The organism is Streptomyces sp. NPDC051219, from assembly GCF_040682335.1.
Taxonomy (GTDB): domain Bacteria; phylum Actinomycetota; class Actinomycetes; order Streptomycetales; family Streptomycetaceae; genus Streptomyces.
Window position 1 is genome coordinate 1 of record NZ_JBFBAS010000021.1, and the last position, 115,343, is coordinate 115,343.

Consider the following 115,343-nt stretch of genomic DNA (forward strand, 5'->3'; position numbering starts at 1 on the left):
CTTGGCATGCTGCGCCTCGGTGGCGCGCTCACTGGGGCCACGCCGCGCCTCCTCACGAAGGGAGTGCAGCTCGGCCACACGCCCACGGGAGTCGGTCGGGCTGCCCGCGATCTCGTCGCCCGGGATCTCGTCCAAAACGGTCATGTACCGACCCTACGAAGTCGGCCAAGAAAAACCTGCCGTCGACTCCGTACAGTCTCGGGACCGTTCTCCTGTCACCCCTGGACAGAACCATCCCGGCGTGCAGCCTAAGTGCCAGTTCAGGTCGGGTGCGCTTTGTTGAGGTTCCACAAGGGCCTCAATCGAGAGACACCTCACACCGATGGCTCGCACCGGCCGTGCCCGGGGTGACGCGAAGCCGCAGGGAACGGCCGGTTACCAGGACCTCGACGGCCGGGTCCCGGCCGGTGACGCGCTGCACCGGGTGGTCCCAGGTGATCTCCAGAGGCTGTCCGGTGCGCACAGGTTCGCTGATCCACAGGGTCGCGGTACGGCGCCCTCTGCGGACGATCACGCTCGACTGGGCCGTTGAGGTGATCCGCCCCACCGTACCCGGCTGCCAGAAGTTGGCGCCGGTGAATCCCAGCGAGCGGATCGCCACGGACTGGACCGCAGCAGTGTTGGTAACCAGGGAGAGCCAGCCGCGGTCGGCCGCGCGCGCCGCGAGGGTCCGCCGGGAGGCGCCGGGCATCAGCAGATACATGTATGACGCATCGGCCGGGTCGGTGCCATGGTCGAGCCAGAGGGTTTGGTATCGGCGGGTCTGCCGCTCGGTCGAACTGGTGGTGTTGATGTCCGACCACGCGCCGGTCCGGTCCTCGCGAAGCGTGCGCAGGTCCGCGCCGCCGGGGAAGACCCAGCCGCCGTGCCCGGCCAGGTGGGCCCAGCGGGGGCGGCCGCGGTCGTCGACGGTCAGCGCATGGGTGCCGTCCGCGCCGAGATTGCGGTTGTCGACCACCGTCTCGACCGGGACTCCGTCGGTGGCGCAGATACCGGCGCCGAGGCAGACGACCGCATCGCCAACGCAGAACCACGACTTGCGGGCCTCGAGGGTGGAGCCGAGGCCCTCGAGGTGCTGGCCCACGGCGGCGAACTCGCCGTCGGTGGCACCGCCGACCCACCGCACGGCGGGCTTGGGCAGGCCCCACTCGCCGCCGGCCCGGTCGGCGAGGCGCCGCGTGGACACGGTCGTGCCGGGCAGCCGGTACCAGTCGACGGTCGGCCAGAACCAGTCGGTGTACTGGCCGCCGTGGCCGGCGCCCCACCAGTAGAGCATTCCGGCACCGGTGTGCCAGCCGCGCGGATTCTCACCGTTGCCGCACTCGTAGTACGAGATCCGCTCCGAGGCCATGGAGATGTTCGCGACCCCAGCCCGGACGGCGGTGCACGGCCCGGTCCATCGACGCGAAGAGCTTGTGGCCCACCGGCTCCGGCGCGGCGGGAACCGGAGCCGCGGCGACCGCGTTCAGCCGGGCGAGGTCCGCGACGCCGAACTGCCGGCCGGTCAGGACCGGCGTGGTGGTGTCCCGCTCGATCCAGCCCTTGATCATGCCGTGCCAGCGCTCGCGCTCGGCGTCGCTCGCCCCGCCGGCGAGTACGGCGATCGCCGCGATGAGTAGCTGGCCGTGGAAGTGGTCGCTGCGCATCACCTTGTGGTCGTCGGCCTTGAGGTAACCCCGGCTGATGGCCCGCCCGTTGACGCTGTCCATCATCAGCCCGTCGTGTATCAGCGGCGCGTACGCGTGCTCGACACTGTCCAGGATGATCTGGCGGTTCGGATCGCTGACCGCCCAGGTGGAACCGGCGAGCAGGGTGAAGAGGCGGCCGAGGCCGTCGAGCATGACCTGCCCGTAGGTACCGGAGTAGGCGACCCAGGTGTGCTGGACGAAAGATCCGTCGACGTAAAGCCCGTCGCCCCTGGTGACGTACGGGAAGACCGGCGAGCGCGTCGCGGGCCAGCGCAATCTTTTCCGGCGCGCGGCCGAGGACACCGCGGAGGGCGACGGAGCGGCAGAGGTCGACGCGGTTGGCGCCGGTCGAGGTGCCGGTGTAGCTGCCCAGCATGGAGTCCGGGATGAAGTGGCTTGGACACCCTCCGCGCATCGGCCACGGCGAGGCGGCGCCCGGTGCGCGGTGCGCGGTGCGCGGAGCGGTGTGCGACGCCGGCGGTCAGTCTCCGCAGCGGAAGCGGGCGCCTGCCCTGGTCGACGGCTTCGAATTCCTCGTGCACGACCGTGCCCGCCCTGACGGTGGGCGCGTTCGCCACCACGCGCACGTCGTCGATCCGGACGGTCGCCAGCCTGCCCTGGGTCGCCTCCAGTCCGCCGATGCGCTGCTCGACGGTCCAACAACCGCTGCCCGGAAGTCCAAGTGGGCGGCCGGGGTCAGAGCCGGACGGTCCAGGCGACCGAGGAGCGCAGCGTCCCGGTGATCTCCGGGTTGCGAACCGAGTCGGTCCGGTCGACAACGGTGACCGTCAGCTTGTGCTTCTCGAAGTCCAGCAGCTTCGGCCCCAGTTCGGCCACCCTCAGTTCGGTCCGCCCCGCGAAGCGCTTGAGCTCCTTGCCGTCCAGGTACCAGCGGACGGTGAGCTGCTTCGCGTCCGCGCCCGTCAGCCGGGGCACGGTGATCTCCGCCGTGTGGCGGGCGCGCAGGGTGCGGTCGGTCGGCGTGACGGCGGTGGCGACCGTCGCGTGGCGGTAGAAGCCGGCGATCATCGCCTCGAGCCCCGGTAGGTTGAAGGGCCTGCCGAGGACGCGCATCAACGAGTTGTCGGTCGGCCGGTACAGACCCTTCACGAAGTAGCCGCCGCCCTCGTAAGCGCCGACCGCGCCGCCGTCCGGCGATGCCTCGCCGAGCCAGCGGTGCCATTTGGCGCGCTGCGCGGCCATGTGGTCGGCCGTGAGCGTGGAGACGTTGACGTCGGCGGGTTCCGGGCCCGTGTACTGCTCGTAGCCCGGGTAGCCGGGATAGAAGTACTCGTCGGCGAGCTTGCCCAGGGAGTGGCCGGTCTCGTGGATGGCGACCTGGCCCGACCTCTCGTTGCCCGCGGACGCGGTGGCGATGCCCTCGTAGCCGAAGGTCTGGCTGCGTTCGTTGTAGCCGGCGCCGCCGTACTTGGTGCTGTTGGCGAGGACGATAACGAGGTCGGCCTCCGGGGCCATGGCCACGTACGAGTCGACCTTCGTCTGGTCGATGCAGAGCAGGCGCTCGATGTCGTCGCACCAGAAGTACGAGCCGAGAGCGGTGTCCCGCACGGTGGCCCGGTCGGGGTCACCGGAGACCCCGGACTGCCGGGATACCGCGTCGACCGTCCAGACGTTGAAGAGGCTCCGGTACGTCGTGTACGGCTCGACGGCCAGGACCTCCGCCCACTTCTCCTTGGTGTCGGTGTGGAACTGCGCCAGCTCGGCGGCGGTGTAACCGTCTCCGATCACGACCACGTCCAGCCGGTCGGCGGTGGAGCCGTTGTCGATCACCTTGGTGACCTCGCCGTCGGCCGCCGCCTCGCGGGCGGACAGCCTGGTCGCGGGCCGGTCCCGGCCGTCGGCCGGGACCCGGGCATGGCCGGATCCGGCCGCTCCGCCGCGTTCCGGCCCGGGTATCTCGACCTCCACCGTCTTCGCCCCGGCCTGGTCCGCCCCGGCCTGGTCCGCCCCGGCCGGCGGAGCCGGGTCGGCGGCTGCGGTCCCGGGTCCGGCGGCCAGTGCGGCGGTCACGGCCGCGGCGACACCGGCCGCCACCACGGCTCTGCGCAGGGCTGAGCGCACGAGTCCTCCCCCTGTACGGAAGTTAAGTGCTTGAATAAGCGCGATGAACGAGTTGCTTAAATTAGGGCCGTGCGCGGGACGTGCGCAATGGGCAGTTGCCCCTGAATACTGGGGAGTTGGAGCAGCGAGGGGGTCTTCATGGACGAACCGGCCGAGATCGGCCGCCGGGTGCAGCGACTGCGTACCGAACGTGGCCTGACCCAGCGGCAGTTGGCGGAGCCCTCGTACACCTCCGCGTATGTGTCGACTCTGGAGTCCGGCAAGGTGCGGCCCTCCGAGACCGCCCTGCGCTTCCTGGCCGAACGCCTCGGCACGTCGTACGAGGAACTGGCAACGGGACGCCCCGCGCACCTGGCCACCGAACTACGACTCGGACTCACCGACGCCCAGCAGATGCTCGCCACCGGCGCAGCCGACGAGGCGGCCGTCCGCTACCGCCGGCTGCTCACCGACGCGGAACACCTCGACCTCGCACCCGAGCAGTCAGAGGCGCTGCTCGGACTGGGTGACTGCGCGCTGGAGGCCGGCGAACTCGCCGACGCGGGCCGGCACTTCGAGACGGCGGAGCGTCTCCTGTCCGGCGAACCGCTCCCCCGCCGAGCCCGGGCGATCCGCGGGCGCGCCATCGCGCACCTCCTCGCCGGGGAGCTGCGGTACGCCTGTTACCTGCTCGAGTCCACCATCGACGAACTCGGCGCGAGCGGGCTGGCGGACCCGGAGGCGCTGGTCCTGCTGTACGCCGCAGTCATCGGTCCGTACATCGACATGGGCGCCCACGCCAGGGCGGCGCACGCGGCCGAGCTCGCACTCGCCCTGGCACCCCGGGTCAGCGACCCGGCGCTGGTGGCGGGCATGCACCGGCAAGTGGCCCGTACGTTCCTCGCGGAGGGGCGCACGGCGGACGCGGACGCGTCGCTGGCCAAGGCCCAGACGATCTACCGGCAGCTGCGGCTGAACACGGATCTCGCGCACTGCCACTGGATGCGCGGCTACGTCCACGCCCAGAACGGCGAACTCGCTTCGGCTGAGCAGGAGTTGCATACCGCCCGGGACATGCTGGCGGCAAAGCGCGCCGCGCTCTACACCGCCCAGGTCGAGGTCGAGCTCGCGGATGTCCTGCGCCGCCTCGGCCGGCACGAAGAGGCGACCGCGCTCCTCTCGGCCCTGCTCGATCTGGGCGACCGGCACGGGGCCGTGCACGCGGGCGGGGCGCACCGGCTGCTCGGCCTGATCGCGGAGGACAGGGGGGAGACCGAGTCCGCCGAAGAGCACTACGTCCTGGCGCTCGGCCTGCTGGAACGGAGCGGGGCGACGGGCGACGTGGCCGACCTCTGCCGGCTGCTGGGCGACCTGCTGCGCCGTGCGGGCCGCACCGAGGCCGCGCTCGACGCGTACCGCACAGGGCTGGGCCACCGAGCCGCTCCGGGCACGACGACCCTGGGACCGGCACCCGCCTCCCCGCGGTTCTAGCCGGGCCCTTGTCCGGGCGATCCTGTCTGTTCAGGTCGCCCGGACAAGGCCTGGCATGGACCTGCTAGCACCCACCGCAGTTGTAGTACGTCACGTCCCAGTGGTTGCCCTCGTCCGCATAGATGTTGCCGGAGCCGGACCGCCACTGCGGGGCGCCGTCGCCGGGACGCGCGCCGATGTAGGTGAAGGTGTTCTTGATGTAGTTCCCGACACACGTGTACTTGCTGTAGTCGAGCTTGTAGCCGTTCCAGTGCGAGTACGTGCCGCCGGCGTGCCCGGTCTCGGTACCACCGGTGATGTTGAGGGCGCAGCCGCTGGCGCTCTTGAGGGTCTGGGCGCCCTTGGCGCTCGCGAGGTTGAGCTGCTCGAAGGACGTACAGGTCGGATCGTTGCGGTTCGAGCAACCGCCGGACGACGACCACGTGATCCCGGAGGAGCGGAACATCGAGGTGGCGGTGGCATGGCTGATCTTGGTGACGGCGTGGGCGTCGGTCGCGCTGCTGAAGACGCCGAAGCCGGGCGCGAAGAGCGCGCCGAGGACGAGTGCGAGTGCGCTGAGGACGGAGCGGATTCTCACGGGGATTCCTCCTGCTGATGACCGGCTGTGACCGGTGTGGGCCGCGCTGTCGGGTGGGACGGCTGTGCAGGTGGAGCAGAGCGATGGTGCCCGATGTCTACGCGCGTCCGGAAGAGGGCGTCACGGATCAGTTATTTGAAATTTGAACGACATGGGTTTACATTCGTTCTCGTTGAAGGTTAAACAACCTTTGTCCAAGAAGCAGACCGCACCCGAGGAGGAGCCATGGCTCTGTTCAACCGCAAGTCCAACCCCGCCACCCCGGCCGCCACTGCCACCCTCGAGGTGGACCCGGCGCTGGCCGCACTGACGGGCGAGTACACGATCGACCCGGCTCACTCCAGCATCGGCTTCACCGTGCGCCACGCCATGGTCACGAACGTGCGAGGCAGCTTCGGCGACTTCGAGGGCACACTGAGCCTGAACGGCTCCGAGCCGTCCCGCTCGGCGGCCTCCATCGAGGTCCGGATCGCCTCCGTCGACACGGGCATCGCGGATCGGGACGGCCACCTGCGCAGCGGGGACTTCTTCGACGCCGAGCAGTTCCCCCTGATGACGTTCCGGTCGGTCGCGGCCGAGCAGCTGGGCGGCGACAAGTACCGGATCAGCGGCGACCTCACGATCAAGGACGTGACGCGCCCGCTGTCGATCGACCTCGACTTCAACGGCTCGGCGACGGACGTCTACGGCAACGAGCGTGTCGGTTTCGAGGGCAGCGCCGAGATTCTGCGCTCGGACTGGGGCCTCACGTGGAACGCGGCGCTGGAGACGGGTGGCGTGATGGTCAGCGACAAGATCAGGCTGGCGTTCGACATCTCCGCGATCAAGGCCGCACCTCAGGCGTAAGGCCCGCAGGCCGGCTCACGCAACCGCCCGCCGTCCCCTGAGGGGGACCGGCGGGCGGTTGCGTGGCTCGAGAGCGGCGGGCGGTCAGAGTCCGCCGGTGTAGAGGAGGTTGTTCGGGGAGCCCTGGCCGAGGCTGGACAGGGCGCTCTTCGTCGACTGAGCGACGAGCCAGCTCGCCACCGTCGCCGGGGCGGCCGTCGGGTTGGCCGCCTTGTAGAGCAGCGCGGTCCCGGCCACGTGGGGCGAGGCCATGGAAGTACCGTCCATAGCGACGCTGCCGCCGCCGCGCCGGGCCGAGACGATCGAGATGCCCGGGGCGTAGAGCGACAGACACTCACCGAAGTTGGAGAAGCCGGCCTGCCGGTCCGCGGAGTCGCTCGCGCCGACCGTGACCACACGCGACGCGGATGCCGGTGAGACGTTGCAGGCGTCCGCGGACTCGTTGCCCGCCGCGACGACGGGCAGGACACCCCTGTCGGAGACGGCGTTGGCGGCGTTGTTCACCGCGGTGGACTGCGGGCCGCCGAGAGAGGCGTTGAGCACGGACGGCTGTACCGCGTTGTCGGCCACCCAGTCGAATCCGGCGATGACCCCCGACAGGCTGCCCGAGCCCTGGCAGTTGAGGACCCGGACGCTCACCAGCGTGGCCTCAGGCGCCACACCGTAGGTCGCACCCCCGACCGTGCCCGCGACATGCGTGCCGTGGCCTTGGCAGTCCTCGCCGTTCCGCCCGTCCCCGATGGCGTCATAGCCGAAAACGGCACGCCCGCCGAACTCGCTGTGGGCGTAGTCGATCCCCGTGTCGAGGATGTACGCGGTGGCACCGCGGCCGGTGGCGGTCGCGTTGTACTCGCCGTTGAGGGGCAGGCTGCGCTGGTCGATCCGGTCCAGACCCCATGAAGCGGCCGGTACACGAATCGCGTCGGCCGGCTTTGGCGCGAAGACCTCGGCGTCCTCCTCGACGGCTTCGACTCCGGCCGTCCACCGCACGTTGTGCAGCTGCACCGGGGTGAGCGCGGCGGCGAAGCCGCGCACCACCGACTTGTACATGAACTGCGACTTCACACCGAGCCGGCCCACCATCTCCGCCGGGTCGGCGTTCTCGCTGAGGGTCACGATGTAGCGGCCGGGCAGGGCGTTGGCGGAGCGGTGCAGCGGGGCGGGGACGGAACGGCCGCTCGCCGCCGGTGCGGTAGGAGCGGACTGAGCGGAGGCGGACAGCGGACCGGCCGCCACCAGGGCAGCGGTGACGGCCGTCGCGAGGGCGAGAAGCCTGATTCTGGTTGGCATGCTCCGGAGACAAACACACCCTAACGATCACGATCAATCACTTACCATCACAAGTCGCCCACTTTGCGTAGCAAAAGCAGGTTCCACTGCGCCATTCGCCCGTCAAAGCGCCTCGGCCGGGCCTCGGCAGTCTCCAGGCCTAGAACCCGCCGCCCGCGTCGAACCCGCCGCCGCCTCCGAAGTCGCCGCCGAAGTCCGACCCGTTGAAGTCGCCGCCGGAGTAGTCGCCGCCCTCGTATCCGGCGCCGTAGTCCGACGCGTACGCCGGGCTCGACATCAACGAGCCCAGCGTCGTGCCCACCAGCAGGCCGGGCAGGATGCCGCCGCCGAAGTAGCCGCCGGCCCAGGGTCCGTAGGCAGGGCCCGCCTCCCAGTACGGGCGGCGGCCGTCGGCCGTCTCGACCGTGCGGGTCATCGGGTCGTGGCCTTCACGCAGCCGCACCGCGTCCGCCGCGCAGACCGGGACCGTACGTGCCGTACCGCCGGCCGGAGCCCAAGTCGCGTCCTCGGCCGAGGGACCGTGGCGCGGGTCGAAGAAGCAGGGGGCACGGCGCTCGGGTACCGGAGCGCCCTCGCGGCGGGCCGCGAGTGAGGCCAGGGAGAAGCGGCCGCCCTCCAGGGCTTCGGTCACCCCGCGTACGTCGTCCGGCCGCCGGGCCGACGCCATGACCGACTTCGCCTTCTCGTACGAGTCGAGGCCGTGCTCGTAGTCCTTGCGCATCGCGTCATCGGCGCCCGGCTCACCGGGGTGGAAGTCGAGCCGGTCGAGTTCCTCGCCGAAGGCGGTGATGTCCTCGTCGACCACGACCCGCAGCTTGTCGAGGGCTTCGCGTTCCCGTTCCGCCATCTTCGCGCGGTTGCGGCGGACGATGGTGTACGCGCCCGCGCCGCCCGCCACAGCGATCACGCCGGCCGCGATCAGGGTCGTCGTCGAGGCGCCTTCCTGGGAGGCGGTGTCCCATGACGCCGGTGCCGAACCGCGGGTCTGCGGCAGCGCCTGGTCGACGAAGTTGTTCAACTGCGTTTCGGCGTCGACCGAGCCGGTCGCCTTCACGGCGTCGGTGACATTGCGGACGGCCTGGCCGGACATCACACTGCGGTCGGCCCCGGCATCGAAGCCGTCGCCGAGCCGCACGGCGTACAGGCCGGTGATGCCGGTCTCGGTGCGCAGGGTGCGCAGCACGCTGTCCGCCGGGAATTCGGCACTCTCGGGCAGCACGGCGACGAAGACCGGCTTGTCCGCCTTCTCGATCTTCTTCGCCAGGGCGTCGGCATCGGCCTGGGACAGCTGGGCCGAAGCCCGCGGGTCGACGTACACCGGGCCGTCCTTGAGGGCCTCGGCCACCGTCTCGGGACCGGTGGCCGCCTGCGCTCCCGGGGCCGCCACGAAGACGGCCGCCGAGAGCGCGAGCAGCAGACCGGACAGTGCGGAAAACACCCTGGTCTTCATACTTCGACGCTACCCGAAAGGCATCCTTTTCGGACATGCCGGGTAATGCGGATCAGGCCGCCCGGCCGGAGTTACTCGGCGGGCTCGACCCCGGCGCGGAGCAGGCCGTACGTGTACGCGTCCTCCAGCGCCTGCCAGGATGCCGCAATGACGTTGTCCGCGACGCCGACCGTCGACCACTCGACACGGCCGTCACCCGTGGCGATCAGCACCCGGGTCGTGGACTGCGTACCGTGCTTGCCCTCCAGGATGCGGACCTTGTAGTCGACCAGCTCGAACTTGGCGAGCTGCGGATAGAACGGCTCGAGCCCGACCCGCAGCGCCCGGTCCAACGCGTTGACCGGACCGTTTCCCTCGGCGGTGGCGACGATTCGCTCGCCCTTGGCCCACAGCTTCACGGTGGCCTCGTTGGCGTGCGAGCCGTCGGGGCGGTCCTCTGTGATGGCGCGCCAGGACTCGGTGCGGAAGTAGCGGCGGGCGCGGCCCTCGAGCTCCTCGCGCAGCAGCAGTTCGAAGGAGGCGTCGGCGGCCTCGTACGTGTAGCCCTTGAGCTCGCGCTCCTTGACCCGCTCCACGACCCGGCCCACCAGCTCGCGATCGCCGCCGAGGTCGACGCCCAGTTCTTTGCCCTTGAGTTCGATCGAGGCGCGGCCGGCCATGTCGGAGACGAGCATCCGCATGGTGTTGCCGACGCGCTCGGGGTCGATGTGCTGGTAGAGGTCGGGATCCACCTTGATCGCGGAGGCGTGCAGGCCCGCCTTGTGGGCGAAGGCGGAAACACCCACGTACGGCTGGTGCGTGGAGGGCGTCAGGTTGACGACCTCCGCGATGGCGTGCGAAATGCGGGTCATCTCGGCGAGCGCGCCCTCGGGCAGCACGCGCTTGCCGTACTTGATCTCGAGCGCGGCGACGACGGGAAAGAGATTGGCGTTGCCGACCCGCTCGCCGTATCCGTTGGCCGTGCACTGCACGTGAGTCGCGCCCGCGTCCACGGCCGCGAGGGTGTTGGCGACGGCGCAGCCGGTGTCGTCCTGGGCGTGGATGCCCAGGCGCGCGCCGGTGTCGGCGAGGACGGTGGAGACGACGGCCTGCACCTGGGCGGGCAGCATGCCGCCGTTGGTGTCGCAGAGGATGACGACGTCGGCGCCGGCCTCGGAGGCGGCGCGTACGACGGACTTGGCGTACTCGGCGTTGGCGCGGTACCCGTCGAAGAAGTGCTCGCAGTCGACGAACACCCGGCGGCCCTGCTCGCGCAGGTAGGAGACGGTGTCGCGGACCATCTCCAGGTTCTCGTCGAGGGTGGTGCGGAGCGCGAGTTCGACGTGGCGGTCGTGGGACTTGGCGACCAGCGTGATCACCGGTGCGCCGGACTCGAGGAGCGCCCTGACCTGGGGGTCCTCGGCGGCATTGCCGCCGGGGCGGCGGGTGGCGCCGAAGGCGACCAGCTGGGCGTGCTTGAAGTCGATCTCGGCCTGCGCGCGGGCGAAGAACTCGGTGTCGCGCGGGTTGGCGCCGGGCCAGCCGCCCTCGATGAACCCCACGCCGAAGTCGTCCAGATGCCGTGCGATCGTCAGCTTGTCAGCGACGGTGAGGTTGATCCCTTCACGCTGGGCGCCGTCGCGCAGCGTGGTGTCGAAGACATGGAACCCATCGTCGGTGGCGGTGGCCTCTGTCGTCGTCATGCTGATCCTGACTCCTGTCGGATGAGTGGCTCCGTAAGTAGCTGGCTCCACTTGCCCCCATCATCGCGCGCCTGCCGCCTCCGGCCGGGATGAGGTCCGGAAAACGAAAAAACCTCTCGCGGGTGCGAGAGGTCTGCGCGCGGGTCTGGGGCACGATGTCCACTGCCGCGGGGGGTCGTCCACGGGTCAGCGGCCACTGCGGACCGGCGCGCTGCTTCCCATAATCATTGCGAACGCAAGCACGCGGGCAGTCTGTCACACCCCTGCGGCGCGGCGGAGCCGGGTCTCACGATGCGGTCATCGGTGGACAGAGGGTGGGCGCCGCCGCGTGACGCGGCGGCGCGCCCACCTTCTGCCGGCCCCGGCGGTCGTTTCCCCTGTCCTCTCGTCCCAGGTCCGCAACCGTGCCGGAGGCCCCCGAAGCCAGACAAGATGCATGAGGCAAGATCGAGACTACTTGCGTGCGTCGTGGCCCCCGGAGCCGCCTCCGGCGAGGGAGTCGTCGAGGAACTCCCGCACGTGCGCCAGGATGTGCTCGCGGTCCAGGCCCGGCAGGCCGATCGCCACATGGATGCTGAAGCCGTCGAGGAGTGCCCGCATCCGCGCCGCGAAGCGCTCGGCGTCCACTCTGCGGAACTCCCCGCGCGAGACGCCTTCCGCGAGCAGGGCGACCAGATCGCGGTGCCAGGCGCCCTCGATCGCGGCCTGACGGGCGCGGGCGTCGGCGTCGGCGTTCTGGGAACGGTTCCAGACCTCCAGCCAGAGCGTCCAGTGCGGATCGCGGTGGCCGTCGGGCACGTACAGGTCGACGTACGCGTCCAGCCGCTCGCGAACCGTGTCCGGCCGGGACAGCAGGGCCCGCCGCTCCGCTCCGAGCTGGGACTCGCTCCATTCCAGGGTCTGCAGCAGCAGTTCGTCCTTGGAGCGGAAGTAATAGAGGAGATGACCGCTGCTCATCCCGACCTCGCGGCCCAGACCGGCCATGGTGAGCCCGTCCAGGCCGCGTTCGGCGATGGTGGCCATGGCGGCGGCCAGCACTTGCTCGCGCGGCGGCGCGTTCCTCCGCGCGCGCGCCGGGCCCGCCGTCATCTCTGCTCCCTCGGTCACACCTTCGGCTGCTGCTGGGTGACGCAGTGGATGCCACCGCCCCCGGCAAAGATCGTACGGGCGTCAACCAGCGTCACGGTCCGCTCGGGGAACAGACGTCGGAAGATCCCGGCGGCGATCTCGTCCCGCGGGTCGTCGAAGGAGCAGAGAACCACGCCGCCGTTGCACAGGTAGTGGTTGATGTACGAGTAGTCGGCCCACTCGCCGTCCTCGTCCTTCAGCACCGTCGGCGCCGGTATCTCCACGACCTCCAGCAGGCGCCCCTTGGCGTCGGTCGCGGTGCGCAGCAGGGCCGCGTACTCCTTGGACCGCTCGTAGTCGGGGTGTGCGGGGTCCTGCTGGCTGTGCACGACCACGACCCCCGGCTTGGCGAAGGCCGCGACGATGTCGACGTGGCCCTGTGTGCCGTACGTGCCGTAGTCGCCGGCCAGTCCGTGCGGCAGCCAGATCGCCTTCTCGGTGCCGAGGTGCGCGTGGATCTCGGCCTCGACCTGCGCGCGGGTCCAGTCCGGGTTGCGGCCGGCGCCGAGCTGGACGGTGTCCGTCAGCAGCACCGTGCCCTCGCCGTCGGTGTGGATGGCGCCGCCCTCGTTGACCAGGGGGGTGCTGTACGTACGCGCGCCCGTCAGATCGGAGACAGACCGGGCGATCTTGGAGTCGTGTTCCCAGCGGGCCCATTCCTGGGCGCCCCAGCCGTTGAAGGTCCAGTCGACGGCGGCCAGCCGGCCCTGCCCGTCGGTGACGAAGGTCGGGCCGATGTCCCGCATCCACGCGTCGTCGAGCTCACGCTCGACCAGCTCGATGTCCGGGCCCAGGAGTGCACCCGCGCCCTCGGTCTGGCCCGGGCCGACGACGACGGTGACCGGCTCGAAGAGCCGGACGGCGCGGGCGACGGCCGCCCAGGCGTGCCGGGCCCCGGCCAGCTCGTCGTCATTGGTGAAGGTCGGGTTGGGGCCGGGCCAGGCCATCCAGGTGCGCTCGTGCGGAGCCCACTCGGGGGGCATTCGGAAGCCGTCGGCGGAGGGAGTGCTCATGGGGCGGTCCTTGTCGCTGTCCGGGGCGGGGGTCAGAGGAAGTAGAGGCGGTTGAGGGAGACGGTGTCGGCGGGTTCGGAGCGGACCGGGTCGCCGTCGAGGGTGACCAGTCCGCTGTGGCCGTCGACCCCCACCGCTCCGATCCGGGAGTTGAGGACCAGGTCGGCCGGTCCGATGCCGCGGGTGCCGCGTACGGCCACCCGACGCCGCTTGGTCGGCATCAGGTCCGACTCGAGCGCGGCCGCCGCGCCCGAGACGAAGGCGACGGAGATGTCGGCGGCGGTAGCGCCGTACGAGCCGAACTGCGGGCCCAGGACGAGCGGCTCGCAGGTGTCGGTGGCCGCGTTCGGGTCGCCCGTCACTCCGTACGCCGGGAAGCCCGACTTCAGCACGAGCTGCGGTTTGGCGCCGAAGAACTGCGGTCGCCACAGCACGATGTCGGCGAGCTTGCCCACCTCGATGGAGCCGATCTCGTGCGCGAGGCCGTGGGCGATCGCCGGGTTGATGGTCAGCTTGGCGATGTAGCGCAGCACGCGCCCGTTGTCGTCGGCCGGTCCGTCGCCCTCCATCGGCCCCAGCTCGGCCTTCATCTTCCCGGCCATCGCGAAGGTCCGGCGCACGGTCTCACCCGCGCGCCCCATGCCCTGGGCATCGGAGGAGGTGATGCCGATCGCGCCCAGGTCGTGCAGGACGTCCTCGGCGCCCATCGTCCCTGCCCGGATCCGGTCGCGCGCCATGGCGGCGTCGCCCGGGAGGTCCGGCTTGAGGTCGTGGACGGAGACGATCATTCCGTAGTGCTCGGCGACCGCGTCCCGGCCGAAGGGGAGGGTGGGGTTGGTGGAGGAACCGATGACGTTCGGGACACCCGCCATCTTCAGGACGTTGGGGACGTGTCCGCCGCCGCAGCCCTCGATGTGGAAGGCGTGGATGGTCCGGCCTTCGAGAACCTTCAGCGTGTCCTCGACGGAGAGGCATTCGTTCAGGCCGTCGCTGTGCAGCGCGACCTGGACGTCGTGCTCCTCGGCGACCCGCAGCGCGGTGTCCAGGGCGCGGGTGTGCGCACCCATGTCCTCGTGGACCTTGAAGCCGGACGCCCCGCCCTCGGCGAGCGCCTCGACCAGCGGGGCCGCGTCCGAGGACGAACCGCGCGCCAGGAAGCCGATGTTGACCGGCCAGGCGTCGAATGCGTTGAAGGCGTGCCGCAGCGCCCATGGCGAGTTGACGCCGACGCCCCAGACCGGGCCGAACTCCTGGCCGATGACCGTGGTGACGCCCGAGGCGAGCGAGGCCTCCATGATGCGCGGCGAGAGCAGGTGGACATGGGTGTCGACGGCACCTGCGGTGGCGATCAGGCCCTCGCCGGAGACGATGCTCGTGCCCGTGCCGACGACGACGTCCACGCCGTCGAGGGTGTCCGGGTTGCCGGCCCGCCCAATGGCGTGGATCCGTCCTTCCCGGATGCCGATCGAGACCTTCCGGATGCCCTGCACGGCGTCGATGACCAGCACGTTGCTGATGACCACGTCGCAGGTGTCCCGGACGGCGGCTGCCTTCAGATGCAGTCCGTCGCGGGCGGTCTTGCCGAAGCCGGCCAGGAACTCGTCACCGGGCTTCTGGGCGTCGGACTCGACCCGGACGGTCAGCCCGGAGTCTCCCAGCCTGACCCGGTCCCCGGCGCGCGGCCCGTGCACGGCGGCGTACTCGTACGGATCGATGCTCCCGGCGGGACGCTCGTCGTGATGGCTGCGGTTGCTCTGCCTGCTCATCGTTCAGCTCCCAGGTATCCGCAAGCCACGGCCCTGCGCAGGGCTTCTTCCTTCGCGCCGGGCGCGTCCAGCTCCCCGTCGACCAGACCGGCGAAGCCGATCGCGATCCGGGCGCCCCCGATCGGGACGAGGCCGACCTCGGCCGCCCTGCCCGGGTCGAAGCGGAACGAGGCCCCGGCGGGCACGTTCAGCCGCATGCCGTAGGCCGCCGACCGGTCGAAGTCCAGCCGCGGATTGGCCTCGAAGAAGTGGAAGTGCGAGGTCACGCTCACCGGCACGGCCGCGGTGTTCCGTACGGTCAGACGCAGCACCGGCTCGGGCTCGGGCTCGGGCGTCTGGGGAGCGGGCAGCACCGCTCCCGGGGCGTCGTCACCCAGGCCGCCGCCCCGGATGGGTGCCGAGACGACCGCGAGCCGTGAGCCGTCGTCGAAGACGGCCTCCACATGGACCTCGGTGACCACGTCCGCGACGCCCGGCAGGACGTCGTCGGGGCCGAGGACATTGCGCGCCTCCTCGATCGCCTCCGCCAGGCGGCGCCCGTCACGGGCGGCCTCACAGACGGTGTCGGCGATCAGCGCGGTGGCCTCCGGCACATTGAGCCTCAGTCCGCGGGCCCGGCGCGCCCGCGCCAGTTCCGCGGCTCCGTACAGCAGAAGCCGGTCGCGCTCCGTAGGGGTCAGCCGCACGCCGTTCCACCTCCCTGGGAATTTAGAGCATCACTCTAATCCCCTAACCAATCTCACGTAAACATTGACCTGCTGCCCTGCCATGGATGACATTGAACGTTACTCAAACCGACCTGGGCGGACCGCGGGACCTCGTCTCGACCCTCCTCGGCTCGAACCTGTGCCTCGGCGTGATCGTCTTCGGCTGGCTGCCGGTCTCCTTCGGGCTGGGTCTGTGGCCCGCCGTGACCTCCGTCGTCGCGGGCACGGTCGTCAGCACCCTGCTGACCGCCCCGCTCACGCTGGTCTCGCTGCGTACCGGCACCAACCTCTCCACCTCCAGCGGCGCACAGTTCGGCGTACGTGGCCGGCTCATCGGGTCGGTGGTCGGCCTGCTGCTCCCTCGGGTACACCGCCCTGACGCTGTGGATCGGCGGCGACGTCATCGTCGGCACGCCGGCCCGCCTCGTCGGCACCTGCACCGACGCCCCGGCCGTCGTGCTCGTCTACACCCTGCTCGCCGCGTGTACCGCCTTCGCCGCGGTGTACGGCTACCGCCTGCTGCTCAGGCTCAGCCGGGTGCTCGCCATCGGTACGACGGTCCTGCTGCTCCTCGGCGTACTCGCGTACTCCGGCGGCTTCACCACGGCTCCGCCCGCGGACACGCCGTACCTCCTCGGTGGCTTCTGGCCGACCTGGCTGCTGTCCGCCGTCGCCGCCGGCCTTAGCGGCCCCATCGCCTTCATCACCTTGCTCGGCGACTACACCCGCTACCTCTCGCCCCGCCGCCACAGCTCGGGCACGGTCCTGCCCGCGACATGCCTCGGCCTGTTCCTCGGTCTGCTTATCCCCCAGCTCTTCGGCACCTTCACCGCCCTGGCGGCGGGCGCGGTCACCGACTACGCCGGCCCGCTGGTCGACGCCGCCCCCGGCTGGTACCTGCTCCCGCTGGTGCTCACCGCGTCGGCCGGCTCGGTGGGCAACGCTGGCCTGATGGTGTACTCCATGAGCCTCGGCCTGGACGCGATCCCGCCCCGCGCCACGCGGGCCCGGGCGACCCCTGTCGTCGCAGCGGTCGCGACGGTGTTCGTCTTCCTCGGGCACTTCCTGTGGGACGCGCGGTCCGCGATGACGTCGTTCGTGCTTCTGCTGACCGCGATCGGCACCCCGTGGGCGGTGATCACGCTGATCGGTTACGTCCGCCGCGCCGGCACGTACGACGCGGAGGCTCTCCAGGTTTACAACCGCCGCGCGAAGGGCGGCGTCTACTGGTTCCGCGCGGGCTGGAACCTCTCCGCCACCGCGTCCTGGACCGTGGGCGCGGCGGTCGGGCTGGCCGCGGTCTCGACTCCGCTGTACCAAGGGCCGCTGCTGGCCCTGACCGGCGGCGTGGACTGCAGCTTCGTACTCTCCGGAACCGCGGGCGGTCTGGCCTGCGCAGCGCTGACCCTCCGGTCGCCGGCACCGGCGCCGGCACCTTCGGAGCCGGCCCGCGCCGAGGTGTCCGCATGACGAATGTTGGACGGCGCGGGCGCCAACTGCGCCGCAGGCCCGCCCCCGGAATGAACCGGGAGCGGGCCTGCCTGCGTGCCTTGGGTGTGCGTGCCTCGGGTGTGGCGTGCCTGGGGGTGCTCAGCCGAGCTTGTGCATCCAGCCGTGGGTGTCCTCGGCCGCGCCCGTCTGGAGGTCCAGCAGCGCCTTGCGGAGCTCCATCGTCACCTTGCCGGGCTTCCCGTCCGCCTGGATCCAGTTCGCACGGGCGGACTTCACCGAGCCGACCGGGGTGATGACCGCGGCGGTGCCGCAGGCGAAGACCTCGGTAAGGGTGCCGTTCTCGTTGTCGCGCTTCCAGTCCTCCGTGGAGATCCGGCCCTCGACCGCCTCGTAACCGAGGTCCGTGGCGATCTTGAGGAGGGAGTCCCGGGTGATACCGGGAAGCAGTGACCCGGTCAGTTCGGGGGTGACGATCTTGTCGCCGTACACGAAGTACAGGTTCATGCCGCCCATTTCCTCGATCCAGCGGTGCTCGACGGCGTCCAGCCACACCACCTGGTCGCAGCCGTGCTCGGCCGCCTGCGCCTGGGCCACCAGCGAAGCGGCGTAGTTGCCGCCGGTCTTCGCCGCGCCCGTGCCGCCCTTGACCGCGCGGACGTACTCCTCCGAGAGCCACACGGAGACCGGCTTGACGCCGCCCGGGAAGTACGCACCGGCCGGCGAGGCGATCACGATGAAGAGGTACTCATTGGCCGGCTTCACACCGAGGCCGACCTCGCTCGCGAACATGAAGGGGCGCAGGTACAGCGACGCTTCACCCGAACTGGGGACCCACGCCTTGTCCTGGTTGACGAGCGCGTCACATGACTCGATGAAGAGGTCCACGGGAAGCTCGGGCATGGCGAGCCGGCGGGCCGACCGCTGGAAGCGCTCCGCGTTCGCCTCCGGCCGGAAGGTCGCCACCGTGCCGTCGGGCTGGCGGTAGGCCTTCAGCCCCTCGAAGATCGTCTGCGCGTAGTGCAGTGTCATGTTCGCCGGGTCGATGGAGAGCGGCGCGTACGGGACGAGCTGAGCGTCGTGCCACCCGCGGCCCTCCGTCCACTTGACCGTGACCATGTGGTCGGTGAAGTGGCGGCCGAATCCGGGGCTGACCAGGATCGCCTCGCGCTCCGCGTCGGACAGCGGGTTCGAGGAGGGCTTGAGCTCGATCGTGGGCGTCGTCATGAGTGCTTGTCCTTCACCGGTTGTGTGTGACGGACCGCGCTCACGCCTCCTAGGACGTCCGAGCTTTTCTCCCGCATGCCGCGGCCCCACGTTCGATTATCACGCTTGTGGAGCCTCGGACGAAACGGCGTGAATCCGCGGCCCAGAGGATGATGGTGGCACCCGGGGGCCGCAAAGCACAGCCGCCGGGTCGTCGACCCGGCGGCTGAGAGACGTTCGCGCGGGTCAGCTCGCTACGCGTACCGCGAGCGCGTCGCCGATCTCGTCGGTCGTACGGGATCCCCGGCGCTCGGCGAGGTCCGCGGCGACCGCTTCCTCGATCCGGGCCGCCTCGGTACCGTAACCGAGGTGCCGCAGCAGGAGCGCGACGGACAGCACGGTCGCGGTGGGGTCGGCCTTGCCCTGGCCCGCGATGTCGGGCGCGGAGCCGTGAACGGGCTCGAACATCGACGGGAAGGCGCCCGTCGGGTTGATGTTCCCGGAGGCCGCGAGCCCGATGCCACCGGTGACGGCGGCGGCGAGGTCGGTGAGGATGTCGCCGAAGAGGTTGTCGGTGACGATGACGTCGAAGCGCTCGGGCTGGGTGACGAAGAAGATCGTCGCGGCGTCGACGTGCAGGTAATCGGTGGTGACCTCGGGGTACTCCCGGCCGACCCGGTCGAAGATGTTCTTCCACAGGTGGCCCGCGTACACGAGCACGTTGTTCTTGTGGACGAGCGTCAGCTTCTTTCGGGAGCGGGCGTTGGCGCGCTCGTACGCGTCGCGGACGACCCGCTCCACGCCGTAGGCGGTGTTAACGCTGACCTCGGTGGCGACCTCGGCGGGGGTGCCGGTGCGCAGCGAGCCGCCGTTGCCGGTGTACGGGCCCTCGGTGCCCTCACGGACGACGACGAAGTCGATGTCGTGGCGGCCGGCCAGCGGGGTCGCCGTGCCGGGGAACAGCTTCGACGGGCGCAGGTTGATGAAGTGGTCGAAGGCGAACCGCAGCTTCAGCAGCAGCCCGCGCTCGAGGACGCCGGACGGGACAGAGGGGTCACCGATCGCGCCGAGCAGGATCGCGTCGTGCTGCTTGAGGGCGTCGAGCTCCGCGTCCGGGAGAGTCTCCCCGGTGCGGTGCCAGCGCCGGGCGCCGAGGTCGTACTCCTTGGTCTCCAGCTTCACATCCTGCGGGAGCGCCGCGGCAAGGACCTTCAGGCCCTGAGCCACGACTTCCTGGCCGATGCCGTCACCGGGGATCACTGCGAGATTGAGGCTGCGAGACATGTCGGCACCCTAACTCCGCGTCCCAGTGAATGACATCAGCCGTCCGCCATTCGGACGTGACCGTCGGCGGAAGCTCCGTCGAGGGCGGTCAGTGACCGGTCGAGCCGCCGTTGTCCCTGCGGTCGAGGGCCCGCTGCAGGGCGGCGGCGGCGTTCTTGCGCTCGGTCTCGCTCGTACGGGGCGTGTGGCGGACGCGGCGGACGGTCGTCTCGGGCATGGTGATCGACTCCTTGAGATCACGAGGATGATTTCGAGGCGCCGGAAGGGGCGGGGAGCGTGCCGCAGGGGTTGCCTGCTCGGGGGCACGGACTCACGACCGCCATTCGCTGGATCGAGCGAGACGTTCGGCTTCTACAACGCTAAGTCAATGGAGGCTGTCTGTCTTTACAATTACTCGGACTTCCTACTATCTGAGACGGCCATAGCCACCAACACCACCTAGGTTGCATTCCTAACTAGGTAGTGCTGGAATACTGGCATGGCCGCACACCGCAGATCCAGCTGGCTCAAGGGCGTCCTTGACCTCCTCGTCCTCTCCTGCCTCACCGGAGGCGAGAGTTACGGCTACGAGATCTCCAAGTCGCTGGCCGCCGCCGGCCTCGGCGAGATCAAGGGCGGGACGCTCTATCCCGTCCTGAACCGGCTCGAGGAAGCCGGACTGGTCGCCGGGGAGTTCCGGGCCGCCGAGCGCGGCCCCGGACGGCGCTATTACCGGATGACCGACGCCGGGCACCGGGCGCTGGCCGAACAGGGCGCGTCCTGGCTGGAGTTCAACAAGGCCGTCACATCCATGCTGACCACAGGGGGACCGTCATGACCGAGACCACCGACTACTTCGACGCACTCGCCACCGCTTTGCTGAAGGGCGGTATGGCCGAGCCGGCCGTGTCGGCGACCCTTGCCGATCTCCGTGGCTACCTCACGGAGACCGGGACGGCCGCGCATGAGGAGTTCGGTCCGGCCGGGGAGTTCGCCGCAAGGCTGGCCGGCGGTGCGCCGGCCGGAGAACCGGTCGCCGAGGCGGAGACGTGGAAGTGGACCGCCGACATCTATGTGGACCGCAAGCACCTCAACGCGTACGGGGACCAGGGCTGGGAGGTCGAACGCATAGACCGGCTCGGCCGCTTCGTCAGCCGCCGCGACCCGGAAGCCGCCATGTGCTGGGAGTACAGGCGCGAAGTCACGGGGATCAAGGACCGCACCGCGATGACGGAGGCCCTCGCGCCCGAAGGCTGGGAAGTCTGCGGCCAGTGGCTGTACTTCCAGTACTTCAAGCGGCCCAAGGCGGCGAGCGCGGGACCGGCGGCCGTGATCGAGACCCCGCCCGAGGCACCCGGCCGCCGGCTTTTCCTCAGCGGCGGCTACCGCAAGCAGCTGGTGGCCACACTGGTGGCCGTCGTCCTGTGCGCCGCGCTGACGGCATACGCCGTCGGCCGGGGCGCGAACGTCACGGCCATCCTGATCGGCGCCGCGGTCGCCGCTCCGATCGGCGGCCTGCTGGGCTGGTACGCGGTCAAGCGGGACGTCCTCACAGGCGCCAAGGAGTCCTGACGGTCAACTCGTGGCCCGGGCGGTACGGCCGCCGGGCGACGGTGCACGGCTTCGAGGAGCGGACACCGGCAGGACGCACGTCCTACAGCAGATCCCCGTCCCGCCAGTCGAAGAGCAGCTCAGAGGCGGGGTCCGGGAGCAGCCCGCCCGCTGCCGGACGCAGGTACGTGGAGTCCTCCTCGGCCGGCAGCGGGACGATGCCGTCCGGCCCCAGCGCCGAGATCCGGCCGGACCACAGCGCCCAGCCACGCGCCGTGTAGAGCGCGGCTCCGTCGTCGGACGCGGAAAGCGCCCCCAGCGCGTACGCCCCGTCGATCACCTTCTCCAGCGCGTCCATCACCCGCGTGCCCAGCCCCTGCCGACGGCGGTCGGCACGCACGGCGACCGCCTCGACATAGCCGACGCGGTACGACCGGCCCCTGTGCAGCAACCGGCGCTGGATCACGCTCCCGTGCGCGGCGAGGCCGTGGGCGTCCCGTACGAACGTGTGGATACCGCCCAGCCCGTGGTCCCAGTCCTGGTCACTGAAGTCGCCGTCGAACGCGGCGTCCAGGAGGACCCGGATCTCCTGGAGCGCGGCCGGGGTCAGCTCGTAGGTATGGGCGGTACGCAGCGGCTCGGCAGGTGCGGCCTCAGTCATGCACCCACTCTCCCAGGTGCAGCCGACGCCTCGAGCCTCGCCCGGACCGCCGTCAGGTCGGCCTCGCCGACCCCGGCCGCGCACGCCTTCCACGAGGAGAACCGCGCCCCCGACTCCTGCTGGGTCGGCCGCCCGGTCGGCTACCGCGCGAAGAGCTTCGGCGTACTGAAGGTCGATCCCGAGGCGCGCTGGGCGCAGACTCCTTCGGCGTTCCGCTTCAAGCACCTCACCCGGATCGGCTTCGGCGGCCACTACGAGCGCACGCTCGCGGAGTTCGCCTCCGGCTGACGGGGGCACACGCCCTCCATGACCACACTTACGGCCCGGCGGGCCGCCAACAGTTCCGCCATGGAAGCGGCAGCCCGCCTGGGTTTCATCGCCCGCGGACTGATCTACCTCCTCGTCGGCCTGCTCGCCCTGCAGATCGCCTTCGGGCAGGGCGGGAAGGAGGCGGACAAGGGCGGCGCACTCACGGAGATATCCGGGAAGCCGATGGGATCGGTCGTCCTGTGGGCCGTGGGAATCGGACTCGCCGGCATGGCGCTGTGGCGGCTGTCCGAGGCCCTGTTCGGCGCGGCCGGCCCGGACGGCCACAAGCCGGGCAAGCGGCTGCTGTCGGCGGGGCGCTTCATCCTCTACGGCGTGATGTCCTACTCCGTACTCGCCTTCGCCGCCGGCGACCAGGGGAGCGGATCGAGCGACCAGCAGTCCCAGGACGTGACGGCCAAGGCGCTGGAGCTGCCCGGCGGTCAGTGGCTGGTGGGCCTCACGGGACTGGGCATCGCGATCGCGGGCGTCTGGATCGGCGTTCGGGCGGCCATGCGCAAGTACCACGAGCACCTGAAGCTGGGCGAGATGTCGCGGCGGACGCGGCAGGCGGTGGACGTGACGGGTGTGGTGGGCGGCGTCGCCCGCGGCCTCGTCTTCGCGGCGGTGGGCGGGTTTGCGGTCCAGGCGGCGGTCAGCTACGAACCCGATAAGGCCAAAGGCATCGACGACACGCTGCGCTCGTTCGCGGACACGCCCGTCGGCCCGTGGCTGCTGGTGGCGGTCGCGGCGGGCCTGGCGCTGTTCGGCCTCTTCTCGTTCGCGATGGCCCGCTGGCGGAAGGTCTGACGCCACGGCGCACCGACGTGAACCGCCCCCGGTCCGGCGTGGGGGGGCCGGAGCGGGGGCGGGGGTCACCGGGGTGGGACTGGCTGGCGTCAGCCCATGTGCGGGTAGCGGTAGTCGGTCGGCGGGACCAGGGTCTCCTTGATGGAGCGCGTCGAGGTCCAGCGCATCAGGTTCGACGCGGCGCCCGCCTTGTCGTTGGTGCCCGAGGCGCGGCCGCCGCCGAACGGCTGCTGGCCGACAACGGCACCGGTCGACTTGTCGTTGATGTAGAAGTTGCCCGCGGCGAAGCGGAGCTTCTCCATCATGTCGGCGGCCGCGGCGCGGTCCTGCGCGATGACGGCGCCGGTCAGGGCGTACGCCGAGACGGACTCCATCTGGGCCAGCATCGCGTCGAACTGGTCGTCCTCGTAGACGTGGACCGCGAGGATCGGGCCGAAGTACTCGGTCGTGAAAACCTCGTTCTCCGGGTCGGTGCACTCGATGACGGTGGGGCGCACGAAGTAGCCGACCGAGTCGTCGTACGTGCCGCCCGCGACGATCGTGCAGGTGGGGTCCTCGGCGGCGCGGTCGATCGCGGCCTTGTTCTTCGCGAACGAGCGCTCGTCGATGACGGCGCCGATGAACTGTGTCAGGTCGGTGACGTCACCCATGGCGATGCCGTCGACCTCCGCCGCGAACTCCTCCTTGAAGCCGGAGTTCCAGATGGAGGCGGGGATGTAGGCACGCGAGGACGCCGAGCACTTCTGGCCCTGGAACTCGAACGAGCCGCGGGTCAGGGCGGTCTGCAGGATCGCGCGGTCCGCGGACGGGTGCGCGACGACGAAGTCCTTGCCGCCCGTCTCGCCGACGAGGCGCGGGTAGGACTTGTACTTGTCGATGTTGTTGCCGACGGTCTTCCAGAGGTACTGGAAGGTCTTCGTCGAGCCGGTGAAGTGGATACCGGCGAGCTCCGGGTGCTCCAGGGCGACCTCGGAGACGGCCAGGCCGTCACCCGTGACGAGGTTGATGACGCCCTTGGGCAGGCCGGCCTCCTCGAGCAGCCGCATGAGCAGGACCGCGGCGTGCGTCTGGGTCGGGGACGGCTTCCAGACCACCACGTTGCCCATCAGGGCGGGCGCGGTCGGCAGGTTGCCGGCGATCGCCGTGAAGTTGAAGGGCGTGATCGCGTAGACGAAGCCCTCCAGCGGGCGGTGGTCGCTGCGGTTCCACACGCCGGTGGAGTTGGCGACCGGCTGCTCGGCGAGGATCTGGCGCGCGAAGTGCACGTTGAAGCGCCAGAAGTCGATGAGCTCGCAGGGGGTGTCGATCTCGGCCTGCTGAACGGTCTTCGACTGGCCGAGCATGGTGGACGCGGCCAGCGTCTCGCGCCACGTGGTGGACAGGAGCTCGGCGGCGCGCAGGATGATCGCGGCGCGGTCGTCGAACGCCATCGCGCGCCAGGCCGGAGCAGCGGCGAGCGCGGCGTCGATCGCGTCCTGGGCGTCCTGGGCGGTGGCGTTGCCGTACGTACCGAGGACGGCCTTGTGGTTGTGCGGCTGCACGACGTCGAAACGCTCGCCGCCGCCCATCCGCTGCACGCCGCCGATGGTCATCGGAAGGTCGATGGGGTTCTCGGCCAGCTCCTTGAGCTTGGCCTCGAGGCGGATGCGCTCGGCGGAACCGGGCGCGTAGGTGTGCACCGGCTCGTTGACCGGCGCGGGGACCTGGGTCACAGCGTCCATGAGTGCCGAATCTCCTTAGGTGGTAGAGGGTTCAGCCGCGGCTGACGAGCGAGCGGAGGAAGAAGGCGAGGTTGGCCGGGCGCTCCGCGAGGCGGCGCATGAAGTATCCGTACCAGTCGGTGCCGTACGGGACATAGACGCGCATCCGGTGGCCCTCGGCGACGAGGCGCTGCTGCTCGGCCTCCCGGATGCCGTACAGCATCTGGAATTCGTACTCGTCGAGCTTGCGACCGTATCGTCTGGCGAGCTCCTGGCCGATGGCGACCATCCGCGGATCGTGCGAGCCGATCATCGGATAGCCACCGCCGGCCATGAGGATCTTCAGGCAGCGGACGTACGCCGTGTCGACCTCGGCCTTGTCCTGGTACGCCACGGAGGCGGGCTCCTTGTAGGCGCCCTTCACCAGGCGCACGCGGGAGCCTTCCCCGGCGAGCGCGTAGCAGTCGTCCTCGGTGCGGAAGAGGTACGACTGGACGACCGCGCCCGTCTGCGGGAAGCGCTGCCGCAGCTCGGCGAGGATCGCGAGGGTGGAGTCGACCGTGGTGTGGTCCTCCATGTCGAGCGTGACCGTGGTGCCGATCTCGGCGGCGGCCTCGACGACCGGGGTGACGTTCTTGAGCGCGAGCTCGTGGCCACCGGGCAGCGCCTGGCCGAAGGCGGAGAGCTTGACCGACATCTCCGCCTGGACGCCCAGTCCCAGCGGGGCGAGGGCGCCGGCGAGAGCCAGGTAGGCGTCGCGGTTACGGAGGGCTTCGGCCGGGTCGGTGATGTCCTCGCCGAGGTGGTCGAGGGTGACCTCCATGCCGCGGCCGGCCAGCGCCAGGACGGCGGTCATGGACTCGTCGAGCCGCTCGCCGGCGACGAAACGGTTCACCACAGGGCGGGTGACCGGTGCCGCCGAGACGATACGGCGGATGCTGTCGCTGCGCGAAGCGGCGAGGAGCACGGGACCCAGCACGGGGCACCTCCACGGAGAGAACGGACAAGGCCGCGAGCGGAACAGATCGATACGAATTCCGTACGGCACGGAGAACCACCGTGAAACCTAAGGATCGCTCCGATCGTCTGCCATCGACAGCTGTCACGCATCCGCGTCCGGGATCTCAGACATATGTCTGAAGGGGGTGCGAGAATGGCGGGGTGCAGGGTGACTACCAGGAACTGGTCGACGAGATCTCGGCGCTGCTCGGGGCTCCCGCGACCCTGGAGAACCGGGATTTCCGGCTGATCGCCTTCGGCGCCCACGACAGCGACGACGACCTCGCCATGGACCCTGTCCGGACCCGTTCGATCCTGACGCGGCAGTCGACGGCGGCGGTGCGGGCCTGGTTCGAAGGCTTCGGGATCGCCCGCGCGACCGGGCCGATACGAATCCCGCCGGCGCCGGACGCCGGGGTGTTCCGCGGCCGGATCTGCCTGCCCGTACGCCATCGGGGGGTCGTCCACGGTTACGTATGGCTGCTGGACGCGGAACCGGGCCCGGCCCCGGAGCAGCTTGCCGCGGCCATGGAGGTCGCGTCCCGCATCGGGGCTCTGCTGGCCGACGAGGCGAAGGCGGGCGCGGCCCTGTCCCGGGAGTTCCGGGCGGTACTCACCGCGGGGCGCGGCTGGCAGCGCGACATGGCGGTGGCGGCGCTGCGGGCGGCTCTGGGCCCGAACGCGGACATGCTGCACGCGGTGGTGTGTGTCGCACCGTGGCAGGGCGACGCCCCGGAGGGCGCGCGAGGCGTGCCCGGCTCGGCGGCGGTGTGCGTCACCCCGTGGGGCGTGCCCGGCCCCGGCGCCGAACCCGACCCACGGGCGGAAAGAGGGACGGACGCGCGGACGGCCGCGAGGGTGGACGGGACGACGGCCGGGACGGGCCGAGCGCTGGCCGTACTGGTGCGCCTGCGCTCCGCCGACGTGCTCGGCCCCGCCCACACCGCCGCGACCCGGCTGCTCGCCACGGCCGGCGGGCCGGCCACCGTCGGAGTCGCCGACCCCCGACGCGGGCTCAACGACCTCGGCGCCGCATGGCAGGAGGCGACGGCTGCCGCCCGCGCGGCGGCGGCGCAGCCACGCCTCGGCCCGGTCGCGGAGTGGGCGACGATCGGCCCGTACCGGCTGCTCACGGCACTGCCGGTGGACCCCGCGCGGGACCGTGCCGTACGCACCCTGCTGGGGCCGGCCCACGCCGAACTCGCACGCACCGCCGAGGTGTTCCTGGACCACGCGGGCCAGGCGGGCCGCGCGGCGGCGGCCCTGGGCATCCACCGGCAGACGCTGTACTACCGGCTCTCGCGAGTGGAACAGCTGACGGGCCTGGACCTGGACGAGGGTGAGGACCGGCTTCTGCTGCACATGGCCCTGAAGGCGGCGCGGCTGTAAGCCCGTTCGGATCCTGCCGGGCTCGCGGGGTCCGGCCTGATCCGAACGAGACCCTAGGGATTGTCCCCGATGCCCGCACAGAGGCCGCTCGCCTACCGTCACGAGTAGCGCTGATCTTCCGGTCAGCCGATCCATTCCGCACCGAACTCGTGCGTCACGGAGGCGTGATGAAGGCGATCGTCCAAGACCGGTACGGCTCACCTGATGTTCTGGAGTTCAGGGAGGTCGACAAGCCGGTGGTCGCCGACCACGAGGTGCTGGTACGGGTCCGAGCGGCCGCGGTGAACGCGCGCGACTGGCATCTCATGCGGGGTGACCCGTACCTGGCGCGCTTGGTGCTCGGGTTCAGCGGGCCGAAGGCGAAGATCCGGGGCACGGACTTCGCGGGTCGGGTGGAAGCGGTGGGCAAGGCGGTGAATCGGTTCCGTCCCGGTGACGAGGTATTCGGCGAGGCCGACGGGGCTTTCGCCGAGTACGTGTGTGCCTCGGACGACGTGTTGGAACGGAAACCGGCCAACCTGACGTTCGAGCAGGCGGCCGCGGTGCCCCTGGCGGGGAATACCGCACTCATGGGCCTGCGCGATCTGGGGCGGGTGGAGCCGGGGCAGAAGGTCCTGGTCAATGGGGCGTCAGGCGGTGTGGGGACGTTCGCCGTACAGATCGCCAAGGCCTTCGGGGCGGAAGTGACCGGCGTGTGCAGTACGAGAAACATGGACCTGGTCCGCTCGATGGGCGCGGACCACGTCATCGACTACACCCGGGACGACTTCACCCGGAACGGACGGCGGTACGACGTCGTGCTCGACCTGGTGGGGAACCGCTCGCTGACCGAGTGCCGGCGCGCGCTGACACCGGAGGGGACGCTCGTTCTTTCCGGCGGCGGCGTGTCCGAAGGTGGCAGTCTGGTCGGGCCGATGGGTCTCATCCTCAGGGGGCAGGTGCTGTCCCGTTTCGTCAGCCAACGGCTGCTCGTCCTCACGGCGACGCCGAACAAGGAGAACCTGGCGGCGCTGAGGGAACTCGTCGAGCCCGGAAAGGTCACCCCGGTCATCGACCGGACCTACCCGTTGAGCGAGGCGCCCGAGGCGATCCGGTACCTCGAAGTGGAGCACGCGCGCGCGAAGGTCGTCATCACCGTCTGACGGACCGCTGAGGCCGGGCACCCCACGCCCCGACGGGTGCGAGAACGCCTCAGGGCCCAGTCTCCCGGGCCCTGAGGCGTACGTACACGGCGGAACGCGCCGGTCAGTCAGTGAGGTTGACCGTCCGGGCCGACGTCGCGCCGATATCCTCGGCGATCTCCGCCAGGACGGACGGCGGCACGGTGTCGTCGACGGTCAGCACGACGAGTGCCTCGCCGCCCTCCTCCGCGCGCGAGACCTGCATACCGGCGATGTTCAGCCCCGCCTCGCCGAGGATCCGGCCGACCGTGCCGACCACACCCGGGCGGTCGCTGTAGGACAGCACGACCATGTGGTCGGCGAGCGCCAGGTCCACGTCGTAATCGCCGACCGCGACGATCTTCTGCAGGTGCTTGGGGCCCGCCAGCGTGCCGGACACCGCGACCTCCTCGCCACCCGCCAGGGTGCCGCGGACGGTGACCACGTTGCGGTGGTCCGGGGACTCGGAGCTGGTGGTGAGGCGGACCTCCACGCCGCGCTCCTGCGCGAAGAGCGGAGCGTTCACGTACGAGACGGTCTCGTCGACCACGTCCTCGAAGACGCCCTTCAGGGCGGAGAGTTCGAGCACCTTGACGTCGTGCTGGGTGATCTCTCCGTACACCTCGACATCGAGGCGGACCGCCACCTCGCCCGCGAGTGCGGTGAAGATGCGGCCGAGCTTCTCGGCGAGCGGCAGGCCCGGGCGTACGTCCTCGGCGATGACTCCGCCCTGGACGTTGACCGCGTCGGGCACGAGCTCACCGGCGAGGGCCAGGCGTACGGAACGGGCCACCGAGATGCCCGCCTTCTCCTGGGCCTCGTCGGTGGAGGCGCCGAGGTGCGGAGTGCAGACGACCTGGTCCAACTCGAACAGCGGGGAGTCCGTGCAGGGCTCCTTCGCATAGACGTCGAGGCCCGCGCCGGCAACCCGGCCCTCCTTGAGCGCGCTGGCCAGCGCCGCCTCGTCGACGATCCCGCCGCGCGCGGCGTTGACAATCCGGACCGAGGGCTTCACCTTGTGCAGCGCCTCGTCGCCGATGAGACCGAGCGTCTCGGGCGTCTTGGGCAGGTGGACGGTGATGAAGTCCGAGACCTCGAGCAGTTCGTCGAGCGTGAGGAGCTTGACGCCCATCTGGGCGGCTCGGGCCGGCTGCACGTAGGGGTCGTACGCGACGATCTTCATACCGAAGGCCGACATGCGCTGTGCGACCAGGACACCGATCCGGCCGAGACCGACGACGCCCAGCGTCTTCTCGCTCAGCTCGACGCCCGTGTACTTGGAGCGCTTCCACTCGCCGTTCTTGAGGGCGGTGTTGGCCTGCGGGATGTTGCGCGCGGTGGCGACCAGCAGGCCACAGGCCAGCTCGGCGGCGGTGACGATGTTGGACGTCGGTGCGTTCACGACCATCACGCCGGCCTTGGTGGCGGCGGAGACGTCGACGTTGTCCAGACCGACACCCGCGCGGGCGACGACCCGCAGCTTCTTCGCGGCGGCGATGGCCTCCGCGTCGACCTTGGTGGCACTGCGTACGAGAATCGCGTCGACATCTGCGATGGCGGGCAGCAGCTCCGCGCGATCGGCACCGTTGCAGTGCCGGATCTCGAAGTCCGGCCCCAGCGCGTCGACGGTGGCCGGCGACAGCTCTTCAGCGATGAGTACGACAGGTTTCGAGCTCACGTGAGTCCTCACAAGTCCAGTGCGGACGGCCGTCCCGACGGCCGCAGGCGGTGGAGGGGGCTAGCCGCGTAGAAGACGCACGACACTGTGGGCCTGACGCGTATGTGCTGAGCAGTCTAGTGGCGGAACGGGCCATCTTTTCCGCCCCTCCGGAAGGATCACCCGTCCGTGGTTGGCCGCTGTGGACAAGGGGCCGCGGCTGCGATGCCGCGGCCCCGTCCGTACGGCCTACGCGTCGTTGTCGTCGACCCAGCTCATGAGCTTGCGGAGCTCCTTGCCGGTGGTCTCCAGCAGGTGGTCACTGTCCGCCTTCTTGTACTCGTTGTACTTGGGCAGACCGTTGTGGTACTCGTCCATCCAGTTCTTGGCGAAGGTGCCGTCCTGGATCTCGGCGAGGACCTTCTTCATCTCGGCCTTGGTCTGGTCCGTGATGATGCGGGGACCGGTCACGTAATCGCCCCACTCGGCGGTCTCGGAGACCGACCAGCGCATCTTCTCCAGGCCGCCCTCGTACATGAGGTCCACGATCAGCTTCAGCTCGTGGAGGCACTCGAAGTAAGCGATCTCCGGCTGGTAGCCGGCCTCGACGAGGGTCTCGAAGCCCGCCTTGACGAGCGCCGAGGCGCCACCGCAGAGGACGGCCTGCTCGCCGAAGAGGTCGGTCTCGGTCTCCTCGGTGAAGGTCGTCTTGATGACGCCCGCCCGGGTGCCGCCGATGCCCTTGGCGTACGAGAGCGCGAGCTCGAAAGCACTGCCGGTGGCGTCCTGCTCGACACCGGCGATGCACGGAACGCCGCGGCCCTCCTCGTACTGGCGGCGGACGAGGTGGCCCGGGCCCTTGGGGGCGACGAGCGCGACGTCCACGCCGGCCGGGGGCTTGATGAAGCCGTAGCGGATGTTCAGGCCGTGGCCGAAGAAGAGGGCGTCGCCGTCCTTGAGGTTGTCCTTGATGGACTCCTCGTAGACCTGGGCCTGGATCGGGTCCGGGACGAGGATCATGATGACGTCGGCCTCGGCGGCCGCCTCGGCCGGAGTCACCACACGCAGGCCCTGCTCCTCGGCCTTGACCTTGGACTTGGAACCCTCGTGCAGACCGACGCGCACGTCGACACCCGAGTCACGGAGCGACAGCGCGTGGGCGTGGCCCTGGCTGCCGTATCCGATGACCGCGACCTTGCGGCCCTGGATGATGGACAGGTCGGCATCGTCGTCGTAGAACAGCTCGGCCACTGGGTTTTCTCCTATGTGTGCTGGTGTTACTTCCCACCGTACGGCGGGATCGGATAGGAAGTTCTGAGGTCTCGCCATACGGGCGGAGTCGGCGGACCCGGCGGACTCAGGCGCTGCGGTCGAGCGCCCGCAGGCTGCGGTCCGTGATGGAGCGACCGCCTCGCCCTATGGCGATCGTGCCGGACTGGACGAGCTCCTTGATGCCGTACGGCTCCAGCATCTTGAGCATGGCCTCCAGCTTGTCCGCCCCGCCCGTGGCCTCGATGGTGACGGCCTCCGGGGAGACGTCCACGGTCTTGGCGCGGAAGAGCTGGACGATCTCGACGATCTGGGAGCGCGTTTCGCTGTCGGCGCGCACCTTCACCAGAACGAGCTCGCGCTGGATCGCAGCGCCCGGCTCGAGTTCGACGATCTTCAGGACGTTGACCAGCTTGTTGAGCTGCTTGGTCACCTGCTCCAGCGGCAGGTCCTCGACATTAACCACGATGGTGATGCGGGAGATGTCGGGGTGCTCGGTGACGCCGACGGCGAGCGAGTCGATGTTGAAGCCGCGGCGGGAGAACAGCGCGGCGATCCTGGCCAGGATGCCCGGTGTGTTCTCGACCAGGACGGAGAGCGTGTGCTTGGACATGGTGGCGGTCTCTCTCGGTCTTCTCTCTCGGACTTCTCAGTCGTCTTCGTTGTCGCCGAAGTCGGGGCGGACGCCCCGGGCTGCCATGACCTCGTCGTTGGAGGTGCCGGCGGCGACCATCGGCCACACCATGGCGTCCTCGTGGACGATGAAGTCGATCACGACCGGGCGGTCGTTGATGGCGTTGGCCTCGGCGATGACCTTGTCCAGGTCCGCCGGGTCCTCACAGCGCATCGCGACACAGCCCATGGCCTCGGACAGCTTGACGAAGTCCGGGACGCGGGTACCGGCGCTGGGCTCCTTGCCGCTGGCCTGCGGGCCGGAGTGCAGCACGGTGTTGGAGTAGCGCTGGTTGTAGAAGAGCGTCTGCCACTGACGGACCATCCCGAGCGCGCCGTTGTTGATGATCGCGACCTTGATCGGGATGTTGTTCAGCGCGCAGGTGACCAGTTCCTGATTGGTCATCTGGAAACAGCCGTCGCCGTCGATCGCCCAGACCGTACGGTCCGGCATACCGGCCTTGGCGCCCATCGCGGCCGGGACCGCGTAGCCCATCGTCCCGGCGCCGCCGGAGTTCAGCCAGGTGGCGGGCTGCTCGTACTGGATGAAGTGCGAGGCCCACATCTGGTGCTGGCCGACGCCGGCCGCGTAGATGGTCCCCTCGGGGGCGAGCTTGCCGATGCGCTCGATGACCTGCTGCGGCGAGAGGCTGCCGTCGTCCGGCAGGTCGTAGCCCAGCGGGTATGTGTCGCGCCAGCGGCTGAGGTCCTTCCACCAGGCGGTGTAGTCGCCGGTGTGGCCCTCACTGTGCTCTGCCTGGACGGCCTGGACCAGATCGGCGATCACCTCTCGGGCGTCGCCGACGATCGGGACGTCCACGGCGCGGTTCTTGCCGATCTCGGCCGGGTCGATGTCCGCGTGGATGATCTTCGCGAAGGGCGCGAAGCTGTCCAGCTTGCCGGTCACGCGGTCGTCGAAGCGCGTGCCGAGGGCGATCAGCAGGTCTGACTTCTGCAGCGCGGTGACGGCGGTGACCGCACCGTGCATGCCGGGCATTCCCACGTGCAGCGGGTGGCTGTCGGGGAAGGAGCCGAGCGCCATCAGGGTGGTGGTGACGGGCGCTCCGGTGAGCTCGGCCAGGACCTTCAGCTCGGCGGTGGCGCCGGCCTTCATGACACCGCCGCCGACGTACAGCACGGGCCGCTTGGCCTGGACGATCAGCTTGGCGGCCTCGCGGATCTGCTTGGCGTGCGGCTTGGTGACGGGCCGGTAGCCGGGCAGCTCCTGGGTGGGCGGCCAGCTGAAGGTCGTCTGCGCCTGGAGGGCGTCCTTGGCGATGTCGACGAGGACCGGGCCGGGACGGCCGGTCGAGGCGATGTGGAACGCCTCCGCGATTGTCCGCGGGATGTCCTCGGCCTTCGTGACCAGGAAGTTGTGCTTGGTGATCGGCATCGTGATGCCGACGATGTCCGCCTCCTGGAAGGCGTCCGTGCCGATGGCCTTGGAGGAGACCTGGCCGGTGATCGCGACCAGCGGGACGGAGTCCATGTGGGCGTCGGCGATCGGGGTGACCAGGTTGGTCGCGCCGGGGCCGGAGGTGGCCATGCACACGCCGACCTTGCCGGTGGCCTGGGCGTAGCCCGTGGCGGCGTGTCCGGCGCCCTGCTCGTGGCGGACGAGGATGTGCCGGACCCGCTCGGAGTCCATCATCGGGTCGTAGGCGGGGAGGATCGCGCCGCCCGGGATGCCGAAGACGGTGTCGCACCCCACTTCCTCGAGAGAGCGGATGAGGGACTGCGCGCCCGTAACGTGCTCAGTCGCAGCGGTCTGGTGTCCGCCGGTACGGGCCCGCGGCTGCGGATGGTGGGCCCCGGTGGCCTGCTCGGTCATCGGCATTCTCTTCTCGAAGCTGAGGGTTTTTGCGAGGAGTTCTATCGATTTGGCAGTGGTGCCAGTGCAACAAAAAACCCCTCGTGCCGGGAGGCAAGCGAGGGGAGCGCGCCGGGAGGGGTCTGCAGGGATTCCATATGGCCCTGCTCAGCCGACGCGCTTTCCAAGTACGAGAATTCGGGTGCGCATGGCACTGACCTTCCCCCCGGCGCGCGGGGCGTGTCAAGTGGGTGGGACGCGCGTCTCATTATTTGAGCCATGGCGCACGGGCAGCGAGCCCCCGGCCAGGGCCGGCAGAGGAGCGGCACCGGGCACCGGGAACTCGCCACGGACCAGGGCGCGTCGCAGCCGGTACTCGTCGAGCGGCCCGGAAAAGGCCATCCCCTGGCCGTGTGTGCACCCCATCCCGCGCAGGACGACGACCTGCTCCGGAAGGTCCACGCCGTCCGCGACGGACTGCATGCCGAGATCGTTCGCGATGCGCAGCAGCCCGGAAGTGATCTTGTGAAGTCTGGCTGATTCCACCACCCCTTCCACCAGCCCGCGGTCCAGTTTCAGCACGTCGACCGGCAGCCTGCGCAGCGCGCTGATCGCCGCATAGCCGTTGCCGAAGCCGTCCAGCGCGATCCGTACGCCCAGCCTGCGCAGCGCCACCAGACGCCGCTCCAGCTCGTCGAACGGCACGCGGGGGTCGCTGTCCGCCAGCTCGATGACCAGAGCGCCGGAGGGCAGCCCGTGCCGGGTGAGCAGTGCCTCGACCGAACCGCGGGGCATGGCCCGGTCCAGTAGCCGCTGGGCGGACATCCGGACGGACACGGGGACCTCCCGACCGGCACGGTGGCGCTCGGCGGCCTGCTCGACGGCCTCCTCGAGGAGCCAGCGGCCCAGCTCGGCGGTGCGTGAGCCCTCCGCGGCCTCCGCGCTGTCGGTGACCCGCAGGAATTCGGCCGGGGTGAAGAGGATTCCCTGGGCCGACCTCCAGCGTGCCTGGGCGGCGACGGCGGCGATCCGGCCGTCCGCCAGTGAGACGACCGGCTGGTGGAGGAGCGCGAACTCGCCGTCGTGGAGCGCGGTGCGCAGCTTGGTGGCGAACTCCGCCCGCCGTACGACGTCGGCCTGCATCTGCGGCGCGTACAGCTCGACTCGGTCCTTGCCGCCCGCCTTGGCCCGGTACATCGCCAGGTCGGCGTTGCGCATGAGGTCAGTGGGAGTGATGCCCTCGTCGGCGAAGGCGACCCCGATGCTCGCCGCGACCCGGACGTCGCTGCCGCCGATCCGGTACGGCTTGGACAGCGTGACTCGCAGCCGGTCGGCGATCTCGTGCACCTGGTACTCGCGGGCGCTGCGGTCGCGGCCTCCGTCGCCGAGGATGAGAGCGGCGAACTCGTCACCGCCGAGACGGGCCGCGGTGTCCCCCGCCCGTACCGAGTCCTGGAGGCGGCGGGCTGCCTGGATCAACAGCTCGTCGCCGGCTTGGTGGCCGATGGAGTCGTTCACCGCCTTGAAGCCGTCGAGGTCGATGAACAGCACGGCCGTGCCGGGGTCCGAGGCTCTCCGGCCGGCCAGGGCCTGCCGGACCCGCTGGGTGAACAGGGCCCGGTTGGGCAGGTCGGTGAGCGGGTCGTGCTCGGCGTTGTGCTGCAGCTGGGCCTGCAGGCGGACCCGTTCGGTGACGTCGCGGCTGTTGAGGATCAGGCCGCCCTGATGGCGGTTGACCGTGGACTCGACGTTGAGCCATTCGCCGGAGCCCGACTTGAAGCGGCACTCGATCCGGGTGGTGGGCTCCTCCGAGGGTGGGGCGGCCAGAAACCGCCGGACCTCGTGGACGACCCGGCCCAGGTCCTCGGGATGGATGAGCGTCGAGAGCTCGGACCCGACCAGATCCTCGGCCTCCCGCCCGTACACGCCGGTGGCGGCCGGGCTGACGTACCGCAGTATCCCGGTGGGCGCGGCGATCATGATCACATCGCTGGAGCCCTGGACCAGGGAGCGGAAGTGGTTCTCCTTCTGGGCCAGCTCCTGGGTGAGTGCGATGTTGTCGACGAGCATGATGCCCTGCCGTACCACCAGGGCCAGAACGACCGTGCACGCGGTGAAGACCACCACCCGGTCGACACGGCGGCCGTCGATCACGTTGTAGAGGATGCCCAGGGTGCAGACGGCGGCCGCGAGGTACGGCGTGAGGGCGGGCAGCGAGCCGGTGATCGGGCGGCTGTGGTGGCGGGGGGCGCGGAGGTGGTACCCGGCACCGTCCCCGCCGTGCAGCGCTCGCCGGGCGCCCCACGGGGCGTACGCGAGGAGCAGCGAGCCGGCGAACCAGCCGGCGTCGAGGAGCTGGCCCGAGCGGTAGGACTCGCGGAACAGCGGCGAGGTGAACAGCGCGTCGCAGAGCACGGTCAGGGCGAGCGCGGCGATGGCGGTGTTGATCGCGGACCGGTTGGCGTTCGACCGCCGGAAGTGCAGGGCGAGGACCATCGAAACCAGCACGATGTCCAGCAGGGGATACGCGAGCGACAGTGCCGTGTGCGCAACGCTCTCGCCTCCCTCGGACTGCGCGGTGTGCGCGAGTGCGAGGCTCCAGGAGAGGGTCAGCAGCGAGCCGCCGATCAGCCAGGAGTCGAGCACGAGGCAGACCCAGCCGGCCCTGGTGACCGGCCGCTTGGCGAGCACGAGCAGCCCGACGATGGCCGGCGGCGCGAAGCAGAGGAAGAAGAGATCGGCGGGCGAGGGACTGGGCATCTCGCGCCCGAGCACCACCTCGTACCAGCCCCAGACAGCGTTGCCACCGGACGCCATCAAGGAGGAGAACGCGAACAGCAGCCAGGCCGGCCGGAACCGGCTCTCGTTGGTGCGCGCGTAGAGGTAGCAGGAGACAGCGGCGAGCAGCGCGGCAGCACTCAGGCCGAAGTCCCCCATGATCAAGGCGAGTTGCTGGGAACCCCAGCCCAGTGCGGCGCCCGCCGCATAGCCGCCGCACACCAGCGCCAGGATGAGCTGGGCGACGAGGCTCTTCCCGCCGCGGGGCACCGGACGCCGGCTCAGCAGCGCTCCGGGGGCGCTCACCGGGCAGCCCTGACGGGCACCGCCGGAGGCTTGTGTCTGAGGGTCGGAGCGCGCCAGCGTCGGCGGCCCTGCCGCGTCGGATCGTTCGTCCATTGGCCGTGCATCGCCCGTCGCCCCCCTTGCGGTCCGATCAACACCCCAGCGCCGTACAAATCGTGGCGCAGCCCCTTGCTCGGGACGATACACCAGTTTCGTCACTCAGGGACATAGTTTCTCTACTCTCCGTGACTAAAAGGGGAGTTGAGGCGACTCGGCGCTTCTGAACGGATGCGGAGCGTGTCCGACCCGCTGCCCCTATCCCGTGGTCAGTACGACGTTCTCCAACGGCTCCCCCGCCGCGAACCGCGTCAGCTGAGCAGCCAGCAGACGCTTCGCACGCGGCATGAACGCCGAAGTGCTGCCGCCGACGTGGGGACTGATGAGGACGTTGGGAGCGTGCCAGAGCGGGTGCCCCGCCGGAAGCGGTTCGGGGTCGGTCACATCGAGGGCGGCGCGCAGCCGGCCGGACTCCAGTTCGGCCAGCAGTGCCTTGGTGTCCGCCACGGGGCCGCGGGCGACGTTCACCAGCAGGGCCCCGTCCTTCATCCGGGCCAGGAAGTCGGCTCCCGCCAGGCCTTTCGTCTGCTCCGTGATCGGGGTGGAGAGGATCACGACATCGGCTTCCGGAAGCAACGCCGGCAGATCGGAAAGGGCGTGCACCGGGCCGCGCTCTGTGGTGCGGGCGGAGCGCGCGACGCGCGCCACCCGCGCGCACTCGAAGGGTGCGAGCCGGTCCTCGATGGCGGCGCCGATCGATCCGTAACCGACGATCAGCACGCACTTGTCGGCGAGCGCGGGATAGAAGCCGGACCGCCAGTCCTCCCGGTCCTGCCCGCGGACGAAACCCGGGATGCCCCGCAGCGAGGCGAGGACCAGGGCGAGGGTGAGTTCGGCGGTGCTGGCCTCGTGGACACCGCGGGCATTGCACAGGCGTACACCCGCGGCGAGTTCGGGGAGTCCGGGCTCCACGTGATCGATTCCGGCCGAGAGGGTCTGTACGACACGTACGGACGTCATCGCGGCCAGCGGCCGGACCGCGATCTCCGGCCCCTTCATGTACGGCACCACATAGAAAGCGCAGTCGGCGGGGTCTGCGGGAAAGTCCTTGCCGCCGTCCCAGAAGCGATAGTCGAAACCCGCGGGGAGGCCGTCAATCTCGTCGGCCGGAATCGGCAGCCACACGTCTGAAGTCATGGTCAGGAGGCTATGCGAAGCGGCCCGGACCTCAGAGGTTAGTTTTGGGGGCGGCAGAGGGAGGGGTACGGGCAGGTGGAGCGCAGGATAATCGGGGCGGCAGCGCTCGAAGTGGGCGCCGTCGGTCTTGGCTGCATGCCGATGAACTGGGCCTACACCGCTTCGCAGCAGAACGGCGAGCGGTCCTTGCGCACCGTGCACGCCGCGCTCGACCGGGGTTCGACGCTCCTCGACACGGCGGACATGTACGGCCCCTTCACCAATGAACTGCTGCTCGGCCGGGTGCTCAGGGAGCGGCGGTCGGAAGCGTTCGTGTCCACCAAGTGCGGCCTGCTCGTGGGCGATCAGCACATCGTGGCCAACGGCCGCCCCGGCTACGTGAAGCGGGCCTGCGACGCCTCGCTGCGCCGACTCCAGACCGATGTGATCGACCTCTACCAGCTGCACCGCGCCGACCCCGAGGTGCCGGTCGAGGAGACCTGGGGCGCGATGGCGGAGTTGGTGACCGCCGGAAAGGTCCGGGCGCTGGGGCTGTGCGCCGTCGGGGCGCGGGCTCCGCGCCGCTCCGGTGCGCGGGTGCATGACGGAACGATCCGGCAATTGGAGCGAGTGCAGCAGGTCTTCCCGGTGAGCGCGGTGGAGGCAGAGCTCTCGGTGTGGTCGCCGGAAGCGCTGGACGCGCTCCTGCCGTGGTGCGAGGCGCGGGGGGTGGGCTTTCTCGCCGCGATGCCGCTGGGCAACGGGTTTCTGACCGGGACGCTGACCCCGGGCCAGGGTTTCGAGCCGCAGGACGTACGGGCCAGGCATCCGCGGTTCACGGCCGAGGTGATGGCGGCGAACCAGCCGGTGGTGGCCGGGCTGCGTCGGGTCGCGGAGCGGCACGGCGACTGCACGACTCCGGCACAGGTGGCGCTGGCGTGGGTGCTCGGGCGGGGGCGGCACGTGGTACCGGTTCCCGGCGCCAAACGGGAGCGCTGGGCGGTGGAGAACGCGGGCGCGGACGGTGTCCGGCTGACGGACGCGGATCTGGCGGAGATCGCCGGGCTGCCGCCCGCCCGGGAGTCCTGGGAGTGACGCCGCCGCCCCTGGAGCGGGCGCGGGGCCCGATGGAACCGGCGCATGATCCGACTGCGTCAACTTCTCGGCCGTAGACGACCGAGCTTGCTGGCTCGGTCGTCTGCACCTAGTCACGCTCCCGACTGCCCACTACGGCAGGACGGTCACGGGGCGCATCTACCAGCGAAAGGAGGTGTTCAGGTCCTTTGTGGTACGGGTCCGTTGACGAGAACCCACGCCGAGCGTGCACGGTTGCGCACGTTGACCCCGGCGACGTGGTCGGCGGGCCAGCGAGGTGAACAAAGCAGGGAACCTCTGCGGCGCGAGCGGTGTACTTGTTCGTGTGATGTGCTGAAGCCAGGCGGACGAGAGGGACTGACCGTGCGACGCTCTGCTGTGACGGCCGTGATGGCCACTTCCGTACTGCTGTTTGCCGCGGGCTGCTCCTCCGGGAGCAACGACCCGCCCGGCAGCCCGGAGAACCGGACGACCTCCGCGGCCCAGTCGCCGCCGGCCACTGGCGGCTCCGGCGGCTCCGCCTCTCTGCCGCCGGCGAAGGGCTCCGTGGCGGTGGCCGGCGAGGTCGCCACGGGCCTCGCCTCGCCGTGGGGCCTGGCTCCGCTGCCAGAGGGCGATCTGCTGACCGCCTCGCGGGACGAGGGGACGATCACCCGGATCGACGCGAAGAGCGGGCGGAAGACCGTGATCGGCTCGGTGTCCGGAGTGGCCCCCGGCGGCGAGGGCGGCCTCATGGGCCTGGCGCTCTCCCCGTCGTACGCCTCGGACCACCTGGTCTACGCGTACTTCACCACCGAGTCCGACAACCGCATCGCCCGCATGCTGTACGACGAGAAGAAGCCCGCGGGGCAGCAACTGGGCGCCCCCGACACAGTGTTCAGAGGCATTCCCAAGGGCTTTGTGCACAACGGCGGGCGGATCGCCTTCGGCCCGGACAAGATGCTCTACGCGGGAACGGGCGAGACGGGCGACACCGGGCTCGCCCAGGACAAGAAGTCGCTCGGCGGCAAGATCCTGCGCATGACCCCCGACGGCGAGCCGGTCCACGGCAATCCGGAAGCGGACTCGGTGGTCTATTCGTACGGGCATCGCAATGTGCAGGGGCTGGCCTGGGACGCGGAGAAGCGGCTCTGGGCCGCCGAGTTCGGGCAGGACACGTACGACGAGCTCAACCTGATCGAGCCGGGCAAGAACTACGGCTGGCCGGAGGCCGAGGGCAAGGCGGGAAAGGCGGGCTTCGTCGACCCGGTGGCCCAGTGGACCACGGACGAGGCGTCGCCCAGCGGAATCGCGTGGGCCGAGGGCTCCATCTGGATGGCGGGCCTGAAGGGCGAGCGCCTGTGGCGCGTCCCTCTGGACGGTACGAAAGCTCTGGCCGAACCGCAGCCGTTCCTCGCAGGAGAGTACGGGCGGCTGCGCACGGTGGTGGCGGCGGGCGGCGACAAGCTGTGGCTGGTGACGAGCGAGACGGACCGGCGTGGGTCGCCGGAGCAGGGCGACGACCGGATTCTGAATCTGCGGGTGCAGTGACTACGAGCGAGTCGTGGGGGTGGGAGCGGTGTTCAATCCGATCGAGGAACTGTTCACTCCAGGGGGCAGGCACACCGACGAGGAGCGCAGGCGCCTGAAGCTGACAAGGGGGTCGATCTGAACGACCCCGACCCGGGGAACGATCCCATAGCCCTCGCCTCCGGCGATGGTCGTCATACGGCTTCGGCAGTCGGTTCCACAGGACTGAACAGCCGTAGGCGGTGCGCGAGGGCCGCCGCCTCACCGCGACCGGCCACCCCCAGCTTGGCCAGGATGTTGGACACATGGACGCTCGCCGTCTTCGGGGAGATGAACAGCTTCTCGGCTATCTGGCGATTGGTGCGGCCCACCGCGACCAGGCGCAGCACGTCCCGCTCCCGGCTGGTCAGGCCGAGGGCCTCGGCCGGGTCCGCCGGCTGTTCGGCCCCTTCGGGGGCGGCGGCCAGCGGAAGCCGGGCCCGCTGGGCGAGCAGCGCGATGTCCTCCCGCAGCGGGCGGGCGCGCAACCGCTCCGCGGCGGCGTCGGCCTGCCGGAGCAGTTCGGCCGCGGTGCCCCGGGCGTTCCCGTTGGCATCGGCCGACAGCAACGCCTCCGCCAGCCGGAGGCGTACGTGGGCAAGCAGGTACGGGCGCTCGAGCGGGGTCAGGGCGGTGGCCGCCTCGGTCCAGCGGTCCACGGAGTTGTGTCCTTCGGCGCGTTCCAGTTCGGCCGCGACGTACAGGGCGTGTGCCGTCCACATCGGTACGGGAGTTGCCAGCCGCCGCGCCGCCGCACGGATCAGCGCCAGGATGCCGGGCCTCCCGGCCTCGGCAGCCGGCAGCCCGCGTGCCTCCGCCTCCGCGCGGGCGGCGGTGAGCAGCAGCGGCCAGCCGTAGCGGTGGGTGCCGGGAGCGAAGCCCCCTTCCAGGGTGCGTTCGAGCTCGGTGCGGGCATCGAGGATGCGGCCCTCCGCAGCCGCGAGGCCGATGGCGAGCCGGGACAGCGGCAGAGCATGCTGAGGCATCGGGTCATGGCTGCCGTAGTGCTTGTGGGCGGCCGTCAACTGCTGCCCCGCCTCGGCGAGTTCCCCGCGGGCGAATGCCAGCTCGGCCAGCTGCCAGGCCGCAGCTCCGCGCGGCTTGGCACTCTGCGCGACCGCCTGGAGGCGCTGGACACGCTCGGCCGCCTCGTCCCAGCGCCCGAGGGCGAGGAGCGACTCGGTCATGTTGCCGAGCGCCCACGCCTCCACGTCCAGCAGCCCGTACTTCCGGGACAGCTCGATGCCCTCCGCCGCGATCTGCACGGCCTCTTGGGACCGCCCGAGGGACTCCAGGGTGGACGGCAGGTTCACATGGCTGCGGCCGACCTGACTGAACAGGCCGAGTTCGACGACCCGGTTCTTGACCGCGTACATCTCGGCCAGACCGGCGTCGATGTCGCCGGCGTCGGCGAGGAGGGCGCCCACGGTCAGCCTCGCGGTCAGTTCGATCTCCTCGGCATCGACCAGCCGCGCGTACTCCACGGCCCGCTCGGCCGCCGCGAGGCTGTCGGGCCCGGGGGCGTGCAGGTGCCCCCAGCTCGCCACATCCGCCAGCACCCCGGCGTGCACCGCCGACGGCGGCAGACCCCGGACCAGCTCCTGGGCGGTGCCCAGCTCGGCCCAGCCGTCGCCGCGCGCCAGGCTCTGCACCAGCTTCGACCGCTCGGTCCAGAACCAGGCGGCGCGCAGCGGGTCGTTCTCGCCGTCCAGCCGCCGCAACGCCTTCTTGGTGATCATCAGGGCCCGCTCCCGCTCCCCGCCGAGGCGGGCCGCGACCGCTGCTTCCGCCAGCAGATCGAGATGGCGCAGCGGGGTGGTCTCCGGGTGGCAGCCGCAGGGCGGGTAGGCCTCGGCGTAGTCCACCGGGCGCAGGGCCTGGCGGACCTCGGCCGGCACGTCCTCCCACAGGTCCATGGCGCGCTCCAGCAGGCGCAGTTGTTCGGAATACGCATGCCGCCGGCGCGCGGCCACCGACGCCTCCAGTACGGCCGGCAGCGCCTTCACGGTGTCGTGCGCGTAGTACCAGTAGCTGGCCAGCCGGATGGGCCGCTCGTCGGCCCGTACGAGCGAGGGGTCGGCCTCCAGCGCCTCCGCGTACCGCCGGTTGATGCGGGACCGCTCTCCCGGAAGCAGGTCGTCGCTGACGGCCTCGCGGACGAGGGAGTGCCGGAACCGGTAGCCGTCGCCGTCCGCCGTGGCGTTCAGGATGTTGGCTCCGGCCGCGGAGCGCAGCGCCTCGATCAGCTCGTCCTCGGTCAGGCGCGCGACGGCGAGCAGCAGAGGGTACTCGACGGCGGAGCCGCCCTCGGCGACCATCCGGACCACCCGCTGGGCGTCCTCGGGGAGCGCCTCGACCCGTACGAGCAGCAGATCGCGCAGGGAGTCGCTCAGGCCCGGACGGCAGCGGGTCCCGATGCAGCAGGCGAGCTCCTCGACGAAGAAGGCGTTGCCGTCGGAGCGGGTGAAGACGTCGTCCACCAGAGCCTGTTCGGGCTCGACGGCGAGGATTCCGGCCAGCTGGCGCCGGACCTCCGCGCGATTGAACCGGGACAGTTCGATGCGCTGCACCGTGCGCAGCCGGTCCAGTTCGGCGAGCAGCGGCCGCAGCGGATGGCGCCGGTGGATGTCGTCCGCCCGGTAGGTGGCGATGACGACGAGCCGGCCACGGCGCAGGGTACGGAAGAGGTAGGCGAGCAGATGGCGCGTGGAGGCGTCCGCCCAGTGCAGGTCCTCCAGGGCGACCACGACCGTACGGTCCATGGCGAGGCGCTCGAGGAGGCGCACCGTGAGTTCGAAGAGGCGGGCGGTGCTCTCCTCCTGGTGGGGGCCCCTGGGGGCCTCGCCGAGTTCGGGCAGCAGCCGGGCCAGTTCGTCCTCTTGGCCGGCGGCGGCTGCCAGCTCCTGCGGGAGCTGCCTGCGCAGGGCGCGCAGGGCGGTGGAGAACGGCGCGAACGGCAGCCCCTCGGAGCCGATTTCGACGCAGCCTCCCACCGCCACGACGGCGTCCCCGCGGCAGGCCGCCGCGAGGAACTCCTCGACGAGCCGGGTCTTGCCCACCCCCGCCTCACCGCCCACGAGCAGCGCCTGCGGCTCTCCCGCGGCTGCGCGGGAGAGGGCTTCGGTGAGCACGGTCAGTTCGTCGGCTCGGCCGACGAACACGGGGCTGACAGACCTGGTTTCCACGTCGCCGAGCATCGCACAGGCGTCCGGCGCCGGGGCAGCGGTAAAGGGGAGGAGCCTCATCCCGGGATGGACGCGGCCCGGGATCATGCGGCTCGGGCGAACCGGGACCGCAGGGCGCTCACCGTCCCTTCGTGATCATCCTGTCCGGACCGCCCGGCGGCGGCACGACGGGCAGCACGGCGGGCCTTGACGGCCAGCCGGACCTGCCGGGCGTTGCCGGCCTCGCGGATCAGCTCGTTGTGGTGCAGCTTCTGGATCTCGTACTCGAACATCTCGGGCTCCCTGGTGACGGTTCCTCGGTGACCGACGGTCCGTCGGCGTGATCCAAGGTTCGTCCCCCAGGGGGCCCCGCCACATCGGGAGAGTGCCGCATCTCCGGTGCACGGGGGTACTTAGCCGGGCCCCCGGCGTGCTTAGTTGTGTCCGGCCCGGTCCAAATGAAAGACCCTAGGAGCCGGCCTGCGGCAGGCTCGCGAGTACGTCGGAGTACATGAGGCCGGAGATCAGCAGGCCGAGGGCGCCGAGCGCGACCGCCGCCCAGGCGACCGACCGGACCCAGACCGCCTGGGTCCGGCCGGGTGCACCGAAGGCCGGGCGGACCAGGACGAAGATGCCGACGAGCAGGGCGAGTACCGCGAAGGCGCCGTTGACGAGGGCGGTCATATGCCAGGCCTCGCCGTAGAGCGCCGAGATCTGCTGGGCAGGAGTGGCACCCTGCGTGGTCTCGATCTGGCCGATGAGCGTCTGCCGCTCCGCGGCCACCCGGCCCACCCACGTACCGGTGAGCGACGCGACACCGAGTCCGGCGCCGACGACCGCCGCCGCGCCCGCGCCGATGCCCGCCCGTGCCGCGGTGGAGTCCTCGCCACGGCCGGTCTCGTCAGCCTCGCGGGAGCCGTCGGGGTCCGCGGCTGCCGCTGAGGAGTCCGTGTGGCGGTCGTCGTCCCCCTCGACGATGTCGACGGCCGCGGAGGTCTCGGCCCTGGTCTCGTTCTCGGGGTCGGTCTCGGTGGCAGGTGCGGCGGCGTTCTTGATATCCATGCGTCGCACCGTAGGGGCCGATTCTGAGAGCCCGCTGAGAATGCGCTGAGCTACGCCGGCTGCCACTCCGTGGCCAGTACCGACCAGATCTCCAGGTTCTGGCGGACTCCCCGGTACGGGAAGCTCTCGCGCATCACACCTTCCCGGGTCATCCCGAGTCGTTTCGCGACAGCCAGGCTGCGCGCGTTCGTCGTGGAGGCGACCCACTCCACCCGGTGCATTCCGCGCTCGCCGAACGCCCAGTCGATGAGGCACCGGGACGCCGTCGTCACCAGGCCGCGGCCCTCGGCGGCCGGCTCCAGCCAGCATCCGATCTCGCAGTTCCCGGCGGCGGCGTCGAAGGTCCGGAAGAGGACCCCGCCGACCAGCGTGCCGTCGAGCCGGATGCCGTGGATGCGGCCGGTGTCAGCCGCGTGCTTCTGCGCGTACCCGGTCAGCAGCTCACGCGCCGAACCGAGGTCGGTGGCACGGTCGGCGAAGCCGATGTGCTCGCCGACGTAGTCCCGCGCCCGGTCCATGTGGTCGAGGAACTCCTCGGCCTGCCAGGGCTCCAGCGGGCGCAGTCGGGCATTGTCACCGAGGGGTATGGAGAACATGCGGTCAGGTCCTGTCGCCGGCAACGGATCACTTGACGAGCGCGGCCGCCTCCGGGTTCTGATCCGGGACCGGCCCGGCGGCCGGCCCGTGGCAGGACTCCGGGTTCTCCGCACTCAGCAGCTCATCGGCGATCTTCGCACGCCCGCGCTCCGCCGGTTCGATGCTGATGCGCGGCAGCCACCGGTCGAGCCAGGCCGGCAGCCACCAGTTCGCTCCGCCCAGCATGTGCATCAGCGCGGGCACGAGGAGCGTACGCAGGACGAACGCGTCCAGGGCGACCGCTGCGGCGAGCGCGATACCGAACATCGCGATCACGCGGTCGCCGCTCAGCACAAAGGCCAGGAAGACGGAGATCATGATGACCGCCGCAGAGTTGATCACGCGGCTGGTCTCGGCGAGACCGACCCGTACCGCCCGTTGGTTGTCCCGGGTCTCCAGCCACTCCTCGTACATCCGGCTGACCAGGAAGACCTGGTAGTCCATGGAGAGACCGAACAGCACAGACACCATGATGACCGGCAGGAAGGGCTCGATCGGTCCCGCGCTGCCGAGCCCCAGCAGCTCGCTCCCCCAGCCCCACTGGAAGACCGCGACGACCACGCCGAAGGCGGACGCGACAGCGGCGACATTCATGGCCGCGGCCTTGAGCGGGATGCCGATGGAGCGGAAGGCGACCAGCAGCAGGACGCATCCGAGGCCGATGACGACGCCTACGAACAGCGGCAGCTTGCCGACGATGATCTCGGCGAAGTCGTCATAGCTCGCGGTCACTCCGCCGACGTACACGTCCAGCGAAGTGCCGTCCTCGGCGCGTGGCAGGACGTCCCCGCGCAGCCGGTCGACCAGATCGCTGGTCGACCGGGACTGGGGTGCGGACTCCGGTACGACGGTGATGACCGCCGTGTCGCCGCTGCGGTTGACGGCGGCCGGGCCGGCCGAGGCGACGCCCTCGGTGGTACGGAGGGTGTCGGCGAGGCCGTCGAGGGCGAGCCGGTCGTCGGCCCCGTCGAGGTGCGCGACCAGGGTGAGCGGGCCGTTGACACCGGGGCCGAAGCCTTCAGCGACCAGGCCGTATGCCTGGCGGGTGGTCGAGTCGGCCGGGTTGTTGCCCTGGTCGGAGGTTCCGAGGTGGAGCGAGAGAGTCGGCAGCGCGAGGACGAGCATCACCGCGGCCGCCATGCCCCCGAGGACTTTGGGGTGGCGCTCGACGAAGAGCGACCAGCGGGCGGCGAAGCCGGTGAGTGACTCGGGCCGCGGGCCGTGCTCGGCCAGCCGGCGTCGCTCTCGCCGGGAGAGCGCGCGCTCGCCGATGAGGGACAGCAGGGCGGGCAGCAGGGTCACCGAGGCGGCGACGGTGAGCACAACCGTGAGCGAGGCTGCTATCGCGACGCCGTTGAGGAAGCTCAGCCGCAGGATCAGCATGCCGAGGAGGGCGATGCAGACGGTCGCGCCGGCGAACACGACGGCACGGCCGGTGGTGACGACGGCGTTCTCGGCGGCATCGGCCACGGAGAGACCGCGTTTGAGCCCCTTGCGGTGCCGCGTAACGATGAACAGGGCGTAGTCGATGCCGACGCCGAGCCCGATCAGCATGCCGAGCATCGGCGCGAAGTCGGCGACCGTCATGACGTGGCCGAGCAGCACGATGCCCGCGTAGGCCATGCCGACGCTGACCAGGGCTGTGGCGATGGGCAGCAGACTCGCGGCGAGCGATCCGAAGGCGAGGAACAGCACGATGGCGGCCACCACCACGCCGATGGCCTCACTGACGTGCGCGGCGGGGGCCTCGGTGAGCGCGATGGCACTGCCGCCCAACTCCACCTGGAGGCCGTCACGCTCGGCGGACTTCGCGGCGTCCACGACGGCCTGCGCCTCCGCCGGGGAGATGGCGTCGGCCTGCTGGTCGAAGGTGATCGTGGCGTAGGCGGTGTGCGCGTCCTCGCTGATCTGTCCGGCGTTCTCGGCGGCGTAGGGGCTGGTGACGGAGGCGATGCCGGGCAGGTCGGCTATCTCGTCGAGCGCCTCGGCCATGCGTTGTTCGACGCCCGCGGCACGGACCGTGCCGGTGCCGGTCTGCCACACGATGGTGTCGCGGTCGCCGCCCTGGCCGTGGAAGCCTCGCTGAAGCAGAGCGGTGGCGCGACCGGATTCGGTGCCCGGGACCTCGTAGTCGTTGGAGTACGCGGAGCCTGCGACGCCGGCAGCGGCAGCGGTGCCGCCGAGTGCTGTCAGCCAGAGCAGTACGGCGAAGAGGCGGTGACGGATGCACCACCGTGCGACGGCTGCCAACGGGCGCGCTCCCTGGGTGGTTGGTAGATCTTCACCGGAAACCCCCGCAAAGAGCACATGACCTACTGATAGCACTCTGTCAGGCGATAGCGATCCTTTGCCCCTTTCGTGGGCATCATCACAGGGGCGCGCAGAGGCACGAGGGCGCGCAGGGGACGGAGCCTTTGCCCGGCACCTCCTGCGCACCCCGTGGCGCCGGGGGCGGTCAGCCGGAGACGCTGGCGCGCCCGTTCTCGATGTGTCCCATCAGGCGCCGCCGGAAAGCGCTGTCGCCCGCGGCCGTGACCTGGAGGTCGTACCAGCCTTGTGCGTCGGCCGCCGAGTGCACGACCGTACGGCTGCGGCCCGGCTTGACGGTGATCTCCCGGGTCCAGTCACGCAGGTCCGCCTCGTCGACGTAGCCGAGCGGGCGGACGGTGAAGGTGAGCGGCTTCGTGCCACGGTTGCCGAGCGTGAGATGCAGGTCCCGGTCCTCGTGGTCGATGTACGAGGAGACTTCGGCGCCCTGGGCGGTCGTACCGGCGAACTCGCGGCGGAAGCCGTTCGGGCCGGTGATGGTGAAGCGGTAGGAGTCACCGGAGAGCGGCACCTCCCACTGCGCCTTGCCTCTGACATCCCGGTGCTGCGGGACCGCGAACTCCCCGGCGTACGGATACAGCGCGAAGTGAGCGGTTGCGCGGCCCGCGTTGCGCAGGTCGACTCGGAACGCACCGTCCTCGGCCTTTCCATACGCGTCCGGCTGGTACGGCAGCGGGCGCGCGGGCCGTGTCCCCTCTTCCTGTACGGGCATCTGCTGGACGGCGGGCGGCACGGGCCGCCAGCGGCCGGTGAACGGCGGGACGGCACCCGGCTGCTCGACGTCCGGCTGCGGACGGCCCCGCCGGAAGTCGAATGCGGAGGTCAGGTCACCGGTGACCGCGCGGCGCCACGGCGTGATGCCCGGCTCCTCGATGCCCGTCCATTTCTCCAGGAAGCGGATGGTGGAGGTGTGGTCGAAGACCTCGGAGCAGACGAAGCCGCCGACCGTCCACGGGGACACGACCAGCAGCGGCACCCGGATACCGAGCCCGGTGGGGCGGCCCTGCCAGCGTTCGTCGGTGTTCTCCGCCGGCGGCACGGGCGGCGGGACATGGTCGAAGAAGCCGTCGTTCTCATCGTAGTTGATCAGTACGACGGTGTGCCGCCACACGTCGGGGTGCGAGCCCAGCGCGTCGAGCACCTTGTAGACGAGCGTGGCGCTGGCGATCGGCGAGGAGGCGCCCGGGTGCTCGGAGTCGACCGCGGACGGCACCAGGTAGCTGACCTCCGGCAGTGTGCCGGCGGCCACGTCCGCACGGAAGTTCTCCGCCAGGCTGCCTGTCTTCTCGCGGCGCAGGGCGCGTTCGAAGAGGCTGCGCTCGGCGGGGGTGAGGGCGGCGACGCCTTCCTCCAGCGCGGCGAGGAGGCGCGCACGCTCAGCGGCGTCGCCGGTGTCGCGCACTTTCGCGTAGAAGGCCTCCATGTACGTGAAGTCGTCGGCCTTCGACAGCGCCTTGCGGGCGATGGCCTTGAAGGTCGCGAAGAACTCCAGGTTGTTGTCCGTGAAGTTCTCCCACTCCTGGTACGTCTTCCAGCTGCGGCCCGCCTTCTCCAGCCGTTCGGGGTACGTGGTCCAGGTGTATCCGGGGTGCGTGCCCTCCGCGTACGCGGCGTTGGAAACGGCCCGACTGCCGTCGGCCTCGTACCCGGTCCAGCCGCTGACCAGGTGGTTTCGGTTCGGGCTCGTGGACGTGTGGATCGACGAGTGGTAGGCGTCGCAGATGGTGAAGGTGTCCGCGAGCTCGTAGTGCAGCGGGAGGTCGCGGCGGTCGTAGTAGGCCATGGTGGCGGCGGACTTGGCGGACACCCAGTTGTCCATCCAGCCGTTGTTCCAGGCCTTGGCTCCGCCGCTCCAGGAGTGGTCGAGGTCGCCGATGTACTGGAGGTCCTCCTTCTGCCTCTCGGCTGCGTCCCGGACGGGGAACGGCAGAACGCTGCGGAGGGGTCCCGGCTGCTCGAAGACCGGTTTGCCGGACGGAAGCTCGATGGCGTTGCGGTCGCCGAAGCCGCGTACTCCGCGGAGGGTGCCGAAATAGTGGTCGAACGAACGGTTCTCCTGCATGAGGATCACCACGTGCTTGACGGCACGCAGCCCGCCGGTGGCGGGCTCGGCCGCGAGCGCGGCCCGCAGCGAGGGCGGCAGCAGCGATCCCGCCGCCGCGGCGCCGAGCGCGCCTCCGCCGATGGCAAGCAGGCGTCGACGTGACATGTCCGTGGCCAAGTGATCCTCCCGAGTCAGGTGTTCCGGCCGGGACGGTAGTGAGGCCACATTGCCCGGGGAAGGCGCACGGAGGGCGCATCGGTGAACGTCCAGGAGGACGACGCGAGAAGTCCGGGCGGCCGGTCCGCGTACTGGGGGACACGCCCTACCCGGCCCGCGTGCTGCCGGTCACCGCGCCTGCGAGCCGCGCAATTCCGGTTCGCAGCCGAGGCGGTCACCCGGCCAGGTCGCGGACCGGCTCACTGCCCTCGGTTCCACCGACGCACGCAAGTACACCGACGCACGCAGGTACAAGAAAGCCATCGAGGACCGGTTCGCCGGCGGGCTGCCCACCGCATCCGCCTGCGACGGACGCGAAGGGGCGGCCGGCACCTCACGGTGCCGGCCGCCCCTTCGGCGTACATACGGACCGCGTCAGCCCAGGACGCCCAGCTTCTCCAGGATCAGCTCGCGCACGCGCGCCGCGTCGGCCTGGCCCCGGGTGGCCTTCATGACGGCGCCGACCAGCGCGCCGGCGGCCGCGACCTTGCCGCTGCGGATCTTGTCCGCGATCCCCGGGTTACCGGCGATCGCCTCGTCCACGGCCGTGCCGAGCGCGCCCTCGTCCGAGACGACCTTCAGGCCGCGCTTCTCCACCACGTCGTCCGGACCGCCCTCGCCCGCGAGGACGCCCTCGATGACCTGCCGGGCCAGCTTGTCGTTGAGGTCACCGGACGCGACGAGCGCGGTGACCCGGGCGACCTGCTCGGGGGTGATCGGCAGCGACGCGAGGTCCACGCCGTCCTCGTTCGAACGGCGCGCCAGCTCGCCCATCCACCACTTACGGGCCGACGCGGCTTCCGCGCCCGCGTCGATCGTCGCGGTGATCAGGTCGATCGCACCTGCGTTGAGGACCGACTGCATCTCGTGCTCCGAGATGCTCCACTCCTCGCGCAGCCGGTTGCGGCGCACCCGTGGCAGCTCGGGGAGCGTGCCCCGCAGCTTCTCCACCCACTCGCGGGTCGGCGCGACCGGAACCAGGTCGGGCTCGGGGAAGTACCGGTAGTCCTCGGCCTCCTCCTTCACCCGGCCCGACGTCGTGGAGCCGTCCTCCTCGTGGAAGTGGCGGGTCTCCTGGATGATCGTGCCGCCGGACGCGAGGACCGCCGCGTGGCGCTGGATCTCGTAACGGGCCGCACGCTCCACCGAGCGCAGCGAGTTGACGTTCTTCGTCTCGGAGCGCGTGCCGAACTTCTCCCGCCCGTGCGGACGCAGCGAGAGGTTTACGTCGCAGCGCATCTGGCCCTGCTCCATGCGGGCTTCCGAGACGGCGAGCGCCTTGATGAGCTCACGCAGCTCGGCGACGTACGCCTTGGCGACCTCGGGGGCTCGCTCGCCCGCACCCTCGATCGGCTTGGTGACGATCTCGATGAGCGGGATGCCGGCCCGGTTGTAGTCCAGCAGGGAGTGGGACGCGCCGTGGATACGACCGGTGGCGCCGCCGACGTGCGTCGACTTGCCGGTGTCCTCCTCCATGTGGGCTCGCTCGATCTCCACACGGAAGACCTCGCCGTCTTCCAGCTGGACGTCCAGGTAGCCGTTGAAGGCGATCGGCTCGTCGTACTGAGAGGTCTGGAAGTTCTTCGGCATGTCCGGATAGAAGTAGTTCTTCCGGGCAAAGCGGCACCACTCGGCGATTTCGCAGTTCAGCGCGAGGCCGATCTTGACGGCCGATTCGACGGCGGTCGCGTTGACGACCGGCAGCGAGCCGGGCATTCCGAGGCACGTGGGGCAGGTCTGCGAGTTGGGCGCGGCGCCCAGCTCGGTGGAGCACCCGCAGAACATCTTGGTCCTGGTGCCGAGCTCGACATGGACCTCGAGGCCCATGACGGGGTCGTACGTCGCGAGGGCAGCCTCGTACGACAGGAGTTCAGTGACGGTCACGGTGAGACTTTCCCTCTCAGCCCAGCAGGACGTCGTCGTCGCCGAGCCGCTTCAGCTCACGCAGGAGCATGGCGAGGCCGGTGGCGACGGCGGCGGCGGAGACGACTGCGTCGAGCAGCAGGAGCGTGTCGCTCTCGGTGCGGGCCTTGCGGGCCTGCTTGGCCACGCTGAGCGCGCCGAAAGCGGTGGTTCCGATGGACAGGTACAGGCCGGTCCTGGACTTCTTGAAGCCCTTGGCCTTGGTCAGAGCGCTCACAGTGACGGTGCCTCCTCGAGCAGCGGGTGTCCCCAGCGGGCCACGAATGCCGCCTCCACCGCGGCACCGACCTTGTACAGCCGGTCGTCCTGCATGGCGGGGGCGATGATCTGCAGACCGACCGGGAGGCCGTCCTCCGGCGCCAGGCCGCAGGGCAGCGACATGGCGGCGTTGCCGGCCAGGTTGGTCGGGATGGTGCACAGGTCGGCAAGGTACATCGCCATCGGGTCGTCGGCGCGCTCGCCGATCGGGAAGGCGGTGGTGGGCGTGGTTGGCGAGACGATCACGTCGACCTGCTCGAAGGCCTTCTCGAAATCGCGGGTGATGAGGGTGCGGACCTTCTGGGCGCTGCCGTAGTACGCGTCGTAGTAGCCGGAGCTGAGCGCGTACGTACCGAGCATGATCCGGCGCTTGACCTCGTCGCCGAAGCCGGCCTCGCGGGTCAGCGCGGTGACCTCCTCGGCGGACTTCGTGCCGTCGTCGCCGACCCGGAGGCCGTAGCGCATGGCGTCGAAGCGGGCCAGGTTGGAGGAGCACTCGGACGGCGCGATCAGGTAGTACGCGGCGAGCGCGAGGTCGAAGGACGGGCAGTCCACCTCGACGATCTCGGCACCCAGCTCCTTCAGCAGTTCGACGGACTCGTCGAAGCGCTGCATGACGCCGGCCTGGTAGTGCTCACCACGGAACTGCTTGACGACGCCGACGCGCATACCGCCGACCGAGCCGTTGCGCGCGGCCTCGACGACCGGCGGGACCGGGGCGTCGATGGACGTCGAGTCGAGCGGGTCGTGGCCGGCGATGACCTCGTGCAGAAGGGCCGCGTCCAGGACCGTACGGGCGCAGGGGCCGCCCTGGTCGAGGGAGGAGGAGAACGCCACCATGCCGTAGCGGGACACGCCGCCGTACGTGGGCTTGACGCCGACGGTGCCGGTGACGGCGGCGGGCTGGCGGATGGAGCCGCCGGTGTCCGTGCCGATGGCGAGCGGGGCCTCGTAGGAGGCGAGGGCGGCGGACGAACCGCCGCCGGAGCCGCCGGGGATGCGGGTGAGGTCCCACGGGTTGCCGGTCGGGCCGTAGGCGCTGTTCTCGGTCGAGGACCCCATGGCGAACTCGTCCATGTTGGTCTTGCCGAGGATGACGACGTCAGCGGCCTTGAGCCTCTTGGTGAGCGTGGCGTCGTACGGCGGAATCCAGCCTTCGAGGATCTTCGAGCCGACAGTCGTCGGGATGCCCTCGGTGGTGAAGATGTCCTTCAGGGCCAGCGGGACGCCGGCCAGCGGGCCGAGCTTCTCGCCCGCCTCGCGCTTGGCGTCGACGGCGCGGGCCTGTGCGAGCGCACCCTCACGGTCGACGTGCAGGAAGGCGTGCACCTTCTCGTCGACGGCGCCGATCCGGGCCAGGTGGGCCTCGGTGACCTCGACGGCCGTCAGCTCGCCGGAGGCGATCTTCCCGGCGATCTCGGCCGCGGTGAGCCTGATGATGTCTGTCATGGTGATTAGTCCTCCCCCAGGATCTGCGGCACCTTGAAACGCTGCTGCTCCTGGGCGGGGGCGCCGGAGAGCGCCTGCTCGGGGGTGAGCGACGGACGGACCTCGTCCACGCGCATGACGTTCGTCAGCGGCAGCGGGTGGGAGGTCGGCGGTACGTCTTGGTCGGCTACCTCGGATACGCGGGCGACCGCGCCGATGATGTCGTCGAGCTGTCCGGCGAAGTGGTCGAGCTCTTCGGCCTTCAGCTCCAGACGCGCCAGCCGAGCGAGGTGGGCGACCTCCTCGCGCGTGATGCCAGGCATGCAGCGATCCTCTGGGGGTGGTGAGTGTGAGTGTGTAGGTTTCGGGCCCAATCCTATGGGGCCCGGCCCCGTACCAGCGAAACGGTTTCCCCGGCGGGCGCCGCCCCGCTAGTTCACCACGTGGCCGGACGGCGTGTCCGCATCCTCCTGGGCGGGGTCCACGGCCGACGCGGCGGCGGACGCGGCCGCCAGTTCGGCCGGGCGGCGCCACCCGTGTACACCGCGGGCCAGCAGCCAGGCCGTCGCCTCGTCCGGAGGCATCGCGGCGGCGACGAGCCATCCCTGGACCGCGTCGCAGCCCAAGTCGCGCAGGCGCTCCCAGGTCTCGTCGTCCTCGACGCCCTCGGCGACGACGAGCAGGCCGAGCGAGTGGGCCAGGTCGACCGTGCACCGGACGATCTCGGCGTCCTCGGTGTCGACCGCCAGCCGGGCCACGAACGAGCGGTCGATCTTGAGCTCGCTGACCGGCAGCCGGCGCAGATGGACCAGGGACGAGTACCCCGTTCCGAAGTCGTCCAGGGACATCTTCACGCCGTGGCCGGTGAGGGCGGCCAGCGTGTCGGCAGCCCGCTGCGGGTCCTCCAGCAGCACGTGCTCCGTTATTTCCAGCTGGAGGGCCCCGGCCGGGACCCCGTGACGTGCCAGCCTCGCCGCCACCCCACCCGCGAAGCCCGGGGTGTGGACGTCGCGGGGCGAGACATTCACGGCCACCGGTACGAACAGCCCCTGCGCACGCCACCGCGCGACCTGGGCGAGCGCCGTCTCCAGGACGTACTCGGTCAGGTGCGGCATCAGTCCGGAGGACTCGGCTATGGCGATGAACTCGTCGGGCGAGACCCGGCCCCGCTCCGGGTGTACCCACCGTACGAGCGCCTCCAGCCCGGCGACCTGTCCGTCGAAGCGGACCTTGGGCTGGTAGTGGAGCTCGACCTCGCCCGCGTCGAGGGCCCGGCGCAGATCGCCCAGCAGGCCGAGCCGGTCGGGAGTGTTGCTGTCTCGCTTGGACTCGTAGACCTCGACGCCCGTGCGGTCCCGCTTGGCCTGGTACATCGCCACGTCCGCGCGGCGCAGCAGCCCCTCCGCGTCGAGTGCGTGGTCGGGAAAGACGGCCAGGCCGGCGCTGGCCTCCAGGACGAGGGTCAGTCCGTCCAGGTCGAGCGGGGAGCTGAGCTCCGCGACGAGGTGACGGGCGACGCGCTGCGCACTGGTCGTGGAGTCGGCGGTGGGCAGCAGTACGGCGAACTCGTCGCCGCCCAGCCGGGCCGCCTCCGCACCGCGGGGCAGAGCCAGTTGGAGCCGCTCCGCGATCTGGAGCAGCAGCCGGTCGCCGGCCAGATGCCCGAGCGTGTCATTCACGGAGCGGAACCGGTCCAGGTCTATCAGGACGAGGGCGGACCGGGAGCCGATCCGCTCGGCCTCGTCCAGCGCCGACCAGGTCCGCTCCAGCAGCCACTGCCTGTTGGGCAGCCCGGTCAGGGGATCGCGCAACTGCTCCTCCGCTCGCGCTCTGGCGATCCACAGCGTGGAGTCCAGGGCGATCAGCGGGACGGCGAAGAGCGGGAGCAGCACCGGCAGGGACACGGCGACCACGCATATCAGCGGGGTGATGCCGAGCAGGGCGCCGGCGACGAGGCCCTGCCTGAGCAGCGCGGTGCGGGCGATGGTGGGCAGTCCGCCGCCGTGCTGCGCGAGGGAGTACCAGAGGAGGACCCGGGTGACGCCGAGATACGCGGTCGCGGCCAGCGTCACCTGGGGCACCGCGGCTATGCCCCAGTCCAGCGGCTGCCAGGGCTGCTCCACGGTGGGTATGACCCCGAAGGCCGCCAGGACCAGCGCTCCCGCGCCGATGCCCAGTATGTCCACCGCGCCGTGCAGTAAGCCGAGGCGCCAGCGGCGCCTGCGGGCCACGCCGACCAGCACGACGACGGCGAGGCTGACCAGCCCTGCGGGCAGCCATCCGTACAGCAGGAGTACCGCGAGAGTGAGAGCCGCGCCGGAGCCGGTGCCGCCCCACCACCTGCCCCGGCCGAGGGCCACCAGGTGGCCGACGATGATCCCGGTGAGGAGAGCGAAGGACCAGCCGACGGCCGAGTCGGGGAACAGGGAGTGCCCGTCGCGGAGTGTGCTGAGGACCCCGCCGGCCAGCACGAGGCCCGCCACCGCCACGACGACGCCGGGCAGGGCCAGGCTGAACCGGTCCGTTCCGTCTTCCGCAGTCTCTTCCGGGGGCCTGGGTACCAGGCCCCCGAACCTGCGCAGCCGTGAATCCCGGGCAGCGCTCTCGGTCGGTTTCATGCCCGTCCCTCTCACAGCCGGCGGTGCCCGTGCCACGTGGTGGCCCCGTTGTCATGCCACCACAGCTGAATGCCCACCACACAGCCGTGCACGACAGGCGCACCCCTCAACAGTAGGCCGCGAAAGGCGTCAACGGGCAGCGGTCGGCGGGGGTTGCCCGAATGCGACCCGGCCACCCTTATCCCTCTGGTATGCGTCGAACGGGTGATGTCCGCCCCCCTTTACGCCTCGCCGGCCCGGCTACTCCTCGGTGGGCACGGCCGCTTCGCGCGCGGCGTCGGGGCCTTGTGCCAACAGGACGGCGAAGCCCTCCTCGTCGAGGATGGGCACCTTCAACTGCACCGCCTTGTCGTGCTTCGAGCCGGGACTGTCACCCACCACAACGAAGGAGGTCTTCTTCGAAACGGAACCGGTCACTTTCGCTCCCAGGTTCTGCAGCACCTCTTTCGCGCCATCTCGCGTGTGGTTCCGCAGCGTGCCCGTCACCACCACGGTCAGACCCTCCAGCGGGCGCGGCCCTTCGTCCTTCCAGCCCCCCTCCTCCTCCATCCGGACCCCGGCCGCCCGCCACTTGCGGAGAATCTCCCGGTGCCAGTCCTCCGCGAACCACTGCTTGAGCGAGGCCGCGATCGTGGGACCGACGCCCTCGGTGGCCGCGAGTTCCTCCTCCGTCGCCTGCTCGATGCGGTCCAGCGACCGGAACTCCCTGGCCAGCGCCTCGGCGGCGACCGGGCCCACATGGCGGATGGAGAGGCCGGTGATGATCCGCGCCAACGGGCGCTCCTTGGCGGCCTGGATGTTCTTCAGCATCGCCAGGGTGTTGGACTTCGGCTCGCCCTTCTGGTTGGCGAAGAAGGTGACGACCTTCTCCTCGCCCGTCCTGGGGTCCCGCTTGGGCAGTCCGCTGTCCTGGTCCCGTACGTACGACCTGATCGGCAGCAGCTGCTCCACCGTCAGGTCGAACAGGTCGCCCTCGTCCCGCAGCGGCGGCTCGGCCGGCTCCAGAGGCTGCGTCAGCGCGACCGCCGCGACATAGCCGAAGTTCTCGATGTCCAGGGACTTGCGGCCGGCGAGGTAGAAGAGGCGCTCACGCAACTGCGCCGGGCAGGAGCGGGAGTTGGGGCAGCGGAGGTCGATGTCGCCCTCCTTCATCGGCCGCAGCTCCGTACCGCACTCGGGGCACTCGGACGGCATCACGAACTCCCGCTCGGTGCCGTCCCGCAGATCGACGACCGGGCCGAGGATCTCCGGGATCACGTCGCCCGCCTTGCGCAGCACCACGGTGTCGCCGATCAGGACGCCCTTGGCCTTGACCACGGCCTGGTTGTGCAGGGTGGCGAACTCGACCTCCGAGCCCGCCACCTTGACCGGCTCGACCTGGGCATAGGGCGTGACCCGGCCGGTGCGTCCGACGCCCACGCGGATGTTCACCAGCTTGGTGTTGACCTCCTCCGGCGCGTACTTCCAGGCGATCGCCCAGCGAGGCGCCCGCGAGGTGGAGCCCAGCCGCCCCTGGAGCGGGATCTCGTCGAGCTTGACGACCACACCGTCGATCTCGTGCGCGACGGAGTGCCGGTTCTCGCCGAAGTACGCGATGAACTCCCGCACTTCGTCGAGCGAGCCGACCACCTTGTTGTGATGGGCGGTCGGCAGGCCCCACTCCCGCAGGAGCTCGTAGGCCTGCGAGAGACGGTCGATCTCGAAGCCCTCCCGGGCGCCGATACCGTGCACCACCATGTGCAGAGGGAGCGTGGCGGTGACTTTGGGGTCCTTCTGCCGCAGCGAACCGGACGCGGAGTTCCGCGGGTTGGCGTACGGCTGCTCGCCCGCGGCCACCCGCCGGGCGTTGAGCTCCTCGAACTTCTCCATCGGGAAGTAGACCTCGCCGCGGATCTCCACCAACGCAGGAATCCGGTCACCCGCCAGACGGTCCGGGATCTCCGCGATCGTCCGGACGTTGGGGGTGATGTCCTCGCCGGTGCGGCCGTCCCCGCGGGTGGCGGCTCGCGTCAGCCGCCCGTGCTCGTAGGTGAGGTTCACCGCGAGGCCGTCGACCTTGAGCTCGCACAGGAAGTGGTACTTCGACGTACCGACCTCGCGGGCGACACGCTCGGCCCACGCCGCCAGCTCCTCCCCGTCGAAGGCGTTGTCGAGGGAGAGCATCCGCTCGCGGTGCTCGACCGCGGTGAATTCCGTCTCGTACGCGCCGGCGACCTTCTGGGTCGGCGAGTCGGGCGTCCTGAGCTCCGGATACTCCTCCTCCAGAGCCTCCAGCGAGCGCAGCAGCTCGTCGAACTCCGCGTCGCTGATGACCGGCCGGTCCTTCACGTAGTAGCGGAAGCGGTGCTCCTCGACCTGCTCAGCGAGGAGGGCGTGCTTCTCCCGTGCCTCCGAAGGCACCGCTGCGTCCTGTTCGCCAGCCACCGTCTGTCCTCCCGTTCGACCAGTCTTCCTTCGCGTCCCCTTGCACGCGCTCAGCCCGTCACTCAGGGTTGTCCGCGAGGGACCGCGCTGCCCGGACGCAGTGCGCGAGCGCCGCGCGGGCGTAGGCGGGCGAAGCGCCCGCCAGCCCGCACGTCGGAGTGATCACCAGCGACTCGGCGAGAGTTCCCGGCGACAGCCCCAGCCTGCGCCACAGCGTCCTGACACCCATGACGCTACCGGCAGGGTCGGACAATGGACTGTCGGTCCCGGGCACGATTCCCGCGAAGAGTTTCGTGCCGCCCTCCACCGCTTCGCCGACCGCTTCCTCGTCACGCTCGGTGAGTACTCCGAAGTCGAACGACACTCCCGCCACGCCGGCTCGCCTCAAAAGCGCGAACGGCACGTCCGGCGCGCACGAGTGCACGACCACCGGGCCGCCCTCGCTCGCGCCGATGACCTCGCGCAGCGTCGCTTCGACGACCTGACGGTCCACCGCCCGGTACGTCCGATATCCGCTGGCGGTCCCGACCCGGCCGCTCAGCACGGCCACGAGGGACGGCTCGTCGAGCTGGAGGACCACCTCCGCGCCCGGTACCCGGCGCCGCACCTCCGCGAGATGGGACCGGAGCCCCTCGGCCAGGGAAGCGGCCAGGTCCCGGCAGGCGCCGGCGTCCCCGAGGGCCGCCTCGCCGCCGCGCAGTTCCAGCGCGGCGGCCAGGGTCCACGGGCCGGCCGCCTGCACCTTGAGCGGGCCTTCGTACCCCTGGGTGTACTCCTCCAGCGCGTCGAGGTCCTCGCCCAACCAGGACCGGCCGCGACGGGTGTCCCGCCCCGGCCGGTCGCTGATCCGCCAGCCGCTGGGTTCCACATGCGCGTACATGTCGACGAGCAGGCCGATGGTCCGCCCGATCATGTCCGCGCCGGGGCCGCGTCCGGGCAGCTCCGGCAGGAACGGGAAGTCCTCGAAGGACCCCGTGACGGTCTTCGCGGTCTCACGCGCGTCGCCCCCGGGCATCGATCCGACACCCGTGGCCGCGCCCCACATGATCTCGTTCATCGTCCGGGCCGCACCATCAGGTCGGTGACCTCCGCGTCGCGCGGCAGGTCGAGGGCCATCAGAATCGTCGTGGCGACCGACTCCGGATCGATCCAGCGCGCCGGGTCGTACGCCTTGCCCTCCTGGGAGTGCACCTTGGCCTGCATGGGGCTCGCGGTGCGGCCCGGGTAGACCGACGTGACGCGGATGCCGTTCGGCTTCTCCTCCTGGCGCAGCGAGTCGGCGAGGGCCTTCAGCCCGTGCTTGGACGCGGCGTAGGCGCCCCACTCGGCGTGAGCGGCAAGACCCGCACCCGAGTTGACGAAGACCACATGGCCCTTGCAAATGCGCAGTTGGGGCAGCAGGAGGCGGGTGATCTCCGCCGGGGCGATCAGGTTCAGATTGAGTTGCTGGTGCCATGTCTTCGGCCGCAGATCGCCGATCGGGCCGAGGTCGACGATTCCCGCGATGTGCAGCAGCGAGTCGACCCGGTCCGGGAGGGACTGGTGGGAGAAGGCCCAGGACAGGCGGTCGGGGTCGGCCAGGTCGCCGACGAGAGTGCGCGCGCCCGGGAAACGGGCGGCGAGCTCCTTGGCCCGGCCGGCGTCACGGGCCAGCAGGACGAGCTCGTCGCCGCGCTCGTCGAGCCGACGCGCGACGGCGGCGCCGATCCCTGAACCTGCACCGGTGATCAGATGGGTAGCCATACCGGCCATGCTCGCATCACCGGCGGGGAAGAAGTCCGCCCGGCCAGGTGCTGACGTCCGTATGACTCATGGACACCGCATCACCATCGAGCCGGGCACGCAACATGTTCGCGTCGTACGAGACGGGCAGGTCCTGGCAGAAAGCCGGCGGCCACTGCTGTTGCGCGAAACGGGATGCCCGGTGAGGTACTACCTTCCGCCGGAGGACGTCCGCACCGATCTGCTGTCGCGCTCGGACACCCACACCCACTGTCCGTTCAAGGGCGACGCCGACTACTGGTCGGTGTCCGGCGGGGCGGACCTCGTATGGGCGTACCCGGACCCGAAGCCCGACGCCGCGGCGATCAGGGACCACTTCTGCTTCTACGACACCGAGGTCGTCTGATCCCCCTGACGGCTGCGACCGCCGACGCGTGGACCTGCGGAGCCCCCGGCCTGGCCGGGGGCTCCGCGCTCTCCACGCCGAGTCCTCCCGGGACTCGGACCCCCGGGGGCGCCCGGAGGGTCCGGTCAATTCGCCGCAGCGCTCGATTCCGGAGACCCCAGCGACCCGGGAAGGACAAGCGTCCGCATCTCGACCGGGTCGCCACATGCGTCACAGCTCACCACCGGCTGGAGCGGCGCACCGCAGATGTGAGCGAGGGGCGGCCGCGCCTCGGGCGCGCCCGGTGCCCAACGGCGGCCCCAGTCCATCAGCGCAAGCAGCGCCGGAGCGAGCTCCGCGCCGGCTTCGGTGAGGTGGTACTCGTCGCGCGGCGGCCGCTCGCTGTAGCGGACCTTCCGAAGGACACCGGCGTCGACCAGGGTGCGCAGCCGGGCGGCGAGGACGTCACGGGGGGCACCGGTGTGGTGCACGATCCCGTCGAAGCGGTGGACTCCGTAGCAGACCTCACGCACCGCGAGCATCGCCCACTTCTCACCGACCACCCCGAGGGCGGATGCGAGTGAGCACTCGCGGGGGCTCACCGTTCTCTTCGCCATAGGACCCAGCGTAGTTCCTTCAGCCAGGTGGATTGGTCTTTCCAACCGTGCACCTCTAGGGTCGGGCAAATGGGTTGGCTTTCCCAACCCAACCCAACCCAACCCAACCCCTCCCGACTGGAGCCTCCATGCACACCGCCGCCGTCGTCCTGGTCGCCCTGGTGGCCGCGATCCACCTCTGCATCCTGGTGCTGGAGATGTTTCTCTGGAGTACGCCGAAGGGCCGCGCGACCTTCGGCACGACGCAGGAGTTCGCCGCCGAGTCCGCCCCGCTCGCCGCGAACCAGGGGCTCTACAACGGCTTTCTCGCGGCGGGACTGGTCTGGGGCCTCGTCGAGCCGGAGCCCACCGGCACACACGCCCAGGTCTTCATCCTGAGCTGTGTGATCGTCGCCGGCGTCTACGGCTGCCTCACCGTGTCGCGGCGCATCCTCTTCGTCCAGTCGGTGCCGGCGGCGGTCGCGCTGGCGCTGGTACTGACGGCGTAAGCCCTGTACCGCGCGCCGGTACCCCGACCGCACCCGTATGACGCTGCGCAACCGCGGCGAGCCGAGCGGCTTCGCCGCGATCGGCGCGGGGGGTGATGGCCGCGGCGATGCGGCGGGCGAACCGCAAGGACCTGGCGGCCCTGAAGAAACTGCTGGAGGCCCGAGCCGGGTAGGCACCCGGGGCCCGGGCCGGGCCGGCGCCCGGCGTACGGCGTACGGCTCAGACGGCCGCGGCAGCCCGCTCGGTCGTCGCGATGGTCGCCGAGCCGACGACCCGGGTGCCGTCGTAGAGCACGATGGCCTGGCCCGGCGCCACACCCCGTACCGCCTCACCGAAGGTGACCCGGAGCTCGCCCTCGACCAGCTCCGCCGACACCTCGGTCTCGCCGCCGTGCGCACGCAGTTGTGCTGTGTACGTACCGGGGCCGGCGGGGGCCGCGCCGCACCACCGGGGCTTGATCGCCGTCAGCGCGGTGACGTCCAGCGCCTCCACCGGGCCCACCGTGACGGTGTTGTTCACCGGCGAGATGTCGAGTACGTAGCGCGGCTTGCCGTCCGGCGCGGGGTGGCCGATGCGCAGGCCCTTGCGCTGGCCGATCGTGAAGCCGAAGGCACCGTCGTGCGTGCCGAGCCTGGCGCCGGACTCGTCGACGATGTCGCCCTCCGCCTTGCCGAGCCGGTCGGCCAGGAAGCCCTGGGTGTCGCCGTCCGCGATGAAGCAGATGTCGTGACTGTCCGGCTTCTTGGCGACCGCCAGGCCGCGGCGCTCCGCCTCCGCGCGGATCTCGTCCTTGGTGGTGAGGGTGTCACCGAGCGGGAACATCGCGTGCGCGAGCTGCTTCTCGTCCAGCACGCCGAGGACGTACGACTGGTCCTTGGCCATGTCACTGGCCCGGTGCAGCTCGCGGGTGCCGTCCTCGTTCAGCACCACCGTCGCGTAGTGGCCGGTGCAGACCGCGTCGAAGCCGAGCGCGAGCGCCTTGTCCAGCAGCGCCGCGAACTTGATCTTCTCGTTGCAGCGCAGGCACGGATTCGGTGTGCGGCCGGCCTCGTACTCCGCGATGAAGTCCTCGACCACGTCCTCACGGAACCGCTCGGCCAGGTCCCACACGTAGAAGGGAATGCCGATGACGTCCGCGGCCCGGCGGGCGTCGCGCGAGTCCTCGATCGTGCAGCAGCCCCGCGCGCCGGTCCGGAAGGACTGTGGGTTCGCGGAGAGCGCGAGGTGGACACCGGTGACGTCGTGGCCGGCTTCGGCGGCGCGGGCGGCGGCGACGGCGGAGTCGACACCGCCGGACATGGCGGCGAGGACACGGAGGGGGCGCTGCGGAGTCTGAGTCATAGCACCAAACAGGGTACGTGCCCCGGGGAACTGATCGCTCGGGAGTAACCGTTGTGGATCGCATGGGCAGAGTGGGCAAGGACACGGGCCGCGGAATCAGCCGACGGGTGCTGCTGTTCGGCGGCCTCGGTGCGGCGGCCGGCACCGCCGTGCTGGCGAGGGACGAGCTGAAACGTGCCTGGTGGCAGGTGCCGGGAATCGACAAACCGCGCAAGGAGGGGGAGCTGGACCACACCGGCGCGGAGTGGACGGCCGCCTCCTCCGCGAACTGGCGGCGCGCGGACCGGCCCGCCGACTACACCGTCGACCGGGTGGTGATCCACGTCGTGCAGGGCAGCTTCCCGATCGCGCTCAAGGTGTTCAAGGACCCGCGGCACGGCGCCGCCGCGCACTACGTCGTACGCAAGGACGGGCACATCGCCCAGATGATCCGTGAGCTGGATGTGGGGTACCACGCCGGAAACCGGGACTACAACCAGCGAAGCATCGGCATCGAGCACGAGGGCTTCGTGGACCGGCCCGCTTCCTTCACCGACGCGATGTACCGCTCCTCCGCGCGGCTCACGGCGGGGATATGCGCGCGGTACGGGATACCCGTCGACCGGGAGCACATCATCGGGCACGTGGAGGTCCCCGGAGCCGATCACACCGATCCCGGCCCGCACTGGGACTGGGACCGCTACCTGAAGCTGGTGGCGGAAGCGCGCAAGGTCCTCGGCTGAGACAGGTGGGCGGGGACTGCGAGAGACCCTAGGTCAGCCCAGCCGTGCGGGCCCGATCCACCGCCGGGCCGATCGCTTCGGCGACAGCGTCGATGTCCGCCTTGGTGGACGTGTGGCCGAGCGAGAAACGAAGCGTGCCGCGGGCCAGGTCCGGATCCGTTCCGGTGGCGAGGAGGACGTGGCTGGGCTGGGCCACTCCCGCCGTGCAGGCCGAGCCGGTCGAGCACTCGATGCCCTGGGCGTCCAGCAGGAGCAGCAGGGAGTCGCCCTCGCAGCCCGGGAAGGTGAAGTGCGCGTTCGCGGGGAGCCGGTCGTCCGGGTCGCCGCCGAGGATCGCGTCCGGAACGGCGGCGCGTACTGCCTCGATCAGTTCGTCGCGCAGGCCGCCGACCTCCCGGACGAACTGCTCCCGCCGTTCGGCGGCCAGCACCCCGGCCACCGCGAAGGCCGCGACCGCGGGCACGTCCAGCGTGCCGGAGCGCACATGCCGCTCCTGGCCGCCGCCGTGCAGCACCGGGACGGGGCTGTACTCGCGGCCCAGCAGCAGAGCGCCGATGCCGTACGGACCACCTATCTTGTGGCCGCTCACGGTCATCGCCGCAAGCCCCGAATCCGCGAAGTCCACCTCGAGCTGCCCCACCGCCTGCACCGCGTCGGAATGCATCGGTACGCCGAACCGGCTTGCCACGGCAGCCAGTTCGTGGACCGGCTGGACCGTGCCGATCTCGTTGTTGGCCCACATCACGGTGACCAGTGCCACATCGTCGGGGTTCCGCTCGATCGCCGCGCGCAGCGCTTCCGGGTGCACCCGGCCGTACGGGTCGACCGGCAGGTACTCCACCGTCGCGCCCTCGTGCTCCCCGAGCCAGTGCACCGCGTCGAGCACGGCGTGGTGCTCGACGGGACTGGCCAGCACCCGGGTCCTGGCCGCGTCGGCGTCCCGGCGTGCCCAGTAGAGCCCCTTGACGGCGAGGTTGTCCGCCTCGGTGCCCCCCGCGGTGAACACCACCTCGCTCGGCCGCGCCCCGAGCGACTCGGCGAGGGCCTCGCGTGCCTCCTCGACAGTACGGCGCGCCCGGCGCCCGGCAGCGTGCAGAGAGGAGGCGTTGCCGGTGACGGCGAAGTGGGCGGTCATCGCCTCGACCGCCTCCGGCAGCATCGGAGTGGTCGCGGCGTGGTCGAGGTAGGCCATGGTGGTCACGATTCTACGAGTCACGGCGGGGGCGCAGACCCGGCGCGGGGGTGCATCCGGTCCACGGTGCCCGTTGTGTTCCAGGACTTGACTGCCGTAAGCCCCGTGCCATCCTGAAATGAGCCCGCGGCCGGACGTCCGCACGAGCCCCCCACGGAGGGCGACATGCACAACATCGCCACACACAAGGCCATGACGCGCGCGTTCAACGAGCGCGACTGGGACACGGTGACGCGCCTGCTGCATCCGGACGTGACGTACGCCGACCAGGCCCGCGGCACCACGGCCAAGGGCGCGCAGGAGTCGCTGGCGCACATGCAGGGGTGGGTGAACGCGTTCTCGGACGCCCGCGCCGAGCAGATCCGCTACATCAACGGCGGCGACACCACGATCGCGCTGTTCCAGGGCCGTGGCATCAACGACGGTCCGCTCGGCGGCAGCCGGCCCGCGACGCACAAGCGGATGGACGTGCCGTTCTGCGAAGTCCTGCACTACGACGAGCACGGCAAGATCATCGATGGTGCGGTCTACTACGACGCGCTGACGCAGCGAATACAGCTCGGCCTGGCCGAACCGTAGCCCGCCCCGGGGCTCCGGGCGGCCTCGACCGGCCGATCGGCCAATCGTTAACCTGGCGATCATGACCGGCTGGGTGCTGGACCGCTCGTTCGCAAGCTCCTCGGGAGAGATCCGTTGGGCCTTCCTCGGTGCCGCGGTCGGGCGCCGGTCGTCCTGATGCACGGGACACCGTTCTCCTCCTACGTATGGCGTTCCGTCGCCCGCGCGCTCGCGCAGGACCACCAGGTGTTGGTCCGGGACATGCCCGGCTACGGCGCTTCGGAGAAGTCGGCCGGCCAGGACGTCTCGCTGCGAGCCCAGGCCCAGGTCTTCACGGAGCTCTTCGCGCACTGGAAGCTCGATCAGCCATCCGTCGTCGCGCATGACTTCGGAGGTTGTGTGGCGCTGCGCGCGCACCTGCTGCACGGCGCGGGCTACCGCCACCTCGCCCTCGTCGATCCGGTCGCACTCGCGCCCTGGGGCCCGCCCGCCTATCAGCTGCTCGGCGGCCGCGCCCATGTCTTCGGGAAACCGCCGGCCGCGCTGCACCGTGCGCTGGTACGGGAGTACGTGAGTTCCGCGAGCCACCCGGGCCTGCATCCGGCGGTCCTGGACCGGCTGGTCGACCCGTCCCCCGTATTCATCTGCTGGGGCGCGCAGGACAACTGGATCCCGGTGGCGAGGGGACATGAGCTGGCCAGGCTCGTGTCCGGAGCCGCGCTGCGACTCATGGAGGGCGCGGGGCGCCTGGTCCAGGAGGACTCACCGGCCGAACTGTCCGCCGCGCTGGACAGGTTCCTGCGTTCGGGCCGATGAACGCCCCAGGGGCGGACGGGCCCCTGCGGCGTTACGGGCCCCAGGGATCGCGAGAGCCCGAGGGACGGTACGGGCCCGGGGGCGTCACGGGGTCAGCGCGGTGCGCGGGCCAGCTGCCGTGACTGGGCCACCAGGTGGTCCGCGCTGTCCCAGACCTCGGCGTCCTCCTCCAGGAACCCGCCCGCCAGGTTGCGCGTGGTGATGGAGATCCGCAGCGGCCCCGGCGCCGGGCGGCGACGGATGTGGGTGGTCAGCTCGACCGTCGGAACCCAGCCCTTGAGGCCCAGTTCGAAGGCGGTCGGCGGCAGCGCGTCCACGGCGAGCAGCAGCGAGAAGGGGTCGGCGTCACGGCCGTCGGCCAGCCCGAACCAGGCTCGCATCTCGCCCTTGCCGGACGGCGCGCCCACGGCCCAGCCGGCGGTAGCGGGGTCGAGCTTCAGCCGTAGCCGCTCGGTGATCGCGGAGCTGCCGGGGATGGCGGCGGGGCCGTCCTCGGGGCCGAGGCAGTGCTCATAGGCGGGCATGACCGGCGCGGTCGCCGTCGTCCGTACGTCGTCGGTGAGCCTGTTCAGGTCCCCGTAGGAGGCAAGGACGCGGATCCGCTCGACCTCGGCGCCGTTCTCGTCGAGCTGGAACAGGGAGGCCTCGCCGGTGGAGAGGGTTCGTCCCGCACGGACCACCTGGGTACGGATGACCGCGGGGCCCGGGTGCGAGGGGGTGAGGTAGTGCGCCGAGACCGTGAACGGGTCGGGGTGCGGCAGCGCGTCGCCGAGGGCACGGCCGAGCAGGGCGAGGAGATAGCCGCCGTTGACGGCGTGGATGATCGTCCAGCCCGGTGAGAGCTCCGCGTCGTAGACGCCCGGTTCGCCGGGACCGCGCGGGACGACGGTGGTGTCGCGGTCGAACTCGCTATCTCCGACCGTTGCCTGAATCTCAGCTGCCTGTGCCATGGGATGCACGCTACACCTGACTGCTACTAAGCGGTAGCTTTCTCTTTCAGCCGGTCTCTTCGACGGTTGCCGAGCGCCGGTTCCATGCGCGCGGCGCGCGCCAGTGGAAGCGCATCGCGAGTAGCCGCAGTACGAATGCCGTCACCACGGCGAGTCCGCTGGTCAGCCCGTTGAGCGCGTCGAATCGAATGCACAGGGCGACCATCGCGGCGCCCATCATGGCGGGCACGGCATACAGGTCGCGGTCCCAGCGCAGCAGCGACGGCACCTCGTTGGCGAGCACATCCCGCAGCACGCCACCGCCCACGGCGGTGGCCAGGCCCAGGGCCGCGGACGCGGTGAGGCCGAGTCCGTACTCGTACGCCTTGGTGGTTCCCGTCACGCAGAACAGGCCCAGCCCGGCCGCGTCGAAGACATTGACCGCGCCGTTGATCCGCTCGACGTGCGGATGCAGGAAGAAGACAAGGGCCGCGGCCAGCAAAGGGGTCAGGAAGTACCCCAGGTCCGTGAAGGCGGCCGGCGGCACGGCCCCGATGATCAGATCACGGAACAGCCCTCCGCCCAGCGCGGTGACCTCCGCGAGCACTGCGATGCCGAAGACATCGAAGTTCTTGCGTACGGCGAGCAGTGCACCGGAGATCGCGAAGACGAAGATCCCGGCGACGTCGAGCCCGTGCTGGACGGAGGGGGAGAAAAGTTCGTGGAACACCCGGCAATTGTGCCGGGTCTACTCCTTGCCGATTTCCTTCCCGGTGCCGGGCACCTGGCCGGGGGCGGCCTCACCGGGATGAGCCGCGTCGGGGGCAACCGCGGTGCCGGCGTCCGCCGGCTCCGGCTTCACCGCCTCGGCGGCCACCGACGCCGACTCCGATTCGGTCCGGCGCTCCACGTCGGCCTCGACCTCGGACTCGACCACGAACTTGCCCTCGGCAGGTCCCGGTTCCGGCTTCTTCGACACGTCGACGATCTCGATCCTCTCCCGCGCCTCCGGCAGAATCGCGTCTCCAGGAACCTGGTCCGGAGCGTTCTCCGGGTGGTGGCAGGCCACCTGGTGACCGGTTTGCAGCGCCAGCAGCGGCGGTTCCTGTGTCTTGCAGACCTCCGTCGCCTTCCAGCACCGGGTGTGGAACCGGCAGCCGCTCGGCGGCGAGATCGGCGAGGGGACGTCGCCCTTGAGCAGGATGCGTTCGCTCTTCACGCCACGTCGACGGGGATCCGGCACCGGCACCGCCGAGAGCAGCGCCTTGGTGTACGGATGCATCGGCGACTCGTACAGCGACTTGCGGTCGGTCAGCTCGACGATCTTGCCGAGGTACATCACCGCGATGCGGTCGGAGACGTGCCGGATGACCGACAGGTCATGGGCGATGATCACGTACGTCAGTCCCAGCTCGTCCTGGAGGTCGTCCAGCAGGTTCACCACCTGAGCCTGGATCGACACGTCGAGCGCCGAGACCGGCTCGTCCGCCACGACGAGCTTCGGCTTCAGCGCGAGCGCCCGGGCGATACCGATGCGCTGACGCTGGCCGCCGGAGAACTCGTGCGGGTAGCGGTTGTAGTGCTCGGGGTTGAGGCCCACCAGGCTCAGGAGCCGCTGGACCTCCTTCTTGATCCCGCCCTCGGGCGTGACGCCCTGCAGCTTGAACGGGGCGCTGACGATCGATCCGACCGTGTGTCGGGGGTTCAGCGAGCCGTAGGGGTCCTGGAAGATCATCTGCACGTCCCGGCGCATCGGGCGCATGCCCGCGACACCGAGGTGCGTGATGTCCTTGCCCTCGAACTCGATCTTCCCTCCGCTGGGTTCGAGCAGGCGGGTGATCAGCCGGCCCATCGTCGACTTGCCGCAGCCGGACTCACCCACTACGCCCAGGGTCTCCCCGGGACGTACGTCGAAGTCGAGGCCGTCGACCGCCTTCACGGCGCCGACCTGCCGGCGGAGCACTCCCTTGGTGATCGGGAAGTGCTTGACCAGCCCGGACACCTTGAGCAGCGGTTCGGGCGAGCCGTCCGCCTGCTGGGGGATTGTCACGTTCGTCTCCGGCACAGCCTGGTCCTTCACAGCTTCGGCGCAATCTCTTCGGTCCAGATCCGGGTCCGGTCCTCCTGTGACATGTGGCAGGCGGAGAAGTGCCGGCTGCCGACTTCACGGAGGTCGGGACGCTGGGTCCGGGTGATCTCGCCCTTGGGTACATCGGCGTACGGGCAGCGCGGGTGGAAGGCGCAGCCGCTCGGGATGTTGATCAGGCTGGGCGGGGAACCCTTGACCGGAATGAGGCGTTCGGTCTGGTCGCGGTCGATTCGCGGCATCGAACCCAGCAGGCCCCAGGTGTACGGGTGCTGGGGCTCGTAGAAGACCTTCTCGGCGGGACCGCGCTCGACGCACCGGCCGCCGTACATCACCAGGATGTCGTCGGCCAGTTCGGCGACCACCCCGAGGTCGTGGGTGATGATGATGACCGCGGAGCCGAACTCCTTCTGCAGATCCCGGATCAGGTCGAGGATCTGCGCCTGGACGGTGACGTCCAGGGCGGTGGTCGGCTCGTCCGCGATCAGCAGTTCGGGGTTGTTGACCAGCGCCATCGCGATCATCGCGCGCTGGCGCATACCGCCCGAGAACTCGTGCGGATAACTCTCGACCCGCTTGTGCGGCTCGGGAATGCCCACTCGGTCGAGCAGTTCGACGGCCCGCTTGAGGGCGACCTTTTTGTCCACCTTGTTGTGGACCCGGTAGGCCTCGCTGATCTGCTTGCCGATGGTGAAGTACGGGTGCATCGCGGACAGCGGATCCTGGAAGATCATCGCCATGTCGCGACCGCGCAGACGGCGTACCTCGTCCGGATCGGCCGACAGCAGTTCCTTGCCGTTCAGCCAGATCTCACCGGACAGGTGGGCCTTCTGCCGGCCGTACTGGCCGACTCGGTGGAGGCCCATGATGCCGAGCGAGGTCACCGACTTGCCGGAGCCGGACTCGCCGACGATGCCGAGGGTCTTGCCCTTTTCCAGCTGGAAGGACAGGCCGTCGACGGACTTCACCAGGCCGTCGTCGGTCGGGAAGTGCACCTGGAGGTCGCGCACCTCGAGGAAGGCGGTGGACGGGACCGAGCCCGCGGAGACGGGCTCGCCGACGGCGCCGGTCTTCGTCAGATCGGTCATGAGAGCCTCACTCGGGGGTCGATCACTGCGTACATGAGGTCCACGACGAGGTTGGCGAGGACGACGAAGAAGGCCGCGATGAGGGTGACCCCGAGGATCACCGGCAGGTCGTGGTCGCTGATCGCCCTCACGGCGTTGTAGCCGAGGCCGTGCAGCGAGAACGTGTACTCGGTGAGAACCGCGCCGCCCACCAGCGCTCCGAGGTCCAGGCCGAGGACGGTCAGGATCGGGGTCATGGTCGAACGCATCGCGTGCTTGCCGATGACCACGGGCTCCGTCAGGCCCTTGGCGCGCGCCGTACGGATGTAGTCCTCGTTGAGGACCTCGAGCATGGTGGCCCGGGTGAGGCGGGCGTACATCGCGGCGTACAGGAAGGCCAGACTGACCCACGGCAGCACCATGCCGTTGAACCACGTCACCGGATCCTCGCCGAATTCCGTGTCCGGACGGCCGAACCAGCCCAGCTGGTCGGAGAAGAGCGCCAGGGCGAGCATGCCGGTGAAGTAGATCGGCAGCGAGACACCGCTGAGGGCGATGCCCATCACCGAACGGTCAAGTGCGGTACCCCGCTTGAGAGCGGAGATGATGCCGGCGGTGATGCCGCCGACCACCCACAGCACGACGGCACCCGCGGCGAGCGAGAGGGTGACCGGCAGCCACTCGAGCAGAAGCGGCCAGACCTCCTGCTCGGTCTTGAACGAGTACCCGAAGCAGGGCGCGGCGCATTGCGTGACGTCGGAACCGTTGGCGTACGTACGACCCGCCACCAGTCCGACCACGAACTTGCCGAACTGGACCAGGATCGGGTCGTCCAGGCCCATCTTCTGCCTGATGCCCTCGATGGCGGCGGGGTCGGACTGCTTACCGACGAAGTACAGCGCCGGGTCCGTCCCGATCATCTTGGGGAAGAGGAAGAAGATTCCGAAGGTCACCAGAGTGATGACCATCAGCATGACGACGACGGCGAAGATTCGCCTGATGAGATATGCAAGCACTGCGCTCGGCCCGACGGCGGCCCGGGGGCCCTCTCTTATGGAGAGGGCTCCGGGCCACCGCTCGCGGCCATCACCTGCCCTTCGTGCCTAGCGGGTGTGGCACTGGAACGTGAACTGACTGGGTTTTACTTGACGACGCCGAGCGAGGCGTAGTCGTAGCGGCCGTTGTAGGCGTCGGCCGTGTAGGCGTTGGTCAGTCGGCTGCTGCGCCACGTGATCGTCTTGTCGTAGACGAAGGGCAGGTAGACAGCGGCCTCGGAGACCTTCTGGTTCATCTGCTTGTAGATCTCGCCGGCCTTGTCCGGGTCGGTCTCGGCGATGGCGTCGTCGAAGAGCTTGTTGATCGCGGGGTCGTTCAGCTCGGAGAAGTTGTTGTTACCGCTCTGCAGGATGAACCGGCCGTCGACCAGCGGCTGGGAGAAGCCCTGGCCGGTCGGGAAGTCCGCGCCCCAGCCCATGATGATGATGCCGTAGCCCTTGTCCTTGACGACCTTCGGCGAACCGATGATGCCGGACGTCTGGGCGCCGTCGAACTGGTCGACCTGGGCGTCGATGCCGACCTGCTTCAGCGCGTTCTGCAGCGAGACGGCCGTGGCCACCTCGACCGGCTTGTTGTTGCGCACCGCGATGGTGGTCTTGAAGCCGTTCGGCTGACCGCACGCCTTGAGCGCCGCCTTGGCCTTCTCGAGGTTCGGGCCGCCGTCGTTCTTCAGGACCTCGTACGGGTCGTACTTGGTGTCCGCGCCCTTGATGCCCGCCGGGAGCATGTTCGGGGCGATGTCACCACCGGCCTGCGGGCCGCCACGGGCGGTCTGCAGCGACTTCTTGTCGGCGGCGTAGATGACCGCCTTGCGGCACTCGATGTTGTCGAACGGCTTGACCGTCTGCGGGAACACCGCGTAGCGGATGAAGCCGGTCTGGCCGTTGTCCAGGTTGGCCTTGTGCTCGCGCAGAGCCGTCGTGCGGGACGCCTGGCCGATGCCGGTCGCGTTGATGTCGACGTCGAAGTCGCCCTTGAGCAGGCGCTTGTCCATGTCGTCCGCGTTGGCCATGAAGGTGACCGTGATCTTGTCCGGAAGCGCCTTGCGGATGGTGTCCGAGGCGGGCTTCCAGTTCTTGTTGCGGGACAGCGACATCGACTTGTTCGGCGCGTACGAGTCAATCTTGTACGGGCCGTTGGAGAAGGGCTTCAGGCCGTACTTGGCCGCGGTGTCCTTCTCCTTCTTCACCGGGGAGGCGGCCGGCATGGCGAGCATCTGCTCGAAGTCGCCGTTCGGCTTCGGGAGCTTGAAGATGATGGTCTTCGCGTCCGGCGTCTCGATGGCCTTCAGGCCGAGCTTGTCCGGCGACGTGTCCTTGTAGGGACCCTTGTACTCGCCCTTGGGGTCGAGGACCTGCATCAGGTAGACCGGGCCGCCGGAGATGACGTCCTGGGCCCAGGTGCGCTCGATGCCGTACTTGATGTCCTGCGAGGTGACGGGCGTGCCGTCCTCCCAGGTCACGTCGTCCTTGAGCGTGTACTTGTAGGTCTTGCCGCCGTCCGAGATCTCCGCGTTGGCGGTCGCGAGGTCCGGCACGAGCTCCGTGCTGGCCGGGCCCGCCTCAGGCTTGAAGCTGACGAGCTGACGCGTGTAGTAGCGGGCGAAGTCCCACATGAAGCCGTAATAGCCGCGCTGCGGGTCCCAGGAGTCGGCGTCCTGCGTGCCGACGAACTTCAGGGTGCCGCCCTTCTTGTCGGACGCGTTGGCCACCTTGCCTATGCCCGCGTTGAAACCGGGGGCCTTGCCGGCGCCGTCCTTCTCGTCGTCCTTGCCGTTGCCGCCACATGCGGTGGTGGTCAGCAGAGCCGCGAGCACGACAGCCGTGCCTGCGGCAAGCCTGCGCTTCGACGTGCGATGGGTTGTCACGATGCTCGCAACCTCCGTAGTAGTCACGGTCTTCTCAGAGCCGTGGTTCTTGGCTGTCGCTCCTGACTGATAGGCAGGGGCTGTTTGTCCGCAGGGACGTGCGGGGGTCTCGGGGGTCAGCGGGACCCCTTCGGATCCAGCGCATCTCGTACGCCGTCACCGAAGAGGTTGAAGGCCAACACGGTGACGAAGATCGCCAGACCGGGGATGATCATGAACAGCGGATCGTCCTCGTACGTGCGCACGGCCGTCGAGAGCGTCTCGCCCCACGACGGGGTGGGAGGCTTGACGCCAACGCCGAGGAAGCTCAGGGCGGCTTCCGTCAGGACGTTGGTGGGAATCATCAGCGTCGCGTAGACGGTGATCGGGGCCACCAGGTTCGGCAGCAGCTCCCGGAAGAGGATGTACACCCGGCCCGCGCCGAGGCTGCGCGCGGCCTCGACGTACTCCCGCTCGCGGAGCGAGAGCGTCTGGCCCCGGACGATGCGGCCGATGTACGGCCAGCCGAAGAAGCCGATCACCAGCACGAGGACGGCGATGCGCAGCCCCGAACCGGAGAAGCCGAACAGCTCGTTCGGGATGACCGAGATCAGGGCGATGATGAAGAGCAGCTGCGGGAAGGCGAGCAGCAGGTCCATCACCCGGCTGATCGCCGCGTCGACCCAGCCTCCGAAGTAGCCGGCCATGACGCCGAATACGGTGCCCATCGCGACCGCGACGAAGGCCGACAGGAAGGCGACGAGAAGCGAGATGCGAGCTCCGTAGACCACGCGGCTGAAGACGTCTCGGCCGTTGACCGGTTCAACCCCGAAGAGGAACTCGGAACTGATGCCGCCCCAGTCGCCGATCGGGGTACCCAGCAGCGGGTCGATCTGGTCCTCGTGCAGCTCCTCCGGCGGGTGGCCGAGCAGGCTCACGATCAGCGGAGCGAATATCGCGACCAGAATCAGCAGCAGCACCACGACGCCGCCGGCCAGGGCGACTTTGTCGCGCTTCAGCCGGATCAGGGCGATCTTCCACGGGGACCGTCCCTCGATCGCCTTCTGGGGAACATCGGCGGCGACGTCGACGGCTGCGGTCTCGGCCGCGCTCGTGTCGTGCAGTGGTGCCGTCATCGGTGTGGGGACCCCTCTCGGCCGACGGTGGCCGGCCCATGCCCGCCGCTGTGGCGGCTTCGTTCACATCAATGGTGCAAATCGTGCGCGTGGTGCGAAAATTGCTCGATGGAGCAGCTCGTGCACCGGACCGTCGGGTCCTTGTTGCGGGAGTCTTCAACGCTGCCGCGATCACCCGCCAGACCTGTCGGGGAATGGATGCGTAACCGTGATGTGGCCAGGGGACTTCCGTTATCCGGACGCAATGATCGGCTCAGCGGAGCAAGACCGCCCGTAACGCCCGGATCGGACACGAAAAACAACGCGTGCTGGTTGCGCGGGAATTGTCCTGGGCGGGGAAGTGGCCGGGGCTGGGAGCGATGTGGGGCCGCGAGGGAGCGGTGTGGGGCTCGGGCGGGCTACGGGACGGCCTCCGGGCACCGGGGGGAGACCCGAACGGGTGCGGCAGGGACGGCCCCTGGGCGTCAGTACGTGCCCGGGTAGCCCGAGGCCGCCGGGGGCGCCGCAGCAGGCTGGTGCGCCTCGCGGTCGTAGAACGGGCGGGCCTTCGCCCGCAGCCACATCGCCACCGGGTCGTACTCGTCGGACATCGCGACCGTGGAGACCGGCAGCCCGTCCGGGACGGCGCCGATCGACTGCTGCATCATCACGCGTACCGCCTCCACCGAGGGCGCGGTCGTGTCGTAGAGATCGAGGCCGATGGCCAGGTACGGGCTGCCGAGCGCGGGCTGCACCCAGGCGCGGCGCAGCGACCGGACGGGGCCGGTGCGATGGGCGTTCTGCGTGAGCTGGGCGTAGAACTGCGGGATCTCGATGGCGGGTTCGGACAGCCGGAGCGGTCCGGCCGGCATCCGGTCCAGCCCGGTGGCGATCCGGCGCAGGTCCGCCCACGGGATGCCGACGCCGCCGCCGGGGGCGTGCGGGTTGAGCCAGATCCCCCAGCCGTCGGGATAGAGCGCGCGGGCGACGTCGAGGCCGGTGACGACCTCACAGGCGCGGTTCCAGCCGCTGGCGGCGAGTTCCTGGGCGGAGGTGACGCAGGGCGCGTAACCGAGCCCGTCCACCTCCATGTTCCCGTACTGGGCATCGGGGGACCCGGCCTGCCCGTGCCAGAGCAGCATCCAGACCTGGCCGGTCGTGGGGTCGGCGAGAGCGTGCAGCAGCGCCTCGTAGGCGTCGTAGCGCCCGGGCGTCACCTGGCGCAGCATGTGCTCGACCTGCCCGGCCGCCGCCGTGCCTGACGCACTCACCCGGAACCCGCCCCTCTTCCGTCCACCGTGCCGGCCCGCGGTCACGGGGCCGACGGCCGCATTCGGTGCACACTCGTGCGGCCAGGTCATCAAACCAGCTTAAGCGGGAGTCCTGACACCGACTTGACGCAGGACTTCTCGCCCGCGCCGTCGCGCGAGCTGGAGAGACGCTTGTGGACAGGCTACGGAGCGTCCGGCCGAGGACGCCGGTAGAACGGCTGCACCCGGTCCAGCATCCAGTCCCCCACCGGGTCCTGGGCCACGTCGAGCAGGACGAGGTTGACCGGCCACGGCACCTCGGCCCGGCCCAGCGCCCGGCCCAGAGCATCCATCGGGGCATTGCGCTCGGCGGGTTCCCAGGCCAGCAGCTCGATGCCGACGAACAGCACCGGGGCGTCACCTTCGATGCTGGCCAGGCAGCGCCGGGCGGAGAGCACCGTGCCGGACGCCTCGAACTCGGCCGCCGCCGCGGCCAGGAAGTCGAGCGGGTCGTCCTGCCAGTCCGGCTCGAAGAGCCGTACCCGGCCACCACTGGCCGCCCCTCCCCCGGGACCTCCGGACGGGGAGGGACCCCCGAGTGGCGCAGCGCCGACCCGGCACAGCTCGGCGACAGCCGCGGGCGGCAGCGGCACGCCCACCGCGCCGTCCGGGTTCACGGCGATGCCCAGCTGCGGCGGCAGGCCACGGGCGAACTCCCGGGCGGGCGCGACGGTGAACGGCATGTGAGAACCGGCGCAGTGCAGGAACTGCTGCTCGGAGCTGAAGACGGGTACGTACGCGGCGCCGTGGATGTCCATGGTGGGCAGGTCGAGATCCCGGCTGTCGGGACCGCCTCCGTTCGGCAGAGGTACCCAGACGTGGCTGCGCCCCAGGACCTCGATCAGCCGGCCGCCCGCGGACGGGTTGCCGACCGAGGCGGCCAGCACCTCCTCGAGCTCGTTGCCCGGCCAGCCGCCGTACGGAGCGCCCTGCGCCGGAATGTGCATGTCCACCGGAGTCCCTTTCCCACCACGCTGCCGCGCTGCCTGCGGGAAAAACCCTAGGTGATGTCCGGCGCGTCATGCCCGGCCGGCCGCCTGCACGCCGCAACACGTGGCGTTCCGCGACTGGCCGCGCCGTGAAGGGCCTGAACGAGCTGAGCGACCCGACCTGCCCGAGCGAGCTGACCGAGCCGAACGACCTGACCGGCCTGACGCGTCGGATTCCCCCGTGACGTCCCGCGGCGTCACTCGCCCCGGTCGTCGGCGGGCACGAAGCCGATCCGCCGCAGCGCCCCCGCCGCGCTCCGGTCCAGCAGCACCGCCGAGGTGCAGCCGGCCGGCAGCCGGCCCTTCTCCGCGTCGCGCACGAGCCGGCCCACGGCCCGCCGGTGCCGGGCGAAGGCGTAGCCGGAGACCCCACGGCCTCGCTCGGCCTGGCCCTCCAGGGCGACCTCGGGGGTCACGTCGAGCAGCAGGACATGGAGCGCGCGCCCCCGGCGCCGGGCCTCGCGGGCCAGGAGCCTGCGCACCCACGCCTGCGTACCGCAGTCGTGCACGACGACGCTCTCGCCCGAGCGGAGCGCCCCCCACAGGCCCGAGTAATGCGCGATGCGCACCAGGGGCCGGTAGACGGCGTACGGCAGGCGGCCGGGCATCCGGTCCTCCCAGCGCTCGCGTACGTCCTGGGAGTCGATGCTGCGCGTCGCCGCGGTCCGCTTGATCAGCGTGCTTTTGCCGCTGCCCGGCAGACCGGAGACGACCACCACGTCGCCCGTCGCGAAATCGAGGCCGTGCGGGCTGCGCCCGGCCCGCCCCCGCAGGTCGCGGACTACCGGCTCGGGCCGTCCGAGCGCCTTCCGCACCGGCACACCGGGCTGTGCGGGCATCGCGCCGGCGACCCCCGCGGTCGTCGCATACGCCCCAGGCCTCGTCACAGTGATCGTCCTCCCCCAGTCGGGTCACTCGTACCCATGTCCACCGAGTGTAAAGAAACGGTAATGAGGTACAAGCGTTTTGCCGTTCGCGCCGGTTTGGGGCCGGGCCCCCCACACTGCTCCGATGCGTGCAATGATGTCCGCGCCAACTGCATAACGGCCGCTTGAATCCGCGCGGGAGAGTCCTGGCCACTGTGTGCGCCGGGCGCCGAAGGAGCAAGTCCCTCCCTTGAATCTCTCAGGCCCCGTACCGCGCGGGCGAGGCACATCTGAAAAGCGGGCCGCTGCCAGGTGGCTCCACCCAAGGTGCAAGTCACGACCGACGTTCAGCCATATGGTTCAGCCATATTTACGCACGGTCGTGGTGAACCTCTCAGGTTCCGATGACAGATGGGGAGGAAAGTCCTCGTCGGCCATGCCCTGGGAGCCACCCCTATGACGAACACCCCCCGCCTGACTGCCCTCGATGCCGTGCATCGCTCGCTGGGCGCGACCATGACCGATTTCGCGGGCTGGGACATGCCGCTTCGGTACGGCAGTGAACGCGACGAGCACAACGCGGTCCGCACCAAGGCCGGTCTCTTCGACCTCTCGCACATGGGCGAGATCACGGTCACGGGTCCGCAGGCCGCAGACTGCCTGGACTTCTCTCTGGTCGGCAACATCGGCGGTGTCGCCGTGGGCCGCGCCCGCTACACCATGATCTGCGACGAGGACGGCGGCATCCTCGACGACCTGATCGTCTACCGCCTCGGTGAGACCGAGTACATGGTCGTCGCCAACGCCTCCAACGCCCAGACGGTGCTGGACGCCATCGCCGCCCGCGCCGGGGAGTTCGACGCCGAGGTCCGCGACGACCGTGACGCATACGCGCTGATCGCCGTCCAGGGTCCCGAGTCTCCCGGCATCCTGAAGTCGCTGACCGACGCCGACCTGGACGGGCTGAAGTACTACGCGGGCCTGCCCGGCACGGTCGCCGGCGTCCCCGCGCTGATCGCCCGTACCGGCTACACCGGCGAGGACGGCTTCGAGCTGTTCGTCGCCCCGCAGTACGCCGAGAAGCTGTGGCAGGCCCTGACCGAGGCGGGCGCCCCCGTAGGCCTCGTCCCGGCCGGACTGTCCTGCCGCGACACGCTCCGCCTGGAGGCCGGCATGCCGCTGTACGGGCACGAGCTGACCACCGCGCTGACGCCGTTCGACGCGGGCCTCGGCCGGGTCGTCAAGTTCGAGAAGACCTCCAACGGAGGCAACTTCGTCGGCCGCGCCGCCCTGGAGGCCGCCGCCGAGCGCGCCGCGACCAACCCGCCGCGCAAGCTGGTCGGCCTGATCGCCGAGGGCCGCCGGGTCCCCCGCGCCGGCTTCTCCGTCGTCGCGGACGGCAAGGTCGTCGGAGAGGTCACTTCGGGCGCCCCGTCCCCGACCCTCGGCAAGCCGATCGCCATCGCGTACGTGGACGCGGCACACGCCGAGCCCGGCACCTCCGGGGTGGGCGTCGACATCCGCGGTACCCATGAGCCGTACGAGGTTGTGGCGCTCCCCTTCTACAAGCGCCAGAAGTGACCTCGCGCACACCCGCGCGTCTCACTCTTCAAGACGACAGTCCACCAGCACTCCCCCGCATCCAGGAGAATCAGGCCATGAGCAACCCCCAGCAGCTGCGTTACAGCAAGGAGCACGAGTGGCTGTCGGCCGCCGAGGACGGCGTCTCGACGGTCGGCATCACGGAGTTCGCCGCGAACGCGCTCGGCGACGTCGTCTTCGCCCAGCTCCCTGAGGTGGGCGCCACCGTCGCCGCCGGCGAGACCTGCGGCGAGCTGGAGTCGACCAAGTCCGTCAGCGACCTCTACTCCCCCGTGTCCGGTGAGGTCACCGAGATCAACCAGGACGTCGTCGACGACCCGTCGCTCGTGAACACCGCCCCGTACGAGGGTGGATGGCTGTTCAAGGTGCGCGTCTCGGACGCGCCGGACGATCTGCTCTCCGCCGACGAGTACGCCACCCTCTCCGGCAACTGACACCCCAGGGACCGTGATGTCTTCGAAGTCGCTTCTCAACACCTCCCTCCACGAGCTGGACCCGGACGTCGCCGCTGCTGTCGACGCCGAGCTCCACCGCCAGCAGTCCACCCTCGAGATGATCGCCTCGGAGAACTTCGCTCCGGTCGCGGTCATGGAGGCGCAGGGCTCGGTTCTCACCAACAAGTACGCCGAGGGCTACCCGGGCCGCCGCTACTACGGCGGCTGCGAGCACGTCGACGTGGTCGAGCAGATCGCGATCGACCGCATCAAGGCGCTGTTCGGCGCCGAGCACGCCAACGTCCAGCCGCACTCGGGCGCCCAGGCCAACGCGGCGGCGATGTTCGCGCTGCTGAAGCCGGGCGACACGATCATGGGTCTGAACCTCGCCCACGGCGGGCACCTGACCCACGGCATGAAGATCAACTTCTCCGGCAAGCTCTACAACGTGGTCCCGTACCACGTCGACGACGAGACCGGCCAGGTCGACATGGGCGAGGTCGAGCGCCTGGCCAAGGAGTCCCGGCCGCAGCTGATCGTCGCCGGCTGGTCCGCCTACCCGCGCCAGCTGGACTTCGCGGCGTTCCGCCGGATCGCCGACGAGGTCGGCGCGTACCTGATGGTGGACATGGCCCACTTCGCCGGCCTGGTGGCCGCGGGCCTGCACCCGAACCCGGTGCCGCACGCCCACGTCGTCACCACCACCACCCACAAGACCCTCGGTGGTCCGCGCGGCGGTGTGATCCTCTCCACGCAGGAGCTGGCGAAGAAGATCAACTCCGCCGTGTTCCCCGGCCAGCAGGGCGGGCCCCTGGAGCACGTCATCGCGGCGAAGGCGGTCTCCTTCAAGGTCGCCGCGTCCGAGGAGTTCAAGGAGCGCCAGCAGCGCACCCTCGAGGGCGCCCGCATCCTCGCCGAGCGCCTGGTGCAGCCCGACGTCACCGAGCACGGCGTGTCCGTCCTCACCGGCGGTACGGACGTCCACCTGGTCCTCGTCGACCTGCGGAACTCCGAGCTCGACGGCCAGCAGGCCGAGGACCGGCTCCACGAGCTGGGCATCACGGTCAACCGGAACGCCATCCCGAACGACCCCCGGCCGCCGATGGTCACCTCGGGTCTGCGCATCGGTACGCCGGCACTGGCCACGCGCGGTTTCGGCGCCGACGACTTCACCGAGGTCGCCGACATCATCGCCGAGGCGCTGAAGCCGTCGTACGACAGTGAGTCGCTGAAGGCCAGGGTCTCCGCCCTCGCCGCGAAGCACCCGCTGTACCCGTCGCTGTGAACTGGTGACATTGCTCGCCCCCGTCGGCTTGAGCTCCGTACGAGCCTGACCCGTACGAGCCCGTTGATCGTGACGGATTCACCGTAGGGCGGCGACGTGATGGCCCGGCCTGAGTTGTCCACAGGCCGGGCCATTCGTACGACTGGACGACCCGGGCCCGACCGGCCCGGTCCGCGATCACGACCAGGATTCGGACACGCGCGCGGATCGGGACCCCGACCGCACCGGACCGGTCCCTGCCCGACACCCGGCCGAGGCGTTTCTGTCATCCGCTCGCGTTAGGCTCGACTTCTACAAACACTCCTTACCCGAACCTCCCACCACGAGCAGACAAGGGAGTCCGCCACCGTGGCCATCTCCGTCTTCGACCTCTTCTCCATCGGCATCGGCCCGTCCTCTTCGCACACGGTCGGCCCGATGCGGGCGGCACGGATGTTCGTCGGCCGCCTCAAGAAGGACGGCCTGCTCGCGCAGACCGCCTCGGTCCGGGCGGAGCTCTTCGGCTCACTGGGTGCCACGGGGCACGGTCACGGCACGCCCAAGGCCGTGCTGCTGGGCCTGGAGGGCCACTCGCCCCGGACGGTGGACGTCGAGACGGCGGACGACGAGATCGAGCGCATCCGGCAGACCGGGCGGCTCCGCCTGCTGGGCGCCGAGATAGGCGCGACCCACGAGATCGAGTTCGACGAGCCGAACCAGCTGATCCTGCACCGCCGGCGCTCCCTGCCGTACCACGCGAACGGCATGACCCTCTTCGCGTACGACGCCTCGGGCACCCCGCTGCTGGAGAAGACGTACTACTCCGTGGGGGGCGGCTTCGTCGTCGACGAGGACGCGGTGGGCGAGGACCGGATCAAGCTCGACGACACCGTGCTGAAGTACCCCTTCCGCACCGGCGACGAACTGCTGCGCCTCTCCCGCGAAACCGGCCTGTCCATCTCCTCGATGATGCTGGAGAACGAGAAGGCCTGGCGCACCGAGGAGGAGATCCGGGAGGGACTCCTGGAGATCTGGCGCGTCATGCAGTCCTGCGTCTCGCGTGGTATGGCCCGCGAGGGGATCCTGCCGGGCGGGCTGAAGGTCCGCCGCCGCGCGGCGAACTCGGCGCGGCAGCTGCGCGCCGAGGGCGACCAGAAGGCGCACGCGATGGAGTGGGTGACCCTCTACGCGATGGCGGTCAACGAGGAGAACGCGGCGGGCGGCCGCGTGGTGACCGCTCCCACCAACGGAGCGGCCGGCATCATCCCGGCCGTCCTGCACTACTTCATGAACTTCGTGCCCGGAGCCGATGAGGACGGCATCGTCCGCTTCCTGCTCGCCGCCGGCGCGGTCGGCATGCTCTTCAAGGAGAACGCCTCCATCTCCGGCGCCGAGGTCGGCTGCCAGGGCGAGGTCGGGTCCGCCTGCTCGATGGCGGCAGGCGCGCTCGCCGAGGTCCTGGGCGGCACTCCGGAGCAGGTCGAGAACGCCGCCGAGATCGGCATGGAGCACAACCTGGGCCTGACCTGCGACCCGGTCGGCGGCCTGGTGCAGATCCCCTGCATCGAGCGCAACGGCATGGCGGCGGTCAAGGCCGTCACGGCGGCCAAGATGGCGATGCGCGGCGACGGCAGCCACAAGGTGTCTCTCGACAAGGTCATCAAGACCATGAAGGAGACCGGCGCGGACATGAAGGTCAAGTACAAGGAGACGGCGCGCGGAGGGCTCGCGGTCAACGTCATCGAGTGCTGAGAAAACCACCCTTGCTCAGCGGTTTCCCGTCTCGCGGCTTTGTCCCGGACTCGCCCGTCGGCAAGGCGGACCGTCCCTGAAAGCCGTGTGAAACGCTGACCAGCAGGGGTCTCGGCGGCAGAGGTGAGGCCCCCTGCCTCGATCCCAGGCGGCAGAACAGGCCCGGGAAACCCTGATCGGTGGACGTCGCGCCCGCCGGTAACCGGCTGAGGCGCGATTGCCGCGCTCGTCTCGTGTGTTCCTCAGGGGCGTCTTCCTCTTCGAGCCTCCCGCGTGTGGCTCCGGCGAGCGGGACCGAGGCCGCCGCCCCCCTTCCCTCGTCCCCGTTACGGGCCTCGCCGGCCGACGCCGGTCCCTCCCCCGTCGCAGGCGCCCTGGTCGTGCGCCCGTGCGCGGGTTGTCGCGGATCGTCACCGCGCACTAGGGTCACAGGGCCTTGGTGTTCGGGAAACCGGTGCAGTACCGGTGCGGCCCTCGCCACTGTGATCGGGTAGTCCGACTCCACCCTCCGGGGAGCCACTGGACCGCCGCGGGAGACCGCGGAGTCCGGGAAGGCGGAGTCCGGGCGGCAATCCAGCCAGTCTGGGGAACGTGCGACATCCCCAGAACCCCCGTCAGCCAGGAGACCGGCCAGGGCGCGTGTCCATCCACGAGGTGCTGGAGAGGGTCTACCCAACCATGCATATAGCCGAGGGGTTTCTGCCCCCGCTGCACGCGGTCGCCTGGGGCGCCGCGTCAGCTCCATTCGTCATCCACGGGGTCAAGGCGCTGAGCCGTGAGGTCAGGGCCAACCCCGAGAGCACACTGTTGCTCGGCGCCTCCGGTGCCTTCACCTTCGTCCTGTCTGCGCTCAAGCTTCCTTCCGTGACGGGAAGTTGTTCCCACCCCACTGGTACCGGGCTGGGGGCCATTCTGTTCAGACCGCCGATCATGGCAGTCCTCGGCACCATCACCCTCTTGTTCCAGGCGCTGTTGCTGGCTCACGGCGGGCTCACCACCCTGGGTGCCAACGTCTTCTCGATGGCCGTCGCCGGACCGTGGGCGGGATACGGCGTGTACCGGCTGCTGCGGCACTTCGAAGTGCCCCTGATGGTCAGCGTGTGCTTCGGCGCCTTCGTGGCCGACCTGAGCACGTACTGCGTCACCAGCGTGCAGCTGGCGCTCGCGTTCCCCGACCCGGCGACCGGAATTCCCGGGGCGCTGGCCAAGTTCGGCGGGATCTTCGCCGTCACCCAGATCCCCCTGGCGGTCAGCGAGGGTCTGCTGACCGTGCTGGTGATGCGGCTGCTGATGCAGTCCAGCAAGGGCGAGCTGACGCGGCTCGGTGTACTCCTCAAGGGCGCGCAGCCGGGGCAGAAGAAGGGGGCCGTGGCCTGATGAGCCGTAACGCAAAGATCAACTCACTGCTTCTGCTCATCGTGGCCGCACTCGCCGTACTGCCGCTCGCACTCGGGCTCGGGGACGGCAAGGAGGAACCGTTCTCCGGGGCCGACGGGCAGGCGGAGGCCGCGATCAACGAGATCCAGCCGGATTACGAGCCGTGGTTCACCCCGCTGTACGAGCCTCCGTCCGGCGAGATCGAGTCGGCGCTGTTCTCGTTGCAGGCGGCGCTCGGCGCGGGCGTGCTGGCCTACTACTTCGGGCTTCGCAGGGGCCGCAGGCAGGGCGAGGCCCGCGCGGCGACAGCGGCACCCCCCGCCGGGACACAGGCCGCGTCTCCACAGGCAGCGCCCGCACCGGCAGCGTCCGCACCGACCGCATCCGCACCGACCGCAGCGGCGTCCGGGGGGCCGGGCGAGCAGCGCGGGTCCGGCGCACCGCTGCCGTAGCCGGCGGATGCTGCCCATCGACGCGGCGGCGCACAGCAGTCGCTGGCGCCGCCGCCACCCCGTGGAGAAGGCCGTCCTGGGGCTCGGACTGACCGTCTCGGCGGTTTGTCTGCCGCCCTGGCCGGGGGCGGTACTGGTCGCGGGCGCCACGCTCGGCGTGCTGCTCGGCCCGGCCGGGGTCGCCCCCCGTCAACTGTGGCGGGCGTACCGCATTCCGCTCGGGTTCTGCGTCACCGGCGCGGTACCGCTGCTGTTCCAGGTGGGCGGCGTCGACGGCTTCGTGACGCTCGCACCGGACGGCGCGGTACACGCGGGGCAGCTGCTGTTGCGGACTTCGGCGGCCTCGCTGGGGGTGCTGCTGTTCGCCTTCACCACGCCTGTCTCCGATGTCCTGCCGCGGCTGGTGCGGGCGGGTGTCCCCGCGCCCGTGGTGGACGTCGCCCTGGTGATGTACCGGATCAGCTTCCTGCTGCTGGACGCCGTCACCCGGATCCGGCAGGCGCAGGCGGCCCGGCTGGGGCACACCACCCGGGCGGCCACCTGGCGTTCGCTCGCCGGCCTCGGCGCGACGGCCTTCGTAAGGGCCTTCGACCGCGCGGAGCGCCTGCAGTCGGGTCTGGCGGGCCGCGGCTACGACGGCACCCTGCGCGTCCTGGTCCCGCAGGCGGTGCTCTCCTGGCGGTTCCTCGCCGCGAGCGGCGCGCTGCTCGTGGGTGTCACCGCCCTCACCCTCGTACTCGAAAGGCTTCTCCCGTGACAGCAGCGACCTCAGACTCCGGAGGGGCAGCCGTGTCCGCGCGGCACGTCGTGGAGCTCGTCGCGGCGAGCTACGCGTACCAGGACGGCCCGGCCGTGCTCGACGGTGTGAGCTTCGGTATCCCGCCGGGGCGATCGCTCGCCGTCCTCGGCCGCAACGGAAGTGGCAAGACCACGCTGCTGCGACTGCTCAGCGGCGGTCTGCGGTGCGGGTCGGGAGAACTGCGGCTGGAGGGCGAGCCCGTGGCGTACGACCGCGCCGGACTGACCGGGCTGCGGACGACCGTACAACTGGTGGTGCAGGACCCGGACGACCAGCTCTTCGCCGCCTCGGTCGGCCAGGACGTCTCGTTCGGCCCGATGAACCTGGGCCTGCCGGAGGCCGAGGTCCGGGACCGGGTCGCGGAGGCGCTGGAGGCCCTGGACATCGTGGCTCTGCGGGACCGGCCGACGCATCTGCTGTCGTACGGGCAGCGCAAGCGGGCCGCGATCGCGGGTGCCGTGGCGATGAGGCCGCGGGTGCTGATCCTCGACGAGCCCACGGCCGGCCTCGACCCGCACGGCCAGGAACGGCTGCTGGCGGTCCTTGGGCGGCTGCGCGACTTCGGTACCACCGTCGTCATGGCCACGCACGATGTGGACCTCGCGCTGCGCTGGGCCGACGACGCCGCAGTCCTCGCGCCGGACGGGCTGCGCACGGGACCCGTCGGGGAACTGCTGGCCGACCGGGGACTGCTGACCGCCTCCCGACTGCGCAGGCCGTGGGGCATGGCGGCCGCGGAGGTACTGCGGGCACACGGGCTGCTCGGCGAGTCGGAGGCCGGGCCGCGCACCCCTGAGGCGCTCGGCGACTGGGCGACGGCGCTCCACGGGGATCGGGCCGTATCGGCGCCGGATACCTAGGATGCCTCCATGTCACTCCCGCACGCGATCCTCACCGCCCTGCTCGAGAAGCCGTCGTCGGGGCTGGAGCTGACGCGCCGATTCGACCGGTCGATCGGGTACTTCTGGTCGGCCACGCATCAGCAGATCTACCGGGAGCTGGGGAAGCTGGAGCAGGGCGGACTGATCCGGGCCCTTCCTTCCGAGCTGCCCGCACGCGGGCAGAAGAAGGAGTTCGAGGTACTGCCCGCCGGCCGCGCGGAACTCACCCGCTGGGTCGGCGAGAGCCAGGACCCGAAGCCCATCCGGGACCCGCTGCTGTTGCGGCTGCGCGCGGCGGCGGTGGTCGGGCCCGAGGGGCTCGAGGCGGAGCTGCGACGTCATCTCGCGCTGCACCAGCGGCAGTCGGCGACGTATGCGGCGATCGAGGAGCGCGACTTCCCTCCCGGCCGGAACGCGGACGAGGACCGGCTGCGCCGCCTGGTGCTGCACGCCGGGATCGGCCTGGAGGAATTCTGGCTGGAGTGGCTCACGGAGGCGCTGGCGGAGCTGACGGACATGACCGCGGGCGGCGAGTGACCGGCCGCCCCCGCAAACCTCCTGACGCGCAATCGGGCCCTACTGCTCCTGCGGTCCGCACCTCAGCACTGAGAAAGCATTCAATTACCGTTCCGTAATGCGGAAGTGGCGAGTGCCAGTCAAGCGAAAACACCGGCCAATCCCTGGACGCCCTTGTCACGCTCCGCCGCATACGGATAACTTCGTGTCGTTGCCGCCACACCAGGAGCGCAGGGCTCCCAGGGACAAGCGGCTTCAAGGGCGATCACACAGTGACGATCACAGCTGACGCATTCGAAGTTCTGCCCTTCACCCCCGCCTGCCGCACCATCTGGGACGACGGCGACCACGTACTCATCGGCGTAAGTCCGGGCAACAGTTATTTCAGCGCGGAGCGCATATCCTCTCTCGCACGCTGGGCGAACTCCCGCTTCGCCCAGGTCGACTTCGTCTACGCCGATCTCCACGTGGACCGGATGTTCGCCTCCTTCGGATACACCGAGGAGCATGCGGCACGCCGAGCGGCCAAGGAGATAAAGGCGGTACGCCGCCGGATTCTGCGGGGTGTGGAAGAGGCCGGTCCGCCACTCGGCGACACCAGGGTGAGAGCACTTTCCGAGTTCTCCGGAAACCACATCTATCAGCTCCTCCACCGACGCGTGCTCCATTTCATCGAAACGGACGACGATTTCCGTAAGAGCTGCGAGGAGATGGCCAAGTTCTTCATCGGGCCCAAACTGAGCGACGGTCAATCCATCACCGAGGAACAGCGGCAGGTCTGCTTCGACTACCTCGCGGCGGAGCTCCCGTTCTTCCTGGACACCCCCAGCATTCTGGACGTGCCGTCCTCGGTGTCCTGTTATCACGTACAAATGCCGCTCACTGATGTGCTCTACGGGCGCGGCGGCGGCCTTCGCGCGACTCGCAACCAGGCGTATGCCGTCGTGCGGCCGGAAGATGCCGGAAGGAATGATGTCGATGTCCCACGCGCAGCATGAGCACGGGGGCGTCGTCCTCGACTTCCCGCTCTCCCGTCGCGGCGACGTACTCCCCGCGGAGTGCACCTGGCTGCGGGAGAAACAGCCGGTGGCCCGGGTCCGCACCCTGACCGGGGACAGCGCCTGGCTGGTGAGCAACTACGCGCTCGCCAAGCAGGTCCTGGAGGATGAGCGGTTCAGCCTGAAGGACACGGCGAACGCCGGAGTACCACGGCAGTACGCGCTGACGATCCCGCCCGAAGTCGTCAACAACATGGGCAACATCAACAGCGCCGGCCTGCGCAGTGCGGTGATGAAATCACTGAACCCGAAGGCCGACGGGCTGCAGGAGTGGCTGCGTGCAGCGGCCGACGAGCTGATCGACGCGCTACTCGCCGAGGGCCCGCCCGCAGATCTCCGAGCGGGGTTCGCCGACCCCTTCTCGGCGGCCCTGCACTGCAAGGTCATCGGAGTGCCGTTCGCGGACTGGCGCCGGCTGATGTCGGGGCTGGACGTCGCCTTCATGACGAGCGCGGAGACCTTCGAGGGTTCGGCCCTCAACTGGTACAAGGACCTCGGCTACATGGTGGAGCAGCTCAACGCTCCCGAGGGCCGGCGGTCCGGTCTGCTGGGCAAGCTGGCAGCCCTGCGGGAGGACTCGGAGTCGGCGCACCTGACCGACGAGATGCTCGCCACGGTCGCGGTGTCGCTGTTCGGCGCGGGCGCGGTGTCGACCTCCGCCTTTCTGGTGCTCGCCGTCCTGGCCCTGCTCCAGCGGCCCGAGCTGATCCGCTACCTGCGCGCTCACCCCGAGCGCATCGGCCGGGCGGTCGACGAGCTGCTCCGCTGGAACCTTTCCATCGGTGACGGGCTGCCACGGCTGGCCATGGAAGACATCCAGCTCGGGGAAGTCCTCGTGAGGCAGGGCGAACTGGTACTGGTCCTGGTCGAGGGGGCGAACTTCGACCCGGAGATCTTCGCCGACCCAGAGAAGCTGGACCTGGACCGGGCGTCCAACCCGCATCTGTCCTTCGGTGCCGGCCGCCACTTCTGCCCCGCCTCGGCGCTGGGCCGCGCCCACGCGGAGATCGCCCTGACCGCCCTGGTCGAGCGGCTGCCCGGCCTGCGGCCGGCCGTACCCGCAGAGCAGTTGGTATGGCGTACCGGATTCATCAAGCGGCTGCCGGAGCGGCTCCCGGTCGCCTGGTGAGGCACTCTTCCTGACCGTGGGAACGCCAACCCGGAACAGGGAGCGCCCCGGGAGCCCGCACTGGCTCCCGGGGCGTTCTCGTCGAGTCCGTGGTGCCCACGAACGTGCCGGGGTCAGCGGAAGACGCCCGTGTGCCCGAGCGAGTAGCGGCCGGGCTGCGGGTACACGGCGAGTCCGTGCGGACCGCCGCCCACCGGGATGCGGGCGAGCTGTTCGCCGGTGACCGTGTCGATGGCGTACACCTCGGAGTCGTACCGGCCGGACAGCCACAGCACCTTGCCGTCCGCCGAGACGCCGCCCATGTCGGGGCTGCCGCCGTCGGGCAGCGTCCACTTCTTGGTGAGTCTGTTCTCTACGAAGTCGAAGACCGAGATGCTCCCCTCGCCGCGGTTGGTGATGTACATCTCCTTGGAGTCGCGGCTGACGTACAGGCCGTGGGCGCCCTTGCCGGTGGGCAGGAGCTCCGGGGTGGTGAACTCCTCCCCGTCCAGGACCCAGACGCCGTGCGCCATCATGTCGGCGATGTAGAAGGTCTTGCCGTCGGGCGAGATCTTCACGTCCTGCGGCATCGCGCCCTGGAGCGTCAGCTTCTGCTGCGCGACGACCTCCATCTTCTCGGTGTCGACCTTGAGCAGCTCTCCGGAGAACTCGCAGGAGACGATGAAGTACCGCCCGTCCATCGAGAAGTCCGCGTGGTTCACGCCGTAGCAGGAGACGGGGACGCTCTTGACCCGGTCCATGGTGTGCGGATCCCGGAAGACGAGTTCCCTGTCCAGGGAAGCCATCACGACGGCGTACTTGCCGTTCGGCGTGAAGTAGAGGTTGTACGGGTCGTGCACTTCCACCGGCTTGCCTGCCCGTCCGGTGGCCGGGTCGATCGGCGTGAGCGTGTGGCCGCGGTTGTTGTTGACCCACAGCGTCTTCATGTCCCAAGAGGGGACGACGTGCTGTGGCTGGATGCCGACCGGGATGGTGTCGATCACCTGGTAGGTGGTGGGGTCGATGACGGAGACCGTGTTGGAGTTGGTGTTCGGCACGTACACCCGGGACGGGAAGTCCTTGACGACCGGCGACAGCATGCCGGGCCGGTCGGCGGCGTAGACGTCCTTGGGGTCCAGCACCGGCGGCATGCCGGGCAGTCCCGCGTGAGCGGTCTTCTTCGTCCTGGGCGCCGGTGCGGCGCTGTGCGTGCCGTAGATGTCGAGCGCTTCTGTCGTGCCCTTCTCGGCGGACATGCCGCAGCCGGCCAGGGCGAGAGCCAGGACGGTGCCGGCGAGCAGTGCGGCGGTTCTCCTGGTGAGGGACAACGTGGGAGTCATGGGGTCAGCAGCTCCGTAGTGGTCACCGCGCGCAGTTCGCGGCGGGCGAGTTCTTCGAGGAGTCCGGGCATGGCGGCGACCGTGTCCGCATAGCCGAAGTGCAGGCTCACCACGGATCCGTTGCGGATCGCCCCGGTGACATTACGGATGACGGCCGCGGCACCGGGCGAGGTGAAGTCGAGAGAGTCGACGTCGTACGAGAGGACGTGCGGGTAGCCGGCCCTTCGGGCCTGCCGCTGGACGGACGGGGCCGCGAACCGGGAGCGCGAGGGGCGGAACCAGGTTCCGATGGAGCCGGTGAGCCTGCGCAGCCGCTGGGCGCAGTCGGTGATCTCGGCATATGCCTCCGCCTCGGTCATCTCCGAGATCGTCAGATGGCGCTGGGTGTGGTTGCCGAGTTCATGGCCGCCGTCGAGGATCCGGCGGGCGAGCTGCGGGTGTGCGTCGAGCCAGCTGCCGACGGCCAGCACGGTCACCCGGGCACCGGCCCGCTCGGCCTCGGAGAGGACGGACCGGGCGGTGGCCGGGTCTCCCCCGCCGTGGAAGGTGAGCGCGACGCGGGCACGGTCCCGGGGGCCGTGCCCGATCCGGAAGGGCTGACCGGGAAAGGCGCGGGGAGCGGGCGCGGGACGGCGGTGTTTCGTCGGGGCGGCCGGGGCGGCGGGACCGGGCGGTGCGGCGGGAGTGACAGGTCCGCGCGAGGCACCGCCGGCCGAGCAGCCGGAGGCGAAGGCGCCTGCGACGACTGCGGCGGCGGCCGAGCGCAGTGCGCCGCGGCGGCCGATCGCTCGGGGGGTCGGGGGCAGCCCCCCTGGGTAACAGAGCACCCGCCCATTTAAAGGGTTGTATGCCCGAAAGATAACGATTGACCAAATCCACCGACGCTGCGGGTCGCGCGCCGATCCGTCCACTTCTTGAGATGATCGATGAATCACTCGGATTAGCGCATGTTCACTCACCATTCACTAGGCGAGTGGCCCACCTCACCTGGGATTCATTTCGATAATGGGCACATACGGCAAGTTTTGTCCGAGTTGGCACTTTGTCGTCACGCCTCCTCATCTGCCATAGTCGGGGACACGACCCCCATTGACCCGGGCCAGGTCGTCCCCAGTCGCCGTGGATCACACCCCCCAGATCCACGGCGCTCCACAGAAGCCCCCAAGACGCCCCGTCCGGGCGAGCGGGGGCTTTCTGCGCTCCCCAGGGGTGGATCTTCAGGACGAGTGACGGTCGGGCACGCGCATCTCGAACCAGGTCGTCTTGCCGCGCGGCAGCAGGTCCACGCCCCAGCGGTCGGAGAGCTTGTCGACCAGGAAGAGACCCCGGCCACTGGTGTCGAGCTCGTGGACGGGCATCAGACAGGGCAGCCCGCGCGACGGGTCGCGCACCTCGATCCTGATCCAGCCGCGGCGGCGCATCATGCGCAGCCCGAAGACCCGGGCGCCCGTGTGCCGTACGGCATTGCCCACCAGCTCCGAGACGAGCAGCACCGCGTACTCGGCGGTCTGCGCGGAGAGCCCCCACTGGCGCAGGACCACGCTCTGGGTCAGCCGCCGGGCCGTACCCGCGGACTCCGGGCGGGACGGCAGCGGGACCTCCGCCTCCGCCGGGTTCCCGAACAACTCCAGCGCCTTGAGCGCCCGTTCGTCCTCGACGGCCGGCGTCGGACGCGCGGCAAGCATGCTGCTGCGTTGCCGCGGTTGCTCTACACCCTCCAGGCCCGCCATGCCCCCATCATGGCGGCCCAAGGCACCGCACGGAGCCGTTCTGGAGGAATCCGCCCCCTGGAACCACCGGTTCCGGTAGGCCCGTTTGGCATATGTCAGAGGCAGAGGGAGACCCTCCGCGGCCCACTGAGCAGCCATGACGTCCCGCTTACGGTTGATCACGAAGAGTTCCGGGCGGCAGATCCTTAAGGTTCTCTTAAGGCCTGGCTAATGCGCCCGCGCCTGGCCAATGCACCCACAGGGAGGACCGGACCGGCCACCATCCGGGACCCGACCGGACAGCGTTCAGAGGAACTTGGCCTTCCCCGGACCTTCCTCGACGAAGCTGCGCATTCCCCTCTCGCGGTCCTCGGTGGCGAACAGGCCCGCGAACCAGTTGCGTTCGATGGCGAGGCCGGTCTCGATGTCGGTCTCCAGGCCCGCGTCGACCGTCTCCTTGGCGGCGCGCAGCGCCAGGGCGGGCCCCTGCGCCAGCTTCGCGGCCCAGGCGTGCGCCTGGTCGTACACCTCGGCGGCCGGAACGACCCGGTCCACCAGTCCGAGACCGAGCGCTTCGTCGGCCTTCACCATACGGCCGGTGAAGATGAGGTCCTTGGCCTTGGACGGGCCGACGAGGCGGGAGAGCCGCTGAGTTCCGCCGGCGCCCGGGATCAGACCGAGCAGGATCTCGGGCTGGCCGAGCTTGGCGTTGTCCGCGGCGATGCGGAAGTCGGCGCACAAGGCCAACTCGCAGCCGCCGCCGAGGGCGTAGCCGGTGACCGCGGCGACAACGGGCTTGGGGATGCGGGCCACGGCGGTAAAGGACTCCTGCAGGGCCCGGGACCGTACGACCATCGCCGTATGGTCCATGGCCTGCATCTCCTTGATGTCCGCACCGGCGGCGAACACCTTCTCTCCGCCGTACAGGATCACGGCCCTGACGTCGTCACGGCGGGCCGCCTCTTCGGCGAGCTCCTTCAGCCGGTCCTGGGTGGCGATGTCCAGCGCGTTCATCGGAGGGCGGTCAAGGCGGATGGTGCCGACGCCTTCGGAGACTTCGAGATTCACGGTCATGGGGAGCAGGTTAGTGGTGGTTAACGCGGTACGGCCCGGCGCTGTCGCAGTCCGGGGCTATGTCCCCGGAATGTCCGGTACAGCACCGGGCCGTCGGCGTAGCGCGGGACCTGTTACCTGGTCCACTCCGCCCAGGACATGTTCCAGCCGTTGAGGCCGTTCTCCGGGGCGATCTGCTTGTCGTTCGAGTTCTTCACGACCACCACGTCACCGATGAGCGAGTTGTCGTAGAACCAGGCAGCCGGGGCCTTCTTGTCCCAGCCTCCCCGCACGTCCCGCAGGCCCACGCAGCCGTGGCTGACGTTGGCCGAGCCGAAGGTCCCCGAGGACGCCCAGTAGTTGCCGTGCACGAAGGTGCCCGAGTTGGACAGACGCATCGCGTGCGGCACGTCCTTGATGTCGTACTCGCCGCCGAAGCCCACGGTGGCGCCGTTCATCCGGGTCACCTTGTACTTCTCGCTGATGACCATCTGGCCGTTGTACGTCGTGGTCGACGGGGCGCCCGCGGTGATCGGGATGTTCTTGAGGACCTGGCCGTCGCGCACGACCTGCATGGTGTGCGCCTTGGCGTCCACCGTCGTGACCTGTGAGCGGCCAATCGTGAACTTCACGGTCCGGGTCTGCTTGCCGTACACCCCGGGCCGGCCCTCGACGCCGTCGAGGTTCAGCTTCACGGTGACCTTGGTGCCCGCCGCCCAGTACTTCTCCGGGCGGAAGTCGAGCCGGTCGTTGCCGAACCAGTGGCCCTCGACCGGCACGGACGGCTCGGCCGTCACGGTGACCGCCTTCTCGACGGCCTCCGGGTTGGTGATGCCGCGCGTGAAGTTGATCGAGACCGGCATACCGACACCGACCGTGGCGCCGTCTTCCGGCGTGTAGTGACCGATGAAGGTGTTCTTCGGGGTCAGCGTGGTGAAGGTGGCGTCCTTGGCGGACTCACGGCCTTCACCGTCCTTGGCCACGGCATGGATCTTGTACTGGGTCGCGGCGCCCAGGTGACGGTCCGGCACCCAGCTCGCGCCGTCGGCGGATATCTTGCCGTCGACCTTGTTGCCCTTGGTGTCGGCGACGGTCACGGTGGTCAGCTTGCCGCCCGTGGCGGAGACCCTCAGGACCCCGCTCGTCTCGACCTCCTTCGCCCCGTCCTTGGGGGCGATGGTCACGACGGCCTGAGACGCCGAGGTGTCGGCCTTGCCCGAGCCCTTCTTGCCCTTGTCCCCGCTCCCGCTGCCGGAGTCCCCGCCCCCGCCGCAGGCCGTCACCAGGAGCAGCACCGCCCCCAGTACCAGTGCCAGCAGTCCGGCGCCCCCGCGCCCCCGCCGCGCTCCGGCCGATGCCCCCGATATCGGCTCCACGTTCAAGATGGTTCTCTCCCCTCGCACGGCCCGGCCCCGCCATGGCCCGTACCCCCTCGCGCTGGACTCGCGCACATGGCGATAGATAATCACACCGGACGGGTCCCGACCTCCCCTGCAATGTCACCGTTCAGTCCCAACTGGTGACGGGGGCACGGGCCGTGCTGTGAGGGGAACTCAGTTGACCGCGGACCCTTGTTTCCAGAGGTCCCAGCCCATGTTCCAGCCGCCCAGACCATTGTCCGGAGCGACCGTTTTGTCACGGGAGTTGACCACCTCCACCACGTCTCCGACGAGGGTCCGGTCGAAGAACCAGCTGGCCGGGGTGTGCTCTTTGCCTCCCCGCACGTCGAACAGCCCGATACAGCCATGGGTGATGTTGACCGAGCCGAACCACTCCCGCTTGGCCCAGTAGTTCCCGTGCAGGTAGGTCCCCGAGGCGGTCAGCCTCATCGCGTGCGGGACGTCCGCAACGTTGTACTCGCTCTTGCCGTCAGGTTTCGTGAATCCGACGGTGGCACCGTTCATCCGCGTCACGTCGAACATCTCGCTCACCACCATCTTCCCGTTGTACGTGGTGGTCTTGGGCGCCCCGGCAGTGATCGGAATGGTCGACAGCACCGCACCGTCCCTACGTACCACCATGGTCTTCTTCGTCGCGTCCACCGTCGAAACCTGGTGGCGGCCGATGGTGAAACGGACCTTCTTCTGCTGGATTCCGTACGAGCCGGGGGCGGCCTCCACATCACGCAGCCGCATCTCGACGGTCACCTCGGTGCCCGGTTTCCAGTATTCGGCGGGACGGAAGTCCAGGCGCTCCCTGCCGAACCAATGGCCCACGATCTCCACGGGCGGCTTCGAGGTGACCCTGATGGCGTTCTCGACCCCCGCCCGGTTCTCGATCTCCCGATTGAAGGTGAAGGAGACAATCATGCCGGTGCCCACGGTGGCGCGGTTCTCCGGTTTGAAGTAGCCGATGAAGCGTTCCTCCGGCACATAAGTGGTGAAAGTGGAGTGCCGGGCCTGACGTCGGTTGTGGCCGTCCACCGCGACCACGTCGATGGTGTACTTGGCGGCGAGCGCCAGCGCCCCGTCGTCCGGCCGCCAGCTCAGACCGTCCTCCGAGATCCGCCCTCTGACCTCCTCCTTCTGTACGTCCTCGACCTTCGTCACCTTGACCCGTTCCAGCCGTCCGTCCGGCACGGACACCAGGAGCGGGCCCTGCGCCCCGATGTTCTTCGCACCGTCTTCGGGCGAGATCCGGATGGCGTCGTACGGCGCCCTCGGTTTTCCGGGCATCCCGACCTCGACACCGTCGGTGCATCCGGCCAGCCCCGCCAGTAGTCCTGCCCATGCCAGTACGGCGGCCAAGCCCGCCCCTGCCCGCCTTGTCACGTCTCTCACGACTGTCCCAACGATTGCGCCCCGCCGGGGAAACGTGAGTGCGGGGGCTGTTGCGGGAAGAACAGGTGGGAGGACCATGCGAGGGGAGCCACGGCCGGGACGCCGTGCCCCCGGATCGGCGGCGGTCCCGACGAGCCGCGGGAGGCCGACAGGTGTCGAGCGCAGCCGAGCAGGAGGCAGTACGGGGCGGGCAGTCCGCCCTGAACGGGGAACGGCAGGCGCCGGCCGGGGTCAACGGTCACCGCAGGTCGCCGGGCACGCCCCGGGCGCCCGTATGGCCGGGGGCGCCGACACCGCTGGGCGCCCGCTACCGGGTCGGCCCGGACGGGGTGGCCGGCACCAACTTCGCACTGTGGGCAGGCGGCGCGGAGGCGGTGGAGGTGTGCCTCTTCGACGAGCGGGGCGCCGAGACGCGGTGCCCGCTGACCGAACTGACCCACGAGATCTGGCACGGCTTCGTGCCCGGCGTACAGCCGGGGCAGCGGTACGGCTTCCGGGTGCACGGGCGCTGGGACCCGTGGACGGGGGCCCGCTGGAATCCGGCCAAGCTGCTGCTGGACCCGTACGCGCGGGCGGTGGACGGCGCCCCCGGCAATGACTACGGCGCGCTGCCGGCCGAGGTGTACGGGCACGTCCGGGACTGGCCGCAGCAGCATGTCGCGGACACCGTGCGCGACGACCGCGACTCGGCGCCGTTCGTACCCAAGGGCGTGGTCGTCCACGACGACCACACCGAGGACGAATGGATGGACGACCGCCGCCCCAAGACGCCGTGGGCCGACTCGGTCATCTACGAACTGCACGTCCGCGGCTTCACCAAACTCCACCCCGGGATCCCGGAGGAGCTGCGGGGGACGTACGCCGGGCTCGCGCACCCCGCGGCGATCGACCATCTCGTACGGCTGGGGGTGACGGCGGTCGAGCTGCTCCCGGTGCACCAGTTCGCGCACGAGGACCATCTGCTGCGCCGCGACCTGCGCAACTACTGGGGCTACAACTCCATCGGCTACTTCGCCCCGCACGCCGGGTACTCCGCGTCGGGCACGGCCGGCCAGCAGGTCGGCGAGTTCAAGCGGATGGTGCGGGCCCTGCACGCCGCCGGCATCGAGGTCATCCTCGACGTCGTCTACAACCACACGGCGGAGGCGAGCGAGCTGGGGCCCACGCTGTCGCTGCGCGGAATCGACAACCGGGGCTACTACCGCCTGCAGTCGGACGCCCGGCGCTACGCCGACTACACGGGGTGCGGAAACACCCTGCATGTCGTCCAGCCGAACGTACTGCGTCTGATCACGGACTCGCTCCGTTACTGGGTCACCGAGATGGGCGTCGACGGTTTCCGCTTCGATCTCGCCGCCGCTCTGGCCCGCTCCATGCACGACGTCGACATGCTGTCCCCGTTCCTCGCCGTGATCGCTCAGGACCCGGTGCTGCGGCGGGTCAAGCTGATCGCCGAGCCGTGGGACGTCGGGTCGGGCGGCTACCAGGTCGGCGCCTTCCCACCGCTGTGGACCGAGTGGAACGACCGCTACCGGGACGCCGTCCGGGACTTCTGGCGGGGCGCGCTGCCGGACGTCAGAGACCTGGGCTACCGGCTGTCCGGGTCCAGCGACCTGTACGCGTGGGGCGGCAGGCGACCGTACGCCTCGGTCAACTTCATCACCGCCCACGACGGATTCACGCTGCGCGACCTGGTCTCGTACGAGCGCAAGCACAACGAGGCAAACGGGGAGGGAAACCGGGACGGCACCCACGACAACCGGTCCTGGAACTGCGGCGCGGAGGGGGAGACGGACGACGCCCGGATCCGCGCACTGCGCCGCCGCCAGCTGCGCAACCTGGTGACGACGCTGCTGCTGTCGACCGGCGTACCGATGCTGGTCGCGGGCGACGAACTGGGCCGTACCCAGGGCGGCAACAACAACGCGTACTGCCAGGACAACGCGACCAGCTGGCTGGACTGGACCATGCTCGACGACCCGGACTGGCGCCCGCTGTTCGAGCTGACCTCACGCCTGATCGGACTGCGCCACACCCACCCGGTGCTGCGCCGCCGCGCCTTCTTCTCGGGCCGCCGACAGGGCGCGGACGGGCTGCGCGACCTGGCCTGGTTCACCCCGCTGGGCGCGGAGATGACGGAGCATGACTGGTACGCGCCGGCCGCCACCCTGGGTCTGTACCTGTCCGGACGGGACATCCCCGGCCGCGACGCGCGGGGCGCGAAGGTGACGGACGACAGCTTCCTGGCAGTACTGCACGCTGCGGACCGGCCGGCAAGCTGGGTCCTGCCCGGCGCACCCTGGGCCGAGACGTACGAACTGGTCGTCGACACCTCACGCGAGGACCAGGCCACTGCTCCAGGCACGGTCCACCGCGGCGGCGAGACGGTGACGGTACCGGCGCGGTCGGTGCTGCTGCTGAGGGTCAGGGAGTGAGGGGTACGACCGACGCCCGGCGCCCGGCGCCCGGAAATCCAGTGGGCCATGTCAGTCGTGAACCGTAGGCTCGCCCCTGATGCCTGAAACGCCTTCACCCCCCAAGGACAGGTCGGCCGTACGTTCGCTGCTGCGACTCTGGCCGTACGTACGGCCCGTACGGATCCGGCTGTTCAGCGCGGCTTTTGTCGCGATCGTCGCTTCCTGTCTGTCCCTCGTCATCCCCCTCGTCCTGAAGTGGATGGTGGACGGCCCGGTCGCGGACTCGGACCCGGGTGGAGTGTGGCTGGGCGCGCTCTGCCTCCTGCTGCTCGGCATCGCGGAGGCCGTGCTGTTCGGGTTCCGGCGCTGGCTCGTCGCGCGGCCGCTCGCGGGTGTCGAGGCGGGGATGCGGGCCGACCTCTACCGGCACCTGCAGCGGCTGCCGGTCGCCTTCCACGACCGCTGGGCGTCGGGGCAGTTGCTGTCGCGCGGCACGACGGACCTGATGCTGGTCCGGATGTTCCTGACCTTTCCGCTGACGTTCCTGTTGGTCAACGCGGCAACCATCCTGGTCGGCTTCGGCATTCTGCTGAGTCAGGAGTGGACGCTCGGGCTGGTCATGCTGGCGCCCGTCGTGCCGCTGATGATCCTCCTGTCGCTCTTCGAGAGCCGGTACTTCATGGTCGCCCGGAAGGCGCAGGACCAGGTCGGCGATCTGACGACCGTCGTCGAGGAGAGCGTGCTCGGCATCCGCATCATCAAAGGATTCGGCCGCCACCGCAGTCAGGCCCTCGCCTTCGGTGAACTGTCGAAGCGGCTGCGCTCCACGGAACTGGGCAAGGCCCGGCTGCTGGCCGGTATCTGGGCGCTGATCATGACCCTCCCGGAGCTGGCCATCGGCGCGGCGCTGGTGCTGGGCACGATCCAGGTCGCGGACGGCTCCCTCTCGGCGGGCACGCTGGTGGCCTTCCTGTCGACGGCGCTGGCGCTGCGGTGGCCCGTGGAGTCGATCGGCTTCCTGCTCGCGATGAGCCAGGAGGCGGCGACGGCCACGGAGCGGTACTTCGAGGTGATGGACGCGGAGGTGGAGCGGGACGCTGCGCTCCCGCAGGCGGAACGGGACGCGGAGGCGCGGGACGCGGAGGCGCGGGCCCGGCGGCGCCCGGAAGGCGGACTGGTATTCGACGAGGTCGAGTTCCGGTACCCCGACGCTCCCGGCGACTCCCCTCCCGTACTCGCCCGGATCGACCTGCGGATCCGGCCCGGCGAGACCATGGCCCTCGTCGGGGCCACCGGCAGCGGCAAGACCACGCTCACCGCGCTCGTGCCGCGGCTGCACGAGGTGACCGGCGGACAGATCACGCTGGACGGTGAGGACATCGCGGCGATGCCCCGCGAGCGGCTGCGGGAGCTGGTGTCCGTGGCGTTCGAGGAGCCGACCCTTTTCTCCACGAGCGTCGGGGAAAACGTCCTGATGGGCGCGGGCGGCGACGCCGGCGGCGCTGAGCTGGGGCGGGCCCTGGACGTCGCGCAGGCCGGATTCGTACGCCGACTGCCGCACGGCGTCGACACGCAGGTCGGCGAACAGGGACTGAGTCTTTCCGGCGGGCAGCGGCAGCGGCTCGCGCTCGCCAGGGCGGTCGTCGGCCGGCCGCGGTTCCTCGTACTCGACGATCCGCTCTCCGCGCTCGACGTGCACACCGAGGCGCTGGTCGAGGCCGCACTGCGGCGCGTCCTGGCCGACACGACCGCGCTGGTCGTGGCACACCGGCCGTCGACCGTGCTGCTCGCCGACCGGGTCGCACTGCTCTCCGGCGGCCGGATCGCCGCCGTCGGCACGCACCACGAACTGCTCCGCAGCAACACCGAGTACGCCTGGCTGATGTCCGGCGCCGCGGACGAGGGGGACGCATGAGTTCCACGGTGAAGGACGAGCGGCAGGCCGGTGCGGATCCGGATCCCGTCGGCCGCCCGGCCGCCGATGACCCGTTCTCCCAGGACGCGCTGCCCGCGCCGCCCGGCGCGACCGGTACGCTGCTGCGCTCGCTGCTCGGCCCGCGCCGCGCGCTGGTGGCCCTGGCCGCACTGCTCCTGCTGCTGCAACAGGCGGCGGCCCAGGCGGGACCGCTGCTCGTCGCGTACGCCATCGACCGGGGCGTGCCTGCCGTCCGGCGCGACGACTACGGGCCGCTGATCGCCGTGGCGGTGGGGTACGCCGCCTGCTCGGTCGGCTCCGGCGCCTTCCAGTACGCCTTCATCCGAACCTCCGCCCGGGTCAACCAGGATGTGCTGCTGGATCTGCGCGGACGGATCTTCCGCCACGCGCAGGCACTGAGCGTGGACTTCCACGAGCGATACACGTCGGGCCGGCTGATCTCCCGCTCCACCACGGACGTGGAGTCACTGCGGGAACTTCTGAGCGAGGGACTCCAGGAGCTCATCGCGGTGGTACTGGCCTTCGTCTACATCTCCGCGATGCTGCTGTGGCTGGACCTCGGTACGGGCGGCCTGGCAGTGATGTCGTTCGTGCCGCTGTATCTGCTCGTACGGCTTTACCAGCGCCGGGTGGGCGTGGTGTTCAGCGACCGGTCCACTGCGATCGCGTCGGTGATCGTGAAGTTCGCCGAGACGATGAACGGCATCCGGCCGGTGCGTGCGTTTCGCCGCGAGCGGGCGAACGATACCGAGTTCCGTGCGCTCAACCACCATCACGAACGCGTCAACGGAGACGCGATTCTGGAAATGGCCCGCTATGTGGTCGGCTCGCGGCTGGTGGCGAACACCGCGGTCGCCGGGATCGTGCTGTGGGGTGCGTACCGGGTCGCCACCGGGACGCTGGCTCTCGGGGTGCTGGCGGCCGCGGTGCTCTACCTGCGGCGGCTGTACGACCCCATCGACCGGCTCGGGATGTTCCTCAACTCGTACCAGTCGGCGGGCGCGTCGCTGGAGAAGATCGCGGGACTGCTGGCCCAAGCGCCGACGGTGCCGGAGCCGGCCGTACCGAAGCAGCTGCCGCCGCTCGACACCGGCCGGCCGGGGCGCGAGGTGGTCTTCGAGGACGTGCGTTTCGCGTACCGGACGGGGGGCGAGGTGCTCCCCCGCTTCTGCCTCGGGCTGCCGGCCGGGCAGACGGTCGCGGTGGTCGGTTCGACGGGCGCGGGCAAGTCGACGCTCGCGAAGCTGCTGGCGCGGTTCTACGACCCTACGGAGGGCCGGGTGCTGCTCGACGGGGTGGACCTGCGCGATCTGGCGGTGCCGGAGCTGCGGCGCGGAGTGGTGATGGTGACGCAGGAGGCGTTCCTGTTCTCGGGCACGGTCGCCGAGAACATCGCGATCGGCCGGCCGGACGCCACAGCTGCGGAGATCGAGCAGGCGGCGAAGGCGATCGGTGCGCACGATTTCATCAGCGCGCTGCCGGACGGGTACGACACGGACGTACGCAAGCGCGGCGGCAGAATCTCCGCCGGACAGCGGCAGTTGGTCGCCTTCGCCCGTGCGCTGCTGGCCGATCCGGCGGTGCTGATTCTGGACGAGGCGACGAGTTCGCTGGACATCCCGGGCGAGCGGGCGGTGCAGCGCGCGATGCACACGGTGCTGCGCGGCCGGACGGCCGTGGTGATCGCCCACCGCCTGTCGACGGTGGAGATCGCGAACCGGGTTCTGGTGATGGAGGGCGGCCGCATCGTGGAGGACGGCAGGCCCGCGGACCTCATCGCGGGCACGGGCCGCTTCGCGGACTTGCACCGTGCGTGGCGGGAGAGCGTGGTGTGAGGGGCGGGTGGTGTGAGATGCGGGCACCGCAAGAGGCCCGGGTCGTCGACCCGGGCCTGAGGGGCACCTTCGGCCCGTCCTGGGCAGCAACCGGCTCCGCCTCGATCACCCGGCCGGTCCGGCCGGCAGCGTTTCGCACTGCCTGTTGTTCGTAACGCGGCCCGGCGGAAGCATGAATGCCGTCACGCTCAGTACCCGACGGAGGGGGCGCTCCTTCCAAGCGCGTCAGCGCCGGCACCCGGCGGGCCGATGCCCTGCCACCCACCGGCCCACGGCAGCCGGACCGGCTCGGGCTCCATCCCGGAGCCACTGGCCGCTCCTCCGCCCACCGGCCCGCCGCCCGCCGAGCCGGGGCCCGGCTCCGCCTCCCCTCAGCCGCGGGAATCGGGACTCCGCACCAAACACTTCACGCCCATCTCACCTTCGGCTTCGTGCCGGGTCCAGTCACGCCCCGAACTGGAGCCTCGCGTGCGGCAGGACAACGTCATGACAGTCCGCGCAGTGGACGGACACAGTGGACGGACTCCCCAGCAGGGAGGGGCCGATGGTCGACGCCCGGGCCGCGGCTGCGCCCCCGCCCCCCAACGCCCCCTCCCGCAGGCCGTGTGCGAGATCGAGGTCGTCACACTCTTCGGCGCCCGGCCGCACCCACACCTCCCGGCTTCTCGGAGTCAACCGAGGCCAGTCGGTAAATCGTCCGTATAGCGAACGTGACCATTCGGGCAACGGACGATTTCCGGCCAACCTTTTGACGCGCTCCTGACATTAGGTCAATACCAGTGGCACTCTTCTCCCGTTCTGCGCACTGCCTGTTCTGCCCGGAGGCCCACCCAGCCGTCCGGAACCCCCCTTGCAGAAGGAGTCTGCGTTGAGACCCAGCCCCCATCGACGTGGCACTGCCGTCGGCGCGCTCGTAGCCGCAGCAGCCATGCTCGCCGTCGGTATCCAGGCCGGCACCGCCACCGCCGACAACACGTCCGGCCGGACCCCGGCCTCGGTCAAGCCGAACCCCGGCGCCCTGCCCGCCAAGCTCACCCCCGCCCAGCGGGCGGCGCTCATAGCCGAGGCCGACGCCACCAAGGCGCGGACCGCCAAGGAGCTCGGCCTCGGCGCCAAGGAACGGCTCGTCGTCCGCGAGGTGACCCAGGACGTCGACGGGTCCACGCACACCTTCTTCGAGCGCACCTACGAGGGACTCCCGGTCCTCGGCGGCGACCTGACCGTCCATGAGACGAAGTCCGGGCGCACCGAGTTCGTCAACCGGGCGAACAGCAGGCAGATCACGGTCGCCGACACAGCCCCGGCGGTCGCCGCCGCGACCGCGGAGAAGCAAGCCCTCTCCGCGGCCAAAGCCGAGGGCTCCAAGGCGTCCGACGCCAGCCGTGCGCCGCGCAAGGTCATCTGGGCCGCGCAGGGTACGCCGGTCCTCGCGTACGAGACCGTCGTCGGCGGCCTCCAGCACGACGGCACGCCCAACGAACTCCACGTCATCACGAACGCCGAGACCGGCGCCAGGCTGTACGAGTACCAGGCTGTCGAGACCGGCACCGGCAACACCCAGTACAGCGGACAGGTCACGCTGGGCACATCGCAGTCGGGCAGCACCTACAACCTGACCGACGCGGGCCGCGGCAACCACAAGACCTACAACCTCAACCGCGGCACCTCCGGTACCGGAACGCTCTTCTCCGGCCCGGACGACATCTGGGGCAACGGCGCCCCGGCGAACCTGGAGACCGCCGGCGCCGACGCTCACTACGGCGCCGCGCTGACCTGGGACTACTACAAGAACGTGCACGGCCGCAACGGCCTGCGGAACGACGGTGTGGCCCCCTACAGCCGGGTCCACTACGGCAACAACTACGTCAACGCCTTCTGGCAGGACTCCTGCTTCTGCATGACGTACGGCGACGGCGACGGCAATGCCAAACCGCTCACCTCGATCGACGTGGCCGCACACGAGATGACGCACGGCCTGACCTCGGTCACCGCCAAGCTCGTCTACAGCGGTGAGTCCGGCGGCCTCAACGAGGCCACCTCCGACATCTTCGCGGCCGCCGTGGAGTTCAACGCCAACAACTCCCAGGACGTCGGCGACTACCTGGTCGGCGAGAAGATCGACATCCGCGGCAACGGCACCCCGCTGCGCTACATGGACAAGCCCAGCAAGGACGGCTCGTCCAAGGACGCCTGGTACTCGGGCATCGGCGGGATCGACGTCCACTACTCCTCGGGGCCGGCCAACCACTGGTTCTACCTGGCCTCCGAGGGCAGCGGACCGAAGGTCGTCAACGGCGTCTCCTACGACTCCCCGACTTCCGACGGCCTCCCCGTGACTCCCATCGGCCGCGCCGCCGCCGAGAAGATCTGGTTCCGGGCGCTGACCACCGGCCTGTTCACCTCCAACACCAACTACGCCGCCGCCCGTACGGCCACCCTGCAGGCCGCCGCCGACCTGTACGGCCACGGCTCGACGACGTACAACAACACGGCAAACGCGTGGGCGGCGATCAACGTCGGCAGCCGTATCGCGGAGGGCGTCAGCGTCACCAACCCGGGCGCGCAGACCGGCACCGTCGGCACAGCCGCGAGCCTGCAGATCCAGGCCGGCAGCTCCAACTCGGGCGCGTTGAGCTACGCGGCGACCGGCCTCCCGGCCGGCCTGTCGATCAACGCCTCCACCGGCCTGATCTCCGGTACACCGACCACGGCGGGCACCTCGAACACCACGGTCACGGTGACCGACTCGGCCGGCAAGACCGGCACGGCGTCCTTCAGCTGGACGATCAACCCGGCCGGCCAGGGCAATGTCTTCGAGAACACCACGGACGTCGCCATCCCCGACCGTGGCACCGGCACCTCGACGATCAACGTCAACCGCGCGGGCAACGCCCCGAGCGCCCTGAAGGTCGACGTCAACATCGTCCACACGTGGCGCGGTGACCTGGTCATCGACCTGCTGGCGCCGGACGGGACGGCCTACCGGCTGAAGAACTCCAGTGGCTCGGACTCCGCGGACAACGTCGTCGCGACCTACACCGTGAACGCCTCCTCGGAGGTCGCGAGCGGTGCCTGGAAGCTGCGGGTCCAGGACGTCGCCGCTCTGGACACGGGCTACATCAACAGCTGGAAGCTGACCTTCTGATCCGGCTCACCCGCCCGTGACAAGACCCTGCCCGGGGGAACGGACCACCGTTCCCCCGGGCAGTTCCATGTCAGTTCGGGTTCTGCGCGTGCGTCAGGGTCTCCCAGGCCACGAAGAGGTTGTTCGACCCGGCCGGGCGCTGCCGTTCGGTGAGGGTCTGCGTCTGCGTCATGCCGTACCCCATGCGGTGGTGCAGGGCGTTGTAGCCGACCTCCGTGACGGGGCCGAGCCCGAGATGCAGACTGCCGCCGCACAGCGAGGACGGAACCTGGGCGCCGAGCTGGTACCTGGACTGGAAGCCCAGCGCGTGGCGGAGCCGGTCGGCCACCTCCGGGTAGAGGTCCTGTCCCTGGATGCGGCTGGTCTCGGCGATGTGGGAGATCGCGGAGAGGCCGTAGCCGGTGTGGGTGAAGTCCCTGCAGGTCTCCTGGGTGAGTCCGTCGGTGAACGTCGACTGGCCCTGCCAGTACTTGACGACCTTCTCGCGGGTGTCGAGGTTGCTGCCGGGCGCCGTCTTCGGCAGATCGCCGTCCGTGTTCAGATAGATGTACGCCGGGACCCGCCCACGGAACTTGCCGACCGCCTTGTCGTAGGCGGCGCGGTCCTCCAGGAAGACAGCGATGCCGATCGCGGCCTCCGTCATGCTGAGCTCCCAGTTGCCGTTGGAGTGGGAGCCGTTCGCGACCTCGGGGAGGTAGACGGTGCGAAGCATGGTGGCGAACCGGCCCGCGTTCGGCCAGCCCGTGTAGGTGTGCTTGACGATCTCTGCGGCACGCGGCCAGGAGGACCCGGCCCAGCCCGTCTGCAGCGGGGCGTTGCTGTTGGTGTGGTCCCTGATCACGGCCGACCACGCGTCCATGATCTCGATCGCCTTCTGCGCGTACCGGCCGTCCCGGGTGATGTACCAGGCGAGGGAGAGCGTGTACGCGGCGATCGCGTCCTCACGTTCGTCGGTACAGCCGAGGTTGGGGTTGGAGTACGAGCCGCACTCCACGACCGCCCGCGGCTTGGGGGTTCGCGAGAGCGAGGCGTATTTGCTCGCCATCATCTGCTCGTACGCGCCCTTCCAGGGCTGCTCGCCGGCCTGGACCTTGCCACGTACGAAGTCCAGCTGCGGGCGGCTGACCAGTACACCCGGGTGGGTGAACGCCGCGGGAGCGGCTGCTGCCCCGGTGCGGGGCGCAGCGGCCCGTCCGGGGCCGGCGTCCGCGGTGGAGCCGAGAGCGAGGGTGGCCGCGACGGCGAGGGCCGCGGCCATGGCTATGGGTCCGGTGCGCATGGGGGGTGCCTTCCGGTGGGGGAATCTCCAAGTACGTTCAGCGTGTTGAACGTTGGGCGGAAGCATGAACGTATCCCCATGGGCACGTCAAGGGCCCGGCACCCCCGCGGGAGGTGCCGGGCCCCTGTGCGGAGCAGCGCGTCAGCGCATCAGTACGCCCGCCGCCTCCCCCGTCGTCTCGGACGGAACGGCGACGAGGCCGAGATCGGCGCTGGTCGCCAGCAGCGGATGAGCGGGCAGGATCCGGACCGTGTAACCGAAGGGGCCCGTACGGTCCAGAGCGAGCGGCCCCTCGTACAGCCAGCGGCCCTCCAGGTCCGGGCCGCCGGCCGGCTTGAGCGGGAAGGTCTGCGCGTCGGTGATGTGGTCCGCCGAGTCGACCCGGCCCGCGACGGCCTGGACCTCGACATCCTCGGGCTGCAAACCGTCGAGCGCGACCCGCACCCGCAGCGCGAGCGTCGATCCCAGCTCGGCGGTGCCATTGACGGCGGTCGCCGCCAGCGCTTCCACATGGTCGACCGCGACCCGCGGCCAGGCGCCGCGCACGCGCGCCTTCCACCCGGCGAGCTCGCGGGCGGTGTCCGGGTCCAGGGCGCGATGGGCGCGCGCGGCCGGGGCGTACAACCGCTCCACGTACTCCCGAACCATGCGTCCGGCCAGCAGTTTCGGGCCGAGCGAGGCGAGCGTCTGACGCACCATCTCGATCCAGCGCCCGGGCAGGCCGCTGTCACCGCGATCGTAGAAGCGGGGGGCGACCCGCTGCTCGATCAGCTCGTACAGGGCATGCGCCTCCAGGTCGTCGCGGCGGTCCTCGTCGGTTCCGGCGGCATCGGCGGTCGGGATCGCCCATCCGTAGTCCGGGCCGAACCACTCGTCCCACCAGCCGTCCAGCACGGACAGATTGAGACACCCGTTGAGGGCTGCCTTCATTCCGCTGGTGCCACAGGCCTCAAGTGGGCGCAGCGGGTTGTTCAGCCAGACGTCGCATCCCGGGTACAGCTTCTGCGCCATCGCCATGCCGTAGTCCGGCAGGAAGACGATGCGGTGCCGGACCCGCGGGTCGTCGGCGAACCGCACCAGCTCGCGCACGAGCCGTTTGCCGCCGTCGTCCGCCGGATGGGCCTTGCCTGCCACGACGATCTGCACCGGCCGTGTCGGGTGGAGCAGCAGGTCCATGAGCCGGTCCTTGTCCCGGAGCATGAGCGTGAGCCGCTTGTACGACGGGACGCGCCGCGCGAAGCCGATGGTCAGGATGTCCGGGTCGAGCACCCCGTCGATCCAGCCGAGTTCGGCGGAACCGGCGCCGCGCTGGCGCCAGGACGCCCGGAGCCGGTCCCGTACCTCGTACACCAGCTGCTCCCGCAGCACCCGCCGCACGTCCCAGATCTCGGCGTCGGCGATGTCGGCGACCGCGTCCCAGCGCTTCGAGCCGCCGACCGTGAGAGCGTCCTCGGCCCGGCCGGCACCGATCTGCCGGGCGCCGAGCCGGAAGACTTCCGGGGCCACCCAGGTGGGGGCGTGCACCCCGTTGGTGACCGAGGTGATGGGGACCTCCGCCGGGTCGAAGCCGGGCCAGAGGCCGGCGAACATCTCCCGGCTGACGGCTCCGTGCAGGGTGGAGACGCCGTTGGCGCGCTGGGCGAGCCTGAGGCCCATCACGGCCATGTTGAACAGGTTGGGTTCCCCGCCCGGGTAGGTCTCCATGCCGAGCTGGAGGATCCGCTCGACGTCGACGCCCGGCAGCTCGCCGTCCTCGCCGAAGTGGTGGGCGACCAGTTCGCGGTCGAAGCGGTCGATGCCGGCGGGCACGGGGGTGTGGGTGGTGAAGACGGTCCCGGCCCGTACCGCCTCCAGCGCGGAGTCGAAGTCCAGTCCCTCCCCGGAGAGTTCCCTGATGCGTTCCAGGCCGAGGAAGCCGGCATGGCCCTCGTTGGTGTGGAAGACCTCGGGCGCGGGGTGGCCGGTCAGCCTGCAGTACGTGCGTACGGCGCGGACACCTCCTATTCCGAGGAGCATCTCCTGAAGGAGCCGGTGCTCGCTGCCGCCGCCGTACAGCCGGTCGGTGACATCCCGCTCGCCGGGATCGTTGTCCTCGACGTCCGAGTCGAGCAGGAGGAGCGGGACCCGGCCTACCCGCGCCTGCCAGATGTGGGCGCGCAGCGACCGGCCGCCTGGCAGGGCGAGCGAGACCCGGCTCGGGGTGCCGTCGTCCTCCCGGAGCAGGGAGACGGGCAGCTCGTTCGGGTCGAGTACGGGGTAGTGCTCCTGCTGCCAGCCGTCCCGGGACAGCGACTGGCGGAAGTAGCCGTGCCGGTAGAGCAGCCCGACACCGATGAGCGGGGCGCCGAGGTCGCTGGCCGCCTTGAGATGGTCGCCGGCGAGAATGCCGAGGCCGCCGGAGTACTGGGGCAGCGCCGCGGTGATGCCGAACTCCGGCGAGAAATAGGCGATGGCGTTGGGGAGTTCATCGCCTGCGGCCTCCTGGGCCTGGTACCAGCGGTTGCCGCGCAGATAGTCGTCCAGGTCGTCGGCGGCGGCGGTCAGTCTGCGCAGGAAGCGGCGGTCCTGTGCGAGATCGCCCAGCCGCGCGGCTGGCACGGCTCCGAGCAGTCGTACGGGGTCGCCGCCCGCCGCCTGCCAGCCCTCGGGATCGACGGACTGGAAGAGTTCGCGGGTTTCGGCGTGCCAGGACCAGCGCAGGTTGCGCGCGAGGTCACTGAGTGGTCGTAGGGGTTCCGGCAGGACGGGGCGCACGGTGAATCGACGAATGGCCTTCACGTGTCCACCTTCGCAGGGGGAAGTACGAATCTTCAGCGGACGCACCACGATGTGCACCCGGGCTTCACCCCCCGACGTTAGCGGCGCCCGGTCGGCACAACCACGGCGCAGGGGAGCAGCCGGGCGAGTCGGTGCGCCCCCGCTGCCTGCGGGAGCCGTTACGCGCCAGTAGTTAACGAAGCACCGGATTTGGGCCCCGAAGAGCCGGGGAAGGCTCCACCGGTACGAAGGAAGCGCGCCCCTCAACGCACCCTGATTCCCGCCACCCGAGTGAACGCGGACAGGAGCGGCCATGCCCGTAGCCCGTCAGTCGCCAACGGAGCAGCTAGAAAGAGGCAAACCTCCCAAACGTGCCCAATCGGCCACGCCCGCACCAGAGCCATCAGGTGATTCCATGATCGGTCGTATTCCCGTCCTGGACGTCCGTCCCTTCGTCGACTGCGGCCGAAGGCCGGCGAAGGCGGTGGTGGGTGAGGTCTTCCAGGTCACGGCGACCGTCTTCCGCGAGGGCCACGACGCCGTGGCCGCCAATGTTGTGCTGCGCGATCCCGCGGACAGGCCCGGCCCCTGGACCCCGATGCGCGAGCTCGCCCCGGGGACGGACCGCTGGGGGGCGGAGGTGGCCGCGACCTCCGAGGGGCGATGGACCTACGCCGTCGAGGCGTGGAGCGACCCGGTCGCCACCTGGCGGCACCACGCCCAGATCAAGATCCCGGCCGGCCTCGACACCGCACTCGTCCTCATGGAGGGCGCGGAGCTGTACGAGCGCGCGGCCGCCGGAGTGCCCAAGAGCGAGGGCCGTGAGGCCGTGCTCGCCGCGGTGGACGCCCTTCGTGACGAGGGCCGCCCGGCCGCCGCCCGGCTGGCCGCGGCGCTGGCTCCCGAGGCCACGGACGCGCTCGTCAGTCATCCGCTGCGCGAACTGGTCAGCTCCTCGCGCCCCCTGCCGCTGCTCGTCGAACGCCGGCGCGCCCTGTTCGGCTCCTGGTACGAGCTCTTCCCGCGCTCCGAAGGCGCGGTCGTGAAGAAGGGGAAGCCTCCGGTCAGCGGCACCTTCCGGACCGCGGCCGAACGGCTGCCCGCTGTCGCCGCGATGGGCTTCGACGTGGTCTACCTTCCGCCCATCCACCCCATCGGCACCACGCACCGCAAGGGGCCCAACAACACGCTCTCCGCCAAGCGGCGGGACGTCGGTGTGCCGTGGGCGATCGGCTCGCCGGCCGGCGGCCACGACGCGGTCCACCCCGACCTGGGCACGATCGAGGACTTCGACGGCTTCGTCGCCCGTGCCCGCGACCTGCGGATGGAGGTGGCACTGGACTTCGCGCTGCAGTGCTCTCCGGACCACCCCTGGGTGGAGAAGCACCCCGAGTGGTTCCACCACCGGGCCGACGGCACCATCGCGTACGCCGAGAACCCGCCGAAGAAGTACCAGGACATCTACCCGATCGCGTTCGACCGGGACATGGAAGGCCTGGTCGCCGAGACGCTGCGCGTGCTGCGCTTCTGGATGAGCCACGGGGTACGGATCTTCCGCGTCGACAACCCGCACACCAAGCCGGTGGTCTTCTGGGAGAAGGTGATCGCGGACATCGGCCGTACCGACCCCGACGTCGTCTTCCTGGCCGAGGCCTTCACCCGCCCCGCGATGATGCACGCCCTGGCGGCGATCGGCTTCCAGCAGTCGTACACCTACTTCACCTGGCGCAACACCAAGCAGGAGCTGACGGACTACCTCACCGAGCTGTCCGGCGAGTCCGCCTCGTACATGCGGCCCAACTTCTTCGTGAACACCCCGGACATCCTGCACGCCTACCTTCAGGAGGGCGGCCGGCCGGCCTTCGAGGTGCGGGCGGTCCTGGCCGCCACCCTCTCCCCCAGCTGGGGCGTCTACGCCGGGTACGAGCTGTGCGAGAACACCCCGGTCCGGGAGGGCAGCGAGGAGTACCTGGACTCGGAGAAGTACCAGCTGCGGCCCCGGGAATGGGAGTCGGCCGAACGCGAGGGCCGCACCATCGCGCCGCTGATCACCGCGCTCAACCGGCTGCGGCGCCGCCACCCGGCGCTTCAGCAGCTGCGCGACATCCACTTCCACCATGCCGACAACGAGGCGGTGATCGCGTACTCGAAGAGGTCGGGTTCGAACATCGTTCTGGTGGTCGTCAACCTCGACCCGCACCACACCCAGGAGGCGACGGTCTCGTTGGACATGCCGGATCTCGGCCTGGAGTGGCACGAGACCGTCCCGGTGCGCGACGAGCTCACCGGCGAGACCTACCACTGGGGCAGGGCCAACTATGTGCGCCTCGAGCCGGGTGTCACACCCGCGCACGTCATGGTCCTGCGACCGTCCCCGCCGATCGGAGGGTCACCCACATCATGATCGTCAATGAGCCTGTCCACGACAAGTTCGAGGACACGCCCGCCAAGGACCGCGATCCCGACTGGTTCAAACGGGCGGTCTTCTACGAAGTCCTCGTGCGCTCCTTCCAGGACAGCAACGGTGACGGCGTGGGTGACCTCAAGGGCCTCACCGCCAAACTCGACTATCTGCAGTGGCTGGGCGTCGACTGCCTCTGGCTGCCGCCGTTCTTCAAGTCGCCGCTGCGGGACGGAGGTTACGACGTCTCGGACTACACGGCCGTGCTGCCGGAGTTCGGCGACCTCGCCGACTTCGTGGAGTTCGTGGACGCCGCGCACCAGCGCGGAATGCGGGTCATCATCGACTTCGTGATGAACCACACCAGCGACCAGCACGAGTGGTTCCAGCAGTCGCGGTCCGATCCGGGCGGGCCGTACGGCGACTACTACATGTGGGCCGACGACGACAAGCAGTACCAGGACGCCCGGATCATCTTCGTCGACACCGAGTCCTCGAACTGGACCTACGACCCGGTGCGTAAGCAGTACTACTGGCACCGCTTCTTCTCCCATCAGCCGGATCTCAACTTCGAGAACCCGGCCGTGCAGGAGGAGATCATCTCCGCGCTGCGCTTCTGGCTGGACCTGGGCATCGACGGCTTCCGGCTGGACGCCGTGCCCTATCTGTACGCGGAGGAGGGCACCAACTGCGAGAACCTCCCCCGCACCCACCACCTGCTCAAGCGCGTCCGCGCCGAGATCGACGCGCACTACCCGGACACCGTGCTGCTGGCCGAGGCCAACCAGTGGCCGGAAGACGTCGTCGACTACTTCGGCGACTTCCGGGAGGGCGGCGACGAGTGCCACATGGCGTTCCACTTCCCGGTGATGCCGCGGATCTTCATGGCGGTACGACGGGAGTCGCGCTACCCGGTCTCCGAAATCCTGGCCAAGACGCCGGCGATCCCCTCCGGCTGCCAGTGGGGGATCTTTCTGCGGAACCACGACGAGCTCACGCTCGAGATGGTCACGGACGAAGAGCGCGACTACATGTACGCGGAGTACGCCAAGGACCCGCGCATGCGCGCCAACATCGGTATCCGCCGGCGTCTGGCCCCACTGCTGGACAACGACCGGAACCAGATCGAGCTGTTCACCGCCCTGTTGCTGTCGCTGCCCGGCTCGCCGATCCTCTACTACGGGGACGAGATCGGCATGGGCGACAACATCTGGCTGGGCGACCGGGACGCCGTGCGGACCCCGATGCAGTGGACGCCCGACCGCAACGCGGGCTTCTCGTCCTGCGATCCGGGACGGCTCTACCTGCCCACCATCATGGACCCGGTCTACGGCTACCAGGTCACCAACGTCGAGGCGTCGATGTCCTCGCCGTCCTCGCTGCTGCACTGGACCCGGCGGATGATCGAGATCCGTAAGCAGAACCCGGCGTTCGGACTCGGCTCGTACACGGAACTGCCGTCCTCCAACCCGGCGGTGATCGCGTTCCTCCGTGAGTACAAGGACGATCTGGTCCTCTGCGTGCACAACTTCTCGCGGTTCGCGCAGCCGACGGAACTCGACCTGCGGGCCTTCAACGGCCGCCACCCGGTGGAGCTCATCGGTGGTGTGCGGTTCCCCGCCATCGGCGAGTGGCCCTATCTGCTGACTCTCGCAGGCCACGGCTTCTATTGGTTCAGGCTGCGCAAGACACCCAAAGGCGTGAGCAAGATCTGACGTCATATCAGGACAGTCCGGGGGTGGGGCGGTTTCCACCGGCCCACCCTGGGCACTCTCCCTGAATACCGCGAGTGAGCTGAACTGCTCGCCGAACACCGTGCCGCGAATGGGTCAACGACTCTCCCTGTACGGACCATCCTCACCCGACACGTCCCGCACGGCCGGACAGCCATTGCCGCAATCCGGGACACTCTGCGCATCCTGTGGTGTGCCCGGGGAAAGGACGCGATGCCATGTCGGAGGCTGCATCCACCCGGGGTCGCACGAGCGCCCGTCGTACCAATCGGGCGCCACGGCCCTCACCAGCCCTCCTGCCCTCGCTCACTCCGCTTCTGCGCGAATGGCTGCCCCGGCAGCGGTGGTTCGCGGGCAAGGGCCGCCCCATCTCCGGATTCACCCTTGTCTCGGCGACCGAACTGCTCCCTCCCACGGCCTCTCCGGGCCTGCTGCACCTGCTCGTACAGGCCCAGCAGCCGGTCCTCCGCGGCCAGAGTCCCCCGCAGCCGGCCGACTGCTACCAGCTGCTGCTGGGCGTCCGGGCCGCGCTCCCGCCACCACTCGCGTCCGCGCTGATCGGCCGGGTCACGGACGGACCGCTGGCCGGGCACACCGTCTACGAGGCCCTGCACGATCCGCGCCTCGCCGCGCTGCTGCTGGAGCGGCTGCGTACTCCGGGCACACTCGGCACCCTGCGCTTCGACCGCGCCCCCGCCGCGGGAATCCCGGCCGGGCTGGCTCCCCGGCTCGCTTCGGTGGAACAGTCCAACTCCTCGCTGATCTACGGCGATTCGTACATCCTCAAGATCTTCCGCAGGGTCGGCCACGGCATCAACCCGGACCTGGAACTGCCCCTCGCCCTCGCCCGGGAAGGCTGTGCGCGGGTGCCCGCGCCGGTCGCGTGGTACGAGGCGGACGGCGAGGACGGGCGCGAACCTCTCACCCTCGGGGTTCTCCAGCCATATCTGCGCGGCTCCGACGACGGCTGGCAGCTCGCGCTGCGCACGCTCGCCGCGGGGCGCGGTTTCGGCCAGGAGGCGCGCGCGCTGGGCCGGGCCACCGCCGAGGTGCACACCGCGCTCGCCGCCGCTCTGCCCACCGTCACGCTGCGGCGGCAGCAGACCGAGCACCTGGCCGCCGAGATGACCGCCCGACTGGCGGCCACCGCGCAGGCCGTCCCCGCCTTGCGTCCGTACGAGTCCGGCCTGCGCGGCGCCTTCGACGCCCTGGCCGCACTGGGCGGCAACGGCCGCGCCTGGCCCGCCCAGCGCATCCACGGCGACCTGCACCTCGGCCAGACCCTCCGGGCCGCGGACGGCAGGTGGTCCCTGATCGACTTCGAGGGCGAGCCGGCCAGCCCGATCTCCGAACGCCGCCGACCGCAGCCGGCGGTGCGCGACGTTGCCGGCATGCTCCGCTCCTTCGACTACGCCGCCCGCTCCCACCAGCCGTGGGACGCGCGGTGGGCGGAGGACTGCCGCGCCGCGTACTGCGAGGGATACGCCGAGTCCTCCGGCACCGACCCGCGCGCCGAGGGCGAGCTGCTGCGCGCGTACGAAACCGACAAAGCGGTGTACGAGGTGCTCTACGAGGCCCGGCACCGCCCCGACTGGCTGCCGGTCCCCATGGCGGCCGTCCGCCGCCTCGCCGAGCCCGGATCCGCCACCACTCCCGCCCAGAGCCCCCCGAGGAGGCCGCACTCGTGACCGCCCGACAGCCGTCCCGCAGTAAGCCCGACCAGACCCAGCCCGAGGCACCCGCCTTCCTGCCGGGCCCGGCGGACGCACCGGCATCCCCGCCCCCCGCCAAGTCCCGGCCGCGGCGCGCCGCGAGCCACGGGGTGCGGCCCGCGCCGCCACTCGCACCGGAGGACCGGGAACGGCTGCTCGCCGGCGCGCACCACGACCCGCACGCGGTGCTCGGCGCGCACACCGTGCGCGGCGGTGTCGCGCTCCGCATCCTGCGCCCGTACGCCCGGGGCGTCAC

Annotated in this window: 89 protein-coding genes, 4 pseudogenes and 2 riboswitches (1 of these 95 running past the window's edge); of the genes and pseudogenes, 36 read left to right on the forward strand and 57 right to left on the reverse strand. The window is 70.2% G+C overall.

The genetic code is table 11. The features are described 5' to 3' along the window. Window positions 1-298: 298 nt before the first annotated feature. Window positions 299-2,082: pseudogene (locus AB0M62_RS22575) on the reverse strand (polysaccharide lyase 8 family protein); the annotation flags it as partial. A gap of 302 nt (window positions 2,083-2,384) precedes the next feature. Next, the gene (locus tag AB0M62_RS22580; protein WP_366076080.1) at window positions 2,385-3,770 is read right to left on the reverse strand and encodes a M64 family metallopeptidase; all 1,386 of its coding nucleotides are present in this window, start codon (window positions 3,768-3,770) and stop codon (window positions 2,385-2,387) included. Between the two features lie 138 nt (window positions 3,771-3,908). On the opposite strand from AB0M62_RS22580, the gene AB0M62_RS22585 reads away from it, so the two are divergent. Beyond that, on the forward strand, window positions 3,909-5,240 hold the full coding sequence (locus tag AB0M62_RS22585) for a helix-turn-helix transcriptional regulator (RefSeq protein ID WP_366076081.1): 1,332 nt from the start codon (window positions 3,909-3,911) through the stop codon (window positions 5,238-5,240). Window positions 5,241-5,304: 64 nt separating this feature from the next. Here AB0M62_RS22585 and AB0M62_RS22590 read toward each other — a convergent pair whose 3' ends face one another. Continuing rightward, window positions 5,305-5,817, reverse strand: coding sequence for a hypothetical protein (locus AB0M62_RS22590; protein WP_366076082.1), 513 nt, complete (start codon window positions 5,815-5,817; stop codon window positions 5,305-5,307). Between the two features lie 225 nt (window positions 5,818-6,042). Between AB0M62_RS22590 and AB0M62_RS22595 the strand changes: the two genes are divergently transcribed. After that, window positions 6,043-6,663 (forward strand): YceI family protein, encoded by a 621-nt coding sequence (locus AB0M62_RS22595; RefSeq protein WP_366076083.1) that lies wholly within the window; start codon window positions 6,043-6,045, stop codon window positions 6,661-6,663. Between the two features lie 84 nt (window positions 6,664-6,747). Here the strand turns inward: AB0M62_RS22595 and AB0M62_RS22600 are convergent, their stop codons facing one another. The 7 genes from AB0M62_RS22600 to ureA all read right to left on the reverse strand — a co-directional run bounded on the left by AB0M62_RS22600 (window position 6,748) and on the right by ureA (window position 15,678). Then, entirely contained in the window at window positions 6,748-7,953 is a 1,206-nt protein-coding gene (locus AB0M62_RS22600) for a S8 family serine peptidase (RefSeq protein WP_366076084.1), read from the reverse strand. Window positions 7,954-8,092: 139 nt separating this feature from the next. Next, window positions 8,093-9,403, reverse strand: coding sequence for a hypothetical protein (locus AB0M62_RS22605; protein WP_366076085.1), 1,311 nt, complete (start codon window positions 9,401-9,403; stop codon window positions 8,093-8,095). A 71-nt stretch (window positions 9,404-9,474) separates the two neighbouring features. Further along, window positions 9,475-11,085 (reverse strand): citramalate synthase, encoded by a 1,611-nt coding sequence (gene cimA / locus AB0M62_RS22610; protein WP_366076086.1) that lies wholly within the window; start codon window positions 11,083-11,085, stop codon window positions 9,475-9,477. Between the two features lie 453 nt (window positions 11,086-11,538). Further along, window positions 11,539-12,174: a TetR/AcrR family transcriptional regulator gene (locus AB0M62_RS22615; RefSeq protein WP_366076165.1), complete on the reverse strand. Its 636-nt coding sequence runs from the start codon at window positions 12,172-12,174 to the stop codon at window positions 11,539-11,541. Between the two features lie 14 nt (window positions 12,175-12,188). Next, window positions 12,189-13,226 (reverse strand): agmatine deiminase family protein, encoded by a 1,038-nt coding sequence (locus AB0M62_RS22620; RefSeq protein WP_366076087.1) that lies wholly within the window; start codon window positions 13,224-13,226, stop codon window positions 12,189-12,191. A 32-nt stretch (window positions 13,227-13,258) separates the two neighbouring features. Then, complete coding sequence (locus AB0M62_RS22625; RefSeq protein ID WP_366076088.1) at window positions 13,259-14,992, reverse strand: urease subunit alpha; 1,734 nt, start codon at window positions 14,990-14,992, stop codon at window positions 13,259-13,261. Continuing rightward, the gene (gene ureA, locus AB0M62_RS22630; protein WP_366076089.1) at window positions 14,989-15,678 is read right to left on the reverse strand and encodes an urease subunit gamma; all 690 of its coding nucleotides are present in this window, start codon (window positions 15,676-15,678) and stop codon (window positions 14,989-14,991) included. The genes AB0M62_RS22625 and ureA overlap by 4 nt, the downstream gene beginning before the upstream one ends. 86 nt (window positions 15,679-15,764) lie before the next feature. On the opposite strand from ureA, the pseudogene AB0M62_RS22635 reads away from it, so the two are divergent. Next, window positions 15,765-17,169: pseudogene (locus AB0M62_RS22635) on the forward strand (cytosine permease). A gap of 120 nt (window positions 17,170-17,289) precedes the next feature. Here AB0M62_RS22635 and AB0M62_RS22640 read toward each other — a convergent pair. The 3 genes from AB0M62_RS22640 to AB0M62_RS22650 form a co-directional block, all read right to left on the reverse strand. Beyond that, the gene (locus tag AB0M62_RS22640) at window positions 17,290-18,375 is read right to left on the reverse strand and encodes a branched-chain amino acid aminotransferase (protein WP_366076090.1); all 1,086 of its coding nucleotides are present in this window, start codon (window positions 18,373-18,375) and stop codon (window positions 17,290-17,292) included. 225 nt (window positions 18,376-18,600) lie between these two features. Next, window positions 18,601-19,638, reverse strand: a complete 1,038-nt coding sequence (locus tag AB0M62_RS22645) for a 3-isopropylmalate dehydrogenase (protein ID WP_366076091.1) — start codon at window positions 19,636-19,638, stop codon at window positions 18,601-18,603. A gap of 88 nt (window positions 19,639-19,726) precedes the next feature. After that, the gene (locus AB0M62_RS22650) at window positions 19,727-19,855 is read right to left on the reverse strand and encodes a hypothetical protein (protein WP_366076092.1); all 129 of its coding nucleotides are present in this window, start codon (window positions 19,853-19,855) and stop codon (window positions 19,727-19,729) included. A gap of 261 nt (window positions 19,856-20,116) precedes the next feature. Between AB0M62_RS22650 and AB0M62_RS22655 the strand changes: the two genes are divergently transcribed. Both AB0M62_RS22655 and AB0M62_RS22660 read left to right on the forward strand, forming a co-directional pair. Continuing rightward, the gene (locus AB0M62_RS22655) at window positions 20,117-20,455 is read left to right on the forward strand and encodes a PadR family transcriptional regulator (protein WP_366076093.1); all 339 of its coding nucleotides are present in this window, start codon (window positions 20,117-20,119) and stop codon (window positions 20,453-20,455) included. Continuing rightward, complete coding sequence (locus AB0M62_RS22660) at window positions 20,452-21,189, forward strand: DUF2812 domain-containing protein (RefSeq protein WP_366076094.1); 738 nt, start codon at window positions 20,452-20,454, stop codon at window positions 21,187-21,189. Before AB0M62_RS22655 ends, AB0M62_RS22660 begins: the two co-directional genes overlap by 4 nt. A gap of 82 nt (window positions 21,190-21,271) precedes the next feature. Here the strand turns inward: AB0M62_RS22660 and AB0M62_RS22665 are convergent, their stop codons facing one another. After that, the gene (locus AB0M62_RS22665; protein ID WP_366076095.1) at window positions 21,272-21,829 is read right to left on the reverse strand and encodes a GNAT family N-acetyltransferase; all 558 of its coding nucleotides are present in this window, start codon (window positions 21,827-21,829) and stop codon (window positions 21,272-21,274) included. On the opposite strand from AB0M62_RS22665, the gene AB0M62_RS22670 reads away from it, so the two are divergent. Both AB0M62_RS22670 and AB0M62_RS22675 read left to right on the forward strand, forming a co-directional pair. Further along, the gene (locus tag AB0M62_RS22670) at window positions 21,788-22,117 is read left to right on the forward strand and encodes a hypothetical protein (protein WP_366076096.1); all 330 of its coding nucleotides are present in this window, start codon (window positions 21,788-21,790) and stop codon (window positions 22,115-22,117) included. The two genes, AB0M62_RS22665 and AB0M62_RS22670, sit on opposite strands and share 42 nt — an antisense overlap. A gap of 18 nt (window positions 22,118-22,135) precedes the next feature. Further along, window positions 22,136-22,945, forward strand: a complete 810-nt coding sequence (locus AB0M62_RS22675) for a DUF1206 domain-containing protein (RefSeq protein WP_366076097.1) — start codon at window positions 22,136-22,138, stop codon at window positions 22,943-22,945. 89 nt (window positions 22,946-23,034) lie between these two features. Here the strand turns inward: AB0M62_RS22675 and pruA are convergent, their stop codons facing one another. Then, window positions 23,035-24,666: an L-glutamate gamma-semialdehyde dehydrogenase gene (pruA, locus tag AB0M62_RS22680; protein WP_366076098.1), complete on the reverse strand. Its 1,632-nt coding sequence runs from the start codon at window positions 24,664-24,666 to the stop codon at window positions 23,035-23,037. 31 nt (window positions 24,667-24,697) lie between these two features. Next, window positions 24,698-25,624 (reverse strand): proline dehydrogenase family protein, encoded by a 927-nt coding sequence (locus AB0M62_RS22685; protein ID WP_366076099.1) that lies wholly within the window; start codon window positions 25,622-25,624, stop codon window positions 24,698-24,700. A 182-nt stretch (window positions 25,625-25,806) separates the two neighbouring features. Between AB0M62_RS22685 and AB0M62_RS22690 the strand changes: the two genes are divergently transcribed. After that, window positions 25,807-27,033, forward strand: a complete 1,227-nt coding sequence (locus tag AB0M62_RS22690) for a helix-turn-helix domain-containing protein (RefSeq protein WP_366076100.1) — start codon at window positions 25,807-25,809, stop codon at window positions 27,031-27,033. Window positions 27,034-27,200: 167 nt separating this feature from the next. Next, window positions 27,201-28,175, forward strand: a complete 975-nt coding sequence (locus AB0M62_RS22695) for an NAD(P)-dependent alcohol dehydrogenase (protein WP_366076101.1) — start codon at window positions 27,201-27,203, stop codon at window positions 28,173-28,175. A 103-nt stretch (window positions 28,176-28,278) separates the two neighbouring features. Here the strand turns inward: AB0M62_RS22695 and serA are convergent, their stop codons facing one another. The 6 genes from serA to AB0M62_RS22725 all read right to left on the reverse strand — a co-directional run bounded on the left by serA (window position 28,279) and on the right by AB0M62_RS22725 (window position 37,918). Then, entirely contained in the window at window positions 28,279-29,871 is a 1,593-nt protein-coding gene (serA, locus tag AB0M62_RS22700) for a phosphoglycerate dehydrogenase (protein WP_366076102.1), read from the reverse strand. Window positions 29,872-30,099: 228 nt separating this feature from the next. Continuing rightward, a complete protein-coding gene (gene ilvC / locus AB0M62_RS22705) occupies window positions 30,100-31,101 on the reverse strand; it encodes a ketol-acid reductoisomerase (protein ID WP_366076103.1) in 1,002 nt (333 codons plus the stop codon). A 106-nt stretch (window positions 31,102-31,207) separates the two neighbouring features. Next, complete coding sequence (gene ilvN / locus AB0M62_RS22710; protein ID WP_254369629.1) at window positions 31,208-31,732, reverse strand: acetolactate synthase small subunit; 525 nt, start codon at window positions 31,730-31,732, stop codon at window positions 31,208-31,210. Window positions 31,733-31,768: 36 nt separating this feature from the next. Next, complete coding sequence (locus AB0M62_RS22715; RefSeq protein WP_366076104.1) at window positions 31,769-33,628, reverse strand: acetolactate synthase large subunit; 1,860 nt, start codon at window positions 33,626-33,628, stop codon at window positions 31,769-31,771. A 216-nt stretch (window positions 33,629-33,844) separates the two neighbouring features. Next, window positions 33,845-36,685, reverse strand: a complete 2,841-nt coding sequence (locus tag AB0M62_RS22720; protein WP_366076166.1) for an EAL domain-containing protein — start codon at window positions 36,683-36,685, stop codon at window positions 33,845-33,847. 294 nt (window positions 36,686-36,979) lie between these two features. After that, the gene (locus tag AB0M62_RS22725; RefSeq protein WP_366076105.1) at window positions 36,980-37,918 is read right to left on the reverse strand and encodes a 2-hydroxyacid dehydrogenase; all 939 of its coding nucleotides are present in this window, start codon (window positions 37,916-37,918) and stop codon (window positions 36,980-36,982) included. 75 nt (window positions 37,919-37,993) lie between these two features. Here AB0M62_RS22725 and AB0M62_RS22730 point away from each other — a divergent pair, with 75 nt between their 5' ends. From AB0M62_RS22730 to AB0M62_RS22740, 3 genes and pseudogenes are all read left to right on the forward strand, one after another. Further along, window positions 37,994-38,992, forward strand: coding sequence for an aldo/keto reductase (locus AB0M62_RS22730; RefSeq protein WP_366076106.1), 999 nt, complete (start codon window positions 37,994-37,996; stop codon window positions 38,990-38,992). Window positions 38,993-39,382: 390 nt separating this feature from the next. Continuing rightward, the gene (locus AB0M62_RS22735; protein WP_366076167.1) at window positions 39,383-40,522 is read left to right on the forward strand and encodes a PQQ-dependent sugar dehydrogenase; all 1,140 of its coding nucleotides are present in this window, start codon (window positions 39,383-39,385) and stop codon (window positions 40,520-40,522) included. Window positions 40,523-40,550: 28 nt separating this feature from the next. After that, window positions 40,551-40,687 (forward strand): annotated as a pseudogene (locus AB0M62_RS22740) (DUF6191 domain-containing protein); the annotation flags it as partial. 8 nt (window positions 40,688-40,695) lie between these two features. On the opposite strand, the gene AB0M62_RS22745 reads toward AB0M62_RS22740, so the two are convergent. From AB0M62_RS22745 to AB0M62_RS22810, 14 genes are all read right to left on the reverse strand, one after another. Further along, window positions 40,696-43,785 carry an AAA family ATPase gene (locus AB0M62_RS22745; protein ID WP_366076107.1) on the reverse strand — a complete coding sequence of 1,030 codons (3,090 nt, stop codon included), beginning with the start codon at window positions 43,783-43,785 and terminating at the stop codon, window positions 40,696-40,698. Window positions 43,786-43,808: 23 nt separating this feature from the next. Beyond that, window positions 43,809-43,997 carry a hypothetical protein gene (locus AB0M62_RS22750; protein WP_366076108.1) on the reverse strand — a complete coding sequence of 63 codons (189 nt, stop codon included), beginning with the start codon at window positions 43,995-43,997 and terminating at the stop codon, window positions 43,809-43,811. Between the two features lie 175 nt (window positions 43,998-44,172). Then, window positions 44,173-44,766: a hypothetical protein gene (locus AB0M62_RS22755; protein WP_366076109.1), complete on the reverse strand. Its 594-nt coding sequence runs from the start codon at window positions 44,764-44,766 to the stop codon at window positions 44,173-44,175. Between the two features lie 50 nt (window positions 44,767-44,816). Continuing rightward, window positions 44,817-45,362 carry a GNAT family protein gene (locus AB0M62_RS22760; protein ID WP_366076110.1) on the reverse strand — a complete coding sequence of 182 codons (546 nt, stop codon included), beginning with the start codon at window positions 45,360-45,362 and terminating at the stop codon, window positions 44,817-44,819. A gap of 28 nt (window positions 45,363-45,390) precedes the next feature. After that, window positions 45,391-47,652 carry an MMPL family transporter gene (locus AB0M62_RS22765; protein ID WP_366076111.1) on the reverse strand — a complete coding sequence of 754 codons (2,262 nt, stop codon included), beginning with the start codon at window positions 47,650-47,652 and terminating at the stop codon, window positions 45,391-45,393. A 205-nt stretch (window positions 47,653-47,857) separates the two neighbouring features. Next, entirely contained in the window at window positions 47,858-49,951 is a 2,094-nt protein-coding gene (locus AB0M62_RS22770) for a phosphocholine-specific phospholipase C (RefSeq protein WP_366076112.1), read from the reverse strand. A gap of 414 nt (window positions 49,952-50,365) precedes the next feature. Then, complete coding sequence (gene gatB / locus AB0M62_RS22775; protein WP_366076113.1) at window positions 50,366-51,874, reverse strand: Asp-tRNA(Asn)/Glu-tRNA(Gln) amidotransferase subunit GatB; 1,509 nt, start codon at window positions 51,872-51,874, stop codon at window positions 50,366-50,368. A 16-nt stretch (window positions 51,875-51,890) separates the two neighbouring features. After that, window positions 51,891-52,130, reverse strand: coding sequence for a hypothetical protein (locus AB0M62_RS22780; RefSeq protein WP_254369640.1), 240 nt, complete (start codon window positions 52,128-52,130; stop codon window positions 51,891-51,893). Beyond that, window positions 52,127-53,620 (reverse strand): Asp-tRNA(Asn)/Glu-tRNA(Gln) amidotransferase subunit GatA, encoded by a 1,494-nt coding sequence (gene gatA / locus AB0M62_RS22785; protein ID WP_366076114.1) that lies wholly within the window; start codon window positions 53,618-53,620, stop codon window positions 52,127-52,129. Before gatA ends, AB0M62_RS22780 begins: the two co-directional genes overlap by 4 nt. Before the next feature lie 5 nt (window positions 53,621-53,625). After that, a complete protein-coding gene (gene gatC / locus AB0M62_RS22790) occupies window positions 53,626-53,922 on the reverse strand; it encodes an Asp-tRNA(Asn)/Glu-tRNA(Gln) amidotransferase subunit GatC (RefSeq protein WP_366076115.1) in 297 nt (98 codons plus the stop codon). Between the two features lie 108 nt (window positions 53,923-54,030). Beyond that, on the reverse strand, window positions 54,031-56,217 hold the full coding sequence (locus AB0M62_RS22795; RefSeq protein ID WP_366076116.1) for a bifunctional diguanylate cyclase/phosphodiesterase: 2,187 nt from the start codon (window positions 56,215-56,217) through the stop codon (window positions 54,031-54,033). 240 nt (window positions 56,218-56,457) lie between these two features. Continuing rightward, on the reverse strand, window positions 56,458-58,641 hold the full coding sequence (gene ligA, locus AB0M62_RS22800) for an NAD-dependent DNA ligase LigA (RefSeq protein WP_366076117.1): 2,184 nt from the start codon (window positions 58,639-58,641) through the stop codon (window positions 56,458-56,460). A gap of 58 nt (window positions 58,642-58,699) precedes the next feature. Continuing rightward, window positions 58,700-59,698 carry a methionine synthase gene (locus AB0M62_RS22805; protein WP_366076118.1) on the reverse strand — a complete coding sequence of 333 codons (999 nt, stop codon included), beginning with the start codon at window positions 59,696-59,698 and terminating at the stop codon, window positions 58,700-58,702. After that, on the reverse strand, window positions 59,695-60,393 hold the full coding sequence (locus AB0M62_RS22810; protein ID WP_366076119.1) for an SDR family oxidoreductase: 699 nt from the start codon (window positions 60,391-60,393) through the stop codon (window positions 59,695-59,697). Before AB0M62_RS22810 ends, AB0M62_RS22805 begins: the two co-directional genes overlap by 4 nt. 52 nt (window positions 60,394-60,445) lie before the next feature. Here AB0M62_RS22810 and AB0M62_RS22815 point away from each other — a divergent pair, with 52 nt between their 5' ends. Continuing rightward, window positions 60,446-60,769 carry a DUF427 domain-containing protein gene (locus AB0M62_RS22815; protein ID WP_366076120.1) on the forward strand — a complete coding sequence of 108 codons (324 nt, stop codon included), beginning with the start codon at window positions 60,446-60,448 and terminating at the stop codon, window positions 60,767-60,769. 125 nt (window positions 60,770-60,894) lie between these two features. Here the strand turns inward: AB0M62_RS22815 and AB0M62_RS22820 are convergent, their stop codons facing one another. Next, complete coding sequence (locus AB0M62_RS22820) at window positions 60,895-61,365, reverse strand: helix-turn-helix domain-containing protein (protein WP_366076121.1); 471 nt, start codon at window positions 61,363-61,365, stop codon at window positions 60,895-60,897. 128 nt (window positions 61,366-61,493) lie between these two features. On the opposite strand from AB0M62_RS22820, the gene AB0M62_RS22825 reads away from it, so the two are divergent. Further along, the gene (locus AB0M62_RS22825; protein ID WP_366076122.1) at window positions 61,494-61,853 is read left to right on the forward strand and encodes a DUF1304 domain-containing protein; all 360 of its coding nucleotides are present in this window, start codon (window positions 61,494-61,496) and stop codon (window positions 61,851-61,853) included. Window positions 61,854-62,073: 220 nt separating this feature from the next. Here AB0M62_RS22825 and mnmA read toward each other — a convergent pair whose 3' ends face one another. Then, window positions 62,074-63,195 (reverse strand): tRNA 2-thiouridine(34) synthase MnmA, encoded by a 1,122-nt coding sequence (gene mnmA / locus AB0M62_RS22830; RefSeq protein ID WP_366076123.1) that lies wholly within the window; start codon window positions 63,193-63,195, stop codon window positions 62,074-62,076. A 62-nt stretch (window positions 63,196-63,257) separates the two neighbouring features. Here mnmA and AB0M62_RS22835 point away from each other — a divergent pair, with 62 nt between their 5' ends. After that, a complete protein-coding gene (locus AB0M62_RS22835) occupies window positions 63,258-63,917 on the forward strand; it encodes an N-acetylmuramoyl-L-alanine amidase (RefSeq protein WP_366076168.1) in 660 nt (219 codons plus the stop codon). Window positions 63,918-63,945: 28 nt separating this feature from the next. On the opposite strand, the gene AB0M62_RS22840 is transcribed toward AB0M62_RS22835, so the two are convergent. Continuing rightward, window positions 63,946-65,109 (reverse strand): cysteine desulfurase family protein, encoded by a 1,164-nt coding sequence (locus AB0M62_RS22840; RefSeq protein ID WP_366076124.1) that lies wholly within the window; start codon window positions 65,107-65,109, stop codon window positions 63,946-63,948. 165 nt (window positions 65,110-65,274) lie between these two features. Between AB0M62_RS22840 and AB0M62_RS22845 the strand changes: the two genes are divergently transcribed. Next, complete coding sequence (locus AB0M62_RS22845; RefSeq protein ID WP_366076125.1) at window positions 65,275-65,688, forward strand: ester cyclase; 414 nt, start codon at window positions 65,275-65,277, stop codon at window positions 65,686-65,688. A 61-nt stretch (window positions 65,689-65,749) separates the two neighbouring features. Further along, a pseudogene (locus AB0M62_RS22850) lies at window positions 65,750-66,483 on the forward strand (alpha/beta fold hydrolase). Between the two features lie 92 nt (window positions 66,484-66,575). Here the strand turns inward: AB0M62_RS22850 and AB0M62_RS22855 are convergent. From AB0M62_RS22855 to AB0M62_RS22900, 10 genes are all read right to left on the reverse strand, one after another. Beyond that, window positions 66,576-67,433 carry a thioesterase family protein gene (locus tag AB0M62_RS22855; RefSeq protein WP_366076126.1) on the reverse strand — a complete coding sequence of 286 codons (858 nt, stop codon included), beginning with the start codon at window positions 67,431-67,433 and terminating at the stop codon, window positions 66,576-66,578. A gap of 46 nt (window positions 67,434-67,479) precedes the next feature. Then, window positions 67,480-68,142, reverse strand: coding sequence for a trimeric intracellular cation channel family protein (locus AB0M62_RS22860; protein ID WP_366076127.1), 663 nt, complete (start codon window positions 68,140-68,142; stop codon window positions 67,480-67,482). An 18-nt stretch (window positions 68,143-68,160) separates the two neighbouring features. After that, window positions 68,161-69,477 (reverse strand): dipeptide ABC transporter ATP-binding protein, encoded by a 1,317-nt coding sequence (locus AB0M62_RS22865; protein WP_366076128.1) that lies wholly within the window; start codon window positions 69,475-69,477, stop codon window positions 68,161-68,163. A gap of 11 nt (window positions 69,478-69,488) precedes the next feature. After that, window positions 69,489-70,586 (reverse strand): ABC transporter ATP-binding protein, encoded by a 1,098-nt coding sequence (locus AB0M62_RS22870; protein WP_366076129.1) that lies wholly within the window; start codon window positions 70,584-70,586, stop codon window positions 69,489-69,491. Continuing rightward, window positions 70,583-71,581, reverse strand: coding sequence for an ABC transporter permease (locus tag AB0M62_RS22875; protein ID WP_366076130.1), 999 nt, complete (start codon window positions 71,579-71,581; stop codon window positions 70,583-70,585). The genes AB0M62_RS22870 and AB0M62_RS22875 overlap by 4 nt, the downstream gene beginning before the upstream one ends. Window positions 71,582-71,706: 125 nt before the next feature. Then, on the reverse strand, window positions 71,707-73,488 hold the full coding sequence (locus tag AB0M62_RS22880; protein WP_366076131.1) for an ABC transporter substrate-binding protein: 1,782 nt from the start codon (window positions 73,486-73,488) through the stop codon (window positions 71,707-71,709). 116 nt (window positions 73,489-73,604) lie between these two features. Next, entirely contained in the window at window positions 73,605-74,603 is a 999-nt protein-coding gene (locus AB0M62_RS22885; RefSeq protein WP_366076132.1) for an ABC transporter permease, read from the reverse strand. A 464-nt stretch (window positions 74,604-75,067) separates the two neighbouring features. Next, window positions 75,068-75,853: an enhanced serine sensitivity protein SseB C-terminal domain-containing protein gene (locus tag AB0M62_RS22890; RefSeq protein WP_366076133.1), complete on the reverse strand. Its 786-nt coding sequence runs from the start codon at window positions 75,851-75,853 to the stop codon at window positions 75,068-75,070. Window positions 75,854-76,035: 182 nt separating this feature from the next. Beyond that, window positions 76,036-76,839, reverse strand: coding sequence for an enhanced serine sensitivity protein SseB (locus AB0M62_RS22895; protein WP_366076169.1), 804 nt, complete (start codon window positions 76,837-76,839; stop codon window positions 76,036-76,038). A 239-nt stretch (window positions 76,840-77,078) separates the two neighbouring features. Continuing rightward, the gene (locus AB0M62_RS22900) at window positions 77,079-77,720 is read right to left on the reverse strand and encodes an AAA family ATPase (RefSeq protein ID WP_366076170.1); all 642 of its coding nucleotides are present in this window, start codon (window positions 77,718-77,720) and stop codon (window positions 77,079-77,081) included. A gap of 213 nt (window positions 77,721-77,933) precedes the next feature. Then, a riboswitch (glycine riboswitch) is annotated at window positions 77,934-78,031 on the forward strand. A 172-nt stretch (window positions 78,032-78,203) separates the two neighbouring features. Between AB0M62_RS22900 and gcvT the strand changes: the two genes are divergently transcribed. The 11 genes from gcvT to AB0M62_RS22955 all read left to right on the forward strand — a co-directional run bounded on the left by gcvT (window position 78,204) and on the right by AB0M62_RS22955 (window position 89,011). Further along, window positions 78,204-79,328, forward strand: coding sequence for a glycine cleavage system aminomethyltransferase GcvT (gene gcvT / locus AB0M62_RS22905; protein ID WP_366076134.1), 1,125 nt, complete (start codon window positions 78,204-78,206; stop codon window positions 79,326-79,328). A 77-nt stretch (window positions 79,329-79,405) separates the two neighbouring features. After that, on the forward strand, window positions 79,406-79,783 hold the full coding sequence (gene gcvH / locus AB0M62_RS22910) for a glycine cleavage system protein GcvH (protein ID WP_366076135.1): 378 nt from the start codon (window positions 79,406-79,408) through the stop codon (window positions 79,781-79,783). Between the two features lie 16 nt (window positions 79,784-79,799). Next, window positions 79,800-81,068, forward strand: a complete 1,269-nt coding sequence (glyA, locus tag AB0M62_RS22915; protein ID WP_366076136.1) for a serine hydroxymethyltransferase — start codon at window positions 79,800-79,802, stop codon at window positions 81,066-81,068. Window positions 81,069-81,416: 348 nt separating this feature from the next. Beyond that, entirely contained in the window at window positions 81,417-82,799 is a 1,383-nt protein-coding gene (locus tag AB0M62_RS22920; protein WP_366076137.1) for an L-serine ammonia-lyase, read from the forward strand. Between the two features lie 420 nt (window positions 82,800-83,219). Beyond that, window positions 83,220-83,449, forward strand: a riboswitch (cobalamin riboswitch). 28 nt (window positions 83,450-83,477) lie between these two features. After that, complete coding sequence (locus AB0M62_RS22925) at window positions 83,478-84,176, forward strand: energy-coupling factor ABC transporter permease (RefSeq protein WP_366076171.1); 699 nt, start codon at window positions 83,478-83,480, stop codon at window positions 84,174-84,176. Continuing rightward, on the forward strand, window positions 84,176-84,628 hold the full coding sequence (locus tag AB0M62_RS22930) for an energy-coupling factor ABC transporter substrate-binding protein (RefSeq protein WP_366076138.1): 453 nt from the start codon (window positions 84,176-84,178) through the stop codon (window positions 84,626-84,628). The genes AB0M62_RS22925 and AB0M62_RS22930 overlap by 1 nt, the downstream gene beginning before the upstream one ends. Window positions 84,629-84,635: 7 nt before the next feature. Continuing rightward, the gene (gene cbiQ / locus AB0M62_RS22935) at window positions 84,636-85,385 is read left to right on the forward strand and encodes a cobalt ECF transporter T component CbiQ (protein WP_366076139.1); all 750 of its coding nucleotides are present in this window, start codon (window positions 84,636-84,638) and stop codon (window positions 85,383-85,385) included. 32 nt (window positions 85,386-85,417) lie between these two features. Next, window positions 85,418-86,287 (forward strand): ATP-binding cassette domain-containing protein, encoded by an 870-nt coding sequence (locus AB0M62_RS22940; RefSeq protein WP_366076140.1) that lies wholly within the window; start codon window positions 85,418-85,420, stop codon window positions 86,285-86,287. A gap of 9 nt (window positions 86,288-86,296) precedes the next feature. Next, the gene (locus tag AB0M62_RS22945; protein WP_366076141.1) at window positions 86,297-86,845 is read left to right on the forward strand and encodes a PadR family transcriptional regulator; all 549 of its coding nucleotides are present in this window, start codon (window positions 86,297-86,299) and stop codon (window positions 86,843-86,845) included. 251 nt (window positions 86,846-87,096) lie between these two features. Then, a complete protein-coding gene (locus AB0M62_RS22950; RefSeq protein ID WP_366076142.1) occupies window positions 87,097-87,822 on the forward strand; it encodes a tRNA-dependent cyclodipeptide synthase in 726 nt (241 codons plus the stop codon). Next, the gene (locus AB0M62_RS22955; protein WP_366076143.1) at window positions 87,803-89,011 is read left to right on the forward strand and encodes a cytochrome P450; all 1,209 of its coding nucleotides are present in this window, start codon (window positions 87,803-87,805) and stop codon (window positions 89,009-89,011) included. The genes AB0M62_RS22950 and AB0M62_RS22955 overlap by 20 nt, the downstream gene beginning before the upstream one ends. 113 nt (window positions 89,012-89,124) lie before the next feature. On the opposite strand, the gene AB0M62_RS22960 is transcribed toward AB0M62_RS22955, so the two are convergent. The 6 genes from AB0M62_RS22960 to AB0M62_RS22985 all read right to left on the reverse strand — a co-directional run bounded on the left by AB0M62_RS22960 (window position 89,125) and on the right by AB0M62_RS22985 (window position 95,872). Beyond that, complete coding sequence (locus tag AB0M62_RS22960) at window positions 89,125-90,330, reverse strand: hypothetical protein (RefSeq protein WP_366076144.1); 1,206 nt, start codon at window positions 90,328-90,330, stop codon at window positions 89,125-89,127. After that, on the reverse strand, window positions 90,327-91,157 hold the full coding sequence (locus AB0M62_RS22965) for a polysaccharide deacetylase family protein (RefSeq protein ID WP_366076145.1): 831 nt from the start codon (window positions 91,155-91,157) through the stop codon (window positions 90,327-90,329). The genes AB0M62_RS22960 and AB0M62_RS22965 overlap by 4 nt, the downstream gene beginning before the upstream one ends. Window positions 91,158-91,547: 390 nt before the next feature. Beyond that, complete coding sequence (locus tag AB0M62_RS22970) at window positions 91,548-92,060, reverse strand: ATP-binding protein (RefSeq protein WP_366076146.1); 513 nt, start codon at window positions 92,058-92,060, stop codon at window positions 91,548-91,550. Between the two features lie 285 nt (window positions 92,061-92,345). Then, on the reverse strand, window positions 92,346-93,113 hold the full coding sequence (locus AB0M62_RS22975; RefSeq protein WP_366076147.1) for an enoyl-CoA hydratase-related protein: 768 nt from the start codon (window positions 93,111-93,113) through the stop codon (window positions 92,346-92,348). A 113-nt stretch (window positions 93,114-93,226) separates the two neighbouring features. Further along, entirely contained in the window at window positions 93,227-94,474 is a 1,248-nt protein-coding gene (locus AB0M62_RS22980) for an Ig-like domain-containing protein (RefSeq protein ID WP_366076148.1), read from the reverse strand. Between the two features lie 171 nt (window positions 94,475-94,645). Beyond that, the gene (locus tag AB0M62_RS22985) at window positions 94,646-95,872 is read right to left on the reverse strand and encodes an Ig-like domain-containing protein (protein WP_366076149.1); all 1,227 of its coding nucleotides are present in this window, start codon (window positions 95,870-95,872) and stop codon (window positions 94,646-94,648) included. A 152-nt stretch (window positions 95,873-96,024) separates the two neighbouring features. Here AB0M62_RS22985 and glgX point away from each other — a divergent pair, with 152 nt between their 5' ends. From glgX to AB0M62_RS23005, 4 genes are all read left to right on the forward strand, one after another. Then, on the forward strand, window positions 96,025-98,307 hold the full coding sequence (glgX, locus tag AB0M62_RS22990; RefSeq protein ID WP_366076150.1) for a glycogen debranching protein GlgX: 2,283 nt from the start codon (window positions 96,025-96,027) through the stop codon (window positions 98,305-98,307). A gap of 79 nt (window positions 98,308-98,386) precedes the next feature. Beyond that, on the forward strand, window positions 98,387-100,204 hold the full coding sequence (locus AB0M62_RS22995) for an ABC transporter ATP-binding protein (protein ID WP_366076151.1): 1,818 nt from the start codon (window positions 98,387-98,389) through the stop codon (window positions 100,202-100,204). Next, the gene (locus tag AB0M62_RS23000; protein WP_366076152.1) at window positions 100,201-102,060 is read left to right on the forward strand and encodes an ABC transporter ATP-binding protein; all 1,860 of its coding nucleotides are present in this window, start codon (window positions 100,201-100,203) and stop codon (window positions 102,058-102,060) included. The genes AB0M62_RS22995 and AB0M62_RS23000 overlap by 4 nt, the downstream gene beginning before the upstream one ends. An 868-nt stretch (window positions 102,061-102,928) precedes the next feature. Beyond that, window positions 102,929-105,205 carry a M4 family metallopeptidase gene (locus AB0M62_RS23005; RefSeq protein ID WP_366076153.1) on the forward strand — a complete coding sequence of 759 codons (2,277 nt, stop codon included), beginning with the start codon at window positions 102,929-102,931 and terminating at the stop codon, window positions 105,203-105,205. Between the two features lie 70 nt (window positions 105,206-105,275). On the opposite strand, the gene AB0M62_RS23010 is transcribed toward AB0M62_RS23005, so the two are convergent. Next, window positions 105,276-106,484 (reverse strand): alginate lyase family protein, encoded by a 1,209-nt coding sequence (locus AB0M62_RS23010; protein WP_366076154.1) that lies wholly within the window; start codon window positions 106,482-106,484, stop codon window positions 105,276-105,278. Between the two features lie 141 nt (window positions 106,485-106,625). Then, a complete protein-coding gene (gene glgP / locus AB0M62_RS23015) occupies window positions 106,626-109,262 on the reverse strand; it encodes an alpha-glucan family phosphorylase (RefSeq protein WP_366076155.1) in 2,637 nt (878 codons plus the stop codon). Between the two features lie 394 nt (window positions 109,263-109,656). On the opposite strand from glgP, the gene AB0M62_RS23020 reads away from it, so the two are divergent. The 4 genes from AB0M62_RS23020 to glgB all read left to right on the forward strand — a co-directional run. Then, window positions 109,657-111,645, forward strand: a complete 1,989-nt coding sequence (locus AB0M62_RS23020; RefSeq protein ID WP_366076156.1) for an alpha-1,4-glucan--maltose-1-phosphate maltosyltransferase — start codon at window positions 109,657-109,659, stop codon at window positions 111,643-111,645. Further along, window positions 111,642-113,357, forward strand: coding sequence for a maltose alpha-D-glucosyltransferase (treS, locus tag AB0M62_RS23025; RefSeq protein WP_366076157.1), 1,716 nt, complete (start codon window positions 111,642-111,644; stop codon window positions 113,355-113,357). Before AB0M62_RS23020 ends, treS begins: the two co-directional genes overlap by 4 nt. 236 nt (window positions 113,358-113,593) lie before the next feature. Next, window positions 113,594-115,063 carry a phosphotransferase gene (locus AB0M62_RS23030; protein ID WP_366076158.1) on the forward strand — a complete coding sequence of 490 codons (1,470 nt, stop codon included), beginning with the start codon at window positions 113,594-113,596 and terminating at the stop codon, window positions 115,061-115,063. Window positions 115,064-115,197: 134 nt separating this feature from the next. After that, a protein-coding gene (glgB, locus tag AB0M62_RS23035) for a 1,4-alpha-glucan branching enzyme (RefSeq protein WP_366076172.1) crosses the window boundary here: on the forward strand, window positions 115,198-115,343 show its start. The gene runs 2,050 nt beyond the window's last position; 146 of the gene's 2,196 nt are visible here — the first part of the coding sequence; the start codon lies at window positions 115,198-115,200; the stop codon falls past the right edge of the window.

Bases quoted from the DNA above. Each gene is read 5' to 3' on its own strand.
- AB0M62_RS22585 (WP_366076081.1), top strand. From the start codon at position 3,909: ATGGACGAACCGGCCGAGATCGGCCGCCGGGTGCAGCGACTGCGTACC.
- AB0M62_RS22595 (WP_366076083.1), top strand. From the start codon at position 6,043: ATGGCTCTGTTCAACCGCAAGTCCAACCCCGCCACCCCGGCCGCCACT.
- AB0M62_RS22600 (WP_366076084.1), bottom strand. From the start codon at position 7,953: ATGCCAACCAGAATCAGGCTTCTCGCCCTCGCGACGGCCGTCACCGCT.
- AB0M62_RS22605 (WP_366076085.1), bottom strand. From the start codon at position 9,403: ATGAAGACCAGGGTGTTTTCCGCACTGTCCGGTCTGCTGCTCGCGCTC.
- cimA (WP_366076086.1), bottom strand. From the start codon at position 11,085: ATGACGACGACAGAGGCCACCGCCACCGACGATGGGTTCCATGTCTTC.
- AB0M62_RS22615 (WP_366076165.1), bottom strand. From the start codon at position 12,174: ATGACGGCGGGCCCGGCGCGCGCGCGGAGGAACGCGCCGCCGCGCGAG.
- AB0M62_RS22620 (WP_366076087.1), bottom strand. From the start codon at position 13,226: ATGAGCACTCCCTCCGCCGACGGCTTCCGAATGCCCCCCGAGTGGGCT.
- AB0M62_RS22625 (WP_366076088.1), bottom strand. From the start codon at position 14,992: ATGAGCAGGCAGAGCAACCGCAGCCATCACGACGAGCGTCCCGCCGGG.
- AB0M62_RS22640 (WP_366076090.1), bottom strand. From the start codon at position 18,375: ATGACGACGCCCACGATCGAGCTCAAGCCCTCCTCGAACCCGCTGTCC.
- AB0M62_RS22645 (WP_366076091.1), bottom strand. From the start codon at position 19,638: ATGTCTCGCAGCCTCAATCTCGCAGTGATCCCCGGTGACGGCATCGGC.
- AB0M62_RS22650 (WP_366076092.1), bottom strand. From the start codon at position 19,855: ATGCCCGAGACGACCGTCCGCCGCGTCCGCCACACGCCCCGTACGAGC.
- AB0M62_RS22655 (WP_366076093.1), top strand. From the start codon at position 20,117: ATGGCCGCACACCGCAGATCCAGCTGGCTCAAGGGCGTCCTTGACCTC.
- AB0M62_RS22660 (WP_366076094.1), top strand. From the start codon at position 20,452: ATGACCGAGACCACCGACTACTTCGACGCACTCGCCACCGCTTTGCTG.
- AB0M62_RS22670 (WP_366076096.1), top strand. From the start codon at position 21,788: ATGGGCGGTACGCAGCGGCTCGGCAGGTGCGGCCTCAGTCATGCACCC.
- AB0M62_RS22665 (WP_366076095.1), bottom strand. From the start codon at position 21,829: ATGACTGAGGCCGCACCTGCCGAGCCGCTGCGTACCGCCCATACCTAC.
- AB0M62_RS22675 (WP_366076097.1), top strand. From the start codon at position 22,136: ATGACCACACTTACGGCCCGGCGGGCCGCCAACAGTTCCGCCATGGAA.
- pruA (WP_366076098.1), bottom strand. From the start codon at position 24,666: ATGGACGCTGTGACCCAGGTCCCCGCGCCGGTCAACGAGCCGGTGCAC.
- AB0M62_RS22695 (WP_366076101.1), top strand. From the start codon at position 27,201: ATGAAGGCGATCGTCCAAGACCGGTACGGCTCACCTGATGTTCTGGAG.
- ilvN (WP_254369629.1), bottom strand. From the start codon at position 31,732: ATGTCCAAGCACACGCTCTCCGTCCTGGTCGAGAACACACCGGGCATC.
- AB0M62_RS22715 (WP_366076104.1), bottom strand. From the start codon at position 33,628: ATGCCGATGACCGAGCAGGCCACCGGGGCCCACCATCCGCAGCCGCGG.
- AB0M62_RS22725 (WP_366076105.1), bottom strand. From the start codon at position 37,918: ATGACTTCAGACGTGTGGCTGCCGATTCCGGCCGACGAGATTGACGGC.
- AB0M62_RS22735 (WP_366076167.1), top strand. From the start codon at position 39,383: ATGGCCACTTCCGTACTGCTGTTTGCCGCGGGCTGCTCCTCCGGGAGC.
- AB0M62_RS22745 (WP_366076107.1), bottom strand. From the start codon at position 43,785: ATGAGGCTCCTCCCCTTTACCGCTGCCCCGGCGCCGGACGCCTGTGCG.
- AB0M62_RS22750 (WP_366076108.1), bottom strand. From the start codon at position 43,997: ATGTTCGAGTACGAGATCCAGAAGCTGCACCACAACGAGCTGATCCGC.
- AB0M62_RS22755 (WP_366076109.1), bottom strand. From the start codon at position 44,766: ATGGATATCAAGAACGCCGCCGCACCTGCCACCGAGACCGACCCCGAG.
- AB0M62_RS22760 (WP_366076110.1), bottom strand. From the start codon at position 45,362: ATGTTCTCCATACCCCTCGGTGACAATGCCCGACTGCGCCCGCTGGAG.
- gatA (WP_366076114.1), bottom strand. From the start codon at position 53,620: ATGACAGACATCATCAGGCTCACCGCGGCCGAGATCGCCGGGAAGATC.
- gatC (WP_366076115.1), bottom strand. From the start codon at position 53,922: ATGCCTGGCATCACGCGCGAGGAGGTCGCCCACCTCGCTCGGCTGGCG.
- AB0M62_RS22795 (WP_366076116.1), bottom strand. From the start codon at position 56,217: ATGAAACCGACCGAGAGCGCTGCCCGGGATTCACGGCTGCGCAGGTTC.
- AB0M62_RS22805 (WP_366076118.1), bottom strand. From the start codon at position 59,698: ATGAACGAGATCATGTGGGGCGCGGCCACGGGTGTCGGATCGATGCCC.
- AB0M62_RS22810 (WP_366076119.1), bottom strand. From the start codon at position 60,393: ATGGCCGGTATGGCTACCCATCTGATCACCGGTGCAGGTTCAGGGATC.
- AB0M62_RS22815 (WP_366076120.1), top strand. From the start codon at position 60,446: ATGACTCATGGACACCGCATCACCATCGAGCCGGGCACGCAACATGTT.
- AB0M62_RS22820 (WP_366076121.1), bottom strand. From the start codon at position 61,365: ATGGCGAAGAGAACGGTGAGCCCCCGCGAGTGCTCACTCGCATCCGCC.
- AB0M62_RS22825 (WP_366076122.1), top strand. From the start codon at position 61,494: ATGCACACCGCCGCCGTCGTCCTGGTCGCCCTGGTGGCCGCGATCCAC.
- mnmA (WP_366076123.1), bottom strand. From the start codon at position 63,195: ATGACTCAGACTCCGCAGCGCCCCCTCCGTGTCCTCGCCGCCATGTCC.
- AB0M62_RS22835 (WP_366076168.1), top strand. From the start codon at position 63,258: ATGGGCAGAGTGGGCAAGGACACGGGCCGCGGAATCAGCCGACGGGTG.
- AB0M62_RS22840 (WP_366076124.1), bottom strand. From the start codon at position 65,109: ATGGCCTACCTCGACCACGCCGCGACCACTCCGATGCTGCCGGAGGCG.
- AB0M62_RS22845 (WP_366076125.1), top strand. From the start codon at position 65,275: ATGCACAACATCGCCACACACAAGGCCATGACGCGCGCGTTCAACGAG.
- AB0M62_RS22855 (WP_366076126.1), bottom strand. From the start codon at position 67,433: ATGGCACAGGCAGCTGAGATTCAGGCAACGGTCGGAGATAGCGAGTTC.
- AB0M62_RS22870 (WP_366076129.1), bottom strand. From the start codon at position 70,586: ATGACCGATCTGACGAAGACCGGCGCCGTCGGCGAGCCCGTCTCCGCG.
- AB0M62_RS22885 (WP_366076132.1), bottom strand. From the start codon at position 74,603: ATGACGGCACCACTGCACGACACGAGCGCGGCCGAGACCGCAGCCGTC.
- AB0M62_RS22895 (WP_366076169.1), bottom strand. From the start codon at position 76,839: ATGCACATTCCGGCGCAGGGCGCTCCGTACGGCGGCTGGCCGGGCAAC.
- AB0M62_RS22900 (WP_366076170.1), bottom strand. From the start codon at position 77,720: ATGCCCGCACAGCCCGGTGTGCCGGTGCGGAAGGCGCTCGGACGGCCC.
- gcvT (WP_366076134.1), top strand. From the start codon at position 78,204: ATGACGAACACCCCCCGCCTGACTGCCCTCGATGCCGTGCATCGCTCG.
- gcvH (WP_366076135.1), top strand. From the start codon at position 79,406: ATGAGCAACCCCCAGCAGCTGCGTTACAGCAAGGAGCACGAGTGGCTG.
- glyA (WP_366076136.1), top strand. From the start codon at position 79,800: ATGTCTTCGAAGTCGCTTCTCAACACCTCCCTCCACGAGCTGGACCCG.
- AB0M62_RS22925 (WP_366076171.1), top strand. From the start codon at position 83,478: ATGCATATAGCCGAGGGGTTTCTGCCCCCGCTGCACGCGGTCGCCTGG.
- AB0M62_RS22930 (WP_366076138.1), top strand. From the start codon at position 84,176: ATGAGCCGTAACGCAAAGATCAACTCACTGCTTCTGCTCATCGTGGCC.
- cbiQ (WP_366076139.1), top strand. From the start codon at position 84,636: ATGCTGCCCATCGACGCGGCGGCGCACAGCAGTCGCTGGCGCCGCCGC.
- AB0M62_RS22945 (WP_366076141.1), top strand. From the start codon at position 86,297: ATGTCACTCCCGCACGCGATCCTCACCGCCCTGCTCGAGAAGCCGTCG.
- AB0M62_RS22955 (WP_366076143.1), top strand. From the start codon at position 87,803: ATGTCCCACGCGCAGCATGAGCACGGGGGCGTCGTCCTCGACTTCCCG.
- AB0M62_RS22960 (WP_366076144.1), bottom strand. From the start codon at position 90,330: ATGACTCCCACGTTGTCCCTCACCAGGAGAACCGCCGCACTGCTCGCC.
- AB0M62_RS22970 (WP_366076146.1), bottom strand. From the start codon at position 92,060: ATGGCGGGCCTGGAGGGTGTAGAGCAACCGCGGCAACGCAGCAGCATG.
- AB0M62_RS22975 (WP_366076147.1), bottom strand. From the start codon at position 93,113: ATGACCGTGAATCTCGAAGTCTCCGAAGGCGTCGGCACCATCCGCCTT.
- AB0M62_RS22995 (WP_366076151.1), top strand. From the start codon at position 98,387: ATGCCTGAAACGCCTTCACCCCCCAAGGACAGGTCGGCCGTACGTTCG.
- AB0M62_RS23000 (WP_366076152.1), top strand. From the start codon at position 100,201: ATGAGTTCCACGGTGAAGGACGAGCGGCAGGCCGGTGCGGATCCGGAT.
- AB0M62_RS23010 (WP_366076154.1), bottom strand. From the start codon at position 106,484: ATGCGCACCGGACCCATAGCCATGGCCGCGGCCCTCGCCGTCGCGGCC.
- AB0M62_RS23020 (WP_366076156.1), top strand. From the start codon at position 109,657: ATGATCGGTCGTATTCCCGTCCTGGACGTCCGTCCCTTCGTCGACTGC.
- treS (WP_366076157.1), top strand. From the start codon at position 111,642: ATGATCGTCAATGAGCCTGTCCACGACAAGTTCGAGGACACGCCCGCC.
- AB0M62_RS23030 (WP_366076158.1), top strand. From the start codon at position 113,594: ATGTCGGAGGCTGCATCCACCCGGGGTCGCACGAGCGCCCGTCGTACC.